This is a genomic window from Sunxiuqinia elliptica (assembly GCF_900113005.1).
Taxonomy (GTDB): Bacteria; Bacteroidota; Bacteroidia; order Bacteroidales; family Prolixibacteraceae; genus Sunxiuqinia; species Sunxiuqinia elliptica.
This window is the reverse complement of the sequence record NZ_FONW01000003.1, coordinates 173,015-288,357: the sequence shown is the minus strand read 5'-3', so window position 1 is coordinate 288,357 and position 115,343 is coordinate 173,015. Positions and strand designations below refer to the sequence as shown.

83 protein-coding genes and 1 riboswitch (2 of these 84 running past the window's edge) are annotated in these 115,343 nt (G+C 40.4%); of the genes, 46 read left to right on the top strand and 37 right to left on the bottom strand.

Features of this window, described 5'->3' with window-relative positions; all coding sequences use genetic code 11:
* The 7 genes from BM156_RS09515 to ribB all read left to right on the top strand — a co-directional run.
* Positions 1–236, top strand: partial view of a SusC/RagA family TonB-linked outer membrane protein gene (locus BM156_RS09515; protein ID WP_093919625.1) — the end only. The gene continues 3,313 nt to the left of window position 1, outside the view; 236 of the gene's 3,549 nt are visible here — the last part of the coding sequence; the start codon falls outside the window, past its left edge; it ends in the stop codon at positions 234–236.
* A gap of 17 nt (positions 237–253) precedes the next feature.
* On the top strand, positions 254–1,873 hold the full coding sequence (locus tag BM156_RS09510; RefSeq protein ID WP_093919624.1) for a SusD/RagB family nutrient-binding outer membrane lipoprotein: 1,620 nt from the start codon (positions 254–256) through the stop codon (positions 1,871–1,873).
* Positions 1,874–1,892: 19 nt separating this feature from the next.
* Positions 1,893–3,260 (top strand): glycoside hydrolase family 18 protein, encoded by a 1,368-nt coding sequence (locus BM156_RS09505; protein WP_093919623.1) that lies wholly within the window; start codon positions 1,893–1,895, stop codon positions 3,258–3,260.
* A gap of 74 nt (positions 3,261–3,334) precedes the next feature.
* Positions 3,335–4,597 carry a glycosyl hydrolase family 18 protein gene (locus BM156_RS09500; RefSeq protein WP_093919622.1) on the top strand — a complete coding sequence of 421 codons (1,263 nt, stop codon included), beginning with the start codon at positions 3,335–3,337 and terminating at the stop codon, positions 4,595–4,597.
* 441 nt (positions 4,598–5,038) lie between these two features.
* Complete coding sequence (locus BM156_RS09495; RefSeq protein ID WP_093919621.1) at positions 5,039–6,034, top strand: hypothetical protein; 996 nt, start codon at positions 5,039–5,041, stop codon at positions 6,032–6,034.
* Positions 6,035–6,058: 24 nt separating this feature from the next.
* Positions 6,059–7,300 carry a cytosine permease gene (gene codB, locus BM156_RS09490; RefSeq protein WP_093919620.1) on the top strand — a complete coding sequence of 414 codons (1,242 nt, stop codon included), beginning with the start codon at positions 6,059–6,061 and terminating at the stop codon, positions 7,298–7,300.
* Positions 7,301–7,481: 181 nt separating this feature from the next.
* Positions 7,482–7,604, top strand: a riboswitch (FMN riboswitch).
* Positions 7,605–7,706: 102 nt separating this feature from the next.
* Positions 7,707–8,378: a 3,4-dihydroxy-2-butanone-4-phosphate synthase gene (gene ribB, locus BM156_RS09485; RefSeq protein WP_093919619.1), complete on the top strand. Its 672-nt coding sequence runs from the start codon at positions 7,707–7,709 to the stop codon at positions 8,376–8,378.
* Positions 8,379–8,483: 105 nt separating this feature from the next.
* Here the strand turns inward: ribB and BM156_RS09480 are convergent, their stop codons facing one another.
* The 3 genes from BM156_RS09480 to BM156_RS09470 form a co-directional block, all read right to left on the bottom strand.
* Positions 8,484–8,960: a DUF456 domain-containing protein gene (locus BM156_RS09480; RefSeq protein WP_093919618.1), complete on the bottom strand. Its 477-nt coding sequence runs from the start codon at positions 8,958–8,960 to the stop codon at positions 8,484–8,486.
* A 14-nt stretch (positions 8,961–8,974) separates the two neighbouring features.
* Complete coding sequence (locus BM156_RS09475; RefSeq protein WP_093919617.1) at positions 8,975–9,793, bottom strand: CPBP family intramembrane glutamic endopeptidase; 819 nt, start codon at positions 9,791–9,793, stop codon at positions 8,975–8,977.
* 101 nt (positions 9,794–9,894) lie between these two features.
* Entirely contained in the window at positions 9,895–10,539 is a 645-nt protein-coding gene (locus BM156_RS09470; RefSeq protein ID WP_093919616.1) for a peroxiredoxin, read from the bottom strand.
* 298 nt (positions 10,540–10,837) lie between these two features.
* Between BM156_RS09470 and rpmB the strand changes: the two genes are divergently transcribed.
* The 3 genes from rpmB to BM156_RS09455 are packed head-to-tail and all read left to right on the top strand — an operon-like array spanning position 10,838 to position 11,436.
* A complete protein-coding gene (gene rpmB / locus BM156_RS09465) occupies positions 10,838–11,080 on the top strand; it encodes a 50S ribosomal protein L28 (protein ID WP_093919615.1) in 243 nt (80 codons plus the stop codon).
* 11 nt (positions 11,081–11,091) lie between these two features.
* Positions 11,092–11,274, top strand: a complete 183-nt coding sequence (rpmG, locus tag BM156_RS09460) for a 50S ribosomal protein L33 (RefSeq protein ID WP_093919614.1) — start codon at positions 11,092–11,094, stop codon at positions 11,272–11,274.
* A gap of 9 nt (positions 11,275–11,283) precedes the next feature.
* Positions 11,284–11,436, top strand: coding sequence for a DUF4295 domain-containing protein (locus BM156_RS09455; RefSeq protein ID WP_093919613.1), 153 nt, complete (start codon positions 11,284–11,286; stop codon positions 11,434–11,436).
* 103 nt (positions 11,437–11,539) lie between these two features.
* Here BM156_RS09455 and BM156_RS09450 read toward each other — a convergent pair whose 3' ends face one another.
* Positions 11,540–12,319 (bottom strand): TIGR03915 family putative DNA repair protein, encoded by a 780-nt coding sequence (locus BM156_RS09450; RefSeq protein ID WP_093919612.1) that lies wholly within the window; start codon positions 12,317–12,319, stop codon positions 11,540–11,542.
* Between the two features lie 5 nt (positions 12,320–12,324).
* Positions 12,325–13,632 carry a putative DNA modification/repair radical SAM protein gene (locus BM156_RS09445; RefSeq protein WP_093919611.1) on the bottom strand — a complete coding sequence of 436 codons (1,308 nt, stop codon included), beginning with the start codon at positions 13,630–13,632 and terminating at the stop codon, positions 12,325–12,327.
* A 97-nt stretch (positions 13,633–13,729) separates the two neighbouring features.
* Between BM156_RS09445 and BM156_RS09440 the strand changes: the two genes are divergently transcribed.
* The 3 genes from BM156_RS09440 to rimO all read left to right on the top strand — a co-directional run bounded on the left by BM156_RS09440 (position 13,730) and on the right by rimO (position 17,002).
* The gene (locus BM156_RS09440; protein ID WP_093919691.1) at positions 13,730–14,500 is read left to right on the top strand and encodes an XRE family transcriptional regulator; all 771 of its coding nucleotides are present in this window, start codon (positions 13,730–13,732) and stop codon (positions 14,498–14,500) included.
* Between the two features lie 94 nt (positions 14,501–14,594).
* The gene (ftsY, locus tag BM156_RS09435) at positions 14,595–15,545 is read left to right on the top strand and encodes a signal recognition particle-docking protein FtsY (RefSeq protein WP_093919610.1); all 951 of its coding nucleotides are present in this window, start codon (positions 14,595–14,597) and stop codon (positions 15,543–15,545) included.
* Between the two features lie 164 nt (positions 15,546–15,709).
* Positions 15,710–17,002 carry a 30S ribosomal protein S12 methylthiotransferase RimO gene (gene rimO, locus BM156_RS09430; protein WP_093919609.1) on the top strand — a complete coding sequence of 431 codons (1,293 nt, stop codon included), beginning with the start codon at positions 15,710–15,712 and terminating at the stop codon, positions 17,000–17,002.
* A 110-nt stretch (positions 17,003–17,112) separates the two neighbouring features.
* On the opposite strand, the gene BM156_RS09425 is transcribed toward rimO, so the two are convergent.
* Positions 17,113–18,105 carry an alpha/beta hydrolase gene (locus BM156_RS09425; RefSeq protein ID WP_093919608.1) on the bottom strand — a complete coding sequence of 331 codons (993 nt, stop codon included), beginning with the start codon at positions 18,103–18,105 and terminating at the stop codon, positions 17,113–17,115.
* 347 nt (positions 18,106–18,452) lie between these two features.
* Here BM156_RS09425 and BM156_RS09420 point away from each other — a divergent pair, with 347 nt between their 5' ends.
* The 3 genes from BM156_RS09420 (at position 18,453) to BM156_RS09410 (ending at position 23,668) form a co-directional block, all read left to right on the top strand.
* Positions 18,453–21,185: a 2-oxoglutarate dehydrogenase E1 component gene (locus tag BM156_RS09420; RefSeq protein ID WP_093919607.1), complete on the top strand. Its 2,733-nt coding sequence runs from the start codon at positions 18,453–18,455 to the stop codon at positions 21,183–21,185.
* Between the two features lie 7 nt (positions 21,186–21,192).
* Positions 21,193–22,458, top strand: a complete 1,266-nt coding sequence (odhB, locus tag BM156_RS09415) for a 2-oxoglutarate dehydrogenase complex dihydrolipoyllysine-residue succinyltransferase (protein WP_170846917.1) — start codon at positions 21,193–21,195, stop codon at positions 22,456–22,458.
* 256 nt (positions 22,459–22,714) lie between these two features.
* Positions 22,715–23,668, top strand: a complete 954-nt coding sequence (locus BM156_RS09410; RefSeq protein ID WP_093919605.1) for a D-2-hydroxyacid dehydrogenase — start codon at positions 22,715–22,717, stop codon at positions 23,666–23,668.
* A gap of 29 nt (positions 23,669–23,697) precedes the next feature.
* On the opposite strand, the gene BM156_RS09405 is transcribed toward BM156_RS09410, so the two are convergent.
* Entirely contained in the window at positions 23,698–23,889 is a 192-nt protein-coding gene (locus BM156_RS09405) for a hypothetical protein (RefSeq protein ID WP_093919604.1), read from the bottom strand.
* A 256-nt stretch (positions 23,890–24,145) separates the two neighbouring features.
* Between BM156_RS09405 and BM156_RS09400 the strand changes: the two genes are divergently transcribed.
* The 5 genes from BM156_RS09400 to BM156_RS09380 all read left to right on the top strand — a co-directional run bounded on the left by BM156_RS09400 (position 24,146) and on the right by BM156_RS09380 (position 28,181).
* Positions 24,146–24,730, top strand: a complete 585-nt coding sequence (locus BM156_RS09400) for a thioredoxin family protein (RefSeq protein WP_093919603.1) — start codon at positions 24,146–24,148, stop codon at positions 24,728–24,730.
* A gap of 156 nt (positions 24,731–24,886) precedes the next feature.
* Entirely contained in the window at positions 24,887–25,471 is a 585-nt protein-coding gene (locus BM156_RS09395; protein ID WP_093919602.1) for a porin family protein, read from the top strand.
* A gap of 151 nt (positions 25,472–25,622) precedes the next feature.
* Positions 25,623–26,153, top strand: a complete 531-nt coding sequence (locus tag BM156_RS09390) for a hypothetical protein (RefSeq protein WP_093919601.1) — start codon at positions 25,623–25,625, stop codon at positions 26,151–26,153.
* 182 nt (positions 26,154–26,335) lie between these two features.
* Positions 26,336–27,475 (top strand): pyridoxal phosphate-dependent aminotransferase, encoded by a 1,140-nt coding sequence (locus BM156_RS09385; RefSeq protein WP_093919600.1) that lies wholly within the window; start codon positions 26,336–26,338, stop codon positions 27,473–27,475.
* Positions 27,476–27,710: 235 nt separating this feature from the next.
* Positions 27,711–28,181 carry a hypothetical protein gene (locus tag BM156_RS09380; protein WP_093919599.1) on the top strand — a complete coding sequence of 157 codons (471 nt, stop codon included), beginning with the start codon at positions 27,711–27,713 and terminating at the stop codon, positions 28,179–28,181.
* Positions 28,182–28,242: 61 nt separating this feature from the next.
* Here the strand turns inward: BM156_RS09380 and BM156_RS09375 are convergent, their stop codons facing one another.
* Entirely contained in the window at positions 28,243–28,425 is a 183-nt protein-coding gene (locus BM156_RS09375) for a hypothetical protein (protein ID WP_093919598.1), read from the bottom strand.
* Between the two features lie 373 nt (positions 28,426–28,798).
* On the opposite strand from BM156_RS09375, the gene secA reads away from it, so the two are divergent.
* Together secA and lgt are read left to right on the top strand one after the other, a co-directional pair.
* Complete coding sequence (gene secA, locus BM156_RS09370) at positions 28,799–32,119, top strand: preprotein translocase subunit SecA (RefSeq protein ID WP_093919597.1); 3,321 nt, start codon at positions 28,799–28,801, stop codon at positions 32,117–32,119.
* 12 nt (positions 32,120–32,131) lie between these two features.
* Positions 32,132–32,941 carry a prolipoprotein diacylglyceryl transferase gene (lgt, locus tag BM156_RS09365; protein ID WP_093919596.1) on the top strand — a complete coding sequence of 270 codons (810 nt, stop codon included), beginning with the start codon at positions 32,132–32,134 and terminating at the stop codon, positions 32,939–32,941.
* Positions 32,942–33,209: 268 nt separating this feature from the next.
* On the opposite strand, the gene BM156_RS09360 is transcribed toward lgt, so the two are convergent.
* The 3 genes from BM156_RS09360 to BM156_RS09350 form a co-directional block, all read right to left on the bottom strand.
* Positions 33,210–34,259, bottom strand: a complete 1,050-nt coding sequence (locus BM156_RS09360) for a DUF6340 family protein (protein ID WP_139218250.1) — start codon at positions 34,257–34,259, stop codon at positions 33,210–33,212.
* Between the two features lie 94 nt (positions 34,260–34,353).
* Positions 34,354–36,357 (bottom strand): hypothetical protein, encoded by a 2,004-nt coding sequence (locus BM156_RS09355; protein WP_093919594.1) that lies wholly within the window; start codon positions 36,355–36,357, stop codon positions 34,354–34,356.
* Between the two features lie 259 nt (positions 36,358–36,616).
* Positions 36,617–37,552: a helix-turn-helix transcriptional regulator gene (locus BM156_RS09350; RefSeq protein ID WP_093919593.1), complete on the bottom strand. Its 936-nt coding sequence runs from the start codon at positions 37,550–37,552 to the stop codon at positions 36,617–36,619.
* Between the two features lie 178 nt (positions 37,553–37,730).
* On the opposite strand from BM156_RS09350, the gene BM156_RS09345 reads away from it, so the two are divergent.
* Entirely contained in the window at positions 37,731–38,423 is a 693-nt protein-coding gene (locus BM156_RS09345; RefSeq protein ID WP_093919592.1) for a hypothetical protein, read from the top strand.
* Between the two features lie 257 nt (positions 38,424–38,680).
* Positions 38,681–41,575, top strand: coding sequence for a TolB-like translocation protein (locus BM156_RS09340; protein WP_093919591.1), 2,895 nt, complete (start codon positions 38,681–38,683; stop codon positions 41,573–41,575).
* On the opposite strand, the gene BM156_RS09335 is transcribed toward BM156_RS09340, so the two are convergent.
* On the bottom strand, positions 41,567–42,769 hold the full coding sequence (locus BM156_RS09335) for a metallophosphoesterase (protein ID WP_093919590.1): 1,203 nt from the start codon (positions 42,767–42,769) through the stop codon (positions 41,567–41,569). The genes BM156_RS09340 and BM156_RS09335 overlap by 9 nt on opposite strands.
* A 976-nt stretch (positions 42,770–43,745) precedes the next feature.
* On the opposite strand from BM156_RS09335, the gene BM156_RS09330 reads away from it, so the two are divergent.
* The 9 genes from BM156_RS09330 to BM156_RS09290 all read left to right on the top strand — a co-directional run bounded on the left by BM156_RS09330 (position 43,746) and on the right by BM156_RS09290 (position 52,605).
* On the top strand, positions 43,746–44,186 hold the full coding sequence (locus BM156_RS09330; RefSeq protein WP_093919589.1) for a helix-turn-helix domain-containing protein: 441 nt from the start codon (positions 43,746–43,748) through the stop codon (positions 44,184–44,186).
* A 125-nt stretch (positions 44,187–44,311) separates the two neighbouring features.
* Positions 44,312–45,085, top strand: coding sequence for a dihydroorotate dehydrogenase electron transfer subunit (locus BM156_RS09325; RefSeq protein WP_093919588.1), 774 nt, complete (start codon positions 44,312–44,314; stop codon positions 45,083–45,085).
* Positions 45,079–45,990: a dihydroorotate dehydrogenase gene (locus tag BM156_RS09320; protein ID WP_093919587.1), complete on the top strand. Its 912-nt coding sequence runs from the start codon at positions 45,079–45,081 to the stop codon at positions 45,988–45,990. Before BM156_RS09325 ends, BM156_RS09320 begins: the two co-directional genes overlap by 7 nt.
* Positions 45,991–46,013: 23 nt before the next feature.
* Positions 46,014–47,321: a serine hydrolase domain-containing protein gene (locus BM156_RS09315; RefSeq protein ID WP_093919586.1), complete on the top strand. Its 1,308-nt coding sequence runs from the start codon at positions 46,014–46,016 to the stop codon at positions 47,319–47,321.
* Between the two features lie 93 nt (positions 47,322–47,414).
* Positions 47,415–47,867 carry a hypothetical protein gene (locus BM156_RS09310; RefSeq protein ID WP_093919585.1) on the top strand — a complete coding sequence of 151 codons (453 nt, stop codon included), beginning with the start codon at positions 47,415–47,417 and terminating at the stop codon, positions 47,865–47,867.
* A gap of 186 nt (positions 47,868–48,053) precedes the next feature.
* Positions 48,054–49,388: a dihydrolipoamide acetyltransferase family protein gene (locus tag BM156_RS09305; protein ID WP_093919584.1), complete on the top strand. Its 1,335-nt coding sequence runs from the start codon at positions 48,054–48,056 to the stop codon at positions 49,386–49,388.
* Between the two features lie 24 nt (positions 49,389–49,412).
* Positions 49,413–51,455, top strand: coding sequence for an alpha-ketoacid dehydrogenase subunit alpha/beta (locus tag BM156_RS09300; protein ID WP_093919583.1), 2,043 nt, complete (start codon positions 49,413–49,415; stop codon positions 51,453–51,455).
* 12 nt (positions 51,456–51,467) lie between these two features.
* Entirely contained in the window at positions 51,468–51,974 is a 507-nt protein-coding gene (locus tag BM156_RS09295; RefSeq protein WP_093919582.1) for a flavodoxin, read from the top strand.
* A 151-nt stretch (positions 51,975–52,125) separates the two neighbouring features.
* Positions 52,126–52,605: a methylglyoxal synthase gene (locus BM156_RS09290; RefSeq protein ID WP_170846916.1), complete on the top strand. Its 480-nt coding sequence runs from the start codon at positions 52,126–52,128 to the stop codon at positions 52,603–52,605.
* Positions 52,606–53,264: 659 nt separating this feature from the next.
* Here BM156_RS09290 and BM156_RS09285 read toward each other — a convergent pair.
* A complete protein-coding gene (locus tag BM156_RS09285; RefSeq protein WP_093919581.1) occupies positions 53,265–54,485 on the bottom strand; it encodes a tetratricopeptide repeat protein in 1,221 nt (406 codons plus the stop codon).
* A gap of 61 nt (positions 54,486–54,546) precedes the next feature.
* A complete protein-coding gene (gyrA, locus tag BM156_RS09280; RefSeq protein ID WP_093919580.1) occupies positions 54,547–57,081 on the bottom strand; it encodes a DNA gyrase subunit A in 2,535 nt (844 codons plus the stop codon).
* A 292-nt stretch (positions 57,082–57,373) separates the two neighbouring features.
* Between gyrA and BM156_RS09275 the strand changes: the two genes are divergently transcribed.
* Positions 57,374–59,905, top strand: a complete 2,532-nt coding sequence (locus BM156_RS09275) for an ATP-dependent Clp protease ATP-binding subunit (protein WP_093919579.1) — start codon at positions 57,374–57,376, stop codon at positions 59,903–59,905.
* A 9-nt stretch (positions 59,906–59,914) separates the two neighbouring features.
* Here BM156_RS09275 and BM156_RS09270 read toward each other — a convergent pair whose 3' ends face one another.
* The 4 genes from BM156_RS09270 to BM156_RS09255 all read right to left on the bottom strand — a co-directional run bounded on the left by BM156_RS09270 (position 59,915) and on the right by BM156_RS09255 (position 66,491).
* Positions 59,915–60,910 (bottom strand): tRNA dihydrouridine synthase, encoded by a 996-nt coding sequence (locus BM156_RS09270; RefSeq protein ID WP_093919578.1) that lies wholly within the window; start codon positions 60,908–60,910, stop codon positions 59,915–59,917.
* Between the two features lie 6 nt (positions 60,911–60,916).
* Positions 60,917–61,969: an oxygen-dependent tRNA uridine(34) hydroxylase TrhO gene (gene trhO / locus BM156_RS09265; protein ID WP_093919577.1), complete on the bottom strand. Its 1,053-nt coding sequence runs from the start codon at positions 61,967–61,969 to the stop codon at positions 60,917–60,919.
* A 455-nt stretch (positions 61,970–62,424) separates the two neighbouring features.
* On the bottom strand, positions 62,425–63,753 hold the full coding sequence (locus BM156_RS09260) for an MATE family efflux transporter (RefSeq protein WP_170846915.1): 1,329 nt from the start codon (positions 63,751–63,753) through the stop codon (positions 62,425–62,427).
* A gap of 107 nt (positions 63,754–63,860) precedes the next feature.
* Positions 63,861–66,491, bottom strand: a complete 2,631-nt coding sequence (locus tag BM156_RS09255; RefSeq protein WP_093919575.1) for a DUF5916 domain-containing protein — start codon at positions 66,489–66,491, stop codon at positions 63,861–63,863.
* Positions 66,492–66,693: 202 nt separating this feature from the next.
* Between BM156_RS09255 and accC the strand changes: the two genes are divergently transcribed.
* The 5 genes from accC (at position 66,694) to BM156_RS09230 (ending at position 73,958) form a co-directional block, all read left to right on the top strand.
* Complete coding sequence (gene accC / locus BM156_RS09250) at positions 66,694–68,208, top strand: acetyl-CoA carboxylase biotin carboxylase subunit (protein WP_093919574.1); 1,515 nt, start codon at positions 66,694–66,696, stop codon at positions 68,206–68,208.
* A 12-nt stretch (positions 68,209–68,220) separates the two neighbouring features.
* Complete coding sequence (locus tag BM156_RS09245; RefSeq protein WP_093919573.1) at positions 68,221–68,730, top strand: acyl-CoA carboxylase biotin carboxyl carrier protein subunit; 510 nt, start codon at positions 68,221–68,223, stop codon at positions 68,728–68,730.
* Positions 68,731–68,741: 11 nt separating this feature from the next.
* Positions 68,742–70,277 carry an acyl-CoA carboxylase subunit beta gene (locus tag BM156_RS09240; RefSeq protein ID WP_093919572.1) on the top strand — a complete coding sequence of 512 codons (1,536 nt, stop codon included), beginning with the start codon at positions 68,742–68,744 and terminating at the stop codon, positions 70,275–70,277.
* 278 nt (positions 70,278–70,555) lie between these two features.
* Positions 70,556–72,973, top strand: coding sequence for a thiamine pyrophosphate-dependent enzyme (locus BM156_RS09235; RefSeq protein ID WP_093919571.1), 2,418 nt, complete (start codon positions 70,556–70,558; stop codon positions 72,971–72,973).
* 199 nt (positions 72,974–73,172) lie between these two features.
* Positions 73,173–73,958 (top strand): hypothetical protein, encoded by a 786-nt coding sequence (locus BM156_RS09230; protein WP_093919570.1) that lies wholly within the window; start codon positions 73,173–73,175, stop codon positions 73,956–73,958.
* A 120-nt stretch (positions 73,959–74,078) separates the two neighbouring features.
* Here BM156_RS09230 and BM156_RS09225 read toward each other — a convergent pair whose 3' ends face one another.
* Together BM156_RS09225 and BM156_RS09220 are read right to left on the bottom strand one after the other, a co-directional pair.
* Entirely contained in the window at positions 74,079–74,633 is a 555-nt protein-coding gene (locus tag BM156_RS09225; protein WP_093919569.1) for a hypothetical protein, read from the bottom strand.
* A gap of 14 nt (positions 74,634–74,647) precedes the next feature.
* Positions 74,648–75,202 carry a PepSY-associated TM helix domain-containing protein gene (locus BM156_RS09220; RefSeq protein ID WP_093919568.1) on the bottom strand — a complete coding sequence of 185 codons (555 nt, stop codon included), beginning with the start codon at positions 75,200–75,202 and terminating at the stop codon, positions 74,648–74,650.
* 82 nt (positions 75,203–75,284) lie between these two features.
* Here BM156_RS09220 and BM156_RS09215 point away from each other — a divergent pair, with 82 nt between their 5' ends.
* A complete protein-coding gene (locus tag BM156_RS09215; protein WP_093919567.1) occupies positions 75,285–75,647 on the top strand; it encodes a NifB/NifX family molybdenum-iron cluster-binding protein in 363 nt (120 codons plus the stop codon).
* Positions 75,648–75,672: 25 nt separating this feature from the next.
* Here the strand turns inward: BM156_RS09215 and BM156_RS09210 are convergent, their stop codons facing one another.
* The 5 genes from BM156_RS09210 to BM156_RS09190 all read right to left on the bottom strand — a co-directional run bounded on the left by BM156_RS09210 (position 75,673) and on the right by BM156_RS09190 (position 82,060).
* Positions 75,673–76,719, bottom strand: coding sequence for a mechanosensitive ion channel family protein (locus BM156_RS09210; protein WP_093919566.1), 1,047 nt, complete (start codon positions 76,717–76,719; stop codon positions 75,673–75,675).
* A 117-nt stretch (positions 76,720–76,836) separates the two neighbouring features.
* On the bottom strand, positions 76,837–78,732 hold the full coding sequence (locus BM156_RS09205; RefSeq protein ID WP_093919565.1) for a SpoIIE family protein phosphatase: 1,896 nt from the start codon (positions 78,730–78,732) through the stop codon (positions 76,837–76,839).
* Positions 78,733–78,995: 263 nt separating this feature from the next.
* On the bottom strand, positions 78,996–79,853 hold the full coding sequence (locus BM156_RS09200) for a PfkB family carbohydrate kinase (protein WP_093919564.1): 858 nt from the start codon (positions 79,851–79,853) through the stop codon (positions 78,996–78,998).
* Positions 79,854–79,934: 81 nt separating this feature from the next.
* Entirely contained in the window at positions 79,935–80,681 is a 747-nt protein-coding gene (gene fabG, locus BM156_RS09195) for a 3-oxoacyl-[acyl-carrier-protein] reductase (RefSeq protein WP_093919563.1), read from the bottom strand.
* Positions 80,682–80,938: 257 nt separating this feature from the next.
* Positions 80,939–82,060 (bottom strand): glycosyltransferase family 4 protein, encoded by a 1,122-nt coding sequence (locus BM156_RS09190; RefSeq protein ID WP_093919562.1) that lies wholly within the window; start codon positions 82,058–82,060, stop codon positions 80,939–80,941.
* Positions 82,061–82,301: 241 nt separating this feature from the next.
* Here BM156_RS09190 and BM156_RS09185 point away from each other — a divergent pair, with 241 nt between their 5' ends.
* The 4 genes from BM156_RS09185 to BM156_RS09170 all read left to right on the top strand — a co-directional run bounded on the left by BM156_RS09185 (position 82,302) and on the right by BM156_RS09170 (position 85,996).
* Complete coding sequence (locus tag BM156_RS09185) at positions 82,302–83,186, top strand: glycosyltransferase family 2 protein (RefSeq protein ID WP_093919561.1); 885 nt, start codon at positions 82,302–82,304, stop codon at positions 83,184–83,186.
* Between the two features lie 12 nt (positions 83,187–83,198).
* Complete coding sequence (gene mnmE, locus BM156_RS09180) at positions 83,199–84,596, top strand: tRNA uridine-5-carboxymethylaminomethyl(34) synthesis GTPase MnmE (RefSeq protein WP_093919560.1); 1,398 nt, start codon at positions 83,199–83,201, stop codon at positions 84,594–84,596.
* A 156-nt stretch (positions 84,597–84,752) separates the two neighbouring features.
* Positions 84,753–85,202: an outer membrane beta-barrel protein gene (locus BM156_RS09175; protein WP_093919559.1), complete on the top strand. Its 450-nt coding sequence runs from the start codon at positions 84,753–84,755 to the stop codon at positions 85,200–85,202.
* A 176-nt stretch (positions 85,203–85,378) separates the two neighbouring features.
* The gene (locus BM156_RS09170) at positions 85,379–85,996 is read left to right on the top strand and encodes a DEAD/DEAH box helicase (RefSeq protein WP_093919558.1); all 618 of its coding nucleotides are present in this window, start codon (positions 85,379–85,381) and stop codon (positions 85,994–85,996) included.
* Positions 85,997–86,799: 803 nt separating this feature from the next.
* Here BM156_RS09170 and uxuA read toward each other — a convergent pair.
* From uxuA to BM156_RS09125, 9 genes are all read right to left on the bottom strand, one after another.
* Complete coding sequence (gene uxuA, locus BM156_RS09165) at positions 86,800–88,020, bottom strand: mannonate dehydratase (protein WP_244525729.1); 1,221 nt, start codon at positions 88,018–88,020, stop codon at positions 86,800–86,802.
* A gap of 54 nt (positions 88,021–88,074) precedes the next feature.
* Positions 88,075–88,893: an SDR family oxidoreductase gene (locus BM156_RS09160; protein ID WP_093919557.1), complete on the bottom strand. Its 819-nt coding sequence runs from the start codon at positions 88,891–88,893 to the stop codon at positions 88,075–88,077.
* A 393-nt stretch (positions 88,894–89,286) separates the two neighbouring features.
* Positions 89,287–91,191, bottom strand: a complete 1,905-nt coding sequence (locus tag BM156_RS09155; RefSeq protein ID WP_093919556.1) for a glycoside hydrolase family 97 protein — start codon at positions 91,189–91,191, stop codon at positions 89,287–89,289.
* Between the two features lie 88 nt (positions 91,192–91,279).
* Positions 91,280–94,168: a DUF5703 domain-containing protein gene (locus tag BM156_RS09150; protein ID WP_093919555.1), complete on the bottom strand. Its 2,889-nt coding sequence runs from the start codon at positions 94,166–94,168 to the stop codon at positions 91,280–91,282.
* Positions 94,169–94,181: 13 nt separating this feature from the next.
* On the bottom strand, positions 94,182–96,071 hold the full coding sequence (locus BM156_RS09145; RefSeq protein ID WP_093919554.1) for a glycoside hydrolase family 97 protein: 1,890 nt from the start codon (positions 96,069–96,071) through the stop codon (positions 94,182–94,184).
* A 10-nt stretch (positions 96,072–96,081) separates the two neighbouring features.
* Positions 96,082–99,231, bottom strand: a complete 3,150-nt coding sequence (locus BM156_RS09140) for a glycoside hydrolase family 2 protein (protein WP_093919553.1) — start codon at positions 99,229–99,231, stop codon at positions 96,082–96,084.
* 5 nt (positions 99,232–99,236) lie between these two features.
* Entirely contained in the window at positions 99,237–101,399 is a 2,163-nt protein-coding gene (locus BM156_RS09135) for a right-handed parallel beta-helix repeat-containing protein (RefSeq protein ID WP_212733468.1), read from the bottom strand.
* Positions 101,400–101,533: 134 nt separating this feature from the next.
* Complete coding sequence (locus BM156_RS09130) at positions 101,534–103,255, bottom strand: RagB/SusD family nutrient uptake outer membrane protein (RefSeq protein ID WP_093919552.1); 1,722 nt, start codon at positions 103,253–103,255, stop codon at positions 101,534–101,536.
* A gap of 11 nt (positions 103,256–103,266) precedes the next feature.
* A complete protein-coding gene (locus BM156_RS09125) occupies positions 103,267–106,290 on the bottom strand; it encodes a SusC/RagA family TonB-linked outer membrane protein (RefSeq protein WP_093919551.1) in 3,024 nt (1,007 codons plus the stop codon).
* Between the two features lie 204 nt (positions 106,291–106,494).
* Between BM156_RS09125 and BM156_RS09120 the strand changes: the two genes are divergently transcribed.
* Positions 106,495–110,535 (top strand): two-component regulator propeller domain-containing protein, encoded by a 4,041-nt coding sequence (locus BM156_RS09120; protein ID WP_093919550.1) that lies wholly within the window; start codon positions 106,495–106,497, stop codon positions 110,533–110,535.
* Between the two features lie 242 nt (positions 110,536–110,777).
* Here the strand turns inward: BM156_RS09120 and BM156_RS09115 are convergent, their stop codons facing one another.
* From BM156_RS09115 to BM156_RS09105, 3 genes are all read right to left on the bottom strand, one after another.
* Entirely contained in the window at positions 110,778–112,898 is a 2,121-nt protein-coding gene (locus BM156_RS09115; RefSeq protein WP_093919549.1) for a right-handed parallel beta-helix repeat-containing protein, read from the bottom strand.
* 32 nt (positions 112,899–112,930) lie between these two features.
* A complete protein-coding gene (locus BM156_RS09110; RefSeq protein WP_139218249.1) occupies positions 112,931–114,721 on the bottom strand; it encodes a hypothetical protein in 1,791 nt (596 codons plus the stop codon).
* A 120-nt stretch (positions 114,722–114,841) separates the two neighbouring features.
* Positions 114,842–115,343, bottom strand: partial view of an alpha-L-fucosidase gene (locus tag BM156_RS09105; protein ID WP_093919547.1) — the 3' end only. Its footprint extends 914 nt past the window's final position; only the last 502 of its 1,416 coding nucleotides appear in the window; its start codon lies beyond the right edge, outside the window — the gene reads right to left on this strand; the stop codon is at positions 114,842–114,844.

Sequence of the window (115,343 nt, the reverse complement as noted above, 5' to 3'; positions counted from 1 at the left end):
GCTACATCAAGCTAAGAGAGCTTGCCCTAACTTATTCAATTCCTTCTGCTTGGTTTGACAATAAACTGGATATGACGGTTTCTTTGATTGGTCGTAACCTGTGGGTGTTGTATTCAAAAGTTCCGGGAGGGGTTGATCCTGAATCCAAATACAACAATGGAAATGGAGTTGGATTCGAATATGGATCACTTCCAGCAAGGCGTAATATCGGTTTTATGCTGAACCTTAAATTCTAATATTAAAACATTGAAAGATGAATAAAATAAATCCTATAAAATTCATTACGGTAAGCCTATTTTCAATGGTGATGCTACTTACCTCATGTAATGACTTTGATAAGTTAAATCAAAATCCGGATGCTGTTAACTCGCAAAGCGTTAATCCGGGAAACCAATTGACTTATATCCAAGCTTCTTTATCGGGTAGCCGATACGAGCAATGGCGCACCAATGCAATTTATACCATGGGCTTTTCTCAAAGCATCACGGGATCCTGGTCGTTTAGCCACGGAGGATATTACATCAAAAATGACAGTTACATGGATGGCTTGTGGCGCGCTGAGTATCCTCGGGAAATTAAAGAATGTGTCGATATTATTGGCAATACAGAAGGGGACGAAAGCAAAATAAACATCAATGCAATAGCCCGAATCATGAAAGTCTTTATTTTTCACCGACTTACTGACTTGTGGGGAGACATTCCTTATTTTGATGCCGGACAAGCCTACTACAAAGGAATATATGCTGCTCGCTACGACAAGCAGGAGGATATCTATAACGACTTTTTTCAGGAGTTGGACTTAGCGACAAATACACTTTCGGCTGATAAGGATGTAATTACAGGAGATTTATTTTTTGACGGAGACATAACACAGTGGCAAAAATTTGCGAACTCCTTGCGCTTGCGCCTTGCCTTAAGAGTATGGAAAGCTGATCCGGAATTGTCAAAATCGGAAGCTCAAAAAGCTGTTGCAGCAACCGGAGGGGTAATGACTTCGATCTCTGATGATGTTGTTTTGAAGCACGCTGAAGTCAGCTTTCACCATGGTAGCTATCTTGATTTAAGAGGAAATGGCTTATCTCAGGTGTTTAACGTCGGATCTGAGTCAGCCTATCTCACAGCTCCTATGGTTAACTATATGGAAGCCATCAATGACCCAAAACTCTTAATGCTTGGAAGAGTGTACAGTAAGCAGATTTTAAGATACGGCGATATCAGTAAGCTCGTTGATCTAACGGACGAGGCATTAGCCATCGATTCTATCATGGGCATGAAAATGGGGCCTTCGTATGATTTTTCATTAAATCCATTTGTTCTTACAAAAGATGGTGAATCCTACGAAATGACCAACATCAATGCTCCTTTACAACTTGCTGAAGAATTTAGGCGATTGGAAGCTCCCTATACGCACTTTACCTATGCTGAGGTTGAATTTTTAATTGCTGAAGCCATCACAAGGGGCTACTTAAGTGGGAATGCTGATGAGCACTTTAAAAATGGACTGCAAGCATCAATCAACCGACTGATAAGTATTTATGAATGCGAATCCCCTTCAGAAACCGCAATTTCTGATTTTGTATCAGGCTACACGTTGAGCGCAGATAACGAAACGGCTTTGGAGCAAATAAACAGCCAGTTGTGGGTGAATAACCTGCTAAACGGGCCAGAGTCTTTTGCAAACTGGAGACGAAGCGGTTATCCCAAGTTAAAGTTTATTCAAAATACAGCAAACGAATCAACGATTATCCCTCGCAGGCTAATCTATCCCATTGAGGAGCAATCTGTGAATCATGCTAACTGGGAAGAAGCTGTGAAAAGATTCCCCAACGGAATAGATTCCTGGGAAAATAGAGTATGGTGGGATAAAGAATAATCTTTAAAAGATCAATAACATGAAAAAGATAAGCACACTACTAATAATTATAGCAACTCTGTTTACCTTGAGTTGTGAAAAAGAGAATTTTTCCAACCCCGAGTTTAGCTCATCTGAATTGTTCGTTTACAACTGGTTAACAGCTGGTATTGTTCCGGTAAACGAAGAGCTTAAAATAGACCCAATGATCTCCCCGGTTCAAGGAACTGATATCAGCTGGTATCTGAACGGCACCTTAGTGGAAGAAGCAACAAATCAACCCAGTTTTACTTATCAACGACCTGAGAAGAGAGAAGATGACGTCTTGAAACTGGTTGTCAAACGGGGAGAGATTACGCGTGAATATACGATGACCTTGTCACTTCGTGTAGACTTCTTCCTTCCCAAAGAATACCAACATAAAGTTGTTGGTTTTATAGCCTCTGATGCAACCGATAAGGATATTGATTGGGCTAACCTAACACATTTAATTGTTTCCTCGGCTGTGGTGGATGCTTCAGGAGCAGTGGAAGCTCCCAGTTTGGGAAAAATCAATCTTTCAAACCTTATCGAAACAGCTAAAAAAGAGGGCGTTTACGTCCTGCTTTCTGTATCCGACAATATCGACCCCGTTACCGGTAGAGGCCCTTGGGGAAATGCGAACTTCATTCAGGCAATAGAAACAAAGGAAGATGAACTAATAGCCAACATTGTAGCTGAATTGGAGAACAATAAGTATTACGGAGTAAATATCGATTGTAACCTAACCAACCCAATGATTACCGAAGAGCAGGCGCTAAAAGTAAAAGCATTCGTTGCAAAATTGCATGAAGCTTTGCCCGATAAAGACGGAGGTGGTAAAATGTTACTTTCGATGAATGCATTTCCGGTGTGGAACGATAATGTCATACAATCCTGGGCTACCATCAGTGAGGTCGATTGGTTCAACCTCGTGGCTTATGGGTTTGATGATATTGTTTCTCATCACCATGCCCGATATGATGCAACATTTACCAGTGGAGCAAATAAATGGTTAGGCTATGGTGTTCCGAAAGAAAAGCTTGTTCTTGGTATTTCTGCCTATGGCGTTCGCTACGACTGGCCGACTGACGGAACTGCTGTTGGCTGGTCTAATGCCTCATTATACACTTCTCATGTGAGTTACAAAAACATTGTGAATGCACATTCAGGGGCCGAAGTCTCAACAAAGAATCATGGCGACTACAGCTCTGGTTATATTGATGAGGCAAGTGGAATTTTCTTTGACAGTTTGATTAGTGCCGAGGAGAAAGCCAATGCTGTCATTACCAATCAGTGGGGTGGTGTTGCAGTTTACAGTGTAGAACAAGATACGCATGATGAAAAATCATTGACTAAAAAACTATACCAAGTTTTAAATAATCAATAACTCTGTTTAGTCTTCAGCCAGCTTTGTATCGATGGTCTGACTGACATACAGAGCTGGTTTCTTAATCTTTAGATATGATCAAAAATAATATCATAGCGCTCTTTATCTTACTGGTATTCAATTCGGGATGCAAAAAAGACAATCCGACCAAATTAACCATCAATGAAGATCAGAAAGAATACCTGGTACGGGTAGAGGAGCGCATTGTTTTGAGTCCAGAGGTTAGTTCTAATAATAAAGAACTGAACTATAAGTGGACCATTAATGGACACGAAGTCGGTAGTGAAAAATCGTTTGCCTTTTCGCCCGGGAAGAAAGACCTGGGCCTCACTGAAATTGAACTAACACTTTCAGAGGCAGGAACGGTTAAAGAAACCTTAACTTATAACGTCTATGCCCTGAATACAAACAAGTATAAGAAAATTGGCTATTGGCCTATCTATCATGCCAATGCTCAATTACCCAGCGATGGGCAGCTGAAAAAATTAACCCATTTGGTATGTTCATTTCTAACTGTTTCTGCTGATGGCAGCATCACCAATGATGCATTGCTTAAACTGTTACCAGGTGTAATTCAAAAAGCACATAGCCATGGTGTTTATGTTATGGTTGCCATTGGTGGCGGAGGGAATCATCCTTTTGGCGACTGCATCATGAATGAAACAAGTCGGAACAAGCTGATTGCAAATATATTGTCCGTAGCAAAAACATACCATATAGATGGTGTTGATATTGATTTTGAAGCATGGGAAGGCGGAACGGCCAGTTTGACCGACCCGCTGAAAAAGGAAGGTCTGCTTATTCTGCTAAAAGAAATCAGAGCAGGACTTAATGAAAATCAAATTCTGGCCATGCCTTTCGGAACGTCTGAATACTATATGCATAATTACACTGTCGAAATGTATCAGTACCTCGATTGGGTTGGTCTGATGTTGTATGACTACAGAGGAACATGGCCTGAATCGCCATATGGACAACATTCCAGCCTTGACGATTTTAAGAAGTACATAACGATATGGAAGAATGAGAAATCGTTGCCGAACAATAAACTTGTTGCAGGCATCCCATTTTACGGGTATAAGTTCGCCAAAGAAGAAGTTGGAGGGATTGCCGAAGGTATCGCCTATAAGGATATTATTGGGCAGGAAGCAAATGCTTATTCCGTAGATAATGTAGGAACCATTTTTTACAATGGACAAGCCACAATAAGCCAAAAAGCTCAGTATGTGAAAGAAAATGATCTTCAAGGAATCCTTATTTGGGAAATTATGCATGATTTAGATGCAGCGAACGAGAAAAGTCTTTTGAAGTCAGTAAATGATATTTTAATCGACTAACCGAGCGTATCTCATGAACGAATTATTAGAATGAAACAGCTCAATCATTAGAAACCTTTTTCCCCAATTCATAAGCGCTATCCCATGATCTTTTAATTAAGTCGTGGGATAGTTTTATTTTATCATTGCTATAAATGAATGGAGTTTCCCCAGTATACTTGTGTTTTTACTTTGGCTTTATCGTAGGACTCCCTCCATTTTTCACGGTTCATGGCTCGATGAACAAAGGTTCTTTCGATCCAAAGAAATTCAGCTAAAGGAGCTTATTGCTTCGTATGCTTTTTATCATACCGATTTTTGAAAAATTATTTTTGACTTTTCGATTAAAAAAAGCATTTTTGTCGTCCAGAATTTGGAGTATTCTAAAATATCTGGGACACGCTCGGAGGCTATCCTGGCCTCTTGTTTTCCCAATTAATTTTTTTTAAACGTAGTAGAGAAATGCTGAATAGAATTTCAAAGAGAAATAACTGTTCAATTTATAAAATTGAAGAGGAGGGGAAGACGAGTGTCAACCGGTTGGTAATTTCAAGCGAAGAAACGCGTGCTATATGCAACGATACCACTGTGATGGGGGTGAATTACACCCGCAAATTGCGGACGGCTTGTTCAAATGTGATGAAGAGTTTACAGGAAGAGCAGGTCATTAATTTGGAAGAACGGAAAACCATTGTCTTTAATATTTTAAGAGGTGGCCTGAACTTTGGCTTACGTGAAGCAATTGCGGATGTATTTGATTGGAATTTGCATGGTTCCTCATTTATTAGTGCACAACGGGCCCGTATCAATCCGGATTCAGAAGAGTGGCACATCATTGAAAGCGATTACCAGAAAGTGTATATGCCCCATTCAGCTCAAATTGTTATTGGCGATGTGGTAGCTACTGGCACCAGCTTGGAGTTTGGTTTGGAAGCATTGGTGAAACAAGCCGAGATGAATAATACCAAGATCGAATCGATCCTGTTTTTTACGTTTGGCGGAAAACGGACCGAAGAAATTCTGGAAAACCTGGATGCTCTTTGTCGCGAGAAATTTGAAGGCTATCAATCAACCACTTTATGCTATATTGAAGGGCGTTTTACGGTGCCCACTGTTTCATCTCCTTTAACCATCAAGCTTACCGGAACCGACTTGGTAAAGCGCGAAGCTGTGATGGCTCCAGAATTTATCAAAAGCCAATACGAAAATCCGACATTTCCGATGGAACGTTGTGTGATCTACGACGCCGGTTCGCGGGCATTCTGGCTCCCCGAATACTTGGAAGATGTGATTGAATATTGGGAGCAGATTTATACCATGGCTCGTCGGGGAAGAACCTTCGAACAACAGGTTGGAGAGCGTGCTCCGATGCTTGATTGCAGCCAGTTTGGTAAAGTCGATTTGGAGGAATTAGCTTCCAAGCATTTGGCCAAAATAAAAAGCATTGCAAATTCTTAAAATCATTCATATTAAAGACTAACTATGGAATCACCATCACACTACGATCACGATTTTTCGTTATCGGCAGTTGACGCGAAAAGTAAAAAAGGATTTTGGGCAATGCTTTTGGTTATGCTTGGATTTACTTTCTTTTCAGCCAGTATGTGGGCAGGAGGAAAGCTTGGAGCAGGCTTAACCGCATCAAAGTTTATTACGGCAATTTTGGCCGGAAACCTGATTCTTGGAATTTATACTGGTTTACTCGCTTTAATTGCATCACGAACAGGTTTATCAACACACTTATTAGCTCGTTATTCTTTTGGCGAAAGAGGATCTATTCTTCCTTCTTTCTTATTAGGGATAACTCAAGTTGGCTGGTTTGGTGTTGGAGTTGCTATGTTTGCTATTCCGGTGCAAAAAGTCACAGGATTGAATATCTATTTGCTGGTTATCGTGTCGGGTTTAATTATGACAGCAACGGCTTGGTTTGGGATCAAGGCACTTACGGTACTTAGTTCTATTGCAGTTCCTTCCATTACGGTGCTTGGCTTGATGTCGGTTGGAAAGGCTTTCAATGATTTTGGAGGCACATCGGTTTGGTTCGATATCGTTCCCGAAAACCCAATGACACTGTATTCTGCCATTGGGATTTGTGTTGCTTCATTTATCAGCGGGGGAACTTTAACGCCCGATTTTACCCGATTCTCAAAAAGTAGCAAGATTGCTCTATCAACCACACTGATTGCCTTTTTCTTAGGTAATTCGTTAATGTTCTTTTTCGGTGCTGTTGGTTCTGCCTTTTATCAGCAATCCGATATTAGTGATGTTTTGATGAATCAGGGCATGATTGTTTGGGCGATGATTATTCTGGGCTTGAACATTTGGACAACCAACGATAATGCGCTTTATGCATCAGGACTTGGTTTTTCAAATATCACCCGTTTGCCTAAAAAGATTATGGTGATTGTTAATGGGATAATTGGAACCCTGCTGGCGCTTTATTTGTACAACAACTTTGTTGGATTCCTGAATGTCTTGAACTCAATGCTCCCTTCTATTGGCGGGGTATTAATCGCCGATTATTTCTTGGTTCATAAATCAAAATACATTGCTTTTGCAGAAAAGAAGATCAGCAAATTTCGTTGGTCAGCAGTAGTTGCATGGGGCTTTGGTGTTTTAGCTGCAACTTATTTGCCGGGTATTGCGCCAGTCAATAGCGTGGTTAGCTCAATCGTTGTTTATGTGATTATTGAGAAAGTCATTTTAAAGACTGAAACACTATAAAATGACTTGACGCTTGGTCAAGTTATCTTTCAAACTGAAGAGGCCGTCTCAAAATTTAAAGTTGAGACGGCCTCTTTTTATGTGATAGCAATTAGAAAAGTACAACGAGAAAACTTATACTTCGTCAAAAATCAATGGCTTTTAACTTGATTGAGAAATAGGAAACAGCTAATTTTGCCCCGATATTCTTCGGGGCAGGGTGCAAGTCCCTACCGGCGGTAAAAGTCCGCGACTCCTCTGATAGAGGATTGATTTGGTGAAACTCCAAAACCGACAGTTAAAGTCTGGATGAGAGAAGAATCAATAACCAATCGACTGCCTGTGCAATTGGCTTTGTACAATAGGGCCGTGGTGATTGCAATGCTCCGAAGATTTTTGAGATTTACAACAAAAAGGAGGAGTAAAAATGATCACGTTAAATGCATTTGGGGCAACCAGCCAGGAGCGGGTTGAACGGGCAATTCAAAAACTACAAGAAGGAAAAGGTATTTTGCTGGTCGATGATGAAGACCGCGAAAATGAAGGAGACATCATTTTTCCTGCCAAGACAATGACAGCAAAAGATATGGCCCTGATGATTCGCGAATGTAGCGGAATCGTATGTTTGTGTCTGACCGAAGAAAAATGCCAAACACTTGGCTTACGGCCAATGGTCGAAACCAATACCAGCAAAAATCAAACGGCTTTTACAATTTCGATTGAAGCGAAAGAAGGTGTTACTACGGGAGTTTCAGCTCAAGACCGGATAACGACAATTCAAACAGCCATTGCTGATCATGCAAAAGCAGATGATTTATCGCATCCAGGGCATGTGTTTCCTTTGAGAGCCAAAAATAATGGCGTTTTTGAGCGTCGGGGACATACCGAAGGGAGTGTGGACTTAGTACGATTAGCAGGCTTGGGTGATACCGCTATTTTGTGTGAACTAACCAATGTGGATGGTACCATGGCGCGTTTGCCTGAAGTGATTGATTTTGCTCAAAAGCATGATATGACCGTTGCGACTATTGAGGATATCTACCAATATCGTAAGCTGGTTGCTGAAAACAAGCTCCAAAAAGAAGCTGCCTTATCCTAAGTGATCAACGTATGGAAGGGAGCTAGTAAAGACAACAAAGCCCATCAAAGATCTATGAAGATGTTTGATGGGCTTTGCTTTATGTAGGTGATTTTGTCAGCGTATCTAGATCATTTCAACAAAGAAATACCAAGCCATCATTCCAGAGGCAATCAGCTTTAGCAGCGTGCCCACTAAAAAGCCAACAAACGAACCAAATCCAGAGCGTAGAGCTTCTTTGGATTGTTTCCCTCCACTCAATTCGCCAAGTACAGCACCGGCAAAAGGGCCTACGATAATGCCAAAAGGAGGGAAGAGGAACATGCCGACAAGCAGGCCAATAATACTTCCCCAAACGCCCCGTTTACTGCCTCCAAACTTCTTAGTGCCCCATACCGGGATAAAGTAGTCGAGCAAATAGACAACGACCGTAATGATTCCCCAAATCACTAAGAAATTGGTTGAAAATTGGTAACGTTCAGTAAGGTGAAGCAGGATTAATCCCACATAACTTAGGGGAGGGCCTGGAAGTACAGGGAGAACTCCTCCTAAAATACCACTGATAATAAATAGGATGCCGAAAGCAATTAATACATAGTCCATATGAAAGAGAGGTGCTAAGAGGTTTGTTTTTTAGTTGAGAAAAGAGCCAGCAGGGCAATGAGTACCACGCTGAAACCAGCAACCAGGTAACTAATTTGTAGCTGGTCAGTTTTCTCAAGCAGGTAAAAGGAGAACTGGCTGAGTTCTTCCCAATACTCAATTGAAAGTAAAACCAGCAGGTTATTGATGGAGTGCCCAATAATGCAGGCAAAAATATTTCGGGTAATGACCATAACCCAACCGAGCAAAAGTCCCAGTAAGAAAGTCGCCGGGAATTGCCATGGATTTAAATGGAATAAAGCAAAGAATAGTGCCGAGACAAAAATGGCAATCACTTTCGGGTAGTTACGCATAAAACCGTGCATAATCACTCCCCTAAAAATGAGCTCTTCGACGATAGGTGCAATAACTGCCACCTTCAAAAAGGCCCCCAAAAATCCGTAGTCATTTTGAAAAATTCGTTCAAACAATTCCCAAAACCATGGTGGAGGAGGGATCAGTTCATCAACTTTTTGATTGATCTCTCCCAGAAAAACATGGGCAGCAGCCAAAAACGTCAGGATTGGAATAAAAATGAGAGGATTAAAGCGTTTTGCCGGAAATAGTTGGCTGATTGTTGTTTTTGCCTTTCGGTAGGCGAAGTATAAAATGAATAGGATGGAGCCCAATGATAACACAATCTTCTTTATGGGGTTACCAAGGTATTCGGTCCCATGATAATAGTCCCAAACGGCGAGCGGGAAATCCACTACGGTTTGAATGAAAATATACAGGATGACCAAATGGGCAGCTCCCAAAATGGTAGGATAATATGTTGGTTGGTCGGTTCGCATTTATTCGATTTATACTGGACTAAAATAAGGGTCTTTTCTATAAAATGAAACAGGAGGTACAAAAATGCACCTCCTGTTAACAATTATAAAGATTTTCTCGATTACAGATCTTTTTTCGCCAGGTAGAAATCCATCATTTCATAATCTGACTTTTCGCGTTCTTCCATTTCTTCAACAGTTTTTGGAGGAGGAACAATCACCTTCTCGCCCGGAACCCAGTTTAGAGGCAAAGCAACATTGTGTTTATCTGAAACCTGTAGTGCTTTTAAGGCACGTACAATTTCATCCATATTGCGTCCAACGTTCAACGGATAATACATAATTAAGCGAACTTTTCCGGTTGGGTCAATGATAAATACTGCCCGAACAGCTGCCGTTTCGCTTTCATTGGGTTGTAGCATGCCATATAGTTTTGACACTTTCATGTCGATATCAGCAACAATTGGGAAATTGAAAAGAACCCCACTGTTCTTTTTAACATTATTTACCCAAGCTACATGAGAGTGAATACTATCGATACTCAAACCCATTAATTTGGTATTTAAAGCTTTGAACTCCTCACTTTGAAGAGCAAAACCGCTCATTTCGGTTGTACAAACAGGTGTGAAATCAGCTGGGTGAGAGAATAGAATTACCCAGCTACCTTTGTTAAACTCTGAGAATTTGATTGGCCCGTAAGTGGTGTTTGCTTCAAAGTCTGGAGCAAGGTCGCCAATACGCGGCATTTGATTAATTTGTTCTTCCATATTGCTTTTATTTAAAAGTTTTTGAATAATTTTAAAACACTATCACTAACAACCAGTATAACGAGAATATGTTCATTTTATTATTGCAAAAAAACATGCTTTTTTTAGAGCGGCTGAGTTTGAAGGGCATATAAAAATAGCTGTCAGATTCAGATGAGAGAAAAACTTTTTGATTTTTAAACAATTAGTTGTTGAAAAAAGTGCGAAAAAGTTTTGAAACAATTTGATATTTTCAAGAAAAAGCGCTTATTTTGCGAACTGTTTGAAAAATGTGTGATTCTGAATAAAAAATAAGACAATGTCAAAAATTTGTCAAGTTACCGGAAAAAAAGTAGTGGTGGGAAACAATGTTTCACACTCCAAAAGAAGAACTAAGCGTCGGTTTTACCCGAATTTGTTCAAGAAGAAATTCTATCTTCCAGAGGAAGATCGTTGGATTTCGTTAACAGTTTCTGCAGCAGGTATTCGTACGATCAATAAAAAAGGATTGACTAATGCCTTGAAAGAAGCTAAGGAAAAAGGATTCGTAACGAATATTTAAAAGCGTAGAAAATGGCTAAAAAAGGTAATAGAGTTCAGGTTATTCTAGAATGCACTGAGCATAAAGATAGTGGTGTTCCTGGAACATCACGCTATATTACAACTAAGAATAGGAAAAATACACCTGATCGTTTGGAGTTGAAAAAATACAACCCAATTTTGAAAAAGGTAACTGTACACCGCGAAATTAAATAATATTGAGATATGGCTAAGAAAGCAGTTGCATCACTACAAAAAGGAGCCGGTAAAGGTTATGCCAAAGTAATTAAAATGGTAAAATCAGAAAAAACCGGAGCTTACACATTTCAGGAAGATATCGTTCCTAACGAAATGGTTAAAGACTATTTTAAAAAGTAAAGATATTTGTTTGCTTAACATGAAAGCTTCTATCCTTGGATAGGAGCTTTTTTGTTTGGTAGATATTGGTCGCTTGTAATTTATTAGAGTACATTAGAAAGGTTTAGTCCTTTATTCTAGGTGATTTTTCGGGCAGAAATTTCCAGTAGCGTTGTGGCATGTATTGCCGTTGTACCTTTAGGTTTTTCCGTTCTTTTATGTTGATGCTGTCAAAATAGTTCTTCCAAAGCTTTTGATAATGCACTTCCTTTTCTTCTAGTAAGTTGGTGTTTACTTTACCATCAATGGTCGAAAAAGCTTTCTCGCTTAGCGTAACTTCATCCACTGTCTTTAGGTTGTAGTAAAAGCCATAATCGCGGCGAAGGTCATAAATCAACCATTGTTGATCCGCAAACCGGTCTTTGAAATGATGAAGGGTAAAGGGTAAAACATCAAACTCCGGCTCAATTGGTGCAAAGTAAATACCATCGCTTGTTTCCTGAAAGCGAACAAACTGAAGTAAGCGGGCGGTTTCTTTCAGTACCTTTCTTTCCAGCTTTTTGAGCTGCAGAACATCCGAATCACCATAGTCTGTTTCAATACTAAAACTAGTATCAAATACTCGCCGAATAAAGCGATAAAGCATCATCTCAATGCCTGGATGTTCTGATAAAAAGGCTCGAAGAGGAAGTTCCTGGTTGCGCCGATGGAGCTTTTTTTGAAGCGCTTTCCAAACGCGTTGAGCCTGTTTCGGGTTGCTTGGAATAGTTTGCTTTTGGGCGAATAATACCTCCTGAAAATCACTTTCTTTGCAAATATTCGTTGGGCTAAGCTTTTGTTGGTAGCATTGAAACACCACGCTTAAAAACCCTTCAAAGCTGCCATCATAAATCAGGTAAGCCATCAGAGCTAATTTTTAGAATGAAGTTGCTTTGGGATAGCCGGACTGTTCATTGTGGGATGAAATAGCATCAACTGCGTATCTCCGGCTTTGCGTCGTTTCATTTGGCTAGCAGCAACAATGTGGCTTTTGAGTCGCTGTGGCTCCCAGTCAGTCATTCGAGGAGCCAGTTCGTTACAGGTGATAAAATACTGAGCACGTTTCAAAACCACGCCAATCTTCTTTAAATGATAGCTGGTCAGACGTCTGAACCGACGAGCGTCAACAATCATTTTTGCAGACTGTACACCAATGCCGGGAACGCGCAAAAGCATGTGATAATCTGCTCGGTTGATGTCGATTGGGAATAAATGCAGGTTGCGAAGGGCATAGGCCAGTTTTGGGTCGACATCCAAATCCAGAAATGGTTGATCTGAAGTTAGAATCTCATCAGCTGAAAACTCATAGAAACGCATCAACCAATCGCTTTGGTACAGGCGATTTTCCCGAACCAGAGGAGGTGATTGAATGGCCGGGAGACGTTGATCATAGGTGTTAACAGGGAGGTATCCCGAATAGTAAACCCGCTTAAGTTGCTGTTGGTGATAAAAATTGGATGAAAGCTGGAGAATTTGTCGATCGCTCTCCGGGCTTGCGCCAACAATCAATTGGGTGCTTTGTCCTGCAGGCGTAAATTTGCGAACGCGCCGGTACTTTCTTCGTTCTTCTTTGTACGCCAAAATACCCTCGCTGATCTGGTTCATTGGCCTGATAATGCTTGGGTAGTTTTTCTCCGGAGCCAGCTTTTCGAGTTGCTGTTCTGTTGGGATCTCGATATTTACGCTCATTCGGTCGACATAATAACCTGCGTTTTGGATTAACTCTTGGCTGGCTCCGGGAATAGCTTTCATGTGGATGTAACCATTGAATCGTTCTTCGAGCCTAAGCTTCTTCGCAACAAGCATCAGGCGCTCCATGGTGTAGTCCGGATTTTTGATGACCCCGGAGCTAAGGAAGAGTCCTTCAATATAGTTTCTCCGGTAAAAATTGATCGTCAAATCAACAATTTCCTGAACAGTAAATGTGGCACGTGCCCGATCATTCGTTCTCCGGTTGATGCAATAGGCGCAATCGTAGATGCAATGGTTGGTCATCAATATCTTAAATAAGCTAATGCAGCGCCCATCGTCTGTAAAACTATGGCAAATTCCTGCAGCAACGGCATTCCCTATGCCTCCGCGACTATTGCTTCGGCTGTTTCCGCTAGAGGAACAGGAAACATCATATTTTGCAGCATCTGCTAAAATTTTTAGTTTTTTCTGAACCTTTTCATGCATTAGCTTCTATCTTTACGGCGTTTTAAGAATGAAAATGACAAGTCAAAAATACTAATAAAATTAGTTTTTGCTAATATTTTTAGATTAATTTGTGTTGATGAATTATTTAGCTCAGAATATCAAATACTTGCGTAGGAAGCATCAGCTTACCCAGCAACGGTTGGCAGATCAACTAGCCGTTAAGCGAGCTTTAATTGGTTCGTATGAAGAGGGGAGGGCTACGCCTAAAATTCAGGTTATGCAACAGTTAGCTCAGCTTTTTAAGTTAAGTTTGGATGAGCTAATTGGTACCAATTTGGAAAAAATGCCTTCTTCTTTACTGCCCAAATCAAATGGACCGGGACAAATATTGTCGGTTGTTGTTACTCCCGATAATGAGGAACGTATTCCCATTGTTCCGGTGAAAGCTGCGGCTGGCTATTTGAGTGGCTATGCTGATCCAGAATATGTTGGCGAATTACCTCATTTCTATATGCCAATACCTGAGCTTTCGCGTAACCGGACTTACCGGGTTTTTCAGCTAAATGGGGATAGCATGTTGCCAGTAGCTCCTGGGGCTTATGTTTTTTGCGAATACCTGGTTGATCTTGATGAGTTGAAAGAAGGACAAACCTACGTATTAATTACCCGTGACGAAGGTTTAGTATATAAACGGGTATATATAAAGGAAAATAATGAGCTGTTGTTGAAGTCGGATAACCCAGAGTATGAAGCTTACCGAATTCCAATCAGTTCGGTATTGGAATTATGGCGAGCAAAAGGCGTGTTGAGTTTTGAGCTTCCTTTGCCAGAGTTCCCAGGAACGGCGCACATATCTACCGTTTTGAGCGAAATGAAAGAGGAAATCAGGAAATTACGCGAAGGTTAAATTCGGCTATGTTAACTCTTTATTAGCCCTTCTTATTTAAATTAAATTATATCATTCAATTTTTGTAAATTGCGCCACTCAAAATCAGAAAACTATGGGCCTATTTGGATCATTTACGAAGTCGAAAAAAGAAAGCCTTGATCAAGGACTCTCAAAAACAAAAGAAAGCGTTTTCAAAAAGCTTGGGCGAGCCATTATTGGTAAATCTAAAGTTGACGACGAAGTTCTTGACAATCTGGAGGAAGTATTGATTACGTCGGATGTTGGAGTTGATACTACCCTAAAAGTTATTGAGCGAATCGAAGCTCGTGTTTCAAAAGACAAGTACTTTGGAGTTGATGAACTCAACAACTTATTGAAAGAGGAGATAGCTGCTCTACTTGAAGAAAATAACTCCGGCGAAGAAGCTGATTTTGACCTTCCAGCAAGTGATACCCCATATGTAATTATGGTGGTTGGAGTGAATGGTGTTGGAAAAACAACCACGATCGGGAAATTGGCTCACAATTTTAAGAAAGCGGGTAAAAAAGTGGTTTTGGGAGCTGCCGATACGTTCCGGGCTGCAGCAATTGATCAGCTTGAAATTTGGGCTGAACGTGTTGATGTTCCGCTTGTGAAGCAAAGCATGGGATCAGATCCAGCTTCAGTGGCCTACGATACCTTAGCATCAGCTAAAGCACAGGGAGCCGACGTGGCTATTATTGATACCGCAGGTCGTTTGCACAATAAAGTCAACTTAATGAACGAGCTTACCAAGATCAAAAATGTGATGCGTAAGATTGTTCCAGATGCTCCTCATGAGGTGCTGTTGATTTTAGATGGATCAACAGGGCAAAATGCCTTTGAGCAGGCTAAGCAGTTTACCAAGGCGACAGAAGTGTCAGCATTGGCGCTTACAAAGCTTGATGGAACAGCCAAAGGCGGTGTCGTTATTGGTATTTCTGATCAATTTAAGATACCGGTCAAATACATCGGAATCGGAGAAAAGATGGAAGACTTGCAATTATTCCGAAGAAAAGAATTTGTTGAGTCGCTATTCTCATAAAGAAAATAGACCTAATATAGATTAATGGCATCCCGAACTTGTTTCGGGATCTGTTTTTTATAGCGTTATCAAAAGCCGGCTGGGGGCCTTTAGCTCAAATGAAAAAATTGAAAACTACCTGCGGCTTTGTTTGTTGTAAAGTGCGAAGATTTTAATATGAAATTATGAAACGAGGAAAAGTCAATATAACTACCCTGGGATGTTCGAAAAACCTGGTAGATTCTGAAATGCTACTCAATCAACTTGATTTAAATGGATTTAAAGTTGTTCATGACAGCGAAGAAGATGATGCTAACATCGTTATTTTAAACACCTGTGGGTTTATTCTGGATGCAAAAGAAGAGTCGATCAATTCGATTTTAAGCCATGTTGAAGACCGAAAAAGCGGAAAGTTGGATAAGCTTTTGGTGATGGGATGTTTATCAGCTCGTTACAAAGAAGATCTACAAAAAGAAATTCCTGAGGTTGATAAATTTTACGGTAAGTTTGATTATAAGGAAATCATTAAAGATTTAAATGCTGACTTTTTTGAGCAGAAGATGTACTATCGTGTGAAAACCACACCGGGGCATTTTTCTTATTTAAAAATTAGTGAAGGCTGTAATCGTCATTGTTCTTTCTGTGCAATTCCTCAATTTACAGGTATCCATAAATCAAGAAGCATGGAAAGCTTGTTGGAAGAAGCAAAAATGCTGGTTGAAGGTGGAACCAAAGAGTTACTGATTATTGCTCAGGATTTGTCCTACTATGGCATTGATCGCTATGGTGAGAGCAAGCTGGCTGAGTTGGTCGATCGCTTGGCTGATATTGAAGGTTTGGAATGGATTCGTTTGCACTATGCCTATCCTTCAAAATTCCCAATGGACTTATTAAAGGTAATGCGCGAACGAGACAATGTTGCCAATTACCTGGACTTGCCATTGCAGCACATTACTGATCATATGTTGGGGCAGATGAGACGAAAAATTGGCAGGAAAGAGACGGTTCAATTGATCAACAAAATTAGGGAAGAAGTACCTGGAGTTGCCTTGCGAACGACTTTCCTTGTTGGCCATCCTGGCGAAACTGAGGAAGATTTTGAAGAGCTGAAAGCATTTGTTAAAGAACAGCAGTTCGACAGAATGGGCGTATTTGCATACTCCAATGAGGACGATACCTATGCATTCAAAATGTATGAGGACAATATTCCTGAAGAAGTTAAACAAAGCAGGGCTTCGGAGCTGATGGAAATTCAACAAAATATTTCGGAGCAATTGAATACGAAAAAGATTGGCCAAACGCTGAAAGTACTGATCGATCGGGAAGAGGCTGATTACTTTGTGGGAAGAACTGAATACGACAGCCCGGAAGTGGACGGAGAAGTATTGGTCTCGAAAGATGACCGAATTGAGATTGGAAATTTCTATCCGGTTAAGATTACCGAATCAACGGAATTTGATCTTATCGGACACTTATAAACGAACTATTGAAAACTGAAAAATCCCGTCTGCGACAAATTCGTGTCACAGACGGGATTTTTTATATCCTAATATTTGTGGTAGAAAGTAAAGCGGTAGGACTACAAAAATTATTGTGATAGTCCAATAACCTGTTGGGCAAAATCAATACAAGCTTGCTCAACTTCTGGTTGCGCTTTTGACGTCACCCCATAACCAATAACATGGACACCAGCATTAAAGGCCTGTTTTTGCTTCGTTGGTATCCCTAGTTGATCAAACATTTTCAGCATGGCATCAACGCGAACAACTCCGTCTTGATGTTCTTCATCCTCGTAGTAGTAGGCCAGAAACACAGGGGCTTTTACGCGTTCATAAGTTTTTTTATGCATGGTGGCTTCCACCAGCTGTTGTAAATACACTGTCGCTTCCATTCGGTAATAACAATTCCAGTACTTGCATTCCTCATCTTCCGGGTTATCGTTTACATAGCGGTATTTGTCTCCCGTAACCATCCGGCTTATTTGCAAGCCCCAAGGTTTGGCCAACAAAAATGCTCCAGGGTTATTGATGCGAATATTGGGAGAAAGCAGCAGCAAGCCATCGACCAGCTCTGGAAAGTCGGCAGCCAGCTTTAGTGAAAGAGTTCCTCCGGTTGAAGTACTCATGATAATTACTTTTCGCCCTAAAAGGTGAGCGATTTGCAAGGCTTCTTTTGCTGACTCATATAAATGATCTGGAGTCATATCCAGTAACGGCTCTGGAACATCTAGCCCATGTGAAGCTATGCGAGGAATGTAGGCATTCATTTGAAAGTATTTGGCAAAGTTTTCATGCGTTGGAGCACCTTCAACACCAGAAGCCGAAAAGCCGTGCAAATAAAGCAAGCAGTATTCCGTTTGTTGTTTCAAACTGTCGTTTTCCCAGATCACTCGGGATTCATTTCCTGGCTTGACGGGAAGCCTCTTTTCTCTTTCTGCAAGAACAGTTTCAATTTCACTTTTCGAAAATCCAAGATTATTTAAATCAGGATTAAGAACCGGTTTTGGCGGTTTCGGACCAAGCATATAAATGATTGCCAATAAAGCGATCAAAATAGCTAAGAAAGAGCGTGTCTTCTTCATGAGATTATAATTGGATATTAATGAATTCGCTTTCGAAATGTATAAGGGATAATTTGCCTAAAAGGTTTAATTCGTTCAGTTCGAATATAAACTTATGAAATTTATTTATGCTCAATTAATGGTAACTTTTTTTCTTTTTGAGCCATTCGAAGATACAAAAAAATGGCCTAATTGCTCCTGGCTCAGTAGACTGAATCATTTTTTAAAAGGTTGATTGGAGAGATAAAAAAATTGGTGATCGTAAATCTTCTTTCAAAACATGAAAACCTTATAAACATTAGAAATAGATGGATTGTTAATGTACAAAAGTTATTTTTACAAGACCTTAACAACCGAATAATCAACATATGGATACATTTTCGCAAGTAGGCAATCAAGAGATTGCTGCTGTAGAAGAGCTTTACCAGGATTATTTGAAAGATCCTGAGAGCGTTGACGAAAGCTGGAAAAACTTCTTTAAGGGGTTTGAGCTTGCCAGAACAAATTATAGTTCAGGCAAATTCCAGGGAAGTGATCAGATTGATAAAGAGTTTGCAATACTTAACCTAATTCATGGTTATCGCCAAAGGGGACATTTGTTCACAAAAACCAATCCGGTCCGTTCACGGCGGACTTACTCTCCAACTTTGGCTATTGAAAATTTTGGATTGGAGCAAAGCGACCTGGAGAAAGTCTTTCAGGCCGGAAACAATATTGGAATTGGACCGGCTAAACTGAAAGACATCATTGCTCATCTGGAAGCTACATATTGCGATGCCATTGGCGTTGAATATGTATTTATGCGTCACCCAGAGGTGATCACTTGGCTGCAACAGAAGATGGAGAGTTCTAAGAATTCGCAGGAATTTACTCCTGAAATGAAGAAGCACATCTTCTATCACTTAAAATTGGCTGTGGGCTTTGAGAGCTTTATTCATAAAAAATTTGTAGGGCAAAAGCGTTTTTCTTTGGAAGGAGCTGAAGCGTTAATTCCTGCTTTGGATGCTGTTATTGAGCAAGGAGCTGAGCTTGGAATTAAAGAGTTCATTGTAGGAATGGCTCACCGTGGACGACTGAATATCTTGGCCAACATCATGAATAAGCCGTACGAATACATTTTCAAAGAATTTTATGGAACGGAGTATGAAGAAGATATTTCTTTGGGCGATGTTAAATATCACTTAGGGTTTGAAAATGAAGTGACTTCAGATTACGGCAAAAAGGTGAAATTGAGCCTGATGCCAAATCCATCTCACCTGGAAGCCGTTGCTCCTTTGGTAGAGGGAATGGCTCGCTCGAGAATCAATTCACTTTATGATGGAGACTATGACAAGCTGGCGCCAATTGTTATTCATGGCGATGCCGCTATTGCTGCCCAAGGAGTCGTTTATGAGGTAATTCAGATGTCGCAGCTGAAAGGCTATAAAACGGGAGGAACAATTCACTTGGTCATTAACAACCAGGTTGGATTTACGACAAACTACCTGGATGCTCGGTCAAGTACCTACTGTACTGATGTGGCCAAAGTGACCCGTTCTCCGGTTTTTCACGTAAACGGCGATGATGTTGAAGCGTTGATTTACACGATAAAGTTGGCGATGGAATTCCGCCAAAAATTCAATACCGATGTGTTTATTGATATTTTGTGTTATCGGAAATATGGGCATAACGAAGGCGATGAACCTCGTTTTACTCAACCTCAGCTTTATAAAGCAATTTCTGCGCACAAAAATCCTCGGGATATTTATGCGGAAAAGCTGATTGAGCAGGGGATTATGACTGCCCGAGATGTGAAAGATGAGATCAAAGGGTTTGATCAATTAATGAGTGATAAGTACAAAGAATCGGAAAAGATTGAAAAGTTGAAGATCAAGCAATTTCTGGTTAATGAGTACAAAGAATTTGATCATGCACCCAAGAAAGAATTTTTTGAGGCGATACCAACTGGCGTTGGGCGTGAAAAGCTGGTTGAACTAGCGGGTAAGATCAACTCGGTACCTGAAGGACGCAAGTTCTTTAATAAGGTGAATCGCATATTGGCTGATCGCCGACAAATGATTCGGGACAATCGACTGGATTGGGGAATGGCGGAGTTGCTGGCTTATGGAACTTTGGTTGCAGAAGGACATCCGGTACGAATCAGCGGTCAAGACTGCGAACGAGGCACTTTTGCACATCGACATGCCGCCTTCGTATTTGAGGATGGCGATGACAAGTATTTCCCATTGAAGCATGTCGCTGAAAAACAGGCTCCATTCCATATTTATAACTCCTTATTGTCCGAATACGGTGTAATGGGCTTTGAGTATGGTTACGCTTTGGCACAGCCCAATGCCTTAACTGTTTGGGAAGCACAATTCGGCGATTTTAGCAATGTTGCTCAGGTTATTATTGACCAATACATTACATCGGCACACGAGAAATGGGGCTTGATGAATAATCTTGTCCTGTATTTGCCGCACGGGTATGAAGGCCAAGGACCAGAGCACTCCAGTGCGCGGATTGAGCGCTTTTTAGCTCAGGCAGCAAGTAACAACATGCAAATCGTGGTACCTACAACGCCCGATAACATGTTTCACTTATTGCGACGCCACCTCAAGTGGCAAGTTAGGGTGCCATTGATCATTTTTACACCAAAGAGTTTATTGCGCCATCCAATGGTTAGTTGTACCTTGGAAGAGCTAAGTAAAGGGCATTTTCAGCCAGTTATTGATGATCATATGCCGAAAGCTGAGAATGTGAAGCAGGTTGTGTTTACTTCCGGTCGTTTATATTATGATTTGGCAAAGAAACGAGTCGATATGGGAGATGAATCGACCGCAATTGTACGAGTCGAGCAGCTCTATCCATTACCAGTTGATCAGATCGAAAGCTTATTGAAGAAGTATGATAAAGCCGATCGGATTATTTGGGCACAGGATGAACCTGCAAATATGGGAGCTTGGCCATTCATCAATCGGAAGTTAAGTCATATTCCTTTTGAGGTTGCATCCCGTTCCGAAAGTGGTAGCCCGGCTGGAGGTTTAATGAAACAACATAATCTTCGCCTAAATAAAATTTTGGAACAAGTTTTTAGAGAACAAGAATTAGCTAAAGCATAAAAAAATCATGATCATTGAAATAAAAGTACCAACACCCGGTGAGTCAATCACTGAAGTTGAACTTGGCAGGTGGTTGGTCGAAGATGGATCTGTTGTTGAGAAAGACGATGAGATCGCAGAAATAGAGTCTGATAAAGCAACCTTGACATTGGTTGCTGATGAGGCTGGAAAAGTGAGTTTTAAAGCCCAGGAAGGTGGTACGCTTGAAGTTGGTTCAGTAGCCTGTACAATTGATACTTCGGTGCAACCGGAGGAGACTGCAAAGCCAAAAGAAGAAGCTAAACCTGAAGCTGAGAAAGCAGCGAAGGCTCCGGCAAAAGAAGTTGTTGAAGCAAAGCAACCTAGAGCCGAAGTGACTGGAAAAGCACAGGATGACCAGTCGCATGTTAAAATTACCTCGGTTGCTCGCAAGATGATGGAGGAAAATAACCTTTCGGTGGATGATATTCTGGAGGGCATCAAGCGGATTTCGAAAAAAGAAGTAGAAGCTGTTATGAGCTTACCAAAATCGGCACCCACTGGTGTAGAAGAAGGAAGCTTTTCGCGAGAGGAAAATCGTGAGAAAATGAGTTCTTTGAGACGAAAGTTGAGCCAGCGATTGGTGGCGGTTAAAAACGAAACGGCCATGCTAACAACTTTCAATGAGGTGGATATGAGCCGGATTATGGAGTTGCGTAAAAAGCACCAAGGTCGGTTTATCGATCAGCATGGATTTAAATTAGGCTTTATGGGCTTTTTTACGAAAGCAGCGGCTACAGCCATGAAATTTCACCCGGCCATTAATTCGATGCTGGATGGCGAAGAGATTGTTAGCCCTGACTTTGTCGATGTCGGGATTGCCGTTCAAACACCAAAAGGCCTGATGGTGCCAATCATTCGAAATACAGAAAGCAAATCTGTTCCTCAAATTGAAAAGGACTTGAAAGACTTGGCCGAGAAGGCAAGGAACAAAAAAATTTCGGTAGAAGAGTTAACGGGAGGTACTTTCACCATTACCAATGGAGGGACTTTTGGATCACTGCTTTCCACTCCAATTATTAACCCGCCACAATCTGCTATTTTGGGAATGCACAATATTGTTGAACGTCCGGTGGCTGTGAATGGCAAGGTGGAGATTCGCCCAATGATGTATGTGTCACTTTCATACGATCACCGTATCATCGATGGTAAAGACTCAGTCGGCTTCTTGGTGAAAGTTAAGGAACTGGTTGAGAATCCGGAACGCATGCTTAACGCAGGTATCAATCCGGAGGAACTATTATTGGATTTGTAATTAGTTTTCAATGCTATAACTCAAGCTGCTTCTCGAATTTTTGAGGAGCAGCTTTTTTTGTAAAAAACGGTCGGCTAGGTTAATGCTTTAAGCTTCGTTTTTGGGGAAGAACCTTCAATTTAAATGCCTTTAAAACCGATTGGTTAACAAATAGGCAAGTGTGCATATTGATGCAAATCTGTTGAGTTCGGTTTTTGTCTGAATTTGGCTACCTTCATGTTTTTGAAAATTCAAATAACCTTAAAAATAGAGTACTGTGAAAATAGTTGTATTGGATGGCTATACCTTAAATCCAGGTGATTTAAGTTGGGATGCATTAAAAGCAATTGGTGATTGCGAAATTTACGATCGCACACCAGCTAGTTTAACCGTTGAACGTATCGGTGATGCCGAAATTGTTTTAACCAACAAGGTGGTGATTGATGATGCGGTATTAAAGGCTTGTCCTGCGATGAAGTATGTTGGAGTACTGGCAACTGGTTACAATGTGATTGATTTGGAGGCTACACGAAAAGCAGGAGTTGTAGTCACCAATATTCCTGCATATAGCACAGATTCGGTTGCTCAAATGGTTTTTGCTCATTTGCTAAATATTGTAAATCAAGTTCAGTTTCATTCGGAGGCCGTGCATGGAGGAGAATGGGTTAACTCGGCCGATTTTTCTTTTTTTAGAACGCCTCTATTTGAACTTAGCGGTAAGACATTAGGGATTATTGGTTTTGGTAAAATTGGACAAAAAGTGGCTGAAATAGGACATGCTTTTGGCATGAAAATCCTCTTTCAAAATCGATCGATTTTGAAAGATATCTCGGAAGACTTTAAGCAGTGCGAGCTGGATGAACTTTTGAAAGAGTCGGACGTGGTGAGCTTAAATTGTCCTTTAACTGAAGCAAACTATGAGTTTATTGGTCAGGAAAAACTGGCTTTGATGAAAAAAGGAGCTGTGCTAATCAATACGGGGCGCGGTCCGCTGATCAATGAACAAGACTTGGCTGATGCGTTGAATGAAGGACATTTAGCAGCAGCAGGCTTGGATGTCCTTTCGGATGAGCCTCCTGCTGCCGATCATCCACTGTTGACAGCTCAAAATTGCTATCTAACGCCACATATTGCTTGGGCCACTATAGAAGCTCGCCAGCGTTTAATGGACATTGCGGTCAATAATCTGCAAGCTTTTCTGAATAGAGAAAGCCTGAATGTAATCAATTAAAAAAGTGGATTATGATCTGTTTTTAGTGCTTATTTTTCGTATAAGTCGTCGTTTGAGTTAAAATCATTAAAATCAACATCATCATCAAATTCATCATAAATAGACAGTCGCCGTTTTGAGCTTCGTTCTTTTTTTACACTTTTTGGTGATTTGCTCCTAAAATCCATGTCCTCAAAATCGGAATGCTTTTGCTTCTTGCTGGAGCTGTTTTTCGATTTCATTTTAATTTTACAGATCTAATAATTAATAACTTAGTTTCTAAAAAATACCTTGAGGTATTGGTTTTGTAAACTAGAAAAAAAAAATTCTATTTTCCAAGTGGTAAAACTTGTTTTTTAACTGTTTTCTGGTGATTGTTTACTCTTCATTCATGTTGAAATAAAACTACTCTTAGAAGTATAACGTATAATGTTTCCAACAAGTTATAGCCTTTGCTTGTTACTTGAATAGTTAGTAACCTGAAAAACAACGGGAATTATGAGTTTTACACTTGAGATAGGAGCGCAGGCGATCGATTTTGATTTACCTGCTACGGATGGAAAAAACTATTCGCTTAAAGATTTTGAGCAAGCTCGGTTTCTGGTTATTTTCTTCACTTGTAACCATTGCCCATATGTGGTTGGGAGTGATGAGTTGACAAGAGCAGCAGCTGAAAAATTTGAAAAGGATGGAGTCCGCTTTGTTGGAATTAACTCCAATAGTGAAAATACGTACCAGGAAGATGATTTTGACCACATGGTGCAGCGAATGAATAGGAATCGCTTTCCTTGGATTTACCTCCGGGATGAGAGTCAGGAGGTTGCCTTGGCTTATGGGGCATTGCGAACACCGCACTTTTTTATATTTGACCAAGATCGTCGTTTGGTGTACACCGGACGCGGGGTCGATTATCCACGGGATGCATCGCAGGTTAAGGTGAATGATTTGGAACGAACATTATATGAGCTCACCGCTGGGAAGATGACAACCGTTCCAATGACCAATCCCATTGGTTGTAATGTGAAGTGGGAAGGAAAAGACCGACATTGGATGCCTCCAGAAGCATGTGATCTGGTTTATTAAATTAAGTTGCTTAACTAAAAGAAATTGAATGTGCTATGGTATGCCTGCTCAAAATGTCGTATTTTTAGCAGGCATACTTTGTTTTTTATGGCAAAGTTTGGCAATTATTGACGTAAATAAACGTTAACTTCTAGAATCATTAATTTTAAAAATGCCATGAAAAAAATTACAATTTTCTTACTTCTAGCTGTGTTTGCTTTACCTTCGATGGCGCAGTCGCCAATTAATTTAGGCTTAAAGGGAGGATACAGTAATTCAAAACTGACTGCTGATATTGGTGGTGAGGGTAGCGTGGACAATTACCATGTTGGAGCATTTGTCCGCTTAAACTTAGGAAGGCTTTACTTGCAACCCGAGGCCTATTTTAGTTCAAAAGGTGGAACGGTGGATTTTGAATCTGGGGCTTCTCACACCATCCATTCTTTCGATTTAAAAACCGTTGACGTTCCTATATTATTAGGGGTTAACGTTATTGATAAAGGGCCATTGAAAGTAAGAGCAAATGCCGGTCCATTGATGTCATTCTTTACGGATAAGGAACTCAATAATGAGTTTTTTGATTCGAATGATGTAAAAGACAGTTTCTTTGGTTGGCAATATGGTGTCGGAGCTGACTTCTTATTTTTGACACTTGATGTTCGTATGGAAAATAGCAGCGGAGACTTGTATTCTGGGCCGTTGCTCGACAATGATGTGAAAAGCAAAAGTTTTGTTGTTAGTTTAGGTATTAAGTTGCTTTAAATCATTTGGGAAATAATTCCAATTGATTAAGTTTGAAATAATTTGAAGGTTAGGGGAGGTCTACACAAATTGGGCTGCAACCTGCCTTCACTCTTTTAAACGAAAATATTTGGTCTTTTAAGTAAATGCTTTTATAAAAAAGAGACTCGACATGAAAACGATAAAATCTGCTTTCTTGGTTTGTGCTTTGGTATTGATCAGTTTTCTGGGGTATGCCCAAACTGATTCAGTTAAAGTGAGTAAAGTTATCAACCCAGAGTACGATTTTATATACCGCGAGTTATTCAATTTTTTGCCGAATTCAACCTTCGGAGGAATTGAAACTGAGCCAAACTTGTCGGTTCCAATGAAATTTGACTTACAACCTGAGTGGGTGATTGATTATAATTCTTACGCCGGTTTTAAAACATTAAGTCTCACCAATCAAGCGCCTGTCTTTAATCCGTGGTTAGGTTCATTATCAGTAACTAACCAAGCTCACTACAACTTAAACGACCGACTTGTGGTCGGAGGAAATAGTTTTGCTGGAAGTACCATTTTTGATAATATGCCAGCAAATCCATCTTTGAAGGACATGAGTATTCGTGGTGCTTCCATGTTTCTACAGTACAATATCTCCAAGAAAGTTAAACTGAGTGGAAGCTTCAGCATTAGCAACGACCACCATCCTTTTATTCCGTAATTAAGGTTCAGTAAGGACTTTGTTGTTATTACTACTAGCCTGTTTTTAATCTTTTCTATCTGATAATTATAGCTCGAACTGTGTTATTATTTTGAATCTTTGCTCAAAAAAATAGCGCTTATTTTGTTCTCTCAAGCTTGTAGAATCTGATATCTTCTGTAATTTCGAGGTCAAAAATCACAATGACTGCATCGCGGGTAAAAGATATTTCACCTTTCATTGTAATGGAGGTGCTTGAAAGAGCGGCTGAGCTAGAGAAAGCCGGAAAACATGTCATTCATCTAGAAGTTGGAGAACCTGATTTTTCCATGCCTCCAATAGTGGCTGAAGCTTGTCAGCAGGCGATTGCCGACAGTAGAACTCATTATACTCATAGTCTTGGCGATCCGGAGTTACGTGATGAAATCTCCCGTTTTTATCGTGAAAACTATCAAGTAGAAATCGATCCGGATCAGATTGTGATAACTTCTGGAAGCTCTCCGGCTATCTTGTTGGCACTTTCTGTTTTATGCGAGCAAGATGATGAAGTGATCCTATCGGACCCGTCATATGCCTGCTATCCTAATTTTATACATTACATTGGCGCTAAGGCCGTTCGGGTGCCTGTTAGCGAACAGGATGGTTTTCAGTTGCATGCTGAATCTATTCAGAAACGAATTTCGACTAAAACGAAGGCTGTTTTAATCAATAGTCCGATGAATCCAACAGGGAACTTACTAACAGCCGATACGATGAGAGACTTGGCCAAGCTTGGAGTCCCTGTAATTTCGGATGAAATTTATCACGGCCTAACATACGAAGAGGATGCTCACAGTATGCTGGAATTTTCAGACCAAGTATTTGTGTTAAACGGTTTTTCAAAGTTATATGCCATGACTGGGATGAGGTTGGGATACCTAATTGCCCCCAAACAGTTCATTCGGCCAATTCAAAAATTACAGCAGAACTTATTTATTTGTGCCAGTTCTGTTGCTCAACGAGCAGGAATTGCCGCCTTAAAATCGGCCGGAGCAGATGTTCAACAGATGAAAGCAGTTTATAACGAACGGCGTTTGTATTTAATCCAACGATTAAAAGAACTAGGATTTCGAATTCCTGTTGAGCCAACGGGAGCTTTCTATGTGTTTGTCGATGCCACACACCTCGGAACTGATTCCTATCGTCTTGCTTTTGATATTTTAGAGAAGGTGCACCTTGGCGTAACTCCAGGGATTGATTTTGGCCCAGGGGGAGAAGGATTTCTGCGCTTTTCTTACGCAAATTCATTAGCGAATATACGCGAAGGAATGGATCGATTGGAACAGTATATTCAAACAAAATAGTTTGATTACATCACGTATTACAAAAAGCGGTTTAGTTTTTGTTGACGGTTTCGAGGCGTTCGTCTGTTAAAATTGGTTGTTCGTCGAAACATGGGGCAAATAACGACTTTGAGGTGTAATTTTTTGGATTTAGCACCGTCTATTAAGTAAACAATCAGAAAACAACAGTTGAGTATCTTTTACTCAGATTAGAAAACAGAAACAATTTAATAGAAACGATTAAATCCAAACAGTCATGAAAAACAGAATCTTTACAGGAATCTCAATTGTCTTATTGTGTTTGGCAACTTTTGCCGTACAAGCCACCGGAGCTGATAAAACATTTAATGATTATCAAATTGTTCCAGTAAGCAACCAGGAATTATCAGGAGACGTTGATAAAGCATGGGTGCTTTCTTATGATGAAACTGAGTCACCAATTGTAATCAGTTTACATCAGAATAAACGTTCTAAGCATTATGTCGTTCGTGCCGAGCACTTTGAAGTTGCTTATGTTTGCTGCAAAAAAGGATTTGGAGCAAAACGCGTAAGAGCTGAATACAGCAAATTGCCAGAGGTAATGACGAATCAAGTAATAAATGAATCAGAGCTTGCCAGACAGAAAATTCTGAGCCCTAATGAGCTTTCTGAAGAGGATGCTCTGAATTTGATCGCTGCTTATCTTCCGAACTTAGTAAATCCAAGTTATAAACACCTGTTAAATTAGTAATTTTAGTAATTAAACAGAATCAATTCGAGAGGCTGCTTCCCCCCAGAAGCAGCCTTTTTTATATGCAGCCACATACAAATCCGTCAGCCAGCCCTTCCGTCAATTCCTTTTCTTTAACTTCTTCTGCCTTTGTGCCTTTGCATTTCTCGCAAACAGGTAGGTTTAATGCCTGGTTTTTGAGAGCTGTTTTTGAATCGACTTCTTCTTGACAAACAAAACATTGTGTTGAAAAATCCTTCATCCTATTCTTCTTTATTTTAGCAAAACTAGTTAAAATAAAACGAGATTAAGCTCATCGGGCAATCGTCAGTTTATTATTAAACGGTTGGTGCACTGAGAAACTGGGGCTATATAAAGATATGCCGAATCACTTGATCCAAATTTGATAAGTACTAGATTGCAAGAAGTCGCAATGCTATAAAGGCTTGTTTAAAATGCCTTTTCGGTTGTATTGGCAGGCCAATCCAGCATGAACTGTTATATTGGCGTAATTTGTGTGTAAATCTGGATTGGCATGATTATTATTGAAAAAAATACGCCCACACACAAGTAAACTTAAGCATAATAACTACTTTTGTGTGCGTTTAATAGGTAATAATAAGAAACTTGATATAATGGCTTTTGTAACGAAGATTCTGGGAAAATTCCTGGGCAACAAATCAGATCGAGACATCCGGGAAATCACCCCAATTGTTGAAGAAATCAAAAAAGAATACGAACGAATCTCTAAGCTTTCAATTGATGAGCTTAGAGGGGAATCAGCTCGTTTAAAACAAGTGATTCAAGATCGGATTCAAGCTGATTTGGATGAAATTGCAGCCTTGAAAGCTAAGGTTGAAGAAGTTGACATCCAGGAGAGTGAGAAAATTTACCAACAAGTTGACAAGATTGAGGAGCAAATCAATGAAAAGATTGAAGTTGTTCTGAATGAAATATTGCCGGCAGCATTTGCTGTGGTGAAAGATACAGCTCGTCGCTTTACTGAGAACGAGCGTTTGGTGGTTAAAGCAACTGACTTTGATCGGGAACTTGCAGCGGGAAGAGATAGTATCGAGATTGATGGTGAGCAGGCTGTTTGGTATAACAAGTGGATTGCCGGGGGAGCGGAAGTGACTTGGGCGATGGTTCACTACGATGTACAGTTAATTGGTGGGGTTGTGCTTCACCAGGGAAAAATTGCCGAAATGGCAACTGGTGAAGGTAAAACCCTTGTGGCGACTTTGCCGGTCTTTTTAAATGCTTTGGCTGGTCGTGGTGTTCATGTTGTAACTGTGAATGATTACCTATCAAAACGTGACTCCGAATGGATGGGGCCAATTTTTGAGTTTCATGGAATGAGTGTTGACTGTATTGATAAGCACCGTCCAAACTCCGATGCCCGCCGTAAAGCCTATAATTCGGATATTACCTATGGTACCAATAATGAGTTTGGTTTCGATTACCTGCGTGACAATATGGCGATCAATCCACAAGATTTGGTGCAACGCAAACATCACTATGCGATTGTGGATGAGGTTGACTCGGTATTGATTGATGATGCTCGTACGCCTTTGATTATTTCTGGGCCAGTGCCTAAAGGAGATAACCAGAAGTTTGATGAACTGAAGCCTAAAGTAGAGAAGTTAGTTTCGGCGCAAAAGAATTTTGTTACTCAGTGTTTGACTGATGCAAAACGCCTGCTAACAAAAGAGAACCCTACGAAAGAGGAGCGGGAAGAAGGAGCTTTGTTATTGCTACGAGCTCATAAAGGGCTTCCGAAAACCAAAGCCATTATTAAATTCCTGAGTGAAGAGGGAATTAAGGCAGCCATGCAAAAGACGGAAAATTACTATATGCAGGATAACAGCAAAAACATGCATATTGTAACTGATCCGCTCTACTTTATTATAGAAGAAAAACAAAACTCTGTTGAGCTTACTGATAAAGGTATTGACCTGATTTCTGCAGATGTTGATGATCCGGAATTCTTTGTATTGCCTGATATGGGCGGTATGATTGCTGAAATTGAGAATAGCACGGAGTTATCTCGTGACGAGCAATTAGAGAAGAAAGACGAATTGTTGCAAAGTTATGCCGTAAAATCAGAACGGGTTCATACCATTAACCAATTGTTGAAAGCCTATGCCATGTTCGAAAAGGACATCGAATATGTGGTGATCGATAACAAGGTGAAGATTGTTGATGAGCAGACTGGTCGTATTATGGAAGGCCGTCGTTATTCGGATGGTTTGCACCAGGCGATTGAAGCTAAAGAACGAGTGAAAGTTGAAGCCGCAACACAGACTTTTGCAACAGTTACCTTGCAGAACTATTTCCGGATGTACCATAAATTAAGTGGTATGACTGGAACTGCCGAGACAGAAGCAGGAGAATTCTGGGACATCTACGAGTTGGAGGTTGTGGTTATCCCAACAAACCGTCCAATCGTTCGGGATGACCGGGAAGACTTGGTTTATAAAACAAAACGTGAAAAGTACAATGCTGTAATTCTGGAAATTGTGGAATTGCACAAGGCCGGACGACCAGTGTTGGTTGGTACTACTTCGGTTGAAATTTCGGAATTACTAAGCCGGATGTTAAAGATCCGGGGAATCAAGCATAATGTATTGAACGCGAAGTTGCACGCTCGAGAAGCAGACATTGTGGCTGACGCCGGTGCTTCAGGGATGGTGACTATCGCAACGAACATGGCTGGTCGTGGTACCGACATTAAGTTATCTAAAGAAGTTAAAGAGCGTGGTGGTTTGGCCATTATTGGTACCGAGCGTCACGATTCTCGTCGTGTTGACCGTCAGCTTCGTGGACGTTCCGGACGTCAGGGAGACCCGGGTAGCTCTCAGTTCTTCGTTTCATTGGAAGATGATTTGATGCGTTTGTTCAACTCAGATCGGATCACCGGAATTATGGACCGTTTGGGTTTGGATGAAGGTGAAGTTATTCAGCACTCTATGATTACGAAATCAATTGAACGTGCGCAGCGGAAAGTTGAAGAAAACAACTTCGGTATTCGTAAGCGTTTGCTTGAGTACGATGATGTGATGAACTCACAACGTGAAGTTATCTATAAAAAACGCCACCATGCCTTGTTTGGAGAACGACTTGAGGTTGATTTGCTGAACATGATGTATGATTCATTGGAGAACTTGGTGAATGAGTACTATGGTAGTGATCAGTTCGAAGACTTTAATTTGGAATTGGTTCGTTTGGTATCCATCGAATCTCCAGTTTCAGCTGATGACTTCATCAAAATGAAGCCAGAGGAGATTATAGAACAGATTTACCAGGCAATGATCAAAACATTTACCCGGAAAGTTGAAACAATTTCAAAACAAGCTTACCCGGTAATTAAAGATGTTTATGAGAGTAAGTCTCATATCTATCAAAATATTGTTGTTCCAATTTCTGATGGAAAGCGAATCTTCCAGATTATTACCAATTTGGAAAAAGCCTATAATAATCAAGGAAAAGAGTTGGTGAAGTCTTACCAAAAGCAAGTCGTTCTTTCTACAATTGATGAAGCTTGGAAAGAGCAACTACGTGAGATGGATGACTTGAAACAATCGGTACAAAACGCTACTTACGAGCAGAAAGATCCATTGTTGATTTATAAGTTTGAATCGTTCAACCTATTCAAGGTGATGGTGCAAAAGGTGAATAAAGATGTTGTATCCACTTTAATGAAAGGGCATATTCCAATTTCTGATCCGAATGAGGTGCGTGAAGCTGAAGCCCGGAAACGGACGGATATGAGTAAATATTCAACCCAAAAATCAGAGAGTCCTGAAGTAAGTTCTGGGGGCAATAGAGCACAAGCAGCCAAAGAGCCACAACGAGTGCAGCCTGTAAGGGTTGAGAAGAAAGTCGGACGGAATGATCCTTGTCCATGTGGTAGTGGAAAGAAATACAAGAGTTGTCACGGAAAGAATGCCGAATAAAACACCTGCTTCATGGAATTTTTAACTTTTATTCATTGGAATATAGATCCCGAGATATTTAGCCTTGGACCATTGTCGATTCGTTGGTACGGACTGCTTTTTGCCTTTGGTTTTTTAGGTGGATATTACCAGGGAGAACGAATGTTTAAGTTTGAAAAAATCAATCCGGAATGGCTTGAGAGCTTATTCATTTATTTAATTGTCGCAACGATCGTAGGGGCCAGACTTGGACACGTATTCTTTTATGGGTGGGATTATTATTCGCAACACCCAGGTGAGATTTTGAAGGTTTGGCATGGCGGATTAGCCAGCCATGGAGGTGCAATTGGTATTTTCATTGCCCTTATCTGGTGGAGCCGTAAAGTCTCTAAACGTTCAGTCCTTTGGGTGCTCGATCGCGTTGTCGTTCCTACTGCTTTGGTTGCTGCATTGATTCGGACGGGTAACCTGATGAACTCTGAGATTTATGGAATTCAAACTGATTTGCCTTGGGGATTTATCTTTGAACGAAATGGAGAAACAGTTGCCAAGCATCCAACCCAAATTTATGAAGCACTTTCGTACTTGTTGACCTATGCGATTATGCTTTATACCTACTGGAAGACCGATCTGAGAAATCGCGAAGGATTTATTGTTGGCGTTTTCTTTGTTATGGTGTTCCTATCTCGTTTCTTGATTGAATTTATAAAAGAGGATCAGGAAGCTTTTGAGGCTGGAATGGCCTTAAATATGGGACAATGGCTTAGTGTGCCATTTGTGTTGGGTGGTCTTTTCTTGATTATCCGAGCTCTTAAAAGAGCACCTGTGGTCTATAAAAATTAGCGATTTAAAATCATTCCATAAAACAAGGTGATTATCTCCATTAAAACTGGCGGTAATCACCTTGTTTGTTTATACAGATTGAGGGACTGTAGGATTCGTTTCATTATTAAGATGAAGTAGAACAGGTTAGATTAAAGCTCCGTAGTATGCCTAAAAAAACGGCTAGTTTCAAGGCTTTAAAACCTCTAAGGAAAGGCTAGCGATGACCAACACTTAATACTTATTGTTTTCCCATTCGCTTTTCGCCATGTTGCACTAGCTTTTCCGATTATTCCGCTGAGAACTGTTCAAATTGGCTAAGCAGTTTTTTCCGTTTTTTCAGCTGATACAGGTAGTCTTCGGTCTGTTTACGATATTGCGTGCGGTATGATTTTGTTGCCCATTCTGCTGCGTGGTCAATATCTCCCATGATTTCGCTGGCAACAGCCAGATTGTATTGAATTTTGCTACGCTTTCCAGGACTTTTATTAGCATTTAAGAGTTGCTCCCAGTGTTTGTATATTGCTTGCCAATTATTCTCTGTAATTCCATTTTGAATAAGGGCTTCGTCGGCATCCTTTAGAGCAAAATAGCCACGAGACTCAGTTTGCCATTGCGGTGCCAGCTTTGATTCTAATTCCAAGGCAACTTGAATTCCTGTTTGGTTTATTGCCTGTTTCACCGGAACCATCTTCTCAACAAACAGTTTCTTTTGAGAATACTCGGCTTCATTCCAAAAGATGGTATCGCTAATCATGATTTGTTTGACAATTTCCCGTTTTCTGGGATCATAAATACGAAAGATGGCGTCATACTTTGAGTCAATTGTGGCTTCATATAAATCAGAAAAAGGAACCTGAATGAAGTTGGTCATCAGTACATTGATGTAGCGTTCCATAACCAATAGGGCATCTGTATTGTAGCGTTCGCATATCTCTGACACATAATCCCAGTCAAGTGGTTTCGGAACGTATTGATAATTGCTTGGATGAGGAATATTACGTTCTTCGGGAATAACTACATCGTAGCGTCCGGACTCAAAAAGTAATTCGGCTGCTACTTTTATAGTTGTATCAGCAGCAGAGCTGTCCAAAACAGCTGCATTTACGTTAAATCCCTGGCGATAGAAGTACATCTGCAAGCTATCGGCCGGAAACTCTTTAAACTCATCAGTCATTGCCCGATTCATCAGCGTAAGGCTGACAATATCATTGTCCAGTAAATGTTCAGTAGGCTTAGCTACTTCAATATACATTGTTTTATAACTGGAGGCACATGAAGTAAATAGCATGACCAATGAAAGTAAGCTAACGATCTTGTTGAACCGATTGATCCTCATGTTTTTAATTTTATTTAAACGATATCTTGATGTTGTAATCAGCATATTTTATTTGGGTTACTTCCAATGTGTTAAAACTTACGATGATTACCTTTTAGTATATTCCCCAGTATTTTCTCAAAAACCATTCCAAAGCAAGCAAAAACAGGATGATGAAAAATACCCATTTCATCGATAAAAGCTCTTGGTAAACTTGCTGTTCTAGTTTTCGAGTACTCAGTTGATTGGTTGCATTCAACTTTTCAATTAGGCTTTCTACTTCATTGGGTAAAATAAAGCTTCCTCCTGTTTTTGCAGCAATTTGATTCAGTACTTGAAAATCGGCCTGCGTATTTGTCAGTTCCTGCTGGATTTTACTCACAACAAAATGACCTTCTTCGGTGTACTCACTTGTTCCCAGTTGTGTTTGTGCTTTGAATGCATATTCTCCAGGGGGAAGAATGCCCAAATTCAGCATGTATTTGTCGCCAGACTTATCAAACATCGCATGGTAGTTTTTGCCATTTTGGTCGTTCAAGTCAATTTCAACATCCGACTCATTAACCAATTCAAAGCTTTCGTTGAATAACTCTGCCTGAATGGTCACCGGTTGATCTTCCAGGTATTCGTTTTCCCAATAAAGGTTGAAGTTATTTTCATTCAGCTTTAAAATGAGGTAATTGACTGTTTTTTGAATGAGGTCATCAAATAAGTGATGCGAACGATCATTCAGGTAGCTGTGGATACGCCAACGCCAGATTCCTTCTCCTAGAATAAAGCCTAGCTTGCGACCTTCCTTTTTTCCAAAAGCAATTAAGGGCCTGCTTGTTTCCACATTCTGAATGGTTTGACTAGCTAATGGTTCAACCCACGAATCAGCCTGAACGTTGCCGAAAGGAGACAGCAGTGGAGGAAAGCCTTGGAGGGCTTTTAGCGACTCAAAATCAAGTTTAAAGTGGCTAAACTGCGTATTGATTGTGGGTGTTGTTTGTTCAAAACTATTGTTTGTCCGGATCTCAATACCTGTTTTGAGGTTATTAAAACGCGAAACAACACTGTTTTTCCCAAGTATAAATAGGCAAGGGCGCCGACTTTTCGTCAGCTGCTCTAGCAAGTTGATTGAGCGAGGATCATTATCCGGCAATTGGTGAACAATAACTAAATCATACTCCGAAAAATCCAACCCTTCGGAGGGGTATCCTGTAATTAGCTCTGTTTCGTATTTTGTAATTGGAGACAAGGCACTGCTAATGGCCCCTAAATCGGGATGAGCCCCGTGTGCCAATAGCAGAATTTTCTGTTTGTCGGAGATAACATTTACTGAAAATTCGTAATTATTATTGGCCAGGTTTTGCTCTCCACCTATTTCATCTATCTGAATCGTGTAATGAGCAATGCCTGTATTTTCGGGTTTTAAAAGGACGCTTTCGGTGAAGAAATAGTTCTCCGAAAGTATGCGAATAGCTCGTGAATAAAGGGTTTTGTCCCCTTTTTTAATAACTAGAGTCACAATTTCTCCGGCTGCTTGAGTAAAATTCAAATCGATTTCAACTGGGAAATTGGTATCTAAAAAAGCAGTCGAGTTGACCGATACATTTTGAATAGCAGCATCGGTATGGGCTAAGGTATCTCCCAGACCAATGGTGTAAATTGGAAAGTTAAGCTTTTCGGATGCATACACCGGATCAATTCCTGCATTAAAAATCCCATCTCCCAAAAGGACAAGTGCTCCAATATCAGCGGTTCCGTATTTATTCGTAACTTTTTCGATAAAGCCACTGTAGTCTGAACGCTTACCATTAAAAGAGATTGAATCTGTATTTTGAAAAGGTTCTTCGAAATACAGAATCTTTGGGGTGAAGCTTTTTAATTCCTCTTGAAGTGATGCAACTGTTTGATTTACCTCCTGATTAAAATCTGTAAGTGAGGCAGAATTGTCCACCCCGATGATGAGCTCTGGTTGCTGAGTTTGGTGTTTTATATGTTGAACAGCAAGCTTTAATAACAAAACAGCAATTAAAAACACCGAAAGAAATCGCAAGCCAGCCAAGAGGCGTACTTGAATGATGGATAAAGGAGAATCCTGTTGGAATTTCCAATAGAGTAAGTAGCTCAGCATCCCTGCTATGGCTAGGGATGCAAGGAATATTAGAAAAGGATATGATGAATTTAAAAAAATCTCCAAAACAATTTCAATTTAGGTTCCCAAATTTAACATTCTTAGCGCTAAACACGTTGCTAAAAATGATGGAATCGGAAGTGACAACAGCTTTTTAATAAAACTTAACAAAAAAACATTCAACATTTTAGAATGAACGATTGTTTCCATTAACAGAGATAATTATTTCTCATAGCTCCAAGGTCGAAATCAGGGTTTGTTAGACAGGCTCTGATTTTGTTGTTTCCCGCACCAAATTTGTTAGCTGTACCCGGTTTCTTACTCCAGTTTTTGAGTAGATCCGATGTGCATGATCCTTTACCGTTTGTACCGTGATGAATAGCTGATCAGCAATCGCCTGATTCGTCTTTCCCAAGCATATTTCCTGGATAATTTCGGCTTCGCGCTTCGAGATTTCATACTTTGAGCAAAACTGTGTGAACGTATCCGTGTTTTGACACTCATCAGCATTTAATGTGAAGTAGATAACTCCCGGAGCTAGAGCGAGGTGGCTGAAGTAAAACAAAATAAAAAATAGAACAGCAATCCAGTGCGAAGAGCTCATCAACAAGGAAGTAGAAGCAAATAGCGCAGGAACAAATAGGACAAGCGGTAGGGTATAGATCGAATTTTTCAATAGCGTGTGTTTCCGGTTCCGTAAGAGTAAAAGTACACCTGAAAGAACCAGCAACAGATGTAAAATACCAATGCTTTTAAAGACGAAATCGAGTTGGTATAGCTCGTTTTGTAACAATTGGTTTTTAAAATGATTCCCTAGAAAAAGAAAAGAAAGAATACAAACAGAGAAATAGAGAAAGCTTACATAGCCTTTTAGCTTATAGCCGGCCATTTCAACACAAAACTGAATGAATAGGTACCAGCCAACAATGATTAATGGAAAACCCATAAATGGAAAAATTCCAACAATATTCAATAAGGTATCATGCGATTGGATAACATGATTAAGTAAAAATTGAAAACCTAGATAGCTCCAGATACTGTAAAATCCAAAAGCAACAAGGAAGATAATATAATAGAATAAGGAGGAGGCATAGGGTTGGTTTTCCTTATTTTTTAAACGATAAGCCGTCATCAATCCAAAAACAGAAAGTCCGACTGAGGTGATAAAACAGAGTATAAATAGCGCATTTTGCATGGTGTAGCCAAATTAATAAAAAGCACGTAAATGAAGATCCTACCAAAGTAGGAAAGTCTGCTGAATAATAATTTTTGAACCAAACCATAGTAGGATTTTGACAAAACACTACTATGGTAGGAAGGAATTTTTAATAGAATATCCTAGGTTTGAATTCAGAATCAAAAAACGAGTCGTCATGGAATTAATCAATTACATTCGGTTACATCCCACTCTAGGAGGCAGCTTTAGCAATGGCTGGCAGGTAATGAAGCGCAATTTTCTGTACCTTTTGGTTGTGGTAATTCTTATTGGTATGGTCAATGGCCCGGGAGGGGCTAATGTAAATCTGAGCAGTGATGGTTTTGGTAATGGATTTGGTGCCTTTTTTACAACCATGGGAGCCATTTTCCTGATTTTGTTTGGAACAGCTTACTATCTCTTATTGGTTCCCGTGTTTACATATAGCTCTAAATTGATTTATCTGGATGCTGTTCGGGAAAAAGAAATTGAACTTCGAAAATTAATTGAGGGCTTTAGTAACTACCTGAATATCATTCTTGCAAATTTACTGAAATCAGCCCTCGTCGTGATGGGCCTGATGTTTTTTCTTATTCCAGGGATTGTCATTGCTTGCCGATTAGTGTTTGTGCCTTACCTCGTAATGGATAAAAATTTGGATGCGATTCAGGCCATTGAGCAAAGCTGGAAATTGTCAAAAGGCATTGGCTGGACCATCTTTGGAATGGGAATTCTCTCATTTTTCATTGTAATCATTGGTTTTGCATTGTTGATTGTGGGAGTCTTTCCGGCATTGATCTGGGTTCATGCTTCTTTTGCATCCTTGTATCAGGGAGCAATTAACAAGCAGGAAAATATGCTAATTGATTAAATCGTTACTAAAAAATAGATCAGGCCGGAGTAATTGCTCCGGCTTTTTTTGGTTATATTCACCTGACTAAAAATAATTATTTATAAGGAGTAGCAGGTCTGTCTGTCTGAATCACACTAAACGAAAACTCGCATGCGCTAAATTCTAGTTGGAACAATTGCCTTTTTTGTCATGCCTTCACTAGAAAAGACTCAATCGGAATTTTCAGAAGTCATTAGATCGAATGACTAGCTATTTCACAATAAAAAATCGAACAAATGAAGAGGTTCGTCATCAGCTTTGTGCTAGCTTTTTTTTCGCTAACGACGGGGTATTCGCAGTATTTTTCAACAGGACAGGAACCCGCATCAATCCGGTGGCGTCAAATAAATACAAAGCACTTTCAGCTTATTTATCCAGAAGACTACGAAGAGAAAGCTCAACAGGTAGCTTTTGTTTTTGAGAAAGTATATGCTTATGGCTCGAAAAGTTTAAAGCACGAACCTCGGAAAATTTCGATCATTCTGCATACACACACTGTGAAGTCAAATGGTTTGGTGGCTTGGTCTCCCAAACGAGTTGAGTTGTTTACAACTCCGCATCAAGCCATTTATGCACAGGACTGGTTGGAACAGCTGGCAATTCATGAATTTCGACATGTGGTGCAAATGGACAAAATTCAACAAGAATTACCTGACATTCTGCCAATATTATTTGGAGAGCAGGCAGCTGCGGTAGCTGTTGGAGCTTATTTACCATTTTGGTTTATTGAAGGAGATGCGGTGGTTACAGAAACTGCACTTTCAAAAGCAGGACGCGGACGATTGCCTTCTTTTTTGATGGAAAACAAAGCGCAGCTTTTGGAGAAAGGAGCATATTCTTTTAATAAAGCTTCTTTGGGATCCTATAAAGATTTTGTACCGAACCGGTATAAGTTTGGCTATTGGATGGTGGGAGGTACTCGCCAAAAATTTGGGTCGCAAGTTTGGGAAAATGTTATTAGCGAGATTGCCAAGCGTCCCTTATCCATTACACCGGTTGATCGTGTTTTGAAACGAGAAACAGGGATGAACCAAGCCGGGTTATATCGTAGTTTGTTTAATGATTATCAAAAAGAATGGAGTCGGGAAGTGGCTGATATCAAGATTTATAAAGTGAAAGAAATTACTGCTAGACAGCCGTTTTTTACGAGATACACACAGGCTTACGCACTGAATGACTCCACTTGGATTGCGTTAAAAGAAAGTCGGGTTGATCTTTCTCGAATTGTCAGACTGACTTCTAAATCAGAAGAATTGGTTACGACTCCCGGTGCTATTTTCAAAGAGTCGTTTTCTGGAAGAGGAAATCAATTGATTTGGTCTGAACGCCGGCCAGATATAAGATGGACGCATGCTGATCGATCAGTGATTGTGGTTTACAACAGCGAAACCAATGAGAAGCAGGTTTTTGAGCATGAGAATAAGCTGTTTAGTCCTACGATCAGCCCGTCATTTAAGCAATTTGCTGCAATTGAAGTGGATCATTCGAATCATTATTCTTTGTCAATTTTTGATTTGCAAAATGGCCAACTGCTTCAGCAATTCAAATTGCCAGGCAATCCTTATCTACTTACACCTTGTTGGGATGATTCTGGCAACTCTTTATTCTTTGTAACACAATCCTCAGAAGGAAAGAAGCTGACTTCATTGGACGTAATGACCGGACACTCAAAAGTGCTTATGGATGGACATTTTCATGAAATACGCAATCCTTATTTTGCTGATGACAAGTTGTACTTTACAGGCTCTTTTTCTGGAATCGATAATATTTACCAGCTAGATCTTAATAGCAAGCTAACGAAACAGCTAAGCTCGGTACCCTTTGGAGCTGATTATCCTGCGTCTATTGGTGGAGGTTTGGTTTTTAGTAATTATAACTCCGATGGTTTTCAACTGGTGCAGCTTCATCAAAACGAAATGGTAAATAAGGAATTGGATTCCACAATATTTAAAACTTATCCCTTGGCAGAAAAACTGGCGAGTCAGGAGTTAGGAATCCCTGATTTTTCAGAAAAAGAGCATGCCGTTTTTGAAACAAAGCCTTATCGGAAATTGGCTCATTTATTCAACTTTCATAGTTGGGCTCCAGCTTATATCGATGCAGCCGAAGAAGATGTAAAACCGGGTGTTTCCTTATTTTCTCAAAATAAGTTGGGGACCGCGGAAACTCGTTTGGGCTATGAATATGATTGGGCCGACGAAACAGGGAAGTATATTGCTGGATTTAAATATTCAGGTTGGTTTCCTGTTTTTGATGCAGAGGTTTCTTATCGAAAGCCAAGCGCACATTATTGGTTGATAGAGAATACAATTGATCAAGAGAGTGGTGCTATTATTGCAAGCGACACAACCAAGCAACGCTTTTCGTGGAAAGAATTAAATATTGATGCGAGTGTTTACTTGCCCTTGCAATTTAGCCAGGGAAAGTATACCCAGTACGTTCGCCCAAAAATTGACTATGCTTACCAGAACATTGCTCATACAACTGATACACCACATGAATTTTACGAAGGTTACTATCATTCGGTAACCTACCAACTGTATTTGCAAAATATGTTGAGACAGGCAGAACTCGACCTTCGGCCACGATGGGGACAAGCGCTTGAACTAACGTTTCGGTATGGATTAAAAGGAGGCAGTGATGTTGGAGATTTGTCTGCTGTTCAAGCTTACCTGTTTGTTCCTGGTTTTATGCAGAATCATGGTACTCGTTTTTACTACGGCTATCAAAAACGCAATCAAGGAGCTGCCTTTACTTTTGGGAATATTGTTCGTTCTCCCCATGGTTATAAAAGTTTCCAAAACAATGAGATTTATACTTTATCGGCAGATTATGCTATGCCGTTGGCTTATCCTGATTGGAGCTTAGGTCGCTGGATTTTCTTGAAACGTTTGCGTGCTAATTTCTTTTATGATTATGCTCATGCAACGGGTAATTTATACAGCCAGGAAGGTCAGGTTGCCGGAACATTCTCAACGGATATGCAATCAATTGGTGTTGATCTTATGGGAGACGGGCATTTTTTACGCTTGCTGACACCTGTCTCGTTAGGGCTTCGGACAGCTTTCTTGCCTAAGTCTCAAAAAGCCTATTTCCAATTGCTCTTTTCAGTGGATTTCGACTCACTTTGAACGAAGGGTTAACACTGTAATTTCAGGTGCCATATCAATTCTGCCAAGAAATCCGACACAACCAAAACCCCGGTTAACATATAGGTATTGGTCGTTACGCTGATAAAGTCCGCCCCAGTATTTTTGGACAAAGTACATTGGGCTAAATTCAATTCCTGCAATACGAAGTCCTGTTTGTGCAGCATGCGTATGGCCTGATAGCGTAAGTGGAATTTCGGTTTGATCAATTACTTGCGCCTCCCAATGAGCAGGATCGTGACTGAGCAATACTTTTAGAGAGTTGGCCTTGGTATCTTTCAATGCTTTACTTAAGTCGGCATATTGAGGAAAAGGAGCATGTCCCCAATTTTCAACTCCAATAATTTCAACAGGGGTGTGATTTATTGAGATTGCAGCAGATTCATTTTGAAGCAACTGAAATCCAGCTTGCTCAATCTTGTCACAAAGTTGCTGATGGTTATTGCGCTTTAGTTGGTCATTTTCCCAATTGGAATAGTCTCCGTAGTCATGGTTACCAAGTATCGCAAACTTCCCATATTTCGCCTTCATGTTAGCCAGTTCATCTTCAAAACCTTCCATTTCCTGATAATAATTGTTTACCATATCGCCAGTAAATAATAGCACATCAGCGTTTTGTTGATTTATGACTTCGACAGTTCGTTTAAAGAAAGCATCAGTTTCAAAACTTCCCAGATGAGTATCCGAAAATTGAAGCAGTATTGTTTGATCTAACTCGGCCGGCAAGTCTTTAATAAATATCTCATGCTTTTCAATTCGGAGGGTTTTTCGGCCAAAGGCAATGCTATAGCCAATGGTAATGACTAGGCCAAGTCCAATGATTAAAGAACTCATCACCACAACGCGGCTTATTCGAAATGAGCGAAATAGTCTTGGAATGATTGAAAGTAAATAACCAACAGCTAAAATTATTTTAGGAAGAAGGTTTAAAAAGGAGACGGAGATAACAAAGTAAAAAAACTGATAATTGGTTGTTTCTCGAATCTTATCTGGGTTTAAAAAAGCCAGCAGCAAGATTGCAAACATCAAAAAACTGAGTAACCAATACATCAAGGTTACTTGTTTTTTTACACGAGGGCGATCAAGCAAATGCCGCACGGCAAAAAACGCTAACAACTCAATAAGAAAAACGATAGCAAAAAAAATAAAAACACCAGAACCGGGAATTCCTCTCATGGCTTATGATTGATTTCTTTTTATTCTAAAAAATGTTCTGGCGAATTTAATTAAGCAAAATGACATCACCATGAATTTCTGATCCAGAATCTTTAAATAAATGACGAAGCAGAGATTTTTTGCTCAATATAGAGATTTTGGGCTAGATTGCAGTTTTAAAACAGAGCCAGATAAATGTAAGTATCCGATGGTTATTAGTGTTTTAGACATATTTAGTGCGCTTTTTAGCTCATTGAGAATTCAATATTTTTGACGTCACAGTTAGCAGGGCGTGAAAATTTGCGTGTAGTCTAATTATTGTCGGCGCTTCAGTTTCTTTTTTGACTTTTTAAGTGTAGGAAACAAGCAGTTCTGAACTTTCTCAGATTTCTCCATTTAACGATTTAGTTTATGATCAAAATTTGCAACAAGGTAAAAACGTAAAATAGACAAATAACTAAACCCATGTGAGGGATAAATATTTTTAGAATTCCTAAAGTACTTTCTCTTTTATCATTCTCCTGATTTACATTTTTGAATTAGACAATGCGAGTCAATATTGTTTGCTAGTTTGTATTTGTTAATTGCAGAAGAGGAGAGGAGACTTGTTTTTTTGTCTTTACTTTTCAGATTTGTCTACTGTTCATGTGTATTGTAAATCACGTAAAAGTTGCGGCCGACTATTTAGTCTATTGTGCTATTCTCGTGAAATAATATACATTAAATCAGGTATTTAGTGGTATTATCTAAAGTGTTTTCTTAGCGTATTTTGGGACGCAGGCTGCAAATGCTGCTATTTTAAAGAGTCTTTGTTTGTTTAGTGTGTTTTCTATGAGTATATTAGGGAGTTTGTTGTTAGTTTTACTTTAAGTGTAATCTGGGGGAGTTTACGGTTTTTGTCATTTGAGAGTTACAAATGAAACTTTTGTAAATAGGGAGAGCTGTTGTGTTATTTAAATTTGTTGTTGTATATTTGTGAAATGTAAAATTCTCAAATATGAATAGCAGGATTAAGAATTTCATGGATCATAAAGGATTGAGTTCTTCGGAGCTGGCAGATACGATTGGCGTACAACGGTCGAATGTAACCCATGTACTACACGGGAGAAATAAGCCCAGCTTTCAGTTTATTTCAAAATTGTTGGAAACCTATCCGGAAATCAATGCCAAATGGTTGATTATGGGCAATGGAACGATGCTTGAAGACGGATCTAAGGATCAAGTGCAGCCGGTTCTTTTCGAACAACAGCAAGAGTTACAAGCTCCTGTGGAAAAGGAAAGGATTAAGCCGCTTGATATTTCAGCGCCAACAGTTGAAAAAACACCTGTCAATCCTTTAGCAGAAGCAGTGCGAGAGACTTCCTCTGAAAAACAAGTAGAACGCATTGTTGTGTTTTATACTGATCAAACTTTTAGAGAATACGGTCCGTCAAAATAAATTATTCTGGTTATCTTTGCCGGCAAATTCGTATCGTATGAAATGAGCCAGCTGAAGTAGCTTTCTTCGAGTGCTTACTGGCAAGTTACATGTGTTACCACGTAAAAACATTCAATTATAAACACATGAAGAAAACGGTTCAGGAGTTGCTGCTAGTAGAGAATAAACAGTTAAACCATGATAATTTTAAACTGGTCTTGCAAGCTCCGACGAAATTACCTGAGATTTTTCCCGGTCAATTTGTAAATATTGAGATTAAAAAAGCAACTGAAATATTCTTGCGTCGTCCATTTTCTGTATTGGACGTTGATTACGAGAATAATACATTTTCGTTGTTAGTTAAGATTCTGGGGCGAGGTTCAAAAGTGTTAACCACTTACGAAGAAGGAGAAAAAATCAGTGTTGTTTATCCTTTAGGAAATAGCTTTACATTACCTCAAAAACAAGATAAGGTTTTACTAATTGGTGGTGGTAGTGGTGTCGCTCCAATGCTATTTTTAGCAAAAATATGCGGACTCCCAGCTGAGAACGTCCATGTCATCCTGGGAGCTAGAAGTCAACAAGATCACGTCAATATTGATGCTTATCAGGCATTTGGGAATTATTACTTTACCACCGAAGATGGAAGCCTGGGTGAAAAAGGCTTTGTAACTCACCATCCTGTATTTACCAATGAATTAAGCACTTTTGATCGGGTTTATACTTGTGGCCCTGACATGATGATGAAGGCTGTTGCTAAGGAAGCTGCAGTCAAAGGTATTTCTTGTGAAGTGTCGTTGGAAAATATGATGGCTTGTGGCTTTGGCGTTTGCTTATGCTGCGTTGAGAAAACCAAGGAAGGCAATCAGTGTGTATGTACAGAAGGACCGGTTTTTAATATTAATAAACTAACATGGTAGATTTAAGCGTTCGTATCAAGGATTTGGTGTTTAAAAACCCGGTATTAACCGCTTCGGGAACTTGTGGTTTTGGTGAAGAAATTGCTGATTTCGTGGATTTGGCTATGCTTGGAGGCGTAGTCATGAAAGGAACCACTTTAAAGCCTCGTCAAGGCAACGACTATCCCCGGATGGCTGAAACCCCTTCGGGAATGTTAAATGCTGTAGGATTGCAAAATAAAGGGGTTGACAACTTCATTCAGAATATCTACCCGAATATTAAGGACATTGACAGTAACTTTATCGTTAATGTCAATGGATCAACAATCGAAGAATATATCGAACTGACGGAGCGTATCAATGAATTGGATAAGATTCCTGCCATTGAGCTTAATATCAGTTGTCCAAACGTAAAAGAAGGAGGCATGGCTTTTGGGGTAAGTTGTCCTTCAGCAGAGGCGGTGGTTAAGGCTGTTCGTAGAGTGTACGATAAACCATTGATTGTAAAGCTTTCACCCAATGTGACCAATATTGCTGAAATTGCGAAAGCTGTTGAAGGTCAAGGGGCCGACTCTGTTTCGCTGGTAAACACTTTCCTGGGAATGGCTGTCGATGCCAATAGTCGGAAGCCAGTTTTATCAACCATCACTGGCGGTTTATCAGGCCCTGCCATTAAACCGATTGCTTTAAGAATGGTTTGGCAGGTATATCAGGCTGTTCAAATCCCGGTTATCGGGATGGGAGGAATCATGAATGCAACGGATGCTATCGAGTTTATGTTGGCTGGAGCTTCTGCGGTTCAGGTTGGAACAGCAATCTTTATTGATCCTACGATTCCAACTCAAATCGTTGAAGGAATCGATTCGTATATGGAAAAGAATAAAATGCATAGTATGAGTGACTTAATTGGTGGGTTGCAAATGTAAATTAATCTAATTTAGATTTGTAAATGACGAAGTATCTCAAATATCTTGTACTTGTTTCTGTATTTGTTTTATCCTTTGGTTCAAAGCGAATCAGCCGGAAAAAGCAAGTGCCTGCCTACTATGAATTGGAGCTGAAAGGGCTTAATTATAGAATCAGGAATGACCTTTCTGACTTTGAACATTCTAAATACATTGCCAAACAGGTTGAGCGCTTTATCACACGTTGGGAGTTGAAAGGAGTTGCCCTTGCTGTCATAAAAGATGAACAGTTGGTATATGCTCAGGGTTTTGGAACAGCTGACCGCATAGGCAATGAGGTAGAGCCAGGAAAACTCTTTAGAGTTGCCAGTGTCTCTAAGCTTATCACAGCCATTGCCATTATGCACTTGGTTGAAGATGGTCGGCTCAATCTGGATGATCAAGTCTTTGGTCCTGGAGCAATACTAGACAATGAATATTTCAGAGAAGTAAGAGATAAAAAGTTATACCAAATTACCGTTCGAAACTTGCTGGCCCATTCCGGAGGTTGGTCTCAGCGCTATGGCGACCCTGCTTTTCATTCTTTGAGTATTGCCAATAAAGTTGGAGATCCTCCTCCTGCTACAATGACAACTTATTCTAAATACGTTGCGAGTCGACGATTATCCTTTCCGCCAGGTTCACAAACCTCTTATTCCAATATGGGATATATGTTTCTGGGCGAGGTTGTTTCTGCCATTACTGGAAAAAGCTACGAAGACTATGTTCGCGAAGATATTCTTATTCCCAATGGTATTTTGGATATGCATATCGGACATAGCAATTTAATGTATAAACTCCCCAATGAGGTTGACTACTTCGAGCAAAGAGGCAGTCAGCAGATCTTCGATTTCAATGGAAAAGGCTTGATGGTTGCTAAATCGGATGGCGGAAATCCTATCGAGCTACTTGGAGCCGCTGGTGGCTGGATTTGCTCTGTGGTCGAATTGTCTCGTTTGCTTGTGCTGATTGATGGCTATCCTCAGGTGCACGATATTTTGTCGGATAACTCCATCCTGGAAATGACCGATAACACCTATGCTAAAGGGCCACTCGGTTGGCGGGCAACAACAGATCATGGCACCTGGGCTCGCACAGGAAGCATGGCAGGATCAGTTGCTATGCTAAAGCGACAACCTGATGGTTTGAGTTGGGTATTTCTTTCCAATACTAGTAGCTGGAAGGGCTCAAAGTTTCCGTATGAAATTAATCGTTTTATGCAGCGTTTGACGCGACGAGTAGAGGAATGGCCCCAGCAGGATTTATTTAATTATTACCCAATTGATACCTTGCCGTTGGCGATTAATCACTAACGTGTTTTTCAACATTATTCGGCAGCGGTTAGCTTTTGCTAATTCTTTTTTTCTATTTTTAAAAGAAAATCTGATTTAGTGGAGGAATGATTTATGAAGTTTACTGTTTGTTTGTGTTGTATACTTATTGCAGTCTCTTCAAAGGCGCAGGAAATTTATCAGTTTAAACAAATCGCATGCAACTTCCCCGAAGTAAAAGAATGTACCTACGATAAGCTTTTAGGGGAAACCTTATCGGTAAAGCTAGAGCAATTCAGGCAAGTTTACACCAAAAATGTCAACTGCGGACCACCCAGTTATACAGCTTCGTTGGAGATAAGAAAACCTGATCTGTATTATTCCATTGAAAAACTGACGCACCATTTTCGAAAGTGCAAAAGGAAAGAGACTCTCAGTCAGGAAAAAATTGAAAAAGATATGGTTGATATTATCAATAAGTCGATTGTCATTTTCAATCAAGAAACCGATTCAATCGAAGAGGAATTGAGACAGGCTAATAATTCAGAAGAAATAATCGGTGTTTTCGATAGAATTGTCATTCAATAGCTTCTGTGGCTTTTGATTTTTTCTGAATCATTTCCACGAAAATGATTTTCGTCGCTTCTTCTTTATTTCCTTATTAAACAAGATTATTTAGGAAGCATTTTACTCCTTGAACTTTTCAATTCTTGGCTTGTTGAATATGTTGAAATTTCAAGAATAATCAAAATGTTAAATAAATAATTTTGGAGTATGTCAGAGTTCAAGATCCTAATGCCTAAACTAGGCGAAAGTGTTCAGGAAGCTACAATTACCAAATGGTTTGTCAAAGAGGGAGATACAATTGAAGAAGATGATCCTGTATTTGAGGTGGCAACCGATAAAGTAGATTCTGAAATCCCATCGCCTGTTGATGGTGTTATCTCAAAAATCCTCTTCGAAGAAGAGGCGCTTGTTCCGGTTGGTGAAGTAGTCGCAATTGTTGAAATCGAAGGAGAAGGTGATAGCGATAGCGATTCCGGAGACACTAACGACAAAGAAACAACGGATAAAGACGAGGATGCATCAGCCGATAAAGCTGGAGAAACCTCTAAAGAAAGTGAAAAGGATGTTTCTGAAAAGGAAGCGTCTAGTAAAACTGTTGCTACCCGATTTTACTCTCCTTTGGTAAAAAGCATTGCCGAAAAAGAAGGAGTTAGTATGGAAGAACTGGAGAGTATTGAAGGTTCAGGCCAAAACGGTCGCGTACAAAAGAATGATTTGCTAAATTATTTGGAAAGCCGGAAAGGCGAAAAAGCTGCGCCTGCGAAAGAAGTCACGGCACCTAAAGCCGAATCGACCAAGCCTGCAGCACCAAAAATTAGTGCATCTATTGGAGCAGATCAGCAGATCATTGAAATGGACCGAGTGAGAAAGCTGATTGCAGACCATATGGTTCGTTCAAAGCAAACTTCTCCACACGTTACTTCAGTGGTTGAAGCTGACGTTACCAACTTGGTATTGTGGCGGAAGAAAGTGAAGGACAAGTTCCAGGAGAAATACGGTGAGAAAATTACCTTTATGCCTGTATTTACAGAAGCTGTAGCGAAGGCATTAATGGAATTTCCAATTGTGAATTCATCCGTTAGCGACGATAAAATTTATTTACATCCTTCTGCTAACGTGGGGATTGCGGTTGCAAAACCCGATGGAAACCTGGTTGTTCCAGTTATCAAAGAAGCCGAGCAAAAGAACTTGCTTGGAATTACCAAAAAGCTGAATAGCTTAGCAGAAGGAGCACGCCATAACAAGCTTGGGCCAGAAGATTACCAGGGAGGAACTTTCACAATTACCAATTTCGGCTCGTTCCGGAATGTGATTGGAACGCCAATTATTAGCCAACCGCAAGTTGCGATTCTGGCAACTGGAACAATTGAAAAGAAACCAGCAGTAATGGAAACACCAACAGGTGACGTTATTGTGGTTAGACACAAAATGTTCCTTTCACTTTCATACGATCACCGCATTATTGATGGAGCAATGGGAGGTGCCTTTGTTAGGCGGATTGGAGATTTGCTCGAAGAATTTGATGTGAATCGTGAAATCTAATGGGCTTAATTTAAAAATCAAGAAATGACAACTGTACCACAAGTATATTCAATAAAAAGTACACCAAAAGAAACGCTTGAGAAGTGGTTTCGATTGCTAACGATTGGGCGTGCTATTGATAATAAAGCGCCTAATTACTTGAAGCAGGCTATTGGATGGTCCTATCATGCTCCTTATGCAGGGCATGATGGAATTCAGCTGGCTATTGGTCAGATTTTCGAAAAAGAAAAGGACCATTTGTTTCCTTACTATCGTGACATGTTAACCGCTTTTTCAGCCGGATTAACGGCCGAAGAGCTTATCTTGAACGGTATTTCGAAGGCAACAGATCCTGCAAGTGGCGGACGACATATGTCTAACCACTTTGCCAAGCCAGAATGGAACATTCACAATGTTTCGTCCTTAACAGGTAACCATACCTTACATGCTGTTGGAGCTGCTCGAGCCATTAAGTACTATGGTGAGAAAGCGGTTTCTATCAGTTCTCAAGGAGAGTCCTCCTTGTCAGAAGGGTATGTTTATGAGGCGATTAACGGAGCATCAAAAGAAAAGCTTCCTGTGATTTTCGCTATTCAGGATAATGGTTACGGAATCTCTGTTCCAAAGAAGGATCAAACAGCAACCCGTAAAGTGGCCAATAACTTCAATAGTTTTAAAAATCTACGCGTTATTCACTGTAACGGAAAGGATGTTTTTGATTCAATGAATGCCATGACTGAGGCGAAGCGTCATGCATTGGAAGCTGAAGAACCTGTAATGGTTCAGGCAAACTGTGTTCGTATGCGCTCGCACTCAAACTCAGACCGACACGAATTGTATCGATCTGAAGCGGAACGAAACTACGTATTAGATTACGATCCACTAGCAAAGTATCGACGCATGTTGATCCGGTATGAGCGCTTTACGGAAGAAGAATTGGCAGCTATTGAAGCAGATGCTAAGGCAATTGTAAAAACTGCTCATAAAGCTGCCCTGAAAGCTCCAGATCCAGATCCGGAATCGATCTTTGATTTTGTTTTGCCTGAAGCTTATGAGTCTGAGAAGTACCCAGACGGCTTGCATGAGGAAGACGGTGAAAAGAAAAAGTTGATCACTGGTCTGAATGAAACCTTGAAAGCCGAATTTAGACATAACCCGGATACTTTTATCTGGGGACAGGATATGGCTAACAAGGACAAAGGAGGAATTTTCAACGTCTCGAAAGGGCTGCAGCAAGAATTCGGGATTAAACGCGTATTCAATGCGCCTATTGCAGAGGATTTTATCATGGGAACTGCGAACGGAATGTCTCGTTTCAGTGATAAAATTCGTATTGTAGTAGAAGGTGCTGAGTTTGCAGACTATTTCTGGCCAGCCATGGAGCAATATGTTGACTCCAGTCATGACTACTGGCGTTCAAACGGAAAATTCACCCCGAATGTGACAATTCGTCTTGCTTCAGGAGGTTATATCGGCGGCGGATTATACCATTCGCAGACGATTGAAGGGGCTTTGACCTCAATTCCTGGGGTTAGAATTGTTTATCCTTCGTTTGCTGACGATGCTGCCGGATTATTAAGAACATCCATGAGGTCAAGAGGAATGACCATGTTTATGGAGCCTAAAGCGTTATATAATGATCCTAAGGCTGCCGCTGTAATTCCTGATGACTTTGAAGTTCCATTTGGTAAAGCACGTACGCGTCGTGAGGGAAATGACTTGTTTATCATTACCTACGGGAATGCGACACACCTGGCGCTTGACGCAGCGGAAAAGCTAGCTAAAGAAGGTTTGGAATGTGAAGTACTCGACTTAAGATCTTTGGTGCCAATGGATAAGGATGCAATCCTTGCCGGTGTCAAGAAAATTGGAAAAGTGATGGTTGTCCATGAAGATAAAGTTCACTCGGGATTTGGCGCTGAAATTGCATCCATTATCATGGAAGAAGCGTTTGAGGATCTGGATGGTCCGGTTCACCGTGTTGGATCACCATTCACCCCAGTAGGCTTTCACCGGGCTTTAGAAAAGGCTATTTTGCCTACTGTAGACAAAATTTATGATGCAGCTAAAAAGATCCTTGCTTACTAAAAACTGAAAATCATGAGTACCGCAATTATTTATAGTTTTAATTCAAATAAAACGGCCAAAGCTGGCGAGAAAATAGTCGAAGCTATTGGGAAAGATCTCAAGTTGGATGTTATTAATGCAGAGGAGATCACTGAAGAACAGTTTCTATCATCCGATCAATTAATTTTGGGAGTTCCAACTTGGTTTGACGGAGAACTGCCGAATTACTGGGATGAATTTGTTCCAGCTCTTGAAGATTTGGATCTGAAAGGTAAAACCATTGCTATTTACGGTTTGGCGGACCAAGTCGGTTATCCGGAAAACTTTGCCGATGGTGTTGGAATCATGGCTAAGCTGGTTCGCGATCGTGGAGCAAAGCTCGTTGGTTTTACTGAAGTTGATAATTACACTTTCGAGTCTTCTCATGCTATTGAAGATGGGAAGTTTATGGGACTTGTCCTGGATCAGGAAAACCAAGCTCGTCTTTCTAAGAAGCGTATCGACAATTGGGTGAAAGACCTCAAAGCTGTTTTCAAATAGGAAAAGATTAATTTTCAATTAGATAACACAAAGGCATGAATTCTGAAGAGTTCATGCCTTTTTTATGAAATAATGGTGAAAACACTGCTTTTCAGGGAACGTAAAATACTTTTGTACTCTTAGTCTGCTTATCTTTGCAAAAAAATGAGTTATGAATAAGATTAAACAGAAGAAAGTAATTGCCTTGGTCGCTCATGATCATCGCAAAAAAGATATGATGGAGTGGGTTGCATACAACTGGAAAGAGTTGGTGCCACACACTTTGATGTGTACAGGAACAACAGGAAAACTCGTTCAGGAGACTATTCATGAAAAATGTGCTGAAAATGAGATTATTCCACCTGATGTAGTGCGGTTAAAGTCAGGGCCGCTGGGAGGAGATCAACAACTTGGTGCATTTATCTCAGAAGGGAAAGTTGATATGTTGATTTTCTTTTGGGATCCCATGCAACCACAGCCTCATGATGTAGATGTTAAAGCCTTACTAAGAATTTCAACACTTTATAACATTCCGGTTGCAACCAATCGTTCTACAGCCGATTTTATTATTTCATCGAAGCTTTTTCATCAACAATATGCGCCAATAATAAAGGACTATTCTTCTTACATTATGCGAGATGTTAAGATGTAAATCATCAATTGAATAAGAATAAAAAGGAAAAGAAAAGCCTTGATTTACAAATGAAAATCAAGGCTTTTCTTTGATTACTAGCGCATTGGGTAAGTTTTATTCATCCTGCTATCTAGGTAGTTTACAATTGTGTAATGTGAATTTTATGTGTCTGGAAGCACGAATGGCTTTCAGAAACCTAGTTTAAGGATTCTATCTAGTTAAGTCAGTTTGGCGACTACAGCCACAGAGCGAGCATCCAGGCTACACATACAATAAAATAAGTGTCTGCTTGGGAAACGATTGTTTTTCATTACCAGGTTCATTGTAAATACCTTCGTGGCTTGTAAATAGTAAAGAAAATTAACGTGCTGAGAATTCAATATTTCAGATCGGTCTGGCAGAGTTGATCGAAATATTGAAATAGGGAGAACAAATAGAATTCAAGAAGATTTGCCTAATTGTCCTTGAAGTCCACGTCGTAATTGTTTACCCGGTCAATTTTAGAGGCTGATTTCGCTTTAAGCTCTCATTACGGTTTTTTATTGCTGTGGGTATTTTCGTATAACAATTGCTCCTTTTTAGTATTTCTATATTTGTCTTATAGTTGATATTATGTTATTTTTATAAATGTAAGAAAAGGAGAGAAAATTCCCTCCTTTTATCTTGGCTATTTATTCTTATTGCTTAAGCTCTTCTAGTTTGCTATTCACAACATCAAATTTATCCATCATTTTCAGACGGTAATACAATGTCTTAAGAGTTTCCAGTGCGCTTAATTCTGTTTGCTTGGCTGCATCTGTTGTTCCAACTGCTGCGTATTCTGCTGCTTTTTCCATTGGCTCAATTGCTTTTTTGAACTCAACATCAGCTTTATTCTTTTCTTCTTCGTATTTGTCTGGCTGATTTGTAGGTACCGAATTAGCAACTTCAATTTGCTTCACTCCCAAGTTGTAATAAATTGCTCCAAGGTTGTAATAAGCATCTGCAAAGTCTTCTTTAATTTCGATAGCCTTTTTATAAGCTTCGGTAGCCTTCTCTGTATCGTCAATTTTGTCATACAAAGACCCGCGAGCAAAGTGGAATGAAGCATTTTCAGGATCCTGTTCGATAGCTAGTTCCAAGTATTTCATTGCTTCGTCTACTTTATTTGCATTAAGGTAGATATTAATTAAAGCAACCATAATTTGGCTGTTCTCTGGGTATTTCTCAAAACCTGTTTGCAAGGCTGTAAGCGCATTGGTTGTATCTTGCTGTAATATGTAGCTTGAAGAAATCAATTCATAAGTACGAGCTCCATTGTAGTCATATTCTGCAGCTTTTTCGTAATACTTAATTGCTTCGTCGTATTTTTCTGCGTTATAAGCAGCTAACCCAGCATTGAAAATGATTACTGTATCAACAGCTTGCTCCGTTTCTTCATCTTGCATCAAAGGCATATCTTGAATTTCAAGAATTTGTTTGAATGATTGCAAGGCCAAGTCGTAATTGTCATCACCAAATGCTTTTACAGCCTGGTCAGTAATATCTGAAATTAAAAGGGTCAATTTTATTTTTACTGAATTTTCATTTCTTCCTTTCTCATCCAGTTCTAATGCTTTTTTGTAAGATTTCAATGCTTCAGTTAAAGGAGCATCAGAAAGCTTTTGGTAGTTTGCATCTTTGGTTTGGTAAAGAGCTTGGAAGATCTCCCCTCTTACTTCCCAGGTTTTAGGCCAAGTCAGTGTTTTTTCTGACTTGTCATTACTTGGGTCGATTGTACTTTCAATGGCTTCAAGCGCCTTGTCAAGCTTACCAGATTCCTTATAACTTTGCGCACTCGATACCTTTCCTTTCTGGGCAAATGACACAGTTACAGAAAGTATAAGTGCTAATAAAAAAACAGTTCTCTTCATCATCATTATTAGTTTTTAGATTTTTCCTACAAATTTAATTTTTTTAAGATCGTTATCAAATGTAAGATTATTCGTCTTGAGTTTCATTTTCAGGAGTTTCATCAATGTTTTGACTTGTTCCTTCTTCATCAACGATTTCTGCGTCTTCCACTTCATCTGTGTGTTCGAAAGTAACCCTTGCAACAGAAGCAATACAATCATCTCCTTTTAAGTTGATCAGTCGAACTCCCTGTGCAGCACGTCCCATAACACGAAGTGATGAAATTGGTAGACGAATGGTCAATCCATTTTGAGTGATAATCATCAAGTCATTTTCATCAACCACACTCTTAATTGCAATTAAGTTTCCTGTTTTTTCTGTAATATTGATAGTTTTTACTCCTTTTCCACCGCGGTTAGTGATTCGATAACCATCAATACTTGATCGTTTTCCATAACCGTTTTCAGAAACAACAAGAACGTCTTCAGACTCGTTCTCTACACAGATCATGCCAACTACCTCATCTGCTTCATTAGCAAGTGAAATACCTCGCACTCCAGACGCTGTTCTACCAATGGCACGAACAATGTTTTCGTGGAAACGAATTGCTTTCCCAGATTTTACCGCGATCATGATATCTTGGTTGCCATTGGTTAAGCGTGCCTCCAATAGTTGGTCTCCCTCACGAATTGTAATCGCATTTACCCCATTTTGACGAGGGCGAGAATATGCTTCGAGTGAGGTCTTTTTAATAACTCCTTTTTTGGTACAAAGAATGATGTAGTTATTATTAATATACTCTTCATCATCCAATCTTTTGACCTTGTTGTAAGCCAACACTTGGTCGTCCGGCTCAATATTCAATAAGTTTTGAATTGCTCTTCCTTTAGATGTCTTCGTGCCTTCAGGAATCTGGTAAACTTTAAGCCAGAAACACTTTCCTTTTTCTGTAAAAAGAAGAAGCGTGTTGTGCATCGTTGCAATGAACATGTGCTCCAGGAAGTCTTCGTCTCTGGTTGAGCCTCCTTTGGAACCGGTACCTCCCCTGCCCTGAGTTTTAAACTCGGTCAACGGCGTACGCTTAATGTATCCCATGTGAGAAATTGTGATGACCATTTCTTCATCGGCATAGAAGTCTTCTGGGTTGAATTCTTCAGCGTTCGGGACAATTTCAGTTTTACGTTCGTCGCCGTACTTGGCTTTTACTTCAAGCAACTCGTCTTTTATAATCGACATCCGAAGTTCTTCGTTTGCAAGAATTTCATGACAACGATCAATGAACTTCATGATTTCCTCATACTCAGCACGTAGCTTGTCTTGCTCTAGTCCAGTAAGCTGACGCAGACGCATTTCTACGATCGCACGGGACTGAATTTCAGTTAATTCAAATTTAGCAATCAATCGATCGCGTGCTTCCTCTGGTGTTTTTGAGCTTCTTATTAATGCAATAACTTCATCAATATTGTCACTTGCAATAATCAATCCTTCCAAGATATGTGCTCTCTTTTCTGCCTGTTCCAATTCATATTGCGTACGTCGTACAACAACATCGTGACGGTGCTCTACGAAATAATGAATTAGCTGCTTTAAATTAAGCAATCTTGGACGACCTTTTACCAAGGCAATATTGTTTACGCTAAAGCTGCTTTGAAGCTGTGTATACTTATACAGCTTATTTAAAACAACATTTGAGATCTCATCTTTTTTGATGTCGATAACAATACGCATCCCGTCACGGTCCGATTCATCGTTCACATTCGAAATCCCTTCGATTTTCTTTTCGTGAACAAGCTCAGCAATTTTAATAATGAGCTCAGCTTTGTTTACCAAGTATGGAATTTCGGTTACAATGATTTTTTCACGTCCGTTTGATCCAACTTCAACGTGTGCTTTTCCTCTTAAAACAATGCGTCCGCGACCTGTTTCATAGGCATCCTCTACTCCTTTGTAACCATAAATAATACCTCCTGTAGGAAAGTCAGGGGCTTTAATAATTGGAACAAGCTCGGCTATTTCAATTTCACGGTTGTCAATGTATGCCACGATGGCATCAATGGTGTCAGTTAGGTTGTGTGGTGGCATATTTGTTGCCATTCCCACAGCAATACCCGAAGCACCATTTACCAGCAAGTTTGGAATACGAGTTGGTAGTACGGTTGGTTCTTGCAACGACTCATCAAAGTTCGGTTGCAAATCAACGGTGTTTTTATCAAGATCCTGAAGTGTTTCTTCTGCAATCTTTGCCATTCTGGCTTCCGTATAACGCATTGCAGCAGGGCTATCTCCATCAATTGATCCGTAGTTACCCTGGCCATCTACCAACGGGTATCTAAGTGACCATTCCTGTGCCATACGTACCATGGTGAAATAAACTGAAGAGTCACCGTGAGGGTGGTATTTACCAAGAACTTCCCCTACAATCCTAGCCGACTTTTTATAGGGACGGTTGGACAGTATTCCTAACTCACTCATTCCAAATAGAACCCGACGGTGAACTGGTTTTAAACCATCCCGCACATCAGGTAGTGCTCTTGAAACAATGACTGACATCGAATAGTCGATGTAAGCAGATTTCATCTGCTCTTCAATATTTATTTTTATAATTTTTTCGCCTTCAGCCATTTAATCCTCCTTTTAAAGAAATTTTATGTTGAAAAATTTTGACTTACAAAAATATAAAAATACTAATAATAACAGCCATTTTAAGCGCATTTTAATTCCCCCTGAAACACAAGATTTTAACAGTTCAGTGTTCAAAAAACCAACAAATTAAACGGTAGGGTCTGTAAATATTGATTATTTTTATCATTGATAAGATCCATAGGACAAGACGTCAGTCGTTCCAACATTTCGGAATGGTATTTGTTACTAGGAGAAACATTGTTTTATTGATTAATAATAAGGACAGTTTATTATGGATTCTCAATTTTCACCAAGAATAAAGGATGTTCTCACTTATAGTCGGGAGGAAGCTATTCGGTTAGGCAATGAGCAGATTGGGCTTGAGCATATTTTTTTGGGGATTTTGAGAGAGGGAGAAGGAATTGCAATTGATATTCTCACCAATTTGGGAGTAAATTTATCTGAAGTAAAAGAAGCGATCGAAAGTACGCTTCGTACTGATAATATGATTGATCCGCAAGCTTCTGTTCAGCTCTTAAAATCAGCAGAAAAAGCACTTAAGCTAGTTTACCTTGAAGCCCGTGCCTTCAATAGCTCAACAATTAATACCGGACATTTGCTGCTGGCACTTTTAAAAGATAAGGAAAGTCAAATCGCAGCATTGTTAAGCGAATTTCATGTGAATTATTACATTTTAAAATCGCGATTGGAAGATTATAAACAGCCGGAAGCAAAGTCTGACTTTGGAGACGAAGATGATGTTGACGATCCCTTCTCAAAGCAGCAGCCCACAGGCAGTTCGTCTTCTAAAAAAACAGGTTCTGCAAAATCAGAAACCCCTGTGCTCGATAACTTTGGTATCGATATTACAAAGGCGGCTGAGGAGAACAATCTCGACCCAATTGTAGGGCGTGAAAAAGAAATTGAGCGTTTGGCTCAAATTCTGTCACGTAGAAAAAAGAATAACCCAATTTTAATCGGCGAACCAGGAGTTGGTAAGTCTGCAATTGCTGAAGGACTTGCTATTCGCATCATTCAAAAGAAAGTTTCGCGCGTATTGTTTGATAAGCGTGTGGTTAGCTTGGATATTGCTTCGATTGTTGCAGGAACAAAGTACCGGGGACAGTTTGAGGAGCGGATGAAAGCGATTTTGAATGAGTTATCGAAAGTAAGCAACGTCATTTTGTTTATTGACGAGATTCATACCATCGTTGGAGCAGGTGGAGCAACCGGTTCGCTGGATGCTGCCAACATGCTGAAGCCAGCACTTGCACGGGGTGATATCCAGTGTATTGGAGCAACAACGCTCGATGAGTATCGTCAGCAAATTGAAAAAGATGGTGCCTTGGAGCGTCGTTTTCAAAAAGTGATGGTAGAGCCTACTTCTGTCGATGAAACCATCGAAATCTTGAATAACATCAAGGAGCGATACGAAGATCACCACAATGTGATTTACTCGAAAGAAGCAATTGAAGCTTGTGTCAAATTGACAGCTCGATACATTACTGACCGCTATCTACCAGACAAGGCAATTGATGCTTTGGATGAGGCTGGTAGCCGGGTGCATATTTCAAACATTAATGTACCGGACCGGATTGTTAAGTTGGAAGAAAAGATTGAGAGCACCCGCGAAGAGAAAATCAAAGCGGTAAAAAGCCAGAACTTCGAAGTAGCAGCTAACCATCGGGATAAAGAAAAGAACTTGCTTCAGCTTTTGGAACAGGAAAAAGAAGCCTGGGAAAAAGAATTAATCAGTCACCGAGAAGTGGTTGAAGAAGAGAAAGTGGCCGAAGTTGTTGCTATGATGTCTGGAGTGCCAGTGCAGCGAATAGCACAAGCAGAGGGCATTCGGCTAATGAACATGGGAGCCAAACTTAAAGGTAGTGTGGTCGGTCAAGACGATGCAATTGCTAAGATTGTAAAAGCAATTCAGCGAAATCGTGCTGGATTGAAAGACCCCAATAAACCAATTGGTTCATTTGTTTTTCTCGGTCCAACGGGCGTTGGAAAAACTCAGTTGGCTAAAGTGCTTACCAGGTATTTATTTGATAGCATCGACTCGCTGATTCGGATTGACATGAGCGAGTACATGGAGAAATTCTCTGTTTCACGCTTGGTTGGTGCACCTCCGGGGTATATTGGTTACGAAGAAGGTGGCCAGTTGACTGAAAAAGTGCGTCGGAAGCCCTACTCTGTTGTTTTGCTTGACGAAATTGAAAAAGCACACCCGGATGTTTTCCACTTGCTGTTGCAAGTTTTGGATGAAGGACGCTTGACCGATAGCTTGGGACGAAATATTGATTTCAAAAACACGATTATCATTATGACATCGAATATTGGTTCGCGTCAACTGAAAGATTTTGGTCGTGGAGTTGGTTTTTCGACGCCTAAAACTGTAGAGGAGGAAAATGACCATGCTAAGTACATTGTTCAAAAGGCATTGAAACGAGCTTTTGCTCCAGAGTTTCTAAACCGGATTGACGATGTTATCATGTTCAATACACTTTCGAAAGAAGATATCTTCCAAATTATTGATATCGAATTGAAGGAACTGTACGGTCGTGTCGAAGCTTTGAATTATAAATTGAAAATTTCAAAGGCTGCCAAAGATTTTATTGCAGAAAAAGGCTACGATTCTCAATATGGAGCTCGTCCTTTGAAACGGGCAATTCAGAAATACCTGGAAGATGAAATGGCTGAGGTGATCATTAAAGCATCAATAACCGAAGGAGATACGATCTCAATTGGTTTTGATAAGAAAAATGAGAAGATCAAGGTTAAAATCTTAGAAACTAAAGATAAAGACAACAAAACAGCTAAGTAAATCACAAATTTAGCTTAAAACCATATTTTGGGCGTTAACCAGTTGATAGACATCATCAAATGAGTTGGCGCCCATTAATTTTGCCCGTAACTGAGATGCTCCTTCAAATCCATTGGCGTAGATCTTGTAAAATCGCTTTAGAATATTGAAGTTCTTCACTCCTCCCCAATTTTTTTCAAATAGCTGTGTATGCCTTACCAGTTGCTCCATTTTTTCATCTTTTGTTCGCTCGAGCTGCAGGGAGTTGAAAAACCAGGGGTTGTGAAAAATGCCTCGCCCGATCATTATGCCATCTACTCCATATTGCTGCGAATAGTCCATGGACTGGGCATAAGAAAGTACATCTCCATTTCCTAGAATTGGGATTGTAAGCCCTTGTTGATTGCGAATTGCAACAGCTTTTGCTATTTCGTTCCAATTGGCTTCGCCATCAGACTGCTGTTTTTGAACTCGTCCGTGTAATGTAATTGCGGCCGGCTTTGTCTCCAGTAGCTGGGTGATCCATCGCTCAGTCTCATGAGCTTTTAGTCCGGTTCTTGTCTTCACTGAAACAGGTAAATGGGTTGCTTCCTTGGTGGCATAAATAATCTCTTGAGCTAACTCCGGTGTCCCAATCAATGCACTGCAAGAACCTTGCTTTACTACATTTTTCACTGGACACCCCATATTGATGTCGATGCCATCGAATTGGTATTCTTCCGTAATTTCACGAGTAACCTTATAAAATACTTCGGGCTTATTTCCCCAAATCTGAGCAATTAGCCGAATGCCTTTTTCTTTGAGAATTGCTCGTTCGCTATCACTGACAATCAAGCGTTCAGAAACACGCTTTTTGCCTACAGGATGATTCATGCCATCAACAGCAGTGAATTCGGTAAAGAACAGGTGGAGACAGCCTGGTTCGGAGAGCTGGGCTACCAGTTCCCGAAACGAGGTGTCAGTAACATCTTCCATGGGCGCTAAAGCAAGAATAGGCCCTTCTATTTCATTCCAAAAATTACTCATAGATATTTATTCTGAAGCCGAACGCTGAGCTTGACTCAGCTTACTATCGATGCTTTTTCTAAAACTTTTTCGGTTGCCAAATTTACGTTTGAAATCCTGAACGTACAACAAACGTTCTTCTTCGTTGGCATTTAACACCGTTTTACACTCATCAGTACAACACCCATTGTATTGTTTGGCGCACTCTTCGCACTGAATAAACAGAATATGACAAAGGTTGTTGGCGCAGTTCGTGTGGGTATCGCAGGCCTTACCACACTGATGACAACGGGCAATAACTTGGTTGCTGATCCTTTCGCCTAGTCGCTCGTCAAACACAAAATTTTTCCCAATGAATTTTGAGTCTAGCTTTAGCTGCTTGATTTGCCGAGCATATTCGATGATTCCTCCATGCAGTTGGTTGACATCTTTGAAGCCATGATGTTTTAAATAAGCGCTGGCTTTTTCACAACGCACGCCTCCTGTGCAGTATAGTAGTACTTTCCTGTCTTTTTGATCCTGAAAATCAGCAACGACCATTTCAATTTCTTCCCTGAAGGTATCGGCCTCAGGACATACAGCTCCTTTAAAATGCCCTACTTCACTTTCGTAATGGTTCCGCATATCAATCAATAAGGTCGATGAATCATCAATTAAATCGTGAAATTCCTTTGCCGAAAGATGTGTTCCAACATTACTCACGTCAAATGCTTGATCATTCAGGCCATCAGCAACAATTTTGGGGCGAACTTTTATGGTAAGCTTGTAAAATGATTTGCCATCATCTTCAACGGCATACTTAATTGGCATATTCTCCAATCCTTGCGTATTATCTAACAGTTGCAAAAACTGGTCTAAAGCATGTTCCGGAACACTCATTTGGGCATTGATTCCTTCACGAGCAATGTAAATTCGTCCAAAGCAATTAAGCTGACTCCATTGTCGATAACAGTCATCTCGAAAGGCTTGAGGTTCTTTAATTCGTACATAACGATAAAAGGAAATAGTTTTCCGCTTAAATGTCTCTTCCTCCAAAAGAGCTTTTAGCTCCTCTTTGCTGAATTTATTGTAGAGCTGCATAGTTGTAATATTTGCTGGCAAAGATAAAAAAAACTCTCAATTCAGATTTAAAGGTGTTTTTGTCTGATAGAATTCGCAAAAATCAGAATTATTTACTCTTATTCTGAAAGTATTTCGTCTTAATAGCTTACAAATTCAAACATATTCTATAACATATTGACTTTTTTTAAGTTTTGGAAAACAGGATATTACAGTTATACAAAACCAATTATTTTGGGAATCATTAAGAAATTTTAAGGTTTTTTTAATATTCGATCGAAATAGTTGCTATATTAGCACTGCATTTAAAAACAAATGCTTTAGAATGAAATCCTTATAGATACCTTTTCTCTTTAAACCAATATTTATTTTCTGGTCTAACTAAACTAAATTATGAACACGGGTTATCATGACGATGATAGCCCGCTTTCTTTTCATACTAGTTTATTTGTTTTGTTACAAAGGTTTGCAGAGAACTACCATAAATGACGTTTTAAACGAAACGAAAATAGAATTGCCGCAAAGCCAAGTCCGCTCAAAAAGCCAATCCAGACACCGATAGCGCCAAAATTCAAAACAATTCCAAATAAATAGCTGATGGGTAAACCCAAGATCATGTAGCTAATAAAAGCCATAAACATGGGCTGTTTTACATCCGATAGTCCTCGAAGTGAAGCTAACAAAATGACCTGCACACCATCAAATATTTGAAATAAGGCCGCAACAATAAGTAAGCCTGCCGAAATCACAACCACTTCGGTGTCATCGGTAAATAATAAAGGTAATTGGTGGCGAAGAAGTACAAATAGAACTCCCATGATCGACATGAATAAAACCACCAGGTGAGCTGAGGCAAAGATGCTGCGTCGCATTTGCATTCGATCTCCCATTCCTCGAGCATGACTGACCAGAATTGTTGTTCCTGCACCAACGCCAAGGCTAATCATATAGGTAAATGATGCCAAGCCAATAGCAACTTGGTGGGCAGCAAGAGCCTCCTTGCTAATCCACCCCATCATAATAGCACCAAAACTAAATGTAGATACTTCAACAATAATTTGCAGGCCAATTGGTAAGCCCACCGAGAATACTTCTTTGACTTTTGTCCATTGGATCTTCGCGTGATACGCAATCCGAAACTCTCTTTTATATTGCTTATTTTTTATAATAAAGGGAATGAGCATCAAGGGCATGATGATACGGGAAATTAAAGTTGCAATCCCAGCTCCATTCAATCCGAGTTCTGGAAAACCAAACTTTCCATAGATCAGCAGGTAGTTTAAAAAGATATTTACCAAATTGGAAGTTAAGGTAATATACATCGCTATTTTAGTATTTCCTACTCCCTCCAAAAATTGCTTGAAAGAGTAAAAGAGCAACATGGGTAGCAAGGAAAGAACCAATAGTAAATAATAAGGAATAGCTTTTTCAATAACTTCAGCGGGTTGCCCCATATTGTCCAGGAAAAAGCTGATAAATGCCATGAGTATTGAAATAAGCACCGTTGCTAAGAGGTGAACCAACAAACCATTTTTCAGGTACTCTCCTACTTCCAGTTCTCTTTTCTGGCTATACATGGTTCCTACCAAAGGAGTTAATCCCATGGTGATACCAATCCCTAAAAGCATTCCGATATGAAAAATATTAATGGAAAATGCTGCTGCTGCTAACTCAACGGTTCCAACATGACCAACCATCATGTTGTCGACTAAGCTTACCGTTACTTGTCCGAGTTGAGACAATACAACAGGAAATGCCAAGCGAAGATTTCTTCGGTATATGGGTAAATAATTTGAAATTCTCACGGTCTCTTTCTTCAATTTAGAAAACAAAAGAACACAAATTTACATGAATGGTTTACGCTTTGTGTTCTATAATAAAAAGCCGACAAAAGTAAGATTCCTTGCTGAGCTTATAAAGAGAACCAGTAATTAAATTTGATCATAAAAACATGCTCTGATTTCAAGCCAAATAAGTCGCTATAACTTTGGCTTACTGAATGATTTGTGTTGCGTTCATACAGCAGACGGTTGCTATTCCATACCAAGAATAAGGTAGAGCCCGGCCTAAATTCCCAACGAGCAACGAGATTTGATCGTAGTTCTTGATAGTTGAAATCAGGATTTGAAAAGCGATAGGTTTCGCCTTGTTGATCGGTCATCGTATAGACTTGTTCTTCAAGCTGAAGGTTTGAGGCTTGCCAATAGCGTGTACCTAAATCGGTACTGCTACCATCATTAACGCGCCTGAATTTCTCGTATGAACCAACCGATGCATAAGGATTAGCGTAATATTGTAGTGAAATCTCGGGGCTAATGAAGTATTCCAGACGAAGCGTAGTCGAAATAGTTTTCCGGTTAAGTTCCCCAACCAGATAGCCTTTGCTGTCATGAGCCAACCTTAATTGACGCACATATTGGTGATAGTCGTTTAATTGTTCAATGTCTGTTTGACTGTTGATGTTGAATCGATCACTGATTTGCCACCGGATGTAAAAGGTATAGTTGTTTCTTTTGTATAGATCATTTTTTGACCAGATCCAATGAGGTCCTCCGGCAATTAAAAGATCTTTGGCATTATTGCTTTGGAAAAACAGACGCGTTTCCCAGGTTGGATCTTTAAAAAGTTTAGGACCACCTCTTAGCTCTCGGGTGTCATACAAGTTGTAGTCATGCTCAAGAAAGGCATGGATTCGCCACAGATTTGTGAAGCGCAAAAAGCCATGCAACTCGATCTCTTCTTTCGTTTGCTCGCCACCATAACTCCACTGATGTTTTTGGCTGAGTTCAAAGTAATAGTCTCTAAAAATGCTTTTAGGTTTATTAACTTGGTACTTCAATTCCAAATCACTTTCCAGGTAGTCAGCTTGGTACAAGTACCCCAGATCATTTAAATCGACGCCAGGCGATCGCCAGTTAAAAGATCCAATAGCTCTGAACTTACCACTACGCTTACCTCCTCGTACTTGTCCTCCATGTCCTGTCAGGTTCGTATGATTAGGATCAAATTTCAGATGGTCAGCATCTGCCCTTTGATAGTAGTGTTGGGGGGCTGTTTGAAGTTCAGTAATTGCCTCTTCGCTTCCGGCAATACGGCTATAGAAACCTTTCAAATCCAGAAAGTATTTTCTCTTCTTCCAGTTGTGCTGTAAATCAATTCCTCCGACGAATGCCGATTTGGGAAGAAAGTTAAGATGATCGTCGTCAATTGCCCGTAGTGAAGAGGTAACGATTCCACCTAAAACGGTATTTCCTTCATTAAAATCCTGCTTGACCCTTCCGACGAAGTAATTTGAAAGAGGTTCAATGGTCTGCTGCTCCTTTTCGTTGCCGGTATAAATCGTTGCTTTTTCTTTTGCTGTTAAACTTTGAACAACACCGACTGATAGGCCTTTCTTATTTTTTCCGGTAACTTTTAAGGCGTTGATGATCGCTGTGTTATCCGGAAGCGACATGGTCTGCTTGTCATTCAAACTTGGTGTATAAACCGGCGCGCGGCCTATTCGCCGGGAATAGAACAGTAAATCACGCCCCAAACTATAATCCAACACGTTATTACCCTCGAGAAAGAAGGGCCGTTTTTCATCGTAGAAAACCTCGTAGGACGTTAAGCTTAAGATCGAAGGATCAGCTTCAACCTGTCCAAAGTCGGGATTAATCGTATAATCTAAGGTAAAGTCAGAACTCAAGCCAATTTTCCCGTCGAGTCCAAAATCATAATTCGTTTTGTTCTTTAAGTCGGTATTGGGAGAATATTTGGTACTGCCATAGGGTAAAAACTCCATCTTTCGTTTGGAGTTGATTCCCTTAATTCCTCTCAGTTCGCCAAAAAGATAGACCATGGCAGGAGCATCAATCGGAATAAGCTTCCACTGGCTTTCTTCCATATGGCGGTCGATCCAACGCCATACATGAATACCCCACACTTGCTCCTCTTCATCCGAAAAGCGTAGCTGACTGAAAGGAATCTTCATTTCAACGGTCCACATCGAATCCTGTACAGTTGCTTTGCCATCCCATACTGCATCCCAGTTGTAATCCCATTCATAATCTCCGAGGTGCATCATATCCACCTTTTGCCCAGCCGCCGATACATCAAATTCAAATGCAGTTCGCTTGTCTGCATACGAATCAATAGCCACTCCCGCAATGTCGCCACTAATTTCATCACGACGGCTTAGAACAGATCGAATCTTTTCAGGTTCATTATCATAACACTTTAAGCCTATATATAAATTATCCTGGTCATACAACACACATACTTCCGTTTCTTGCGATGGATTTTGAGCTTGCTTGGGTTGTTGTTGGATAAAACCACCACTCCATTTTCCGCTTTCCCATTGGTTTTCGTTCAATAAACCGTCAATGCGCACTTTTTCAGTAATAAAAGATGCGTAGTATACTCGTTTTTGGCTGGCTGCAAGATTTACTGCGGAATCTGTAGATAAATTATAAGTGGCGTTTGACTGTCCCTGAATGAAGGAAGATGACAGCAGAAATGACAAGGTGGTTAGTAGCGTTATTCGTGATTTTTGGCAAAACATAATTTTTATCTAATGATATGCGAATATACATAATTTTTACTGCTGACAAATTTTTAATGGAAAGTTTTTTTTAGCGTAAAAGATAATTAATGAAGGTCTTGAGAGAACTTTTTATTCCGAACATGGTTTTTATGGTAGAATTTAGAAGATGACAGGAAAGACTATTTAATAAGACAAATATTTGAAGTATTAAAAGTTTATTATGAGGAAAATCAACAAAATCCTGGTAGCTAACCGGGGTGAAATTGCGATCCGTATCATGCGCACCTGCCGTGAAATGAATATCGCAACTGTTGCTGTTTTTTCTGATGCCGACCGAACTTCGATGCATGTTCGTTATGCTGACGAAGCTTACTACGTAGGGCCGGCTCCATCGAAAGACAGTTATTTAAAAGCTGATAAAATTATTGAAGTAGCCTTACAATCAAAAGCCGATGCCATTCACCCAGGCTACGGTTTTTTATCTGAAAATGCGGGATTTGCCAAATTGTGTAAGGATAATGGAATCATTTTTATTGGTCCTTCGCCAGAAGTGATCGAAAAGATGGGTGACAAAATACAGGCCCGCAAAGCCATGATTGCTGCCGGAGTACCTGTTGTTCCTGGAACAACCGAGGCTATTCAATCGGAAGATGAAGCCATTGAAACAATCCGCACAATCGGTTTGCCAGTGATGATTAAAGCATCGGCTGGTGGTGGCGGCAAAGGAATGCGTCTGGTTGAAAAAGAGGAGAACATCATTTCTGGTGTTCGCGCTGCACGGTCTGAGGCATTGGCTGCTTTTGGTGATGATGCCGTTTACATTGAAAAATATGTGACGTCACCGCATCATATCGAGTTTCAAATTTTAGGAGACCAGCATGGAGATGCTGTCCACTTGTTTGAACGGGAGTGCTCCATTCAGCGTCGTCATCAGAAAATGGTGGAAGAAACCCCTTCAGTATTAATGACTGAAGAGTTGCGTTTTCAAATGGGAAAGCATGCGGTTGATGCAGCTAAAGCGGTAAACTATGTTGGTGCTGGAACCATTGAATTCTTAGTAGATAATGACCTGAATTATTATTTTCTGGAAATGAATACGCGGTTGCAGGTAGAGCATCCGATTACTGAGCGCGTTACCGGAATTGACTTGGTGAAAAAGCAGATTGACGTGGCGGAAGGGCAACATCTCAACTTGATTCAAAGTGAGCTAGAGCAAAAAGGTCACGCGATTGAATGTCGGATTTATGCTGAAGATTCAGACAATAACTTCATGCCTTCACCCGGAAAGATTCATACCATTACCCAGCCCTTGGGATTGGGAGTTCGGACGGATGGCTATGTCTATGAAGGCTATGAAATTCCGATTCACTATGACCCAATGATTTCCAAGTTGATTGTGTGGGCACAAACCCGGGAAGAAGCCATTCAGCGTATGCGAAGAGCCCTCTATGAGTACAAAATCACTGGAATCCGCACTTCTTTGAAATTCTTGGAAAGGATTATGGATACCCCTGATTTTGTTAGCGGAAACTACGATACCAACTTTATTGAGAAGAATCGTAGTACGCTGATGGCGACTGATGATTGTGAGCAGGAATGTCAGGATATGGTTATTATTTCAACCTACTTTGATTTTATCAACCGGAAGAACAAAGTGATTCCGAGTAAGGAGCTCAACCCAGCTAAAAACCGCTGGAAGAAATATACCTACCAAAAGAATTTTGATCGTTTATAAAAACACATAATTATGCCTGTTGAAATTAAACTAGGTGATCGAATCGCGTCTGTTAAAATCTTGAATCAAAATGAAAATCTCATTGAGATTATGGTTGATGACAAGGTTTATAACATCGATTTGATGCATAACGATGAAGGAACTTTTTCCATTATAGAGAACAACCGTTCACACAATATTTCACTGGTGCCTTCTCAAAAACCCAAGACTTATACCGCTTATACCTTGTATAATACCTACGATTTGGAGGTAATTGATGCAGAAGCTCGTTACATTCGTAATCGTGGTGCTAGTGGTATCTCGGTGAGCGACAAACAGATTATTGCTCCGATGCCAGGTAAAATTGTCAAAGTGTTGGTTCAGGAAGGTGATACCGTAAGCCAGGGACAGACTGCTGTAATCATTTCTGCCATGAAGATGGAAAGTGAATACAAAGCGGCTGTTGACGGCGTGGTCAAAAGAGTGAACGTGGCTGATGGTGACACTGTTGAGTCCAATCAGGTATTGGTTGAAATCGAATAATTAGAAAAATTATGGATTTAAAAAGCAAATTTGAACAGTTTGAACAACTGAATAAAGAAGCCGAGGCCGGTGGTGGTCAAGAGCGTATTGAGAAGCAACATGCTGCTGGGAAGAAAACAGCCCGTGAGCGTATCGAAGAACTATTGGATGCAGGAACTTTCAATGAGATCGATAAGTTTGTGACTCACCGTGCAACCGACTTTGGAATCGATAAAAAGAAATACCGAGGTGATGGTGTTGTCACTGGGTATGGAAAAATACATGGCCGTTTGGTTTATGTGTTTGCACAGGATTTTACGGTTTTCGGAGGGACCATGAGCCGCTCGAATGCCGATAAAATTGTCAAAATTCAAGAGTTAGCCATTAAGATGGGAACGCCACTGATTGGATTGAATGATTCTGGTGGAGCCCGTATTCAGGAAGGTGTGCAAAGTTTAGCCGGTTATGCCGATATCTTTTATAATAATGTACTGTCTTCAGGGGTGATTCCTCAAATCAGTACCATTCTTGGCCCTTGTGCCGGAGGTGCCGTGTACTCTCCTGCCCTCACCGACTTTATTTTCATGGTCAATGAAACCAGCCACATGTTTGTTACCGGACCTGAGGTGATTAAAACGGTTACTCATGAAAATGTTTCGAAAGAAGACTTGGGAGGCGCTGTAACCCACAGCTCAAAGAGTGGCGTTGCTCATTTTACCGGTGATAATGAAGAGCAGACCCTCATGATGGTTCGTGAGCTGGTAAGCTTTATTCCTTCCAATAACATGGAGGAACCACCTGTACAAACAACAACCGATCCGATTGATCGGAAAATTGAAGCTTTAAATGAGGTCGTTCCGGTTGATCCGAACAAGCCTTACGATATGAAAGACATCATCTTCAAAATTATTGATGATGAACACTTTTTGGAGGTTCAGCCAAACTATGCAGCCAATATTATTATCGGGTTTGCCCGTTTTGGCGGCAAGTCGGTAGGAATTGTAGCGAATCAGCCAGCTCATTTGGCCGGGGTTTTGGATATTAACTCATCAGCAAAAGCAGCCCGTTTTGTGCGTTTCTGCGATGCTTTTAATATTCCACTGGTAACTTTAGTTGACGTACCCGGATTTTTACCCGGAACACAACAAGAGTTTGGAGGCATTATTAAGCATGGCGCAAAATTGCTTTACGCTTTTGCTGAGGCGACAGTACCAAAAATTACCCTGATCACCCGAAAAGCTTATGGAGGAGCTTATGATGTGATGTCCAGCAAGCACATTGGCGGAGACATCAACTACGCTTACCCAACAGCCGAGATTGCGGTAATGGGACCTGAGGGAGCAATCAATATCTTGAAACGTAATATTACGGACGAAAAAGAAAAGGCGGAAGCCGTTGAAGAGTACCGCGATGCATTTGCAAACCCATACCGGGCAGCATCTTTAGGCTATATTGACGAAATCATTTATCCGGAAGATACGCGAGAAAAAATCATCAATGCATTGGAAATGACGCATAATAAGCGGAAATCCAATCTGCCACGTAAGCATGGAAATATTCCACTGTAAATAGCTACGACAGGCTGCTTTAGACCCAAAAAACAAGGTTGGCAGCCTGTTTTTCTTCACTTCACTGGTTTTTGAAAATCTGGGGGGATTACGACAAGACCAAAGGGGATAATTATTATTAAAGATCAAAAAAGTTCTATGCTGGAATAAGCTGAATCAAGCTTTTTTACAGGTTTTACAACAGCTTTCATCATTCGATCTGTCTAAACAAATCGAGCGACCGAACGTTCTTGTAATGTATTTCAGATGAACGAGTCTTAATCACAAAAAATCAGTCAATGCTTTTAGAAAAAGCGGGAAAACTAACAGCAAAAGATCGTAAAACCACTGAGTTACTCAACGATTATTATATTGCTTATTTAAGTCGCCAGTTAAGTATTCTTGGAAAACGAGAGGTGCATAACGGAAGAGCCCATTTCGGCATTTTTGGCGACGGTAAAGAAATTGCGCAAGTAGCCTATGCCAAAGCCTTTCAAAAGGGTGACTGGCGATCGGGATATTATCGCGATCAAACCTTCATGTTGGCCTTAGGTTTATTGCAACCTGAAGAGTTCTTCGCCATGATTTATGGTGATACCGATGATACCATTAATCCGTCAACAGGAGGACGCAATTTCAACAACCACTTTTGTACATCCAACATTACGGAGGAAGGACAAATCAAAGACTTGGCAGATCGCTACAACTCCAGTTCCGATATTAGTTCAACCGGAGGGCAAATGCCTCGTTTGTTAGGTTTAGCTCAAGCTTCGAAAGTGGTTCGCGATAACCCATCATTGAAAAAGCAGTTGCAGAACAATGTAACAGGCAATGAAGTGGCTTTCGGAAGTATTGGAGATGCCAGTACATCAGAAGGCATGTTTTTTGAGACCATCAATGCCGCTTCGGTGATGCAAGTGCCATTGGCTGTTGCTGTCTATGATGATGGGTTTGGAATTAGTGTCCCGATTGAACTACAAACAACGAAGTCAAGTATCTCGGAGGCCCTGAAAGGCTTTGAGAAACAAAAAGGAACAAATGGGCTAAAAATCTATACCGGCAAGGGATGGGATTATCCCCAGTTGGTTAAGATGTTTGCCAACGGCATTGCTGAATGTCGGAAAACGCACACGCCAGTTGTATTCCACGTACAGGAGGTGACGCAGCCTTTGGGGCATTCAACCAGTGGCTCGCATGAACGCTACAAAAGCAAAGAGCGCTTGGAGTGGGAAAAAGAATACGATGGAATTTACCAGTTCAAATTGTGGCTTATCGAGTCGGGAAACGCCGATATGGATACCGTGACAGAACTGGAGAAGAAGGCAGAAAAGCGGGCAAAAGAGGCCAAAAAGAATGCTTGGAAAAATTACACCAACGGATATCAAAAAGAAGCGGACAGCTTAGAGCAACTTATCGACGAGCTTAAACAGCAATCGAATAGTAAAGTCAATTATATTCAAGAGTTTGAAGAAATAAAGAAACGGATCTTCCCTACGCGGAGGAAGTATTTGAGTTTTGCACAGCGGATCTCCTACGCTATTCATGGCGATTCTGAACTTAAGGCTATCCGTGAAAAGTTGAATGCGTGGATTGACGAATTCCAATTGCGTAGCAAGGCGTTTTACAGCAGTCAGCTGTATCGCGAAGGCATTGATTCGGCTCTTCATGTTCCGTCTGTGGCAGCGAGCTACTCCGATAGCTCTCAAGAGGTGAATGGCTCTGTTATTTTGAATAAAAACTTCGATGTGTTATTTGGCAATTACCCGAACCTGTTAACTTTTGGTCAGGATACCGGGAAATTGGGAGGTGTTAACCAGGGAATGAAAGGTCTTCAGGAAAAGTATGGTGTTTCCCGCGTTGGAGATGCCGGCATTCGTGAGACCACAATTATTGGACAAGGTATTGGGCTGGCCATGCGTGGTTTCCGTCCAATTGCAGAGGTTCAATACCTGGACTACCTGATTTATGCCCATTCAACCTTGAGTGATGATTTGGCCAGCATGCAGTATCGTACAAAAGGCAAGCAAGCTGCACCTCTAATTGTTCGTACTCGCGGGCACCAGTTACAGGGTATTTGGCATGCCGGATCGCCCATGCAAATGCTGTTGGGATCACTTCGTGGTATGTACCTTTGTGTTCCACGTAATATGACCCAAGCTGCTGGTTTTTATAATACCTTGCTTTCAGCCAATGACCCGGCTTTGGTTATTGAGCCTTTAAAAGGTTATAATCAAAAAGAACCCCTACCCGATAACTTGGGCGAGTTTAAGGTTCCTTTGGGTGTACCTGAGGTCATGGTTGAAGGAACTGACGTTACCTTGGTAACTTATGCCTGGAACGTCAACCATGCAGTAAAAGCTGCCGAGTTGTTGCAAGAGGAAAAAGGGATTTCAGTTGAAGTTATTGATGTACAGACTTTGCTTCCTTTTGATGTTAATCATCGTATTTTGGAATCAATCAAGAAAACCGGAAAGGTAATTTTTGTTGATGAAGATGTTCCTGGAGGTGCAACGGCTTATATGATGCAAAAAGTAATTGATGAGCAAAAGGCTTTTGATTACTTAGATACGGCGCCAAAAGCTTTATCTGCGAATGAACATCGTCCTGCTTATGGCATCGATGGAGAATACTTTAGTAAGCCCAATGTTGAGCAGATTTTTGAGGCTATTTACGCGATGATGCATGAAATAGATCTAAAGAAATATCCTTCGCTATAACGAAAGAATAAAAGATACAACGAAAAGGCCGACACTTTATACAAGTGCTGGCCTTTTTTCATTCCATGAAAGCCCTGAGCTTATGTTATTTAAGTTATTTCTAAAGCATTTGTTATAAAAAGTGGCTTTCCTCTTGCAGCGTTTCGTGTTTACTGGTCGTTCAGGAGTTAAATGCAAACAATTAAAACTTGATTGGATAATGAAAATGACAAGAGTTTTAGGAGGACTACTCCTCTTGGCCTGTGTATTTGTCGCATGCCAAAAAGAAAATGAAGTTACTGAGCCAGTAACTGAAAACGGGGCAACAGCCAGTATGAAGCTTTATAAATCGGCACAAGTTAATGCGCCTGAAGAGCAACAAGATTTTAAAATTGTGGAAGCTGGTATTTATGAGAATTGGTTATATCTCAACCTGGAATATACTGGAGGCGAGAAACAACACCAATTTGATGTTGTTTGGGATGGAAACTATCAAACTGATGGCGATAAAAAGATCATTCCCCTGACTGTTGCACACTTAACGACCGGAGATCTTGGAACCGAAGCAAGAAATGATTCATTGACTGCTAACCTAAAAAACATCAGCATTTCTGATGAAGATCTGAAAAATCCCAATTTGTGGTTTAAAGTCATTAATGCAACGGACAAGAGCAATAGCTTTACAATTCAAGCTTATCGACCAGCTGATGAAACTACGCCCCCAACTTCAGAACCTGAAACACCTGTAGTTTATACGGCTACAGTTCGAGTTATTGAAAGTGAATGCGAAGAGGCTGGTATTTGGGGCAATCAGTGGCTAAAGTCAAGTGCTGATGACTATTTTGTGGTAGTTGCCAAAGATCAGAAGGTAAGCTATAAACCCAATATTGATGATCTACTGGAGATCACTTACGAAGGGCATTTCTTAGATTCAACGAAGATCTGCAAGCCATTCTATGATCTGAATGCGATTCCTGTAAAGTTGCTTGAGGTAACTAAGAAATAAACGAATTTGTCTGCCAACGAGAGCAGATCGATTGCGTTCTCCGATCATTTAAATAGGCAAGGGGCTGGCACATTTGCCAACCCCTTGCCTATTCTTATTTTTTAACTAAAAGCTATTGACCTAGTTTACAACTTCTTCACTTTTGATGCCATCCAGGTAAAAAATGGAATAATAACCTTTACCAGATGCTTCAATCTTTTGACGCATCTCTGCTAACTGATTTTGTTTATCCTGATCATGTTTTCCTCCATCAACTTCATGATTGCCATCGTGGGTATGCTCTGCTTCTTCTTCGCTACAAGTTCCTGCTTCAGCTTCCATCTCTGCAAGGTAAGTATCGTCAATCCGAATTTCTTGCAGAACTCCGGTAACCGTTAAATCACTCCCCATTTGCTCTTGGTTGAATGAACCAATTTGATGTCCCGCTTCCACGCGAATGGTAATCTCTTCGCCACTTCCCATCAAAAAGCATCGTTGTCCGCTGTGCTTACACACATGCGAAACGGTGCCTGTTATGGCGACTTCTTTTCCAATATAATCGTAGCCTTTGGTTTGGATTTCATCAACAGTAAATTGATGAATCTCTGAGGAACCTTCATTTGACTTCTTTTGGGAAGTTTGACAGGCCATCGTGGCTAGCATCAAACTCAATAAAATCAAGCTTAGTTTTTTCATGGTTGTTTTTGTTTTCAAGATATGTAAAAAATTAAAAAGAACAGTGGAATTATAAAGCCTGCTAGTGTTAGCCAAAGCCCTCTTCGGGTGATGCTGTGTTTTCCTTTTAAAAGAAATAGGCCTGAAATGGCAACAAAAATTAGAATGACAGATAAAATATCGGATACCCAAACCCAGGCTTTAGTGGTTGCAGCCATATGCAATTTATTGATGTGATAGAGAACGGGACGACGCATTAACAATTCCAACTCTGCCTTTCCTGCAAGCGGATTATAAATAACCATACCATTTTCGACAAAGACTTTAACCAATTCCTGTTGGCTGAAAATATGCTTCTTATAGACTGGTTGAGCCTCAAATTTCTTAAGGATTTGTTGAACTTCAGCTTCCGATAGTTCAGACCAGGCTTGGGTGGGAAGATCTATTGTTTCTGAAATAGCGTAATAGTCCGGGTTCCAATCTTTTCGGTGATTAATTGCGATACCTGAAATGGCGTAAATCAAAAGCATACCTGTGATGAAATAGCCAAAGTCGCGATGAAGAATTCTAAGAAGTCGTCGAATTTTCATTGAAAATTACTTTATAAGAACATATGTTCTTTATATTTGTATCTTAATTCAAGCAAAAGTACAAAAATATAAGCTTCACATAATGACAAAGATCGCGATTCCAACAAAAGGAAGCAGTGTTGATGGACATTTTGGGCACTGCGAATTTTTCTCAATAGTCGAATTGAATGATAATCAAGAAATTGTTCGGCAATATGCAAAAACATCTGCTGAAGGATGTGGCTGTAAATCAAACCTGGCTGAAGAGCTTGCGCAAGACGGGGTCACCCTGCTACTTGCTGGAGGAATTGGTCAGGGAGCAATTCAAAAGCTAAAAGCTCAAAACATCACCGTGTTAACCGGCTTTAGCGGAACAATTGATGAGGCTGTTATTCAATGGAAAAACAAGGATTACCATACTGATTTGTCGATATGTACAGAACATCATGGTAACTGCGAACACTAAAACCAACCAACAGCCGGAGACAGGATTAGCGCCTCGTTTCCGGCTGATTTTCCAAATAAACTCGCCCTTTTGGCAAAAACTGCGGATATTCTTCCTGTAAAAATCGAATAAGTTGCTCGCGAACATAGACGCGAAGATCCCATGCTGTAGGGGAATCGGAAGCACTGACTAATGCCCGAAGTTCCATGCTTTTTTCATTTAAATTGGTTACTTGAAGCACATTGACCTGCCTATCCCAAAGTGGAGTTTCCTCCAAAATTGCTGTTAATTTCTGCCGCATGGCCTCTACCGGAAAGCCATAATCAACATAGATATAGATCGTTCCCATTATTTCAGCAGAGGTACGTGTCCAGTTCTGGAAAGGCTTTTCAATAAAATGCGTAATTGGGACAATCAGTCGTCGTTTATCCCAGATGCGAACAACAACGTAGGTCAAGGTAATCTCTTCGATCCATCCCCACTCTTCTTCCACAATAACCACATCTTCCAGGCGTATCGGCTGAGTTACCGCAATTTGAAAGCCGGCCAGGATTAAGGCAATACTTTTTTGAGCCGCAAAACCGATAATGATTCCTGCAATTCCGGCACTAGCCAGTAGGCTTACTCCTACTTTTCGAATTTGCGGAATGGTCATCAAAATAATAGCAGTAGCAATTAGAATGACAATGGCGATTAGCATGCGCTCGAGAACCGATAGTTGGGTGTGTATTTTCCGAGCTTTCAGATTGTTTTTGGTCGAAATGTCATATTTAGCCAAGACATAAACTTTGATTCCCCTGATTGCATTGATAATTAACCAGCTAAGAGAAATAATGTAAAGTATTCCTCCAATTATTGATGTGTCAACATCCAGTTGATCACTGAGCTTAGTTGCTGAAAAAAGCGTAGAACCGGCAATCAATACGATGAGAAAAATGAATGGAAGGCTAATTAGTTGAATAAGCTTTATGCCTACCCCATGCTCAGTGGTTCGACGAACAATTTTCTTGAAGTAAGCAATTAAGGCATAGGCAATAAAAATACCAACAACGATACCAGCAGCAATGATGGCAATTTGTACAAATAAATCCATAGACAGCCAAGTGTTTTCTTAAGCTAACAAGCTAGCAAGACGAACGTTCAATATGGCTGGCTAAAAATCAGGAAGTATTTTCCTATAAACTTGAAAAAAAACAAAAATCAAGCTCTTTTAAGGATACTTCCCATTAAATTTGATGGCCATGACACTGATGTCATCAGCTTGAGGAGCTTTGCCTTTGAAAGCCATTAGTTCATCAAGAAGAGCCTCAGTTAGCTCTTTGGGAGAATGAGTCCCGTAACTGTCCACGAACTGTCTTAGCCGGGGCATCCCAAACATTTCTCCAGAGACATCCTTACAATCAGTTACCCCATCGGTATAAAATACCAATTGGTCATTTTTCGATAAAATAATTGAGCTTGATTTGTAGGTTTTATTGGAATATACCCCTATCGGAAGGCCATGTGTTTGCTCTAACAGAACGGCCCTTTTCTTTGAACTGATCAAAAAAGGATAACTGTGAGCGGCATTACAATAGTCTAACGCTCCGGTTTCGAGGTTTAAAACACCCAAAAAGAGGGTGAGGAAATGTTGGTTCAGATTTTCCTTGCTAAGTGCTTTATTGACTACGTCAACAATATTCATTGCCGAAAGGTCATTCGACTTTGTTTTGATCAATGTACTGGCAACAGCCATGAATAAGGCAGCAGGAATCCCCTTTCCAGATACATCTCCAATTGTAAATAACAAGTGCTTTTCATCGATAAAGAAGAAATCATATAAGTCGCCGCCAATACCTTCTGCTGGTTGTAATATCGCATGCAAATCAATCTCCCCATGCTTTTCCAGAAAACTGTAGTCTTGTGGAACAATGGTGCGCTGTATTTCTTTGGCCGACTTAAGGTCTTTTTCGTATTTCCGCTTGTCTTTTCGAATTTGGTTCTGCTCTTTCATATAGGTTCCATACTGAACCTGAAGTTCTTTTAAACTGTCATTTAACAGCTCAATTTCATTCTTTTTGCTTCTTCTTCCCCGTTCTCCAAAGCTAAAACGTTGAATGGAACGAGCTACTTGTGCTAAGGGCGAAAGCATTTTGTTGAAAATAAGTACAATAATCAAGGATGTCAGCAAAATACCAAGTAGTGAGATCCATACAATTTCCTGAAAGGCAACATCCAGTTCATCGTAAAGCTCCTTGGTGGGAATAACAACAATTACCCGCCATTCGGTATGCGGAATTGGGGCAAAATAAAACCAACTCTTCTGATAATTCAAGATCTCGGGGAACGCTGTTCCAGAGCCCGGAATTCCATTCTCAAGGAGCTGCTCATAATAACCATGTTGGGTATCGAATATTTTCGATTCAAGGTGAAAAAGATTCTTATTCAAAATCCACGATGGATTGGGGTGCGATAAAAAATCACCATTTTTATTTACAATGAAAGCAAATCCACTTACTCCAATTCGAATGTTCGAGACTGCTTGGGATAAAAAGCCCAAATTAATATCACCTGCAATAATGCCTTGCATCGTAGAATCGTTGGAAGGAATTGGCAAGAAGTATGAAACCTGCAACTTGGTGGAATCATAGGCCGAATAGAATGGCTGGGACCAAATGCCACGATAGATTGATGCTGTAGAATCAACAAGGTTTGGGAAGCGGGTAATCGAATTGTTTTGTGGTGTTTGGAAATTATCGACTTGTCCTTTTGAATTCCGGTAGGACGAAAACAGCAAGGTATCGGTTGACTGAATTAACCGAACATGTAAGCCATTCATCACCCGATTATGCTTCACCACCTGCTCAATAAACTTGCCTAAATCGCCATGCGCATGATAATATAAGGCTTGGTTGGCCACATTTCGGCTTACCTCCTGATCGTTAACAATCTTCTTCGAAATCTCGTTGATGATTAAGCCCGATTGATGGATCGCTCCTTCTTCTATTTTTTTAGACAAAATATCCCTGCTGTGTTTGTAGTTTAGAAACACAATCAATGCATTAACCAGGATTACAGCCGTTAACACATAGATCCCAAGTTGAAAAGCAATACTTTTTTTGTTCATGAAAAGCGCAAGCAAGCATTTAGATCAATGCAAGTTATGGAAAATAAAGTTTAAAGGAAAGAGCATATTTTATCGTATTCTGCTTTGATTTTCATCATTAATTTCATATGGTTTTTAGCTCACCGAAGCGACAGGGGCAACTGCTTTGCTCTTCTTTGTCCTTCCTGTTCTTTGTTTGAAGCATTCATGCAATCGGGCAAGAGTTTTATTTTAGCCTGTTGATTATTCCGCTTTTGCTGTTTCGTGCCTTGTATTAAAAATATTTAAATCTTGTTAATCCAGGATCGGGTTCCTTTAAACCGACAAGTTTGAGAAGCTAATAAGCTTGCCCTGCGAAGAGCATCGACAAAATCCCTTGAGCAAAGATAATAGTAGCAAAATGCTCCATGGAAAAAGTCTCCGGCCCCTAAGGAATCGACAACATCAACTTCAGTCACGGCAATTTCAGCTTGATCCTCGGAAGTTTGATAGAGGATGCTGGAACCACCTCGCGTAATGGCTTTATAAGGAATGCACTGTTGATCGAGGTAGTCAAATACTCCTCCGCTTGTTTGACAACCGGGTGGCTTAAAGTCATGCGAGCATATTGCAAAATCGACAAGAGGCAGCAGCTCGGGTAAATGCTTTTTCCAGCTTCCCCCATCAAAAGCAATCGGAATCTTTCTGCGCTTGGCTTCCTGGCATAGTTGAACTGCCGCATGAGGATAAAAACCATCAAGCAAAATGATTTCTGGCTCGACTTCATCCAGCAAGCTAGAGAATGACTGGTTTTGTTCTACTTCTTCCGGATGGTGTGTAAAAATGGTCCGGTTGCCATTTGCTGAAGTGATGACGGTGGCTAAAACAGGCACTGCCGGTTGATTAGCAAGCAGATCTGTTAGCTGAATGTTCGTTTGGGAGAAGTCCTGTTGAAAGTGAGGAACAAAGGCGTGGTGCCCAATGGCTGTTACCAGATTTGCTCCCCCATTTAACACCGAAAAGGCAACCGCAGCATTGGTTGCCGGCCCTCCTACCAAAAGCTCTGGAGGATGAGTTTTTACTTTGATATTTTCTTCCGGAAATTGGTCAACCAGGTATTGGATATCTAAGGTTGCTAAGCCAAAGAACAGGGCCTTCTTCATAAACAGAACGTTTGTTTGATTTTGGTAAAAGAAAAAGCCGTCACTTTTGATGACGGCCTTTGGTATTTTGTTTGGCTAAAATCAGGTGTTCATTGCACCACAAACATTAATCACCTGTCCGCTTACATAGCTTGACAAGTCAGAAGCCAGGAACAAAGCTGTTTTTGCAACTTCTTCCGGAGTACCTCCACGCTTCATTGGAATGTTTGCTTCCCATGCTTTACGAGCATCTTCTGGAATTTGGGCAGTCATTTCAGTAATGATGAATCCCGGAGCAATGGCGTTGCTGCGAATACCGCGTGAACCAAGCTCTTTGGCAATTGATTTGGTGAAGCCAATGATTCCCGCTTTTGATGCTGAATAGTTTGCTTGACCAGCATTTCCGCTAACACCAACAACTGAACTCAGGTTAACAATCGATCCAGAGCGTTGTTTCAACATGGTACGTTGTACAGCTTTGGTAAAGTTAAAAACTGACTTCAGGTTGACATTGATAACAGCATCCCACTGCTCTTCAGTCATACGCATCAGCAAAGTATCTTTTGTAATTCCGGCATTGTTGACCAAAGCGTCGATTTGCCCGAATTCTTTTACAATTTCTGCAACTACCCGGTCGGTATCTGCAAAATCGGCGGCGTTTGAAGCGTAACCTTTGGATTTAACACCCAATGCAGCAAGCTCTGCTTCAGTAGCCTTCATATTTTCATCTTCAAAAAGATCGGTAAAGGCAATATTACAACCTTCTTCAGCAAATTTTAATGCAATGGCTTTACCAATACCTCTTGAAGCACCGGTAATCAGTGCCGTTTTACCTTCTAATAGTTTCATATTATACTATTTTATGGAAATTTGTTAGAGTAGCAAATGTAATAAAAACCACGAAAGCTGATCTAAATACGCTCTGGAAAGAATGATTTACCCACTTATTTTTGGATTTTTATACCGACTTTTTAACCAGTATATTCAAAAAACGGATAAATGAAGAAAAGTCAATCGCAGAGCAAGACAAGCTTTATTTCCTTTTCAGCATCATTTAAGATGCTATTGTTTCACTTCTTGTTTTATTTAAAAGAAACGGTAAAAAGCTAGTTGATACGCTGAATTGCCTTCTCTGCAAGGCGATGTAATTTTCTGATTTGCTCTTTTTGCTCGTAATTTTTTTGAATATGCGCACGCCCTTTTGCTCCCATCTCTTTCGCTAAAGCTGGATTTTTGCAGATTTGCAAGATATATTTCGCCATTGCGTCCTCGTCCTGTTCTTCTACTAAAAATCCGGTTTCACCATGCACCACTGCTTGTTTGATCCCTCCGTGAAGAGTACTAATAATTGGCAGTCCGGAAGAACTAGCCTCCATAACACTGACGGGAGTCCCTTCGGTATCTCCATTGGGTGCGGTGATGGAGTGTTGGATAAATCCAAGAGATGAGCTCATCAAATTTGATATTTCATCGGGCCCCAAAACCCCGGTAAAATGGATCGACTTTTCAATTCCTAACTCAGCAACCAGTTGCTCGCACTTACCACACAAGCCAGATTTACTTCCCACCATTGTAAGCGTTGCATTCGGTTCTTCTTGAATCACTTTGTAAAAAGCTCGAATGGTATGCAACGGCCCCTTTTTCGGGGTGAATCGTCCTACTGAAATAAAACTTTTCTCATCAGTAGGGTTTGTTTGGGGTTTAAATTTTGAAGAATCTACCCCACAAGGAACCACTTCAATTTTAGCTGGATCAGCTCCCAGTTTTATCAACTGCGTCTTGATATCTTCAGAAACCGCAATCAAATAGGATGCATATTCAAATAATCGAGGATATTTGTTTTTGTACTGTTGAAGAAGCTTTCTGTCTGTTGCATCGTGCCCATGAAAGATAGCGAGCAAAGGAATATTGAGAGCCTTACACACAGGAACCATGTGGACTGCAGAGATTCCATAATTGGTCAAAACAACATCAATCTTCTTCTTCTGAAGATACTTTTTTACTCCATAGTTGCTAAAGTAATTATTCCTCCCGGTGAAGAGCTTAACAAATTTGTGTATGCCCCAAAATACCTTAGGACTAAGCAGATTACCATCTTCATCTTTCTCTGGAAAGCGACCACTATGAATCGAATGAACCTGAGCCAATTCCGAAAACTCCTTGATCTGATCACGAATAAACGTTTCAGAATAAGCATATCTTGATGAGCGTGTAATACAAATCTGCATTTATTAATCTTTTAGGTTCAAATAATGGGCATTAAAACGGACAATCGTGCTTCCCTGTCTCCTGCTTTTTTATCGTAACCTCCACGATCTTGTGACCAAAGAAAACGTATCTTAACAAACAAGCACAAACCGCACCTTCGTTTTGCTAGAGCCAAAAATAAGATGAATATTTGGGAAAGCAACCTGTAATTCTTCAATATCTATGTATTTTTGCGTGATCAATTAATGAAAATCGAATTAAATGAAGGACACGCCGCTTATTTCATGTGTAATTCCTACCTATAATAGATCCCAAAAGGTAATTCAAGCGATTGAAAGTGTTTTGGGACAATCCTACTTAAACCTGGAAGTATTGGTTGTTGACGACCAGTCCAAGGATGATACCAAGCAGGTTGTCGAAAAACTGGCTCAGGGAAACCCACGGATAAAGTATTTTTACAATCCAAGCAAGGGAGCCAACAATGCCCGGAATCATGGTATTAAAAATGCTCAGGGTGAATTTATTGCGATGCTTGATGATGATGATCTATGGGATAAATTAAAGTTGGAGAAGCAGCTTCAGGCATTTAATAAGCTGGATTCGAACTATGGCGTTGTTTATTGTACGTTTGCGCGAAAGAAAAACAATGGTAAAATCCTGCGCACCCATCCGAGCCGGTTTTCTTCAAGTAAGAACGGCAATATTTTAAAGCGGCTGCTGAAAAGGAACTTTATTACCACTTCCACCATTCTTGTTAAGACGGAGGTATTTAAAAAGTCTGGCCTGTTTAACCCACGATACAAGTCGTTTCAGGATTGGGAATTGCTTACTCGCATTGCCCGCGATTATTACTTTTACCACATTCCGGAAGTTTTAGTAAACGTTTATGAATCGGGCGATAGCATTACGCTCGACAAGCACGGAAGAGTGATTACCAAATACATGCATTTAAAGCAGTTTCTGGATCTGTATGAAGGACAGCCCAAGCTGCTTTCGAAGCGGTATTCATCTTTGGGCTTTACCTTATTTAAGCTTAAAAGAAATGGTTTTGCGCGTCTCTTTCTGAAAAGGAGCCTGAAATACAACCCATTGAATCCGGAAGCTTTGTTCCTGTTATTAATATTATCTTTGAAGCGAATTTTCTAAAAAGGTCCATACATGATCGATCAAGCTACTATATGCGCTATTGCTACCTCTCCAGGTGTTGGAGCAATAGCGACCATCCGTTTGTCAGGCGAAGAAGCACTGGCTATTGCAGATCAAGTTTTTCATTCTCCGGCAAAAGCAAAACACTTGTCGGAGCAAGCAGCCAACACGCTGCACGTAGGAACTATTCGCGATGCCGATGAGATTATTGATGAGGTGGTGGTCGCCCTGTTTCGTGCCCCCCACTCCTTTACGGGCGAAGATGTTGTGGAAATTACCTGCCATGGCGCAGTTTACATCCAGCAACGCATTTTGGAATTGCTGCTGAAGAGCGGTGCGCGCATGGCCTTGCCCGGCGAATTTACCCAACGGGCTTTCCTGAATGGCAAAATGGACCTTTCGCAAGCAGAGGCTGTAGCTGATCTGATTGCATCAACTAACAGGGCTAACCACAAAATGGCCTTGAAACAAATGCGGGGAGGTTTCTCCAATGAGATTAAGAAGTTGCGTGATCAACTGCTGCACTTCATTGCCATGGTTGAATTGGAACTCGATTTTAGCGAAGAAGATGTTGAGTTTGCCGACCGTAAGCAGTTGGTGGATCTGACTGAAAAGATTGAGCGATTGTTGCATCAACTGGCCAGCTCATTCAAGTTGGGAAATGTCCTGAAAAACGGAATTCCGGTAGCCATTGTTGGAGAAACCAATGTGGGGAAATCGACTTTATTGAATGCCATTTTGAATGAAGAAAAAGCCATTGTGTCGGATATTCACGGGACTACGCGTGATGTGATTGAAGATGTGGTGAACATTGAAGGAACAGCTTTCCGCTTTTTCGATACGGCCGGTATTCGTGAGACCGTTGACCAGATTGAAAATCTGGGAATTGAACGGAGCTATAGCAAGTTGGAGCAAGCCGACATTGTTTTGTTGGTAACCGATCTAAGTAATCCCATCGATCTAATTAGCCAGCGGGTAAACCTGATCCGGGAGCGCATTCAGGATCAGAAATTGATTATCGTTGGAAATAAGGCAGACCTTGGTGGAAATGAAAAGATTAAAGAAATGCTGGGCGCTATTCTCTTGAATGACAATGAAGACCTGGTATTTATTTCGGCTAAGAAGCAGCAAAACTTGGATGCACTTATTGAATTGCTGAAAGAAAATGCCCAGGTAGCCCAACCAGAAGGAACTGACGTAATTGTATCGAATATTCGTCACTACGAGGCGCTGACCAATGCACACCAAGCAGTACTCCGGGTAATTGATGGTTTGCACAACGGGATCAGCGGTGACTTCCTGGCTCAGGATATCCGCGAATGCCTTCATTTCCTCGGAGAAATCACCGGTGAAATCAGCAACGACGAAGTCCTTGGACACATCTTTAAAAACTTCTGTATCGGAAAGTAAATTCGATACTGGTTCCAATTTAGTTGAAATGACATAGAGGAGATTGCCAGTAATCGAATCACATGCGATTACTGGGCAAAGCTCATCGCGACTCAATTATCAAAGGGCATGTGATTGATTACTTTTTAGTTTAAGTTCAAGAACGACTGGTGGAAGATGCAAAACAACTTTACATGGGTGCGCAATCAACTAAAAACTGACTACGAAGACATAATTTTGGACATCCGCCGCGAAAATTATCGGATCAACTCCAGCCATAGTTTAACCATTAGTAAACGAGTTTCGGGCGAAGTCTCTGGCTTTTACCGGTCAAAATCAAATTCAGGACTATACGAGCGTAGGCCTTCTGGTCGCCTGGATATTGGGATGCAATGGAAGCTAAAGAATGAAAATAGTCGCTTTAACCTGAATGTTACAGACTTACTGAAGACCAATAAACTCAAAAGTGTTGCCGACCAACCTGAATTGAATATCTATACCCGCTGGTACCTTGACTTTGAATCACGTGCCATACGGCTGACCTTCACCCACCGCTTTGGCAATGAAGCCATCAATGTTCGAAAACGAAAAACAGCCTCCGAGACTGAGCAGCGAAGAGTGAATTAATCCGAAACAAACGAACAGTTTTCGTTGAACAGGTAAGGTTGGGAATGAGAATGAGCTTGGTGTTACTCCTCTCGCTGGAATTTACTAGTTTTGCAGTCAAATAGTATTGGGGAATGGTTTATAACCATTGGCAACTCTATCAGAGGAGCTGTTAACTGCAAGATAAGAACGAGCGCATGAAATTTAAAAAACTATATCCAGAATTAGTCTCAGGCATTATTGATCAAGGTTTAGACAAAGAGCCGAAGCAAATTCAATCAACCTGTATTCCTAAAATTAAGTCGGGCGCCGACCTGTTGGTCTTTGCCCCGGAAGGTGCCGGTAAAACAACAACCATTGCCCTTGGTGTCATCCAGCAGCTTAAAGAAGCTTTTGAGGAAGCTCCACGAGCAATTATCATGGTTGAAACCAAAGAAAAAGCCTTTGAGTTGGAAGAGCAAATTCAAACGCTGGGAAAACATACCAACCTTCGCACATTTACGGTCTTTGAGCAAGGAAGCTTGCTGTACCAAAAAGACACGATTTATGAGGGGCTTGATATTGTGATCGGAACTCCTCGACGAATTAACGAGCTTCTGAGCAATACCGGAATCCCATGTTCCAACCTTAAGCTGTTGATGGTTGACGATGCCGAAACCATTTTCCCCAATCGTTATCATCCGGTTGTATACCGTGTTGCTGATGGCTCCGCAAAAATTCAGTGCCTCTTGTTTGCAAACAAAGGACATGAGAAGTTTGACGACCTGTTAGAACGTATTGATAAGAACTGGGAAGTCCTTCATTTTGAATCTTAAAAGTTGGACGAGTGCTGTGTGTCCAGTGATCAGGACGAAAAAAGTGATTGAGTGATTAGGTGAATGGTGGTAAGGAAAGATCATGAAGATCGCTTCACGTTGTTTGCGATGACGAAAAGGAAGATGGTGAAAAAGTGATTGAGTGATCGGTGGTCAGTGATCAGAGAGGATTAAGGAGATCGCTTCACTCCGTTCGCGATGACAGGAAAGTCAAAACGGGTAGTGTAAACAATTCATAAACAGATTCCGAAACGAGTTCGGAAAGACGCTTAATTGGGGGTTGGTGGCATTAGAAAATCAAGTCCCTTACTTCTCCGAAGGTGGAACTCTGGCCTACGAGATTTTTGAACTAGAAAACAAGGGAAGACATTGGGATGGTCCTTGTTAAGAAACTCTGTTTGACACTCCCAGCACCCCGATATTTATTGAGGGGGATGGAGTGGAGTTGAGTTTCGTGGCATGGCGGATCCGTAGTTTTCTCTAAAAAAGATCGTGAGCCTTGATTCTTTTGGTTCATTTTCTCATCCAAGGAGAAAAGAACGAATGGATGAAGATTGCTTCACTCCGTTCGCGATGACGATAAGCTAGAAACTGATGACGAAGACAATTCCCAAACACTTTCCAAAACAAGTTTGGAAAGACGCTTAATGTTGGACAGGTGGTATTGGAAGATCAATTCCCCTACTTCACCGAAGGGGAAAACATGCGTACGCCCGAAAATTTGGCCCGGGCCAGCGTTGGCATAAAGAGAGAAAATAACCCCATTAAATAATCGCAATGGGGTGTTAGACCAAATTAGGGAACTAAACGCTTCGTTCTGCATAATTGAGCATAGCAGCAATACCATGTTGTAACCCATCAATCTCTGCTAAGCCCTTAAGACGACCGATTAAGGGATAACCAGGGTTGTAGGCTCCGTCAAAATCTGTTAAAAGTTTATGTCCATGGTCGACGCGCATAGGAATTCTCCAGCTTGTTAATCCTGTTGATTTTCTACGGTTTTGCTCTTGCAGCAGTGTCTTCATAATCGCCGGCATATCAACACTTCCTTTTAAGTGTTCAGCCTCATAAAAATTTCCATCCTCGCATCGTTCAGTACTTCTAAGATGTACGAAATATACCCTGTTTGCGACAGTTTCAATAATTGACGTCAATTCATTATGTGCTCCCGCACTCAATGAGCCCGCACAAAACGTGAGGCCATTTGCAGGATGATCCACAGCATTTAATATCCATTGTATATCACTCAGCGAGCTAACAATCCGAGGTAATCCGAGTACTTTCATTGGAGGGTCATCCGGATGAATACATAGTTTTATTCCAGTCTGCTCCGCCGTTGGGATAATGGCATCCAGGAAGTATTTTAGGTTTATACGGAGTTTGTTTTCATCAATTCCCTCATATTGTTTGAGTAACTCTTTAAACAATTTAACTGCCTGCTGGGGATTGTCAGCCGAAATACCATCAATAAAACCTTGAGTTTTTACAATGATGGTATCGATCAAACGATCTTTGTCTGCATCGGTCATTTGTTGTACCCGTATATGAGCTTGCTCTACCAGCTCTGGAGGATAGCTGGCTTCGGCTGCTGCCCTGTCGAGAATAAAGCGGTCGAATACAATAAAATCAACAAAATCGAAAAAGAGTGATTCCCCTCCATTTTCAAGCTGATGGTTTAAGTCCGTTCTGATCCAATCGATGACAGGCATGAAGTTGTAACAAACAGTGTCGACACCACACTGCCCCAAATTAAGCAAGCTTTGCCTATAGTTTTCAATCAATCCATCTCGTAATGGTCCGCCCCATTTAATTTGTTCATGTACAGGAAGACTCTCCACCACCGACCAACGCATCCCATGCTGTTCGATATTCTTTTTCACCTTTAAAATTTCTTCGCAACTCCAAACTTCACCATTGGGGATATGATGCAAGGCCGTAACAATTCCCTCCACGCCAATTTGGCGAATTTCTCTTAGCGATATTGGATCATTCTCCCCAAACCATCGCCATGTTTTTTCCAGCATAATTTCTTAATTATTTACATTTTAAGATTATCCAATTCCCAACCAGCCTATGGGCTATACTCCACTGAAAGCGGAAAAGCCACCATCGACAGGCAGTATTACACCTGTAATAAAACTGGCAGCATCGGAACACAAAAATTGCACTGCTCCGTTAAGTTCATCGAGGTTACCAAAACGTTTCATTGGGGTGCGTGCGATGACCTTTTCACTTCTCTGGGTCAATGAGCCGTCTTCATTTAGCAAAACACGCCGGTTCTGATCGCCAATAAAAAAGCCTGGAGCAATTGCATTTACACGTATTCCCTCTCCAAACTTCAGTGCCATTTCTGAAGCCAGCCATTGGGTAAATATGTTGATTCCTGCTTTAGCAACAGAGTAGCCTGGTACCCTTGTAATTGCTGAATAGGTGGCCATCGATGAAATGTTGATGATGCTTCCTCGTTGCTGGTTTGCCATGGACTTGCCAAATACCATACTTGGAAGCACTGATCCATTCATGTTCAGGTCAGTCACTTTTTTGAAATCTTCCATTTGCATGTCGAAAAAAGTCTGATCTTCCTCCAGGGTTGCTCCTGGAATATTACCTCCTGCTGTGTTCACCAGAATATCAATTCGTCCCCATTTTTCAAGTATCTGCTTGTTTGCCAGTTCCAGGTTTTCCTTATCCATCACATTGCCAATAAAGCCTGCAACTTCTCCTCCTAATTGTTTCAACTCTTCAACGCGAGCATCCAACTGTTCTTGACGAATATCCAAAACAGCTACTTTAACACCAGCACGAACTAGACTTTTACAGATATTGCCTCCCAACACGCCACCTCCACCAGTGACCACAGCAACTTTACCTTCCAAACTAAATATATTTTGTTTCATGTATTAAATTCTCATTTTATAAGTGATATAATCCGGTTTAATTTTTTGCCTAAAAATATAAACAATGTGTTATTTTATTGATTCATCTTGAATGATACCTTAAGTAATAGGAGCATTCAAGATCAATATCAAAGCACTATATATGAACCATATAAATCATACACAGCCATTGTAGCATTATGCATTCAAAGCTATTTCTATACGAATTGCAAATCAAGTATAATCCTACTATTTTATAATACTATTTTCACACTATCTAAATAGTCGATAATCCAAACAAATAAAATGTGCGATTTCTTGGGAGATGCGATACTCGCTTAAATAGAATGTTGAGCTCAGGAAAAACAATGCTATCAATTTTCTCATTTCTAGATCCTTGTTCCTAGTGGAAAACTATTTGTTAATCGGTTCGATTCGAACTGATGCCCCTCCACCGGGTGCTACTTTTATGGTTAAAGTTGATTCGGTATCCACCTCAAGAAATCTTGTCTGGTAAGCTTCACGGTTGGTTATAAAGTGGGTGTCGGAAGCATCCTCAAATAAAAAAGCCTTGTATTTTTCTCCAGGGTTCAAAAAATCCAGTTTCAGACTCAAAGTTCTTGGCTCACGGGTGGTCAAGCTTCCAAGATACCAATGCTCTCCCGCACGTCGCGCCACCGTAATATGGCTTTCCATGTGGCCATCAATAACTTTATACTCATCATATCGCTTGGGCAGATTTATGACAAAATCAAAGAGATCGGCTTTCTCCTTATAATTTTCTGGGGAATCGGCCAATACCGATATGCCACTATGGAATACGACTAACTTCGCATTTTCGGCAGCCACCGTCCCCGGGATAAAACGAAATACTTTGGGTCGAACTTCATTCCCTTCAAAACCATACCATCCGCTACACATATCAAGCGGACCTGCAAGCATATTAATAAAAGCCGCAGAAACAGCAGTCTCTGGATAATAGGAATATTTTGCATCGGCCTGACTATGACAATATTCGCGCGTAAGTACATTGGGCCAGGTACGATCATCTCCATTTGGAGGTATCGGATTATCATGAAAATTTACCGTCAATTTATACTTCGCACAAAGCTCAACGACCCGGCGAGTTTGCAAAACTTTTGCTTGCCCCGTACTTGTCATAAAACCATACTTCACGCCTGAAGCCCCCCAATCGTGAAATTGCTTCAGCACACGCTCCAAGCCAAACTTATTCGCCCCCACATCATTGAGATATAAAATAATTCCGACTCCCTTTGCTTTGGCATATCTAAAGTTTTCTTCAATATCGATTTCTCCTGCCGATTGCGTTGGATCCGATTTTTCACTGAACTCAGGACCATACCAATCGGCGTCCATCAAGAGATAATCGACATTATTTTCTGCTGCAAAGTCGATAAACCGTTTGTGCGAAGCTGTATTCAGTCCATATACAAAACCATCGGGAGCGGTAAAGCCCCACACACGCCAATCCCACATCGTCAAACCCGGTTTTATCCACGACGTATCTTCTATTTTGCAGGGCGGATTCAGGTTTTGAAGTAAGTTGCTCTCGACCAAATCGCCAGGCTGCTGACCAATCATGATCACACGCCACGAGGTATGCATGCCCGTTTTTGCGTTGGAAGGTCCTTGTAAGTCGCATTGAAAAGCATTGGCTTTGCCTGCTGGCTTGATTTTAAAATTCGCAAAGTCATAAATCGCTGCTTCATGAATACCAAGGTACAAATCATTGGCACATTCGAGCACCATGGGAGCAAATACTGGATCTTTAGCAGCATTAATTGAGAGAGGCCCCAAATTATCACGTTCACCATTGGCCGACCACCAAGTGTAGTCATCGGTAAAGGCAAACTCCGAAAGATCTTCTTCGATGACAAACTCCTTCAAATTTTTCTGTTCCGGGAAAGCATACCGAAAAGCAATCCCATCATTATAGGATCTAAACTCAATCGCTAACCGCTTGCGATTTCCTCCTGCCTCTTCCAGAAATAGTGTCATTCCATTATACTGATTTCGAATCAGCCGGTTTTTCCACCAAGTTATTTCATAAGTTTCATCCACTTCTTGCTTTTGAGTGTTGACAACGTTGAACACGCCATGATAGGCAGGATTCAGTTTTAAACCCAATGCGGCATTTTGAATAGGCGTTTTATCACCAACAACTACTGTGTATGCTGGCTTTCCTTCGTTTAACGAGATCAATATTTTGACATGGCCATCAGGTGATAGAAGGTTATAATCTTTGGCTTGCACCAAAAACGACAGCATAGCCAGGCCAACAAAAAAAACGAATCTCATAATTATTTTCTTTAGGTTTAATTAAATTCTGTTCAGGTTTATAATTAATGACTTTAAAAAGTAAATACTCAAATTCTCCTACCTCAGATTACTCCCAACCAATAATCAAATCCTTTTTTCGAGAAGACGGAGTTACTTCAAGTCTCTCAATTTTACCATTTCGAATCACTCCTTCAACTACGGTATTCCGAGGAGCGCATAATTTAAACTGCACATTCCACTCTTTAGGCCATGCCGGCAATAAATAGATTCTGTCCCAATCGTACTGCAACAACATACGCTGTAAAGCTATCATGGCAACTGAGCCATGATCCTGGTCAGGGGTCCAGTCGTAATTAGGTCCCCACATGGCTGGAAATCGATAAGCCTTATTGCTCGTATTAAAATTGGTCGTTGTCAACGTTGCAGCTTCCTCTTTTAATCCTAAATATGCCGCTTTAATTGCATTTTGTTGCCACCCGCCAGTCTCTCTTACTGCTCTGTTTTCAAATGTATTGCGAGCCATCTCCAAATCAGGTTTCCCGATGCCATAGGCCCGATATGGGAAAATTGCATACAGTTCCGGATTCTCCACATTTTGCTTACCTCTGTATTCCTGAGCCGGTGCCAGTAACACCTTCCCTTCCACTTTCCGCATAGGTATTTCGGGCAATTCGGTAATTAATCTGTTGTATTGTTTTCGTTGTTTATCAGTAATTACAGATTCCGGCAACTTTAATAACTCAGAACAAACCTTATTTATTCCAATGATTTCGGGTAATGGATTTACAGCCGTATTGTAGGTTTCCAGTGCCATTGCCGGGTCAAACAATATTTTACCATTTTCATCCCGTTCCCAGTGCTGATCAAAAAATGTCATCACCTCTGTGACCACTGGAAGGATAAGTTCTTTTAATGTTTTTTCATCTTTCGTAAACGCATAATAGTCCAATGCCATGAGAGAAAATTCCAATCCGCTTTGCCAGTAATAGCGTATAAACCTATTGACGGTGGTTCCAAGTGGCAAGCCGTCAGGCCTGTCGTATCCGTAGTTTGACTCGGCAAATGTTCCCCAGTGCCGCATTGTCTCGATATAAAAAGCACCATCGTGTCCGTAGTAAGTTTTTGTAGCAAATTTTCGAATATCCAGCACATCTCGGTACATTTTAAACAGAGGCTTCATCAAGTCAAAGTCGCCGGCTTCCAGCATCGACCAATAGGGCAACCTTGTATTTTGCCACCAGTAGGGTCCTCCCCACTGCCGGAAATCTGCATCAAAACCTGCAAATCTGTTATCCAGATTTTTGGTGTCCACCGTAAAAATAGAACCATTGAATTTTATCGGCGAATTCCCTCTTCCCGAACAGGCATTCATGTAACGTTGCAAATTGTAATTTTTTGAAACATTGGCAACTCTTTCTTTTTCTGTCTTGTTTGATGTGTTCACAAAAATGTGGCTCCTGTTCCAAAATGACTGCCACCAGTTAGCATGGGCTTTCAATCGTTTTTCGCGGGATTCGGATGTTACTTTTCTGGCAATATTATTGATCTCTTTTTCCCATTTATTCAGACTTTTAGTTTGAGCGGTTAATGCAAATACCGATACGGAGAATTCTGTGATTGCTTCTTTTGATTCTAATCTTGCCGGTGTTGTTTTTTGCAGATTATTTGAATGTATTAAACCGCCGAAAGTATTATATAACAAGGGGTCTTTACCCATTTTTAGGTATCCCTCCAATCCCTGCATGGTCAGGTTATTTTTCCATATCGAACGTTCATTTCTGTGCGCCCATATAATATTTCCCTGGTCTTTCTCAAAAATAGTATCTTTCTCAACAAGAACTGTTTCTAATCCATAAGCAGAGTGTATTTCTACATTATCTGAGATCTCTCTTTGTTCCAGCCTCCATGGTTCTGTTGTTACTGAGGCGGTAATCTTTTTCTGACTTTTAACGTCAAGTTCTACTACCGGATGATTGGCATCCACCCAAATATCAATGGATACCTTTTCTTCTGCTTTGCCGGCTTCAATATGTATTACCCCATCTTTCAAAATTAATTCCTGTGAAAAAGGTTCTCCCGTATTAAAAGGGTTGGGCGAAAGCGACAGTCTTACTTTTCCGAGTTTCAACAACCTGGCATTTTCACTCCAGGCATCGGTTTTTGAAAGGAAAAACAGCAAATCTCCGTTTTCTTCTACCCAAAGATTAATCCCGATATCGCCATTACCGGCCGGCATGGAACCCAATGAGTTTTTTGATGGTGAATCCCAAATGACATTGCAATCATCTATCGCATTGACTAATTGCGCTTTAATTAATTCGCAAATAATGGTTTTAACCGATTGATTTGCCATTAAATGATAGCCTTCGGATTTCCAGTGAAACCTGTCCAATTTTGCCAGATGCAGTTTATCCTCAACCAACCCGTACAAATCGTTTACCGGGATATTGTATTTTTTCATCACACCGGCTGCCCATTCATTTCTTTCGGTAATGGTAGGATTGATTTCCTTGTTTAGCTCAGCCTTATCTTGGTCGGTAACTGGTGTTGTACTTGCCCAAATCAACTTTGCACCTTTTGCATTATCAATTAGGGTTTGAACATACTTTTCAAGCAGCGGAACATATTCATTATCTTCAATCCGTCCTTCCGGCCAACCATGCAGACCAATATTAAATTGAATGACATCGTAATCATTAGACGAAACGACCTTTGCTAAATCGCTAAAAAGATGTTCGCTTTTTAAGTGCATTGGAGTTAACCAGCAATCAACATTAGCTAACTTTTTAAGGCTGTCGATTACACTTTGATGAAAGCCATTCATTACCGAATCGCCAATCAGTAAAACATTTTTCAGACTATCTTTTTTCTCTTTTGCCGGATAAAACTTCCAGGGGCCTCCTTCGGAATGTAATCCAAGCTGCTCATCGGTCTGACTAAACAAACTACTTGTTGTAATAATAACGAAGCAAATTGATAAAAGTAAATAACGCATAACTAAACGGTTTTTATTTTTTTCTGATGATCACGGCCAAACCTGAGTTTTCTACCAAAGTTCTCGAAAAGATCGTTTTTTGATTTACTGCAAGTGTCTCCAGAGTCACTTTATTATCCTCCAAGCCACTTGCATCTTGTGAGAAGATGGTTGCTTCATAAGCTTTCCCCTCATCCAAGAAGGAGAATGAAATTTCAAGCGAACGAGCCTTATTAGCTGTTAACGATCCAACAAACCAATCCTCTCCGGTTCTTCTGACAACGGTTGCATATTCACCAATCTCACCTTCCAATACTTTTGTTTCATCCCACACGGTGGGCAGAGCATCATAAAAACCAAGTTCTTCACTTTCTTCAATTATCCCTTCAGCTGAGCCGGCTCCCCCCTTTTTATGGGGTGATCCTTCGGGACGATCGTACCAATAGACAAATTGCCACGGACTGTAAAGCATGATAGCTTTTGCCATTTGCCCGGCCTTTCCACCCATTTTTTCAGATACCCGAGGAGCCAAAAAGCAGTTCGTATTGTCTCCTGCACCGGCAATCATACGGGTAAAGAGGGTAATCAAGGTATGCTCGGTAGAAGGACTCTCTTCGTCGCCACGAATACCTTCCTGGGTTATCAGGTTCGGGAAGGTACGAGAGTAACCAGTAGGGCGATACTCATCGTGAACGTCGACCATCAACTGATAATCAGCAGCTTTTCGGACAGCATCGTGCACCCAGCTTGTCCATGTTTGCGGGCCCACATTCACAAATCCGTATTTTAACCCTGCAATATCCCAACTTTTGTATAAGGGAAGTATTTCATCCAATTGTTTTTCCAATGCACGACGGTTTACATACAAAATTACACCGACACCTTTTTCTTTTGCGTAGTTGATTACATACTGCAGATCAAGTGGTCCCGGCGACCGTTTGGGATCGACAGTAACAGTCGTTGCATCCGATGTATCGTCGTATTCATTGCCGTACCAGCCGGCATCAAATTCAACATACTGCAAGTTGTGTTTGGCTGCAAAGTCAACACAAGCCATTCCACCCTTTGTAGTCAGGGTTACCTCGCGAATCACTTTTCCGGGCTTAATCCACGAAGTATCTTTAATTTTGTTTGGCTCATTCAGGTTCAAAACAAAATAATTGTTTTCGAGCAATTCTCCGGGGTTTTCAGCTACCATTACATACCTCCAGGGAGTTTTATAATCCGCTCCTTTCAAATCAACAGTTCCTGTCAATTCCGTTTGTAATGAATTTTCCTTTCCCGAATTGCACTTTAATTTCATACGTGCAAAGTCAACCAGTGCAGCTTCTCCTATTGCCAGATAAGATTGTTCATTTTGCCGGATAACAAACGGGCGTTCACATGCTTCTTCGATTTGGCTAATGTGTTTCTTTTCGTAATATCCCTGGGCATTGGTTGTTACCCATGCTTCATAATCTCCATTCAAATTAAATGAAGTGAGTTCCTTCTCCACAACCGCATTGTCAAAAGTTGTTTGATCGAAAAAGTAACGAAATGCAACACCTTCATCATAAAGCCTGCAAATTATCCTGACGAACTTACCGGAAGTTTTATCTTTTAGCACAAGTTCAAGCTCGTTATAATGGTTTCGTACCGAATTTCTTTCGCCATAAACAGGCTTCCAGGTTTCATCTTTCGATGTGTACTGTACATCTTCAATCTGATAAGTATTGCCAATAATTCCTTTATCAAGGGCAAATTTTCCCAAATCAATATGCATAAGGGATTGATTGGATTTGCTCAGTTCCAGTAGTAAGCCTTCTTCGCTGTTCACAATTTTTACTTCCAGTAAGTTCGAAGGGCTTGTTACCTTAATATCTTTTGTATTACAAGAAAATAGAATTGTTAAAAAGGAAAGAGTAATAAATAATGTAAGTTTCATTTTGTAGTAATTATCTAATATTCAATAATTTTTCAGCGAATTTTCGGGCAACCGGATTTGCATTAATCCTGTTATTTAGTTTCAACTGACAAACCACATAACAACCCTTTCCATATTTCTTTTCGGCCACTGCCAGGAGCGGTCCAAGATCTGCTCCCCAGCTGGTTCGCCCTGTAAGCAATATAGGAGTCCAATCTTCAGCTTTAAAAACTTTATTTATGAATGGACGGACACATTCTTTCTCGCTATTGTACCAAAACCTAAAATCCATTGGCTTGGCCCAATTAACCATTTTATGCCCCGTTGCCGGCGACACAAAATAATATTCGCCCATAATGGTATTTTCCACAGTTAATTTACTTTCGGCAAGCATATAAGAACCGACCTCCAAATCCAGAAATATGGCTCTTTTTCCTGATCGAACTAATTCTTCAACACTCGATTTATTTTGTTTGTACCAGCTGAAGTCATCAATCAGTATTACCGAGGCCTGCTCCAATGATTTTTGGGCTGTTATTCCAAGCTCATCCAGGATCCCGATCACTTCTCCTTCATCAGAGCTAACAAAAATATTACCTGAAGGCGTATTCTGTTTTGGAAATACCTCCAGATCAAGAGTGGACTGGCTAACTTCATTTCCTTGTTCATCAAATAATCCCAGCCTTAAAACATATCCTGTCCGCTTTGAAACTTTTGGTGCCGGAAATTTAATGTAGCCTAGAAAACCGGAACTGTTCACAGGTATATGCGGAGTTATCTTATTGGCAAAAATAATTCTTCCGTTTTTCTCAAACTGATACTTAAGTGTATAATTATCCGGCGAATGGTTCAGGTCGTTGCAAATCCAGGCTTCTGTTATTATTTCTTCTCCACTGGTAAAATCATAACGGTCGGTTCTCAGGTTTGCCATCAGTGGCTCCAAAGCATCCCGATATGTAAAGAATGCTTTTTTGGGTTGCCTGTCCACGTCCATGATTGTTTTCATCCATCCGGCAGGCCATGCATCAATAAACAAGTGTATGGCAAAGGATACCATATTCGGATTTCTCCGGAATGATTCTGTTAGGATTTTAGTTGCCCAGGCCTGGTGCTCTTGGCTGACTTCTATCCAATCGGGCATTGTATTTTGGGTATTAAACCACAGGTAATGAAACTTTTGGGTTTGTGCCTTTGCAATCTTACCCGGATTCCAGTTCTTTTCCTCCTCTTTGTTTTGAGGCAACCATTCTTTGGGGTAATATTTTCGCATTACATTTTCAGGATCCAAACCTTCAGCGCCAAATTCCCCACAAGCAAAATACCAATCGGGTTTTGTAGCTATCCAATGCCCCTGATGTAATTCTCCAAGCCCCAATCCATGCCCGTTATACCATGCATTGTAGCAGTGGTTATCAGGTAATCCGGGCGATGGCGGATCATAATCACCGTCTGCCGCTTTTATCACCCTGTCGGGATTTGCCATATGTACGGCCTGATCGCAGGCAGTAAATAAACGAGCATATTCTTCATAGGTACTCATACTTCGCTGAGGGACACCTTCGGCATTTGGGAAACGTTCGTTAATGTAGGTTACCATTATATTACACGGATGGCTCCTTACCAGACGCTCCATTTCTTCGGCCTGCTTTACTGCTTCGGCCCACTTATTTGGGCGCAAACCACCAAATAAAGGCAGGTCGGTCTGGGTCATCATTCCCAATTTGTCGCAATATTCGTAAATCTCTGGCTGCACAGGGCGCTGGGTTAAGCGGTAGTAATTCATATTACATATTTTTGCCAGCAAAATATCGTCAATCAACTGATCCCAATCTTTACGAAAAACATCCTGTTGCATAAAACCCATTGTATTGGCGCCGCGAAGACGAATTTTTTCGCCATTCAAATACATCATTCCTTTGGGTACAGAAACAGTATCCATTGTAAAGGAACGCATTCCGAATTGCTGCGTCTGCACATCGGTTAACTCATCGTCTTCGTTATACATTTTCAATTGGATCTGGTAGAGCCAGGGTGTTGTATTATCCCACAATTTTGGATTTGGTATTTTCACCCTGGTTTTAAGGAAATTTACCCCATATCCCAGCGCAAGTTTATTGGCTTGCCAATCAGTGGGTTTAGCCAAATCGCCAACTCCGGGAATATGAACCGTAGATGGAATGTATTCCTGGTCTTCAACAATCGTTTCTTCAAAATTCTGACCGTAAACCGATAATTTAAATTTTACAGCTTTAGTATAATTGAAGTAATTATTTACTTCCAACCAAACTTCTGCTTCCCGGGTATCTAAAAGCGGTCTCACAAAAATATCATGGATATGCAAAGGGGCACGTGCTTCAACGTAACAATCCTGGTAAATCCCCATTCCTGCAGGGCTGTGGTGCCATCCATTATAAGGATCATCGTATCCCAAATTTGTTGCACCAAATATTTTATCGCCTTTTACACGTTCACCTTCTTCGCTGGTTCCTCCGGTGGTTGTATAATCGTTTTTAACCTGAACAACAAGGGTATTTTTCCCCTCCTTTGCATAAGGTGTAAAATTGAATTCGAAGGGGGCAAAAAATCCTTCGTGCGAACCGAGATAATGCCCGTTTATAAAAACATTGGCTATGTAGTCGACCGCTTTGAAACAGATAAACAACGAACCTTTATCCATCATCTCTTTGGTAATATCTATCTCTTTGAGATAATAGGTTACGGCCCGGCCCAATGGTCCCCCAAAATGAGGTAGTTGAACTTCAGTCCATTGTCCTTTCCCCTCCAACACATTATCGAAATTTTGTTTGTCTTCTGCTGTTTCTATTCGCCAAAGTGCATTTGTAAGATAAATCCTGTCCCTTGTTTTGGCTATTGCCGGGGCATGGTTTTCCAGAAACGGTTTATATTCCTCGCGCATCCGAACCAATTCGGCTTCCAGCTCTTCCCGGGTGTCCATTAAATCGAAAGGCTTAAAAGAAACTCCCTTCTCGTTACTTGCCGGTAAATACTTCGCCGGCAAATCTTTAGGAGGATTTTCTTTCAACAAATGTGTACGGACAGCTACATCCATATTGCCTATTTTGGCAAACTGGTCATCCTGCTTTTGACTTTCCTGTGCAGATACTTGTATCACAAAAAACGCCGCCCAAACAGCAATAAGAATTTTATAATGTTTTTGCATTGTATTTATTTTTTTACTCCGATTTTGTCAAATGGAATAGCTTCGAAACCGGGAATGGCTTCAAACGCTTTGGCATTCTCCTTCAGTTCAAAATTCATCTCTTCTTCATTCACAAAACCTGGATTTTCATCTGTCACCCAATTATCATCCATAAAAGGCAACCAATCGTTATTATACCTGGTTGGCGTTTTTACCTTGTAAAATATGTTTTTTGAAACCGGATTACGTTTAGGGAGCGATGGATCATCCTCCCAATATTTTGCCAGTTGAGGATATTTCGTGCTATAAGGTGGCTCGTTATATTTGACAAGGTTCAGGCGTTGCTCGTAAAGTCCGCCTTTTTCAATCACATTCTTCGACCAGTTCTGATTGCGGTTATCTACGTGAATTCCCAACTCGGCATCGATAAAAATATTATTGGTATAAGGATTATCGTGCCCCCCTCCAATAAGTACAGGGATGCTTCCGGGTTTATAAAAGATATTTCCGTAAACCTCCATTCCGCAGGCACCATCATCGTGGTACACGGCCGATGTGGCATGAATACTGTTCAGGTGATGAAAAAAGTTATAATACACTTTATGCCCTTGTTCGGATGGATCGCGACCATAATAAAGTGCTCCCTGGTCGTGAACTTCATGGCAAACATGGTGGATTTCGTTGTATTCTATTCTGTGGTCGTTACCGTGTAACAGGATTGCCATACTTGGAGCATTGTACATTTCGCAATTGGCAATTCGGTTTCCAACCCCACTGATATCAATTCCGGCACGGTACGATTTTTCAATGCGGTTAAAATCGTGAATGATACAATTTTCAACATAATTGTTACCCGGCTCCAGCGTTAAACGGTCTCCCCCGCTTAAATGAATACCTCCTGCCCCGGTATTATAAATCGTACAATTTACTACACCATTATTTTGTCCGGCCTCGCGGTTAAACACCGGATCTTCGTAAATATGCTGAAGGTAGCTACCTATTTTTTCGGAAGCAGCTTCTCCTGTTCCTTCATGACGTAGTTCTTTAAAAGGTTCAATTCCTTTTCCCATACAAACACCTACGATACCCAGATTTTTGAACGTACAATCTGTTATCAGGTTATTATTGGTGCATTCCATATAAATTCCCATTCCCCTTGAGCACTCAAAATCTATTCCTTCAAGCTGCACATTGGAAGCCCCTTTTATACTAACCAAAGGTGTTTCCAGCATCGAAATTTCAATGGATTCAAGCTCCTCGTGGGGATAGAAGTATAGTTTTCCCATTTTACGATCGAGGTAATATTCGCCCGGTTTATCTACCTCTTCCAAAATATTGTACACAAACCACCTGCTAAACTTGTGCCCCGACTCAAATCCATAAAGCGAAGGCTGTTTCGTACTGAAGATTTTATTTACGGTATCTATTTCTGCCAGTTCAACCGCATCTTCTGCCCAACCTCTTCTGAAGTATCCAGATATCCAGATGTCTTCGTGAGATTGCCACTTTAAAGGCCGATCGGTTTCAAATGCAAATTTTCCTCCCCGGTTTGAAAGATCCCCATCGCGCGGAACTGATCCCCGGTCAATAACTTTTCCCATTATCATGGTAGAATCATTGGGCCAACGGGCAATTGAATATGGTTCACCGTTTACAAAAAGCTCGGGCCACGCAGGACCAAAAGGCCTTGCAAATCCAACCGGGCGCATTGTTCCATAATCGCTAATCCCCAGCGCACGAAGGTCTATTTCCACAACCTTATCACGGGCTTCAGCCGCAAGTCGCAAGAGTATATCTGAAGAAACTAACTTATTTTTCTTTTCCAAAGGAATTTCGATTCCGCCATGAATAATCACTTTTTCGTTTTTATAAGAGGAATATACAATTGGATGATCTTCTGTTCCCGAATCGTTTTCATCCAATAAAAAAGAAGAGTTTCGAAAATAAGTCCCCTCCCTTAGAATTACATGAAATGCTTTTTGTGTTGTTCCGTCTCTTTTCTGTTTTCTAATCTCATCCCTGGCCTGTTCAAGCGTGGCAAATGGATACTCAACACTCCCATCACCATGACTGTTGTCGCCATCTGTGGCCACAAAAATTTGAACCTCTCTTGTTTGACATGAACTATTCACAACAAGCATGGCAACTATTACCATCAATGTCCAAAATACTTCTCTTTTTTTCCTCATAATAAAACTTGTCTTTATCGTTCCATTTTAACCCAGTGGGCTAGCTCTCGTAAAACCTACCTTAAAGATAAGATGTCCTGCTGCATCAGCACACAGCAGGACATCTTTTTTTAATTATTAAGTATAACGACCTATTAATATCCCGGATTCTGTTCCAGAAGATTTTCCTTATTGGCTTCAATCTCCGAATTAGGAATTGGAAATTTATTGAAATGATTACCTAATGAGTACCCATTATAGATTACCGATTCGTTATATTTCATCAGGTAATCAACAAGTTTCCCCATTCTCAACAAGGTATTCAAACGATACTCTTCAACATGCAACTCACGAGCCCGTTCATCAAGAATAAGGTCAATATTGACATCTCCCGAATTTACAGGAGTTGCCTGTGCCCGATTTCTTACAACATTGATATCGTCGGCAGCTTTTTGATTTTCACCCTTTAAGTGATATGCTTCTGCCCTTAATAAAAAAGTTTCGGCTAATCGCATGATATACCAGTCTTTGTAGATACGTCCGTTATCGTGCCATTCTTTGCTGGTAGCATCCTGAAACTGTCCATAATGAATAACTGTTACATTCTTCTTTAAACTTGGGCTTATCCTTGATTTGTTATAATCAGAAGCAGTACCTAAGTTTTCCGGAGTGATTTCCTGTCCGTAAAATTTACTGTTTGGATTGGTCCAGTAAAAAGTTCGCTGAATATTGTATTTTGAGTTCCGGATGTCACGATCAAAATCGCCTTTGAACTGCCATACCAGCTGATCCAGGTACTCTGTTGCTGTACCGCGCCCTACGGGTCTCCCACACAGGGTATCTTTCAGGAAATTGCTCACGCCGTTTTTGTCTTTGAGGTTCCAGTACAATGGCCCCCACCATCTTTCGAGTACGAAGTTACCTCCCCACTGACCAACATTTCCTCCACCAAGAATGTCCACATCAAACTGTACATTCCAGATACACTCCTTATTACCTTCAACCCGGTTGAAGTTTCCATCCCGGAACAAATCCCAGTAAACATCACCCCAAGGTTCGTTTTCACCTTGATGGTCATAACCGTTAAACTGAAAGTCCTTGTATTTACCGAAACGTTCGGTCATTAACGAATAGGCAGGATCGTCAATAACTACTGAAGCCGCATCAATTGCTCCCTGGTAGTCGCCCATCTGAATAAGAATTTCAGATAAAAGGTGATAAGCCGCTGCACGTGGTGCCCGCCCGCCTTTAACCTTATCAACAGTTAACATCCACTGGGTTGCAAATAACAGATCGTCTTTACATTGCTGATAGACCTGCTCTTGTGATGCACGTTGATAATCAAATTTTGGCCCCGATGTCTCTTCCAGGACCAGGGGAACTCCACCATACATATTAGCTAAAAAGCGGTAAGCAAAAGCCCTTAGAAATCTGGCTTCTCCAATAATGGCATTTTTCTCAGCTTCAGATGCCCACTTCACGACGTCACTTTCTGCTCTACCAATAATGACGTTGGCCTTAAAAGCATAGTCGTAGCAACGGTTCCACCATCTGCTAGCATATCCATTGTCGGCATTAAATGTTCCCCATTGAAACATCTCTGTAAACGAGGATGGAGATGGATTGTATGCCGATGCAATATCCACATCCATTCCCAGCATATCAAAGTTGCTATAACTATCAGTAGTTGCGTAAAAGTTGTCCCTGATGCTTAAATAAATGTGAGCCAATGCCGACTCGAAACCAGCTTTAGTGGTAAATGAATTCTCGGGACTTAAAAAATCTTTTGGAACTTCATTTAACATCTCATCATGGTCACAGGATATGCTGGTAACAGTAAGGCACAGAATTAATATATAATATTTTAATCTTTTCATTTTTAGAATTTTTAGAAATTAAATGATAGTGAAAATAAATAGGTCCGGATAGAAGGTGTAGCACTATCAGTTAATCCTTGTCCGGTTTCCGGATCCAGCCCTTCCCAATGAGGTGCATAGGTAAACAGGTTGTCAGCACTTACAGTTGCACGCATTCCCTGAATCCCCCAAGGCTTAACCATATCGGTCAAGTTATAACTTAATGAAACCTTTTGCAGTTTAATGAAGCTTCGGTCGAAATATTTTGTTCCACGGTATGCTGCGTTGCTGCTATAATCGGGGCGTGGAAACATGGCACCGGTATTGGTCGGTGTCCAATAATCGTAAACCGGATGATTCAAATCAGCCCTGTTGGCATAACCATCATAATATGGGGTATTATTTCCTGATAGAAAATACCCATTCCCTCCCCAGATCGAATAGAGATAGGCCATTAAGCTAAAGTTCTTATACCTGAAGGTATTGGTCCAGCTCCACCTGAAATTTTCTTTACTCGTTCCAAGAAACTGGCGGTCTTGATCAGAAGTAATTTTACCATCTTCATTTATATCTTCCAGTTTATAGTCTCCCGGTCGCATCCCATCCATAATGGTACCGTTGTCCATGTCTTCCTGTTGGTAAATTCCAATAACTTTATAAGTATAAATGGTTCCTAATGGTTCTCCAATGAAATATCCTGAACTAATTAGATCATCTTCAATGCCATCACCGTCATTGTCCTCTCCATAGATCGTAGCCACTTTGTTCCGGTTTAATGAAAATGCGAAATCAGATGTCCATTCAAAATCCTGTTTTTGTAAATTCAAAGTATGTAAATTAATTTCAATACCACGATTTTGAATTTCTCCTAGATTTGAAGTAATACTGCTTTTTCCTGAGGCTCTTGGCAATGACAGGGGAAATAACAAGTCTGAGGTTTTTGTTTTATAAAGGTCAACAGAACCATTAATACGGTGGTTGATAATTCCAAAATCAAGTCCAAGGTTTAATCCGGTTGTTGTCTCCCACCCCAGATCGTTAAGTGCAAAAGACGAAATTGACTGAGTTACGGTATAAGAAGGATCTCCAGCAAAGAGATACTTACTGGTACCTACTTTAGCCAGGGTTTGATAAAGACCGATAGACTGGTTGCCATTTGAACCATAAGACACTCGAAGTGCCAGGTCATTAATTGCGTCTATATTTTCAATAAAGTGCTCTTTCGAGATATTCCAGTTAAAACCGGCTGATGAAAATATGCCCCATTTATTGTTTTTGCTGAATGCCGAGTATCCGTCGCGACGAACCGTCCCTGTTAGCGAATATTTATTGTTAAAAGTATATGTTGCCCTTGCCATTTGCCCAATTGCAAAACTCTCGCCACCTCCGGTTGAAGCTGTTTGGGTTTTCCCATCTTCCAGCTTATAATCCAATAATATGGTATTGTCAAAATCTTCGGCATATGCGGCCATGCTCTCATATACATATTTCTCGCGCGAATAAAGCAAGGTCACGTCTACATTGTGCTTCTCTGCAAAAGTCCGGTTGTATTTTACAATGTTATCAAACAAAGTACTGACAGAACGACTGTACGAACGCTGCCCTATGCCGTTTTTTCCTTTTCCGTTGATGGTATTCTCATTGTAAAAATAATTTCTTTCATTCCAACGTAATGAATTAGAATAATTGATCGTATAAGATAACCCCTTAACACCTGGCACACTAATTTTACCGGTTACGATTCCGTTTAGATTATTCTGTAAATCATGATCGACAGTCGCAATTTCCCAAAAAGGGCTGTTAAATGAGGTAGTAGTTTGTGGGAATTGCTTGTAACTGCCATCTTCATTAAACACCGTTGCCCACGGGCTAAAGTGAGTGGCTCGATAAATACTAGGAGAATCACCTGAAAAATCTCGAACACTGTATGAACTTTTAACTCCCAGGTTGAACCAATCAGTTAAATCGCTGCTAATATTAACCCTTCCCGTGAAATTCTTATAACTGTCATTTAAAACGACCCCTTTTTGGTCGGTCATCGTAGCTGAAATATAGTAAGAACTATTCTCAGTACTGTTTGAAACACTCACATTAGCCCTTACATTGTATGCATTTTGTCTGAACATTTCGTAAGGATCGGTCAAGGTTGGCCTGTGATCAGGTGTAGCTTCATAGTTTTTCTGCTCTTCATCCTGTAAATAAAGGGGAATGTTATTGGGATCAGTTTCTAAGCCGTTAGCTGCCCTAATATCCAATAGTCTCTGAATATACCCGTCAGCATCATACACTTCCAAACGTTCAAGCTCATTACTTATCCCGTAACTCAACTTGATGTCAAATTTAGGCTTACCATTAATTCCACGTCCGCTTTTAGTTTCAATTAAAATAACACCGTTGGCAGAGCGAGATCCGTACACAGCAGCTGCACTTGCATCTTTTAATACTGTCAAACTTTCAATATCATCAGAAGAGATATCTCCAATTGATCCGCCATAAATAGCACCATCAAGAACTATTAATGGACTATTCCCTCCCGTTGAGTTTTGGCCGCGAACGCTAAGCCCTGCAACCTGACCAGCCCTGTTAGTTCCTCCTACATTAAGCCCAGGAACAATACCTTTTACGGTTTCTAAAACATTATTAACCGGAACCTCACGGTAAGCTTCCAAGTTAGCTTTAGAGACAGATCCTGTAACTGCCTGCTTTTTGCTAGATCCATACCCAATAGCAACAACTTCCTCCAGACCAATCACATCAGGTTCCATCATAACATTAATCGTAGTCTTATCACCTACGTTTACCTCTTCTGCTGTCATGCCAATAAAAGAAAAAACAAGGGTGGCTTTCCCTGAACTCACTGCCAGAGAATAGTGCCCATCCACGTCAGTGATAACACCATTCATGGTACTTTTCTCCACCACATTGACTCCGGGAAGCGGATTCTTGTCGTTATCGGTAACTGTCCCGTTAATCGTTTTTTGCTGGGCATGAGTTAAGCCGATTCCGCTCCAAAAAAGCAGCGAGAACAGGAGTGCCCATTTCGTCATTTTTTTCATAAAGTTTTAGTTTAAATATTATCAGTGAAAGTTAGGCTAGTCATGCTCAAACAGGTATCACATATCAGGCAATCATTATTCCGTATCCGTGACCACTATAACAAAACCGGAAATCTCTTTACCTATATCGGAAACTGGCTGAAATATTAACATTATTGAATAAATTTGTGACGACCAACCACGAATAACTAAGTGATTCATATTATGAAGCAAGTTGCTCTTCTTCTTCTCATTACTATTCCAATCACATGCTTTTCTGAATATAAGTTCAAGAAAATAACAACCAAAGAAGGGTTATCGCTTGACAATATTGACTGTATTGCGCAGGATAGAGAAGGATTACTCTATTTTGGAGCGAATGAAATTAATCTATACGATGGCAATTCAATACAGAATTATAGTTTAGTAAAAACTTCAGGTTTCGGAAGTAAAGTCAAAGCAATAATTCCTATATCTACCGGGAAAATTTTATTTGGCACGTTGGATAGCGGACTTTTCCTTTTTGACAAAGAAACGGAACGCATTACCCCACTGCCTCTTTTATTAAATTCGGACTCCCTAAATCTCCCAATTATCTCCTTACATGACGATCAGCAAGGCAAGCTTTGGATTGGAACACTAAACAGGGGGCTCTTTTCAATTGAAATAAAAGATGTTTTAGAATTAAAAATTCAGGAAAGTGTTGCATGCAAAAAATATCCTGGAAGCGAAGACTACGAAATCAATTCAATTTGTTCTTCTCAACAGCAAATATGGCTCGGAACAAGATTTAACGGGCTACTTGAAATGACAAAAATTGATACTCAATTTTCGAAACTATCAAAGTCTGAAATACCGCTCTCCTCTCAAAACATTTGGACGATTAAACGATTCGGCAATTCATTGTTCATTGGGACTCAAGCTGGGTTAAATATCTTTCATTTCAAAACAATGAAGAGTAATGTTTATCTCCAAAAACCGTCTAATCCCACACTCTCAAACAATATTATCAGGGCCATTTGTAAGGATAAATTTGGAACCCTCTGGGTCGGCACCCAAGAAGATGGACTGTACGCTCTTAACTTCAGAAACAAGGAACCAGAAATAAGCCATTACAAAAATATTCCAACAAACTCAAACACGCTTAATGTAAATAAAATACTTTCTCTATATACAGATCGACACAATAATTTATGGATTGGAACCTGGAATGGAGGTGTTAATCTGTTAAACCTACACGATCAGCAATTTATTACTATTCGAAACAAAGGGAAAGCAAACAACTTATCGGAAAATATGATATGGGCGATTGCAGAAAAAGCAGCTGGAGAATACTGGCTTGGAACACATGGCAGTGGCCTTTGTAAATTTGAAAAAGATCAGCCGTATTTTAGCGAACAACTCAAAACAAAGACTATAAACTCCGTTTCAGATTTATACTTCGATAAAAACCGAAAGATTCTTTGGGTGGGAACTTGGGGGAATGGATTAAAAGCGTTCTCCTATCCCCATATGAATCCTGAATTCTCACAACAGCTTGATTCATCTTTACTAAAGGAAGATCGAATTTATCAAATCGTAGAGGATGAACATGGAGTTTTATGGATTGGCACGGTAACTCATGGACTATTCAGCATTAATTTAAAGAATAATGACAACACCATAAAACAGCATCCTTTCTTCAAACAAACCGCTCTGGATTCTGGATTAAAAAATGTAGAAATTCGAGCAATTATACCAGATAAAAACAACGTTTTATGGATTGGAAGTCTAACAAAGGGATTGTTTAAAGCGAAAACAGATGATAGGGGAAATATCGTTGATATGAAATCCATTCAATCCATAAAACTCCCACATGAAAAGCAGATACCAATAAGGAGTCTTTACTTGGATTCACAACAAACCCTGTGGATTGGACAAGAAAATGGGGTTATTAAATGTTACAATACGCAATTAGATTCATTCAAGCTCTTTACCCACACCCCAAACAATATTGCCTCCGCATTTACTGAAGATCATAAAGGTAACATCTGGATTGCCTCATATCACGGGTTAATCAGCTATCATATTGCAAGTGGCGAAAAACAGGAATTTCTTACCGAAACTTGTTTTTACACCCTTTTCTTTGATACAAAAACAAATGAAATGATTACTGGATCCAATAAAGGAATCTTTTCGTTTTACCCTTCTCAACTAAAAAAGGATCCATTCTACCCCGAAATCATTTTTTCTGAATTAAAAATTTTCAATACAACGATAAAGCCTGGCGAAAAAATAGAAGGGACAACTCCTCTTACTAAAGCTATAAATTATACAGAACAGCTTACGCTTCCCTACTCTTGCAACGTATTTACAATTAACACTACAGCCTTATCCTATTCATCACAACATAAGAATCAACTATACTATAAACTAGAGAATTTTGAAAGATCCTGGAATCAGAAAACAGGTGCTGCGACATCAATAAGCTATACAAACCTCTCTCCTGGTGAGTATACGTTAAAAGTTAAAACTGCCAATAAAGACAATACCTGGAATCCTAAGATTCGCCATCTAAAAATAAAAATTCTTCCTCCCTGGTGGAGGACGGATATGGCCTATACCGGTTATTCATTGATCGTAATGCTGATTGGTTTTATCATCTATAGAATAATAAAAGCACGAATCGACATCAAACAAGCCTTGCACATTGAAAAAATAAAGCAAGAGCAAAAAGATCAACTCAATGAACTTAAGTTATCTTTCTTTACAAATATTTCTCATGAAATAAGAACCCCTTTAACCTTAATACTAGGTCCACTTGAAAGTATGTTGCAAGATGAACAAGCTAAAACGCCCCGTTACCGCCAGCTTACCCTAATGCAAAAGAATGCCAACCTGCTTCTGAATATGGTCAACGAAGTGCTTGATTTCAGAAAAATGGAAAAAGAAAAGATCACGTTAAAGGTGATAGAGCTTAACCTGAATGAATTCATATTACAAATATTGGGACAGTTTGAAGGGGAAGCCAATAGAAAAAACATCACTTTAAAGTTTTTTACTGAGAGTCAAAACACAAAACTTTGGGCTGATGAAAATTTACTTCAAAAAATTCTCTTCAACCTCATCTCAAATGCAATCCGATTTACGCCCCCTAAAGGAAGCATACAACTATCAATCGAAGAAAATCAGACCGCCATTCGCATCACCGTAGCAGATAATGGAATCGGAATTGAATCTAAAGACCTTCCCCAGATTTTTGACCGATTTTATCAATCATCTTATTCTAATACTTCAGGCGGCTCCGGAATCGGACTGTCGCTTGTAAAAACAATGGTTGAACTTCACAAAGGTTCCTTGAGTGTAGAAAGTCAGCCGGGAAAAGGCAGCTCCTTTGCAATTGAATTTCAGAAAGGGAAGGCTCACTACAGTTCCACCGATATTCGTGATTTGAAATTTCGAGATAACACGCCTGGTAAAGATTCAAGCATCGAAGAAAAAGTTGATACTTCCTCATCGAATAGACATAGAATTCTTATTATTGACGATAACGATGATATGCGCTTTTACCTTAAAGAGAGCCTGACCAAATATTTCAATATTATCGATTTTGATAATGCCCGCGAAGGATTCACTTATCTTCTCAAGAATGACATATCACTCATTGTTTGCGACATAATGATGCCTGGCATCGATGGAATTGAATTTTGCAAACAGATCAAGTCGGAGCTTAAAACATCTCACATTCCAATCATATTATTAACCGCCAAAACAGCAACTGAATCAATAATAGAAGGTTACGAAAAAGGAGCTGATGACTACATTGGAAAGCCTTTCAGTATTGAATTGGTAAAGACAAGAATAAACAACCTAATTGCGCAACGGGAAAGACTCCAGCAAAAAATAAAAACACTGAATTTGGAACCTTCCAATATTTCACCAACTTCCCTGGATGAACAATTCCTACGAAAAACGATCGCCTTAATCGAACAGAATATATCCAATCACGACTATACCGCTGAACATATGGGAAAAGCTCTCGGAATCAGCCCGGATAGTCTGTATAGGAAAATAAAGAACCTCACAGGAATGAGTACCACCAAATTCATTCGCATGATTCGTCTAAAAAGAGCTGCACAACTGCTAAAAAGCACAGATTACACTATCTCAGAAATTTTGTATGGAGTTGGCTTTACCAATCCTTCCTATTTTGCAAAATGTTTCAAACAACAATTTGGGATCTCTGCTTCAGAATACCAAAAACACAAAACTCCACAGCTGGAATAATTAAACAAAACGCTTTAATCATTTGCTCCAAAAACACATGGAGTTAAAAACTAGAAAATAAACTTGAAGCAGCTAATGGATCAAGCAAAATAGATTTTAAACTCCCTATATTGAAAGCGCACTTGAATGCATCAACTCTAAAAATCCCTCCCCTCAACTTGCAACATCTACTTTACAATGCCTAATAATAGTTTGAACTAGCCAATAAATAGCAGCCAGAACTCTCTATAAAAATTTCTGTACTATTTTTCCTTCATATTCTGGTCAACTTCCTGATCAAACGCCTTGGTAACAGCAGCCGGTAGTTTTGCTTTTTCAATCCATCCTGCCTTACCATAAACCCCAACTAATTCATAATCAAACGGCTTAAATCCAATGTTTTTTACATTACGCTTATTTCGTAGCTTGAAATTATACTTATCAGCATCTTTGAAATACGGATCTGCAATAATACTGTTGACGTCATGTCCCGATTTTTGCCAGTCAGCAAAGGATTCGCCATTAAAAACATAGTGATCTCCTGTGGTATTCCAATAGAGGTTATTGTCCATGTGGATATCAATTTTCTTCCAGGCACCTTGCAAAACAACACCTTTATCGAAAACAACAATGTTTCTCTCAAAGTTGAAGGAACGATGTTCTTCTACCCGGGTACATTGCAACTGATACAATTTAGCGAAAGCAAAAATATTGTTTCGAATAATATTATTTTCGCCATAATGCTGATGAAATCCTCCCGTTTTTGTACTGTATACCAAATTGTTTTCCATGACAATATCTGAAGATCCCTCATCGGTATAAAGTCCCCAGCCGCCATACGAATAGGCATGTACATGGTGAACAACATTGTTGCTAATTACTGTTCCTTCTGATTTACCCAGTGTATAAACGGCAGCCATATCACTTAGCAACGCCCATCCAATGTGATGGATATTATTGTGCGTGATTTGGTTTCTCTTGGCATTACTTTCAGCATATCCCCATATCCAGCCAACAGAAACTCCTGAGTAATAAAAATTGCCGATGTCGTTATGGGACACCTCATTATCGGAACTATGACCAATCCATACACCAACCGCAGAAGGAAACTCCTGCCCTCCGGTTTGGATGATGTTGTTATGTAAGCGAATATTATGGGTATGCTCATCGCCCTTTTGGGGAGCAAAATCTCCCAGGTAAATGCCTCCTCCTCCTAAGTCATTCAGGTAGCAGTGCTCCACCTTACTATAACTGCAGCCCTTTCCGAACCATAAGGCATGTTGCCCGGTTCGGGAAATTTCACAATCGGTGAAAGAGATATTCTTCGCCCCTTCAAGCATGATTGCAGCGTTGATCAAAGCGGCAGCCTGGTTCGGTTCGGAACCAGTGCGGGGCATTCTATAATGACAATGACTAAAAGCAAGCCCCTCGAAACGAATGTTCTCCACCAATTTATTGTTTTTTGCATCACCCACAACAGAGATAATATTTTCGAGTACTGGAGCGATGATCTCCGTATTTTCAGGAGTCTCTCCTATCCGAGGTATATAATAGAGCATGCCAGCCTTATTCAGGTACCATTCTCCCGCTTCATCCAATGCAACTGCATAGTTTTCAAAAACAATGCGTCCTCCTTTAAATAAAGGATTCCAAGGTTTCATCCCTTGTCCCGACGTGTAAATCCTAGCACTATCCCTATCTATTTTATCAATAAACCGCAAAGTAAAATCCCACTTATGGTATGCCCTAAAGCGAACATTTTCTATCTCTTCATCCGTAATGCCTTGAAGCGAAAGAAAATTCGCCTCATCGAATGAAAGTACCTGTTCGGCTTTTTCAGCCACACGTCCTGTACCTCTAGTCCAAATGTTCTGTTTTACACCACCAATTTTCAAGAATCCGTTGTTTGGAGTACGGGCCAGAACGGCTCGCTTCCCATTGACATATAATTGATCAAATCGCCAGTTATAGTACAAACACTCCGGAATTTTGGCTTCCCAGATTCCTTCATCATTGACCTTAAATCCGGATAGTTTTTTTCCTCCACTAAACTGTGGTTTACTTCCTTCTTCTGCCTTATAAATGATGGGAAATTGAGAAGTTCCACCATCTTCTGGTAGCAGCACCAAAGGTTCAGTCATCTCATAATGGCCAGCTCGAACAATAATTTCAATGGATGAGCGCAGTGCGTTTGTTTGTTTATAAGCGCGAACTGCATCTCTGGCTCCCGTTAGTGTTGCCAGAGGTGCTTCCTTCGTTCCCGGCTTTAGATCGTTGCCGTCAGGAGCAACAAAGAACTTAACCTGTGCCGTGCTCTCCATATGACAGCACACAACAAATAGTGGGATCAAGAAATAGCTTAGAATATTTTTGTTTGGTCTCATTATTATGATGTTTAGACTGTTTTTTATACTTATTATCGGATCATTTCAAAATATTTACTCACCGCTTTTTCCATTCCTTCATCACTATGTAAGGCTTCATAATGATTGTTAAAACCATATGGAAGATAAAGCGTAGCACATTGTTGGTTATTTTTATTCAGAGCCTCGAACTCTTTCCAAAGTTCCTTGTATTGAAGATAAGCATTCTCAATGCGAACACGGTCATAGTTCCCCGTTTTGTCTCCTTCCAGTCCTTTCAGCATAACAATCCACGCCTGCTGAATAATTTCATATTTGATACGGCCATAAGAACAGGATACTTGCAGGTAATCTTGAAATTTTTCATTCCCTGACTTAACTTGACCGGCCAGCTTCTCAATCTCTTTCCAGATTCTAACAGCTTCAGCTTTTTCGTCCAAAATAGCTTCCACCATATTATTAGCTACAATACGCTCAAATTCCTTGTTCGTTTTCCCCCAAGCTTCATCTGTGTGATCATTAAATTCAGGCGCTGTGAGGCCTCCCATATACTGATCACGAATCCACCAAGGGTTGATTGGAGTCAACTCACTGCTACGCCCAAGGAATACTCCCCTGGTTGATAGTAATGCGATTTGCCTAAACGTATTCGCATCTGCATCAGAAAGCCCCAATTCCTGAGTATATTGTTTGAATATAGCTGGTTCTGTCAAGCTGGTATCCTGTGCCCATTGACTCAATACGTAGGCATTCAAGTCGCACCACAATTCATTGGTTATGTATGGGCCTTTCCAACCTCCACCACGCGACCAGGTCCAAACCCCTTTGAAATTAGGATTTGCTTTTAAATCGCTCAGGCTTTTCATTCCTTCCTGAGCCTGATTCTCTTCAAACCCATTAATAATAGATTCTGCTACGTAATTCGGATGAGCTCCTTTTCCTTCATATTCGCGCTGACATTGTGCTTCGACTATTTGAGCATGTTTGCCAATCCCCAGCGTAGGGTTAAATGGAAAGGTGCGCAAGAAATCGCCCTTAGTATGTTTGATGGAAAAAATTAGATTCTTATGAGGCTCGATCTGATTGGTTATGGCCAAGTAAACTTCCGGTTCTGTGTGGAACCACCCAAAGTCCCAGGTGCGGTAAAACAGTTTTTTATTACGCTTCACACAAATTTCATCGCGTAAAATATTGAGAAGCTTAACATGATCTGCGATTCCTTCCTTTCCCTGCCGAACAGGCTTTCCCCCCATATGAAAAGGTGTATCGTGCAGGTAAGTTTCGCCAAAACGAATCATTAGACCATCCAACGTTGGGAAACGCTTAAAAATCCCGTCAATCTGTGCTCGTATTAACTGGCTGATAATTGGATATTGCACGTTTGGTTTACGTACATTTTTTACATCTCCGCCATAACCATGCAGGTTGGTCTCCTGCTGTCCCATTGATTCACCATACTTTGCCCAAATCGATTTTGGAGCTACAAAGATGTCCGTAAAAGCATAAACATCCAGCTGTGCTGAATCACAAGCAGCCAGTTTTTTATCAATCATAGCTGCACGTTGCTCAATCCATTTGCGCTCATCACTTCCAATTGGTACAATATTCTCTTCAAAATTATCATACGTAATGGCACAGTTAATGTACCACTGAGGAACCATGCCCTTATATCCTCTACTTTTTAAGAAAGAGGGATTAGTATAGGTTGATACTGTTGGCGCCTCTCCGGGATTGTTATAAACCATGTCCAAAACATAAGGAAGTGTATTCGTTTTTTCAGATTGACTTTGGCATCCCAATCCACAAAGCACTAATACAATATAAAAGATAAACCGTGTTTTCATTCGATATATATTCCAACTTAATAAAAGGTAAAGTAGCCCCATCAGCTCAGCAACAAACTTATTGGAGCGTGTATTTCGAATCAAGTACTATCTCTTCCGTTTATAGTACTATTTTCACATTTAATCTGTCCCAATGACTTGGAACGTACTAATTAAAGGACAAGCGAGTGCATTGGTTATTTTCAACCGTACAGCATCGGTTGCCGGAAATTTAATATCGGCTGCAGAAGCTCTCCCTTCTAGAATAATTCGCTTATAGCCAATCCTTCTACCAGAAAAGACATCGATCCACTTACCGTCAACGCGGCACTGGATCGAATAGCCATCAACACGCTGCCCCAAATCGATGAATTCCTGGAGAATAAAACCATCAACCTCCTGAACCTCTCCCAGATCAATCTCTATTCGCGCATCAGTAACCTTGTCATCAGTTGCGAAATAAGTTTCATAATTCCCATCTACTACTTGCTGAGGTGAATACGCCTTGTCCCCTCCTCTGAAATTTGGTGCGCTTACTTTAGCTTTTTCAGAACGGGCTAAGTCTCTATTATGCAGCTTGTCAACCCAAGTTTTGAATGCAGTAACTCCATCAACCGTATTCTCATCAATCAATCCATTCCAA

What these genes read in the sequence shown, in the direction of transcription:
- BM156_RS09215 (WP_093919567.1), top strand. Translation starts at nt 75,285, where the DNA reads ATGACAAAGATCGCGATTCCAACAAAAGGAAGCAGTGTTGATGGACAT.
- BM156_RS09170 (WP_093919558.1), top strand. Translation starts at nt 85,379, where the DNA reads ATGAAATTTAAAAAACTATATCCAGAATTAGTCTCAGGCATTATTGAT.
- BM156_RS09135 (WP_212733468.1), bottom strand. Translation starts at nt 101,399, where the DNA reads ATGAGGAAAAAAAGAGAAGTATTTTGGACATTGATGGTAATAGTTGCC.
- BM156_RS09145 (WP_093919554.1), bottom strand. Translation starts at nt 96,071, where the DNA reads ATGAAACTTACATTATTTATTACTCTTTCCTTTTTAACAATTCTATTT.
- codB (WP_093919620.1), top strand. Translation starts at nt 6,059, where the DNA reads ATGGAATCACCATCACACTACGATCACGATTTTTCGTTATCGGCAGTT.
- BM156_RS09245 (WP_093919573.1), top strand. Translation starts at nt 68,221, where the DNA reads ATGCCTGTTGAAATTAAACTAGGTGATCGAATCGCGTCTGTTAAAATC.
- BM156_RS09175 (WP_093919559.1), top strand. Translation starts at nt 84,753, where the DNA reads ATGCAAAACAACTTTACATGGGTGCGCAATCAACTAAAAACTGACTAC.
- odhB (WP_170846917.1), top strand. Translation starts at nt 21,193, where the DNA reads ATGATCATTGAAATAAAAGTACCAACACCCGGTGAGTCAATCACTGAA.
- BM156_RS09205 (WP_093919565.1), bottom strand. Translation starts at nt 78,732, where the DNA reads ATGAACAAAAAAAGTATTGCTTTTCAACTTGGGATCTATGTGTTAACG.
- BM156_RS09160 (WP_093919557.1), bottom strand. Translation starts at nt 88,893, where the DNA reads ATGAAACAAAATATATTTAGTTTGGAAGGTAAAGTTGCTGTGGTCACT.
- BM156_RS09150 (WP_093919555.1), bottom strand. Translation starts at nt 94,168, where the DNA reads ATGCGTTATTTACTTTTATCAATTTGCTTCGTTATTATTACAACAAGT.
- BM156_RS09270 (WP_093919578.1), bottom strand. Translation starts at nt 60,910, where the DNA reads ATGAGTAATTTTTGGAATGAAATAGAAGGGCCTATTCTTGCTTTAGCG.
- BM156_RS09480 (WP_093919618.1), bottom strand. Translation starts at nt 8,960, where the DNA reads ATGGACTATGTATTAATTGCTTTCGGCATCCTATTTATTATCAGTGGT.
- BM156_RS09500 (WP_093919622.1), top strand. Translation starts at nt 3,335, where the DNA reads ATGATCAAAAATAATATCATAGCGCTCTTTATCTTACTGGTATTCAAT.
- lgt (WP_093919596.1), top strand. Translation starts at nt 32,132, where the DNA reads ATGGAATTTTTAACTTTTATTCATTGGAATATAGATCCCGAGATATTT.
- BM156_RS09425 (WP_093919608.1), bottom strand. Translation starts at nt 18,105, where the DNA reads ATGAAGAAGACACGCTCTTTCTTAGCTATTTTGATCGCTTTATTGGCA.
- BM156_RS09450 (WP_093919612.1), bottom strand. Translation starts at nt 12,319, where the DNA reads ATGGCTTACCTGATTTATGATGGCAGCTTTGAAGGGTTTTTAAGCGTG.
- BM156_RS09380 (WP_093919599.1), top strand. Translation starts at nt 27,711, where the DNA reads ATGAAAAACAGAATCTTTACAGGAATCTCAATTGTCTTATTGTGTTTG.
- BM156_RS09510 (WP_093919624.1), top strand. Translation starts at nt 254, where the DNA reads ATGAATAAAATAAATCCTATAAAATTCATTACGGTAAGCCTATTTTCA.
- rimO (WP_093919609.1), top strand. Translation starts at nt 15,710, where the DNA reads ATGAAACGAGGAAAAGTCAATATAACTACCCTGGGATGTTCGAAAAAC.
- BM156_RS09445 (WP_093919611.1), bottom strand. Translation starts at nt 13,632, where the DNA reads ATGCATGAAAAGGTTCAGAAAAAACTAAAAATTTTAGCAGATGCTGCA.
- BM156_RS09255 (WP_093919575.1), bottom strand. Translation starts at nt 66,491, where the DNA reads ATGTTTTGCCAAAAATCACGAATAACGCTACTAACCACCTTGTCATTT.
- BM156_RS09210 (WP_093919566.1), bottom strand. Translation starts at nt 76,719, where the DNA reads ATGGATTTATTTGTACAAATTGCCATCATTGCTGCTGGTATCGTTGTT.
- BM156_RS09470 (WP_093919616.1), bottom strand. Translation starts at nt 10,539, where the DNA reads ATGGAAGAACAAATTAATCAAATGCCGCGTATTGGCGACCTTGCTCCA.
- BM156_RS09495 (WP_093919621.1), top strand. Translation starts at nt 5,039, where the DNA reads ATGCTGAATAGAATTTCAAAGAGAAATAACTGTTCAATTTATAAAATT.
- BM156_RS09390 (WP_093919601.1), top strand. Translation starts at nt 25,623, where the DNA reads ATGAAAACGATAAAATCTGCTTTCTTGGTTTGTGCTTTGGTATTGATC.
- BM156_RS09225 (WP_093919569.1), bottom strand. Translation starts at nt 74,633, where the DNA reads ATGAAAAAACTAAGCTTGATTTTATTGAGTTTGATGCTAGCCACGATG.
- BM156_RS09385 (WP_093919600.1), top strand. Translation starts at nt 26,336, where the DNA reads ATGACTGCATCGCGGGTAAAAGATATTTCACCTTTCATTGTAATGGAG.
- gyrA (WP_093919580.1), bottom strand. Translation starts at nt 57,081, where the DNA reads ATGGCTGAAGGCGAAAAAATTATAAAAATAAATATTGAAGAGCAGATG.
- BM156_RS09325 (WP_093919588.1), top strand. Translation starts at nt 44,312, where the DNA reads ATGAAGAAAACGGTTCAGGAGTTGCTGCTAGTAGAGAATAAACAGTTA.
- BM156_RS09395 (WP_093919602.1), top strand. Translation starts at nt 24,887, where the DNA reads ATGAAAAAAATTACAATTTTCTTACTTCTAGCTGTGTTTGCTTTACCT.
- secA (WP_093919597.1), top strand. Translation starts at nt 28,799, where the DNA reads ATGGCTTTTGTAACGAAGATTCTGGGAAAATTCCTGGGCAACAAATCA.
- BM156_RS09340 (WP_093919591.1), top strand. Translation starts at nt 38,681, where the DNA reads ATGAAGAGGTTCGTCATCAGCTTTGTGCTAGCTTTTTTTTCGCTAACG.
- BM156_RS09290 (WP_170846916.1), top strand. Translation starts at nt 52,126, where the DNA reads ATGAATAAGATTAAACAGAAGAAAGTAATTGCCTTGGTCGCTCATGAT.
- rpmB (WP_093919615.1), top strand. Translation starts at nt 10,838, where the DNA reads ATGTCAAAAATTTGTCAAGTTACCGGAAAAAAAGTAGTGGTGGGAAAC.
- BM156_RS09200 (WP_093919564.1), bottom strand. Translation starts at nt 79,853, where the DNA reads ATGAAGAAGGCCCTGTTCTTTGGCTTAGCAACCTTAGATATCCAATAC.
- ribB (WP_093919619.1), top strand. Translation starts at nt 7,707, where the DNA reads ATGATCACGTTAAATGCATTTGGGGCAACCAGCCAGGAGCGGGTTGAA.
- BM156_RS09120 (WP_093919550.1), top strand. Translation starts at nt 106,495, where the DNA reads ATGAAGCAAGTTGCTCTTCTTCTTCTCATTACTATTCCAATCACATGC.
- BM156_RS09320 (WP_093919587.1), top strand. Translation starts at nt 45,079, where the DNA reads ATGGTAGATTTAAGCGTTCGTATCAAGGATTTGGTGTTTAAAAACCCG.
- BM156_RS09235 (WP_093919571.1), top strand. Translation starts at nt 70,556, where the DNA reads ATGCTTTTAGAAAAAGCGGGAAAACTAACAGCAAAAGATCGTAAAACC.
- BM156_RS09375 (WP_093919598.1), bottom strand. Translation starts at nt 28,425, where the DNA reads ATGAAGGATTTTTCAACACAATGTTTTGTTTGTCAAGAAGAAGTCGAT.
- BM156_RS09350 (WP_093919593.1), bottom strand. Translation starts at nt 37,552, where the DNA reads ATGCAAAATGCGCTATTTATACTCTGTTTTATCACCTCAGTCGGACTT.
- BM156_RS09185 (WP_093919561.1), top strand. Translation starts at nt 82,302, where the DNA reads ATGAAGGACACGCCGCTTATTTCATGTGTAATTCCTACCTATAATAGA.
- BM156_RS09285 (WP_093919581.1), bottom strand. Translation starts at nt 54,485, where the DNA reads ATGATGATGAAGAGAACTGTTTTTTTATTAGCACTTATACTTTCTGTA.
- BM156_RS09440 (WP_093919691.1), top strand. Translation starts at nt 13,730, where the DNA reads ATGAATTATTTAGCTCAGAATATCAAATACTTGCGTAGGAAGCATCAG.
- BM156_RS09140 (WP_093919553.1), bottom strand. Translation starts at nt 99,231, where the DNA reads ATGCAAAAACATTATAAAATTCTTATTGCTGTTTGGGCGGCGTTTTTT.
- BM156_RS09155 (WP_093919556.1), bottom strand. Translation starts at nt 91,191, where the DNA reads ATGAGATTCGTTTTTTTTGTTGGCCTGGCTATGCTGTCGTTTTTGGTG.
- uxuA (WP_244525729.1), bottom strand. Translation starts at nt 88,020, where the DNA reads ATGCTGGAAAAAACATGGCGATGGTTTGGGGAGAATGATCCAATATCG.
- trhO (WP_093919577.1), bottom strand. Translation starts at nt 61,969, where the DNA reads ATGCAGCTCTACAATAAATTCAGCAAAGAGGAGCTAAAAGCTCTTTTG.
- BM156_RS09275 (WP_093919579.1), top strand. Translation starts at nt 57,374, where the DNA reads ATGGATTCTCAATTTTCACCAAGAATAAAGGATGTTCTCACTTATAGT.
- BM156_RS09335 (WP_093919590.1), bottom strand. Translation starts at nt 42,769, where the DNA reads ATGAGAGGAATTCCCGGTTCTGGTGTTTTTATTTTTTTTGCTATCGTT.
- BM156_RS09405 (WP_093919604.1), bottom strand. Translation starts at nt 23,889, where the DNA reads ATGAAATCGAAAAACAGCTCCAGCAAGAAGCAAAAGCATTCCGATTTT.
- BM156_RS09305 (WP_093919584.1), top strand. Translation starts at nt 48,054, where the DNA reads ATGTCAGAGTTCAAGATCCTAATGCCTAAACTAGGCGAAAGTGTTCAG.
- BM156_RS09345 (WP_093919592.1), top strand. Translation starts at nt 37,731, where the DNA reads ATGGAATTAATCAATTACATTCGGTTACATCCCACTCTAGGAGGCAGC.
- BM156_RS09295 (WP_093919582.1), top strand. Translation starts at nt 51,468, where the DNA reads ATGAGTACCGCAATTATTTATAGTTTTAATTCAAATAAAACGGCCAAA.
- BM156_RS09110 (WP_139218249.1), bottom strand. Translation starts at nt 114,721, where the DNA reads ATGAAAACACGGTTTATCTTTTATATTGTATTAGTGCTTTGTGGATTG.
- BM156_RS09240 (WP_093919572.1), top strand. Translation starts at nt 68,742, where the DNA reads ATGGATTTAAAAAGCAAATTTGAACAGTTTGAACAACTGAATAAAGAA.
- BM156_RS09505 (WP_093919623.1), top strand. Translation starts at nt 1,893, where the DNA reads ATGAAAAAGATAAGCACACTACTAATAATTATAGCAACTCTGTTTACC.
- BM156_RS09130 (WP_093919552.1), bottom strand. Translation starts at nt 103,255, where the DNA reads ATGAAAAGATTAAAATATTATATATTAATTCTGTGCCTTACTGTTACC.
- BM156_RS09475 (WP_093919617.1), bottom strand. Translation starts at nt 9,793, where the DNA reads ATGCGAACCGACCAACCAACATATTATCCTACCATTTTGGGAGCTGCC.
- BM156_RS09220 (WP_093919568.1), bottom strand. Translation starts at nt 75,202, where the DNA reads ATGAAAATTCGACGACTTCTTAGAATTCTTCATCGCGACTTTGGCTAT.
- BM156_RS09455 (WP_093919613.1), top strand. Translation starts at nt 11,284, where the DNA reads ATGGCTAAGAAAGCAGTTGCATCACTACAAAAAGGAGCCGGTAAAGGT.
- ftsY (WP_093919610.1), top strand. Translation starts at nt 14,595, where the DNA reads ATGGGCCTATTTGGATCATTTACGAAGTCGAAAAAAGAAAGCCTTGAT.
- BM156_RS09330 (WP_093919589.1), top strand. Translation starts at nt 43,746, where the DNA reads ATGAATAGCAGGATTAAGAATTTCATGGATCATAAAGGATTGAGTTCT.
- BM156_RS09115 (WP_093919549.1), bottom strand. Translation starts at nt 112,898, where the DNA reads ATGAGACCAAACAAAAATATTCTAAGCTATTTCTTGATCCCACTATTT.
- BM156_RS09125 (WP_093919551.1), bottom strand. Translation starts at nt 106,290, where the DNA reads ATGAAAAAAATGACGAAATGGGCACTCCTGTTCTCGCTGCTTTTTTGG.
- BM156_RS09355 (WP_093919594.1), bottom strand. Translation starts at nt 36,357, where the DNA reads ATGCTGAGCTACTTACTCTATTGGAAATTCCAACAGGATTCTCCTTTA.
- BM156_RS09300 (WP_093919583.1), top strand. Translation starts at nt 49,413, where the DNA reads ATGACAACTGTACCACAAGTATATTCAATAAAAAGTACACCAAAAGAA.
- fabG (WP_093919563.1), bottom strand. Translation starts at nt 80,681, where the DNA reads ATGAAACTATTAGAAGGTAAAACGGCACTGATTACCGGTGCTTCAAGA.
- rpmG (WP_093919614.1), top strand. Translation starts at nt 11,092, where the DNA reads ATGGCTAAAAAAGGTAATAGAGTTCAGGTTATTCTAGAATGCACTGAG.
- BM156_RS09315 (WP_093919586.1), top strand. Translation starts at nt 46,014, where the DNA reads ATGACGAAGTATCTCAAATATCTTGTACTTGTTTCTGTATTTGTTTTA.
- mnmE (WP_093919560.1), top strand. Translation starts at nt 83,199, where the DNA reads ATGATCGATCAAGCTACTATATGCGCTATTGCTACCTCTCCAGGTGTT.
- accC (WP_093919574.1), top strand. Translation starts at nt 66,694, where the DNA reads ATGAGGAAAATCAACAAAATCCTGGTAGCTAACCGGGGTGAAATTGCG.
- BM156_RS09400 (WP_093919603.1), top strand. Translation starts at nt 24,146, where the DNA reads ATGAGTTTTACACTTGAGATAGGAGCGCAGGCGATCGATTTTGATTTA.
- BM156_RS09360 (WP_139218250.1), bottom strand. Translation starts at nt 34,259, where the DNA reads ATGAGGATCAATCGGTTCAACAAGATCGTTAGCTTACTTTCATTGGTC.
- BM156_RS09230 (WP_093919570.1), top strand. Translation starts at nt 73,173, where the DNA reads ATGAAAATGACAAGAGTTTTAGGAGGACTACTCCTCTTGGCCTGTGTA.
- BM156_RS09310 (WP_093919585.1), top strand. Translation starts at nt 47,415, where the DNA reads ATGAAGTTTACTGTTTGTTTGTGTTGTATACTTATTGCAGTCTCTTCA.
- BM156_RS09190 (WP_093919562.1), bottom strand. Translation starts at nt 82,060, where the DNA reads ATGCAGATTTGTATTACACGCTCATCAAGATATGCTTATTCTGAAACG.
- BM156_RS09420 (WP_093919607.1), top strand. Translation starts at nt 18,453, where the DNA reads ATGGATACATTTTCGCAAGTAGGCAATCAAGAGATTGCTGCTGTAGAA.